109 protein-coding genes, 1 pseudogene, 2 CRISPR repeat arrays and 1 other annotated feature (2 of these 113 only partly in view) are annotated in these 115,343 nt (G+C 52.5%); of the genes and pseudogenes, 72 read left to right on the forward strand and 38 right to left on the reverse strand.

Features of this window, described 5'->3' with window-relative positions:
- Together ruvA and ruvB are read left to right on the forward strand one after the other, a co-directional pair.
- On the forward strand, nucleotides 1-479 hold the 3' portion of the coding sequence (ruvA, locus tag RAHAQ2_RS08670) for a Holliday junction branch migration protein RuvA (RefSeq protein WP_013575037.1). Its footprint begins 136 nt before the window's first position; 479 of the gene's 615 nt are visible here — the last part of the coding sequence; the start codon falls outside the window, past its left edge; the stop codon is at nucleotides 477-479.
- An 8-nt stretch (nucleotides 480-487) separates the two neighbouring features.
- Complete coding sequence (gene ruvB / locus RAHAQ2_RS08675) at nucleotides 488-1,495, forward strand: Holliday junction branch migration DNA helicase RuvB (protein ID WP_015696866.1); 1,008 nt, start codon at nucleotides 488-490, stop codon at nucleotides 1,493-1,495.
- A gap of 64 nt (nucleotides 1,496-1,559) precedes the next feature.
- Here ruvB and RAHAQ2_RS08680 read toward each other — a convergent pair whose 3' ends face one another.
- The 3 genes from RAHAQ2_RS08680 to RAHAQ2_RS08690 all read right to left on the reverse strand — a co-directional run bounded on the left by RAHAQ2_RS08680 (nucleotide 1,560) and on the right by RAHAQ2_RS08690 (nucleotide 6,558).
- The gene (locus RAHAQ2_RS08680) at nucleotides 1,560-3,938 is read right to left on the reverse strand and encodes a glycoside hydrolase family 3 N-terminal domain-containing protein (protein WP_015696867.1); all 2,379 of its coding nucleotides are present in this window, start codon (nucleotides 3,936-3,938) and stop codon (nucleotides 1,560-1,562) included.
- Nucleotides 3,935-5,347 carry an MFS transporter gene (locus RAHAQ2_RS08685; protein WP_015696868.1) on the reverse strand — a complete coding sequence of 471 codons (1,413 nt, stop codon included), beginning with the start codon at nucleotides 5,345-5,347 and terminating at the stop codon, nucleotides 3,935-3,937. The genes RAHAQ2_RS08680 and RAHAQ2_RS08685 overlap by 4 nt, the downstream gene beginning before the upstream one ends.
- Nucleotides 5,348-5,655: 308 nt before the next feature.
- Nucleotides 5,656-6,558 carry a LysR family transcriptional regulator gene (locus RAHAQ2_RS08690; protein WP_015696869.1) on the reverse strand — a complete coding sequence of 301 codons (903 nt, stop codon included), beginning with the start codon at nucleotides 6,556-6,558 and terminating at the stop codon, nucleotides 5,656-5,658.
- Between the two features lie 118 nt (nucleotides 6,559-6,676).
- Here RAHAQ2_RS08690 and RAHAQ2_RS08695 point away from each other — a divergent pair, with 118 nt between their 5' ends.
- From RAHAQ2_RS08695 to RAHAQ2_RS08730, 8 genes are all read left to right on the forward strand, one after another.
- Nucleotides 6,677-7,450, forward strand: coding sequence for an SDR family NAD(P)-dependent oxidoreductase (locus RAHAQ2_RS08695; RefSeq protein WP_015696870.1), 774 nt, complete (start codon nucleotides 6,677-6,679; stop codon nucleotides 7,448-7,450).
- 305 nt (nucleotides 7,451-7,755) lie between these two features.
- A complete protein-coding gene (gene bglF, locus RAHAQ2_RS08700; RefSeq protein WP_015696871.1) occupies nucleotides 7,756-9,630 on the forward strand; it encodes a PTS beta-glucoside transporter subunit IIABC in 1,875 nt (624 codons plus the stop codon).
- A 22-nt stretch (nucleotides 9,631-9,652) separates the two neighbouring features.
- Entirely contained in the window at nucleotides 9,653-11,050 is a 1,398-nt protein-coding gene (locus RAHAQ2_RS08705) for a glycoside hydrolase family 1 protein (protein ID WP_015696872.1), read from the forward strand.
- A gap of 169 nt (nucleotides 11,051-11,219) precedes the next feature.
- Nucleotides 11,220-12,059 carry a transcriptional antiterminator BglG gene (bglG, locus tag RAHAQ2_RS08710; protein WP_015696873.1) on the forward strand — a complete coding sequence of 280 codons (840 nt, stop codon included), beginning with the start codon at nucleotides 11,220-11,222 and terminating at the stop codon, nucleotides 12,057-12,059.
- A 239-nt stretch (nucleotides 12,060-12,298) separates the two neighbouring features.
- The gene (ansP, locus tag RAHAQ2_RS08715; protein ID WP_015696874.1) at nucleotides 12,299-13,780 is read left to right on the forward strand and encodes an L-asparagine permease; all 1,482 of its coding nucleotides are present in this window, start codon (nucleotides 12,299-12,301) and stop codon (nucleotides 13,778-13,780) included.
- Between the two features lie 193 nt (nucleotides 13,781-13,973).
- A complete protein-coding gene (gene tnpA / locus RAHAQ2_RS08720) occupies nucleotides 13,974-14,432 on the forward strand; it encodes an IS200/IS605-like element IS1541D family transposase (RefSeq protein WP_014333746.1) in 459 nt (152 codons plus the stop codon).
- 196 nt (nucleotides 14,433-14,628) lie between these two features.
- Nucleotides 14,629-14,826 (forward strand): hypothetical protein, encoded by a 198-nt coding sequence (locus tag RAHAQ2_RS08725; protein ID WP_015696875.1) that lies wholly within the window; start codon nucleotides 14,629-14,631, stop codon nucleotides 14,824-14,826.
- On the forward strand, nucleotides 14,826-15,632 hold the full coding sequence (locus RAHAQ2_RS08730) for a hypothetical protein (protein WP_015696876.1): 807 nt from the start codon (nucleotides 14,826-14,828) through the stop codon (nucleotides 15,630-15,632). The genes RAHAQ2_RS08725 and RAHAQ2_RS08730 overlap by 1 nt, the downstream gene beginning before the upstream one ends.
- Before the next feature lie 19 nt (nucleotides 15,633-15,651).
- On the opposite strand, the gene RAHAQ2_RS08735 is transcribed toward RAHAQ2_RS08730, so the two are convergent.
- Nucleotides 15,652-16,341, reverse strand: a complete 690-nt coding sequence (locus RAHAQ2_RS08735) for a fumarylacetoacetate hydrolase family protein (protein WP_015696877.1) — start codon at nucleotides 16,339-16,341, stop codon at nucleotides 15,652-15,654.
- A gap of 92 nt (nucleotides 16,342-16,433) precedes the next feature.
- On the reverse strand, nucleotides 16,434-17,228 hold the full coding sequence (locus RAHAQ2_RS08740) for an SDR family NAD(P)-dependent oxidoreductase (RefSeq protein WP_015696878.1): 795 nt from the start codon (nucleotides 17,226-17,228) through the stop codon (nucleotides 16,434-16,436).
- A 115-nt stretch (nucleotides 17,229-17,343) separates the two neighbouring features.
- Between RAHAQ2_RS08740 and RAHAQ2_RS08745 the strand changes: the two genes are divergently transcribed.
- Nucleotides 17,344-17,790, forward strand: a complete 447-nt coding sequence (locus tag RAHAQ2_RS08745; RefSeq protein WP_015696879.1) for a winged helix-turn-helix transcriptional regulator — start codon at nucleotides 17,344-17,346, stop codon at nucleotides 17,788-17,790.
- 234 nt (nucleotides 17,791-18,024) lie between these two features.
- On the opposite strand, the gene RAHAQ2_RS08750 is transcribed toward RAHAQ2_RS08745, so the two are convergent.
- From RAHAQ2_RS08750 to RAHAQ2_RS08770, 5 genes are read right to left on the reverse strand one after another with little or no spacing between them, the layout of a single operon-like run.
- Nucleotides 18,025-20,052, reverse strand: a complete 2,028-nt coding sequence (locus tag RAHAQ2_RS08750) for a CocE/NonD family hydrolase (protein ID WP_015696880.1) — start codon at nucleotides 20,050-20,052, stop codon at nucleotides 18,025-18,027.
- Nucleotides 20,049-21,692 (reverse strand): ABC transporter ATP-binding protein, encoded by a 1,644-nt coding sequence (locus RAHAQ2_RS08755; RefSeq protein WP_015696881.1) that lies wholly within the window; start codon nucleotides 21,690-21,692, stop codon nucleotides 20,049-20,051. Before RAHAQ2_RS08755 ends, RAHAQ2_RS08750 begins: the two co-directional genes overlap by 4 nt.
- Nucleotides 21,689-22,516 carry an ABC transporter permease gene (locus tag RAHAQ2_RS08760; RefSeq protein WP_015696882.1) on the reverse strand — a complete coding sequence of 276 codons (828 nt, stop codon included), beginning with the start codon at nucleotides 22,514-22,516 and terminating at the stop codon, nucleotides 21,689-21,691. The genes RAHAQ2_RS08755 and RAHAQ2_RS08760 overlap by 4 nt, the downstream gene beginning before the upstream one ends.
- Before the next feature lie 12 nt (nucleotides 22,517-22,528).
- Nucleotides 22,529-23,476, reverse strand: a complete 948-nt coding sequence (locus RAHAQ2_RS08765; protein WP_015696883.1) for an ABC transporter permease — start codon at nucleotides 23,474-23,476, stop codon at nucleotides 22,529-22,531.
- Nucleotides 23,476-25,059, reverse strand: coding sequence for an ABC transporter substrate-binding protein (locus RAHAQ2_RS08770; RefSeq protein WP_015696884.1), 1,584 nt, complete (start codon nucleotides 25,057-25,059; stop codon nucleotides 23,476-23,478). The genes RAHAQ2_RS08765 and RAHAQ2_RS08770 overlap by 1 nt, the downstream gene beginning before the upstream one ends.
- Before the next feature lie 218 nt (nucleotides 25,060-25,277).
- Between RAHAQ2_RS08770 and RAHAQ2_RS08775 the strand changes: the two genes are divergently transcribed.
- A complete protein-coding gene (locus tag RAHAQ2_RS08775; RefSeq protein WP_015696885.1) occupies nucleotides 25,278-25,553 on the forward strand; it encodes a CBU_0592 family membrane protein in 276 nt (91 codons plus the stop codon).
- A gap of 58 nt (nucleotides 25,554-25,611) precedes the next feature.
- Here RAHAQ2_RS08775 and RAHAQ2_RS08780 read toward each other — a convergent pair whose 3' ends face one another.
- Together RAHAQ2_RS08780 and RAHAQ2_RS08785 are read right to left on the reverse strand one after the other, a co-directional pair.
- Nucleotides 25,612-26,502, reverse strand: coding sequence for a LysR substrate-binding domain-containing protein (locus RAHAQ2_RS08780; RefSeq protein ID WP_015696886.1), 891 nt, complete (start codon nucleotides 26,500-26,502; stop codon nucleotides 25,612-25,614).
- 25 nt (nucleotides 26,503-26,527) lie between these two features.
- Nucleotides 26,528-27,946 (reverse strand): aminotransferase-like domain-containing protein, encoded by a 1,419-nt coding sequence (locus RAHAQ2_RS08785; protein WP_015696887.1) that lies wholly within the window; start codon nucleotides 27,944-27,946, stop codon nucleotides 26,528-26,530.
- 168 nt (nucleotides 27,947-28,114) lie between these two features.
- On the opposite strand from RAHAQ2_RS08785, the gene RAHAQ2_RS08790 reads away from it, so the two are divergent.
- Nucleotides 28,115-28,387, forward strand: a complete 273-nt coding sequence (locus RAHAQ2_RS08790; RefSeq protein WP_015696888.1) for a DUF1127 domain-containing protein — start codon at nucleotides 28,115-28,117, stop codon at nucleotides 28,385-28,387.
- 43 nt (nucleotides 28,388-28,430) lie between these two features.
- On the opposite strand, the gene metG is transcribed toward RAHAQ2_RS08790, so the two are convergent.
- Nucleotides 28,431-30,503 (reverse strand): methionine--tRNA ligase, encoded by a 2,073-nt coding sequence (metG, locus tag RAHAQ2_RS08795; RefSeq protein WP_081875958.1) that lies wholly within the window; start codon nucleotides 30,501-30,503, stop codon nucleotides 28,431-28,433.
- A 110-nt stretch (nucleotides 30,504-30,613) separates the two neighbouring features.
- Here metG and apbC point away from each other — a divergent pair, with 110 nt between their 5' ends.
- The 4 genes from apbC to asmA all read left to right on the forward strand — a co-directional run bounded on the left by apbC (nucleotide 30,614) and on the right by asmA (nucleotide 35,027).
- Nucleotides 30,614-31,726, forward strand: coding sequence for an iron-sulfur cluster carrier protein ApbC (gene apbC, locus RAHAQ2_RS08800; protein WP_015696890.1), 1,113 nt, complete (start codon nucleotides 30,614-30,616; stop codon nucleotides 31,724-31,726).
- Between the two features lie 146 nt (nucleotides 31,727-31,872).
- Complete coding sequence (gene udk / locus RAHAQ2_RS08805; RefSeq protein WP_013575064.1) at nucleotides 31,873-32,514, forward strand: uridine kinase; 642 nt, start codon at nucleotides 31,873-31,875, stop codon at nucleotides 32,512-32,514.
- Between the two features lie 37 nt (nucleotides 32,515-32,551).
- Nucleotides 32,552-33,133: a dCTP deaminase gene (dcd, locus tag RAHAQ2_RS08810; protein WP_013575065.1), complete on the forward strand. Its 582-nt coding sequence runs from the start codon at nucleotides 32,552-32,554 to the stop codon at nucleotides 33,131-33,133.
- A 43-nt stretch (nucleotides 33,134-33,176) separates the two neighbouring features.
- Nucleotides 33,177-35,027 (forward strand): outer membrane assembly protein AsmA, encoded by a 1,851-nt coding sequence (gene asmA, locus RAHAQ2_RS08815; protein WP_015696891.1) that lies wholly within the window; start codon nucleotides 33,177-33,179, stop codon nucleotides 35,025-35,027.
- 79 nt (nucleotides 35,028-35,106) lie between these two features.
- Here the strand turns inward: asmA and RAHAQ2_RS08820 are convergent, their stop codons facing one another.
- Nucleotides 35,107-36,696 carry a TerC family protein gene (locus RAHAQ2_RS08820; protein WP_015696892.1) on the reverse strand — a complete coding sequence of 530 codons (1,590 nt, stop codon included), beginning with the start codon at nucleotides 36,694-36,696 and terminating at the stop codon, nucleotides 35,107-35,109.
- A gap of 461 nt (nucleotides 36,697-37,157) precedes the next feature.
- On the opposite strand from RAHAQ2_RS08820, the gene galU reads away from it, so the two are divergent.
- The 6 genes from galU to gndA all read left to right on the forward strand — a co-directional run bounded on the left by galU (nucleotide 37,158) and on the right by gndA (nucleotide 44,129).
- A complete protein-coding gene (gene galU, locus RAHAQ2_RS08825) occupies nucleotides 37,158-38,045 on the forward strand; it encodes a UTP--glucose-1-phosphate uridylyltransferase GalU (protein ID WP_015696894.1) in 888 nt (295 codons plus the stop codon).
- Nucleotides 38,046-38,873: 828 nt separating this feature from the next.
- A complete protein-coding gene (gene rfbB, locus RAHAQ2_RS08830) occupies nucleotides 38,874-39,959 on the forward strand; it encodes a dTDP-glucose 4,6-dehydratase (protein WP_015696895.1) in 1,086 nt (361 codons plus the stop codon).
- Nucleotides 39,959-40,858: a dTDP-4-dehydrorhamnose reductase gene (gene rfbD / locus RAHAQ2_RS08835; protein WP_015696896.1), complete on the forward strand. Its 900-nt coding sequence runs from the start codon at nucleotides 39,959-39,961 to the stop codon at nucleotides 40,856-40,858. Before rfbB ends, rfbD begins: the two co-directional genes overlap by 1 nt.
- A gap of 48 nt (nucleotides 40,859-40,906) precedes the next feature.
- Nucleotides 40,907-41,785, forward strand: a complete 879-nt coding sequence (gene rfbA, locus RAHAQ2_RS08840; RefSeq protein ID WP_015696897.1) for a glucose-1-phosphate thymidylyltransferase RfbA — start codon at nucleotides 40,907-40,909, stop codon at nucleotides 41,783-41,785.
- Nucleotides 41,786-41,788: 3 nt separating this feature from the next.
- The gene (gene rfbC, locus RAHAQ2_RS08845) at nucleotides 41,789-42,328 is read left to right on the forward strand and encodes a dTDP-4-dehydrorhamnose 3,5-epimerase (protein ID WP_015696898.1); all 540 of its coding nucleotides are present in this window, start codon (nucleotides 41,789-41,791) and stop codon (nucleotides 42,326-42,328) included.
- Nucleotides 42,329-42,719: 391 nt separating this feature from the next.
- Nucleotides 42,720-44,129: an NADP-dependent phosphogluconate dehydrogenase gene (gene gndA / locus RAHAQ2_RS08850; protein ID WP_015696899.1), complete on the forward strand. Its 1,410-nt coding sequence runs from the start codon at nucleotides 42,720-42,722 to the stop codon at nucleotides 44,127-44,129.
- 117 nt (nucleotides 44,130-44,246) lie between these two features.
- Here gndA and hisIE read toward each other — a convergent pair whose 3' ends face one another.
- Genes hisIE through hisG form a run of 8 tightly spaced genes read right to left on the reverse strand, consistent with a single transcriptional unit; the run spans nucleotide 44,247 to nucleotide 51,401 of the window.
- Complete coding sequence (hisIE, locus tag RAHAQ2_RS08855) at nucleotides 44,247-44,861, reverse strand: bifunctional phosphoribosyl-AMP cyclohydrolase/phosphoribosyl-ATP diphosphatase HisIE (RefSeq protein WP_037038944.1); 615 nt, start codon at nucleotides 44,859-44,861, stop codon at nucleotides 44,247-44,249.
- A gap of 23 nt (nucleotides 44,862-44,884) precedes the next feature.
- Complete coding sequence (hisF, locus tag RAHAQ2_RS08860) at nucleotides 44,885-45,658, reverse strand: imidazole glycerol phosphate synthase subunit HisF (protein WP_015696901.1); 774 nt, start codon at nucleotides 45,656-45,658, stop codon at nucleotides 44,885-44,887.
- The gene (gene hisA / locus RAHAQ2_RS08865) at nucleotides 45,640-46,377 is read right to left on the reverse strand and encodes a 1-(5-phosphoribosyl)-5-[(5-phosphoribosylamino)methylideneamino]imidazole-4-carboxamide isomerase (protein ID WP_015696902.1); all 738 of its coding nucleotides are present in this window, start codon (nucleotides 46,375-46,377) and stop codon (nucleotides 45,640-45,642) included. The genes hisF and hisA overlap by 19 nt, the downstream gene beginning before the upstream one ends.
- Before the next feature lie 5 nt (nucleotides 46,378-46,382).
- On the reverse strand, nucleotides 46,383-46,973 hold the full coding sequence (gene hisH, locus RAHAQ2_RS08870) for an imidazole glycerol phosphate synthase subunit HisH (protein WP_015696903.1): 591 nt from the start codon (nucleotides 46,971-46,973) through the stop codon (nucleotides 46,383-46,385).
- On the reverse strand, nucleotides 46,973-48,037 hold the full coding sequence (gene hisB, locus RAHAQ2_RS08875; RefSeq protein ID WP_377430970.1) for a bifunctional histidinol-phosphatase/imidazoleglycerol-phosphate dehydratase HisB: 1,065 nt from the start codon (nucleotides 48,035-48,037) through the stop codon (nucleotides 46,973-46,975). Before hisB ends, hisH begins: the two co-directional genes overlap by 1 nt.
- 14 nt (nucleotides 48,038-48,051) lie before the next feature.
- Entirely contained in the window at nucleotides 48,052-49,185 is a 1,134-nt protein-coding gene (gene hisC / locus RAHAQ2_RS08880; protein WP_015696905.1) for a histidinol-phosphate transaminase, read from the reverse strand.
- Nucleotides 49,185-50,498, reverse strand: coding sequence for a histidinol dehydrogenase (gene hisD / locus RAHAQ2_RS08885; protein WP_015696906.1), 1,314 nt, complete (start codon nucleotides 50,496-50,498; stop codon nucleotides 49,185-49,187). The genes hisC and hisD overlap by 1 nt, the downstream gene beginning before the upstream one ends.
- 3 nt (nucleotides 50,499-50,501) lie before the next feature.
- Complete coding sequence (gene hisG / locus RAHAQ2_RS08890) at nucleotides 50,502-51,401, reverse strand: ATP phosphoribosyltransferase (protein WP_013575087.1); 900 nt, start codon at nucleotides 51,399-51,401, stop codon at nucleotides 50,502-50,504.
- 87 nt (nucleotides 51,402-51,488) lie between these two features.
- Nucleotides 51,489-51,610: a sequence feature (His leader region), on the reverse strand.
- Nucleotides 51,611-51,939: 329 nt separating this feature from the next.
- Between hisG and RAHAQ2_RS08895 the strand changes: the two genes are divergently transcribed.
- The 20 genes from RAHAQ2_RS08895 (at nucleotide 51,940) to cas6f (ending at nucleotide 75,300) form a co-directional block, all read left to right on the forward strand.
- The gene (locus tag RAHAQ2_RS08895; RefSeq protein WP_015696907.1) at nucleotides 51,940-52,764 is read left to right on the forward strand and encodes an SDR family oxidoreductase; all 825 of its coding nucleotides are present in this window, start codon (nucleotides 51,940-51,942) and stop codon (nucleotides 52,762-52,764) included.
- 1,259 nt (nucleotides 52,765-54,023) lie between these two features.
- Complete coding sequence (flhD, locus tag RAHAQ2_RS08905) at nucleotides 54,024-54,368, forward strand: flagellar transcriptional regulator FlhD (protein ID WP_015696908.1); 345 nt, start codon at nucleotides 54,024-54,026, stop codon at nucleotides 54,366-54,368.
- Between the two features lie 2 nt (nucleotides 54,369-54,370).
- Nucleotides 54,371-54,979 (forward strand): flagellar transcriptional regulator FlhC, encoded by a 609-nt coding sequence (flhC, locus tag RAHAQ2_RS08910; protein ID WP_015696909.1) that lies wholly within the window; start codon nucleotides 54,371-54,373, stop codon nucleotides 54,977-54,979.
- Nucleotides 54,980-55,155: 176 nt separating this feature from the next.
- Entirely contained in the window at nucleotides 55,156-56,046 is an 891-nt protein-coding gene (gene motA, locus RAHAQ2_RS08915) for a flagellar motor stator protein MotA (RefSeq protein WP_015696910.1), read from the forward strand.
- Complete coding sequence (gene motB, locus RAHAQ2_RS08920; RefSeq protein WP_015696911.1) at nucleotides 56,043-57,146, forward strand: flagellar motor protein MotB; 1,104 nt, start codon at nucleotides 56,043-56,045, stop codon at nucleotides 57,144-57,146. The genes motA and motB overlap by 4 nt, the downstream gene beginning before the upstream one ends.
- A gap of 36 nt (nucleotides 57,147-57,182) precedes the next feature.
- The gene (cheA, locus tag RAHAQ2_RS08925) at nucleotides 57,183-59,219 is read left to right on the forward strand and encodes a chemotaxis protein CheA (RefSeq protein ID WP_193785491.1); all 2,037 of its coding nucleotides are present in this window, start codon (nucleotides 57,183-57,185) and stop codon (nucleotides 59,217-59,219) included.
- Between the two features lie 83 nt (nucleotides 59,220-59,302).
- Nucleotides 59,303-59,800: a chemotaxis protein CheW gene (cheW, locus tag RAHAQ2_RS08930; RefSeq protein ID WP_013575095.1), complete on the forward strand. Its 498-nt coding sequence runs from the start codon at nucleotides 59,303-59,305 to the stop codon at nucleotides 59,798-59,800.
- Between the two features lie 476 nt (nucleotides 59,801-60,276).
- Nucleotides 60,277-61,324: direct repeats of the CRISPR family, unit length 28 nt; unit sequence GTTCACTGCCGTACAGGCAGCTTAGAAA.
- Nucleotides 61,325-61,629: 305 nt separating this feature from the next.
- On the forward strand, nucleotides 61,630-62,121 hold the full coding sequence (locus RAHAQ2_RS08935) for an Hcp family type VI secretion system effector (RefSeq protein ID WP_015696913.1): 492 nt from the start codon (nucleotides 61,630-61,632) through the stop codon (nucleotides 62,119-62,121).
- Nucleotides 62,122-62,133: 12 nt separating this feature from the next.
- Nucleotides 62,134-62,490 (forward strand): tlde1 domain-containing protein, encoded by a 357-nt coding sequence (locus RAHAQ2_RS08940; RefSeq protein ID WP_015696914.1) that lies wholly within the window; start codon nucleotides 62,134-62,136, stop codon nucleotides 62,488-62,490.
- Nucleotides 62,487-62,927, forward strand: a complete 441-nt coding sequence (locus RAHAQ2_RS08945; RefSeq protein ID WP_015696915.1) for a hypothetical protein — start codon at nucleotides 62,487-62,489, stop codon at nucleotides 62,925-62,927. The genes RAHAQ2_RS08940 and RAHAQ2_RS08945 overlap by 4 nt, the downstream gene beginning before the upstream one ends.
- Nucleotides 62,928-63,599: 672 nt before the next feature.
- Nucleotides 63,600-63,989, forward strand: coding sequence for a hypothetical protein (locus RAHAQ2_RS24630; protein ID WP_015696916.1), 390 nt, complete (start codon nucleotides 63,600-63,602; stop codon nucleotides 63,987-63,989).
- On the forward strand, nucleotides 63,986-64,198 hold the full coding sequence (locus RAHAQ2_RS08955) for a helix-turn-helix domain-containing protein (RefSeq protein WP_015696917.1): 213 nt from the start codon (nucleotides 63,986-63,988) through the stop codon (nucleotides 64,196-64,198). Before RAHAQ2_RS24630 ends, RAHAQ2_RS08955 begins: the two co-directional genes overlap by 4 nt.
- A gap of 77 nt (nucleotides 64,199-64,275) precedes the next feature.
- Nucleotides 64,276-64,782, forward strand: a complete 507-nt coding sequence (locus RAHAQ2_RS08960; protein WP_014333478.1) for a transposase — start codon at nucleotides 64,276-64,278, stop codon at nucleotides 64,780-64,782.
- Entirely contained in the window at nucleotides 64,782-65,609 is an 828-nt protein-coding gene (locus RAHAQ2_RS08965; RefSeq protein WP_238532068.1) for an IS3 family transposase, read from the forward strand. The genes RAHAQ2_RS08960 and RAHAQ2_RS08965 overlap by 1 nt, the downstream gene beginning before the upstream one ends.
- Nucleotides 65,610-65,815: 206 nt before the next feature.
- A CRISPR array of direct repeats spans nucleotides 65,816-66,983; the repeat unit is 28 nt; unit sequence GTTCACTGCCGTACAGGCAGCTTAGAAA.
- A gap of 190 nt (nucleotides 66,984-67,173) precedes the next feature.
- Nucleotides 67,174-68,151, forward strand: coding sequence for a type I-F CRISPR-associated endonuclease Cas1f (gene cas1f / locus RAHAQ2_RS08970; protein WP_015696918.1), 978 nt, complete (start codon nucleotides 67,174-67,176; stop codon nucleotides 68,149-68,151).
- Nucleotides 68,148-71,396, forward strand: a complete 3,249-nt coding sequence (gene cas3f / locus RAHAQ2_RS08975; RefSeq protein WP_015696919.1) for a type I-F CRISPR-associated helicase Cas3f — start codon at nucleotides 68,148-68,150, stop codon at nucleotides 71,394-71,396. The genes cas1f and cas3f overlap by 4 nt, the downstream gene beginning before the upstream one ends.
- Before the next feature lie 13 nt (nucleotides 71,397-71,409).
- Nucleotides 71,410-72,744, forward strand: coding sequence for a type I-F CRISPR-associated protein Csy1 (gene csy1, locus RAHAQ2_RS08980; RefSeq protein WP_015696920.1), 1,335 nt, complete (start codon nucleotides 71,410-71,412; stop codon nucleotides 72,742-72,744).
- On the forward strand, nucleotides 72,741-73,694 hold the full coding sequence (gene csy2, locus RAHAQ2_RS08985) for a type I-F CRISPR-associated protein Csy2 (protein WP_015696921.1): 954 nt from the start codon (nucleotides 72,741-72,743) through the stop codon (nucleotides 73,692-73,694). Before csy1 ends, csy2 begins: the two co-directional genes overlap by 4 nt.
- A 22-nt stretch (nucleotides 73,695-73,716) precedes the next feature.
- A complete protein-coding gene (gene csy3 / locus RAHAQ2_RS08990) occupies nucleotides 73,717-74,736 on the forward strand; it encodes a type I-F CRISPR-associated protein Csy3 (RefSeq protein ID WP_015696922.1) in 1,020 nt (339 codons plus the stop codon).
- A 9-nt stretch (nucleotides 74,737-74,745) separates the two neighbouring features.
- Nucleotides 74,746-75,300, forward strand: a complete 555-nt coding sequence (gene cas6f / locus RAHAQ2_RS08995) for a type I-F CRISPR-associated endoribonuclease Cas6/Csy4 (RefSeq protein WP_015696923.1) — start codon at nucleotides 74,746-74,748, stop codon at nucleotides 75,298-75,300.
- A 75-nt stretch (nucleotides 75,301-75,375) separates the two neighbouring features.
- Here the strand turns inward: cas6f and RAHAQ2_RS25500 are convergent, their stop codons facing one another.
- Complete coding sequence (locus RAHAQ2_RS25500; RefSeq protein ID WP_148267120.1) at nucleotides 75,376-75,609, reverse strand: hypothetical protein; 234 nt, start codon at nucleotides 75,607-75,609, stop codon at nucleotides 75,376-75,378.
- A gap of 128 nt (nucleotides 75,610-75,737) precedes the next feature.
- On the opposite strand from RAHAQ2_RS25500, the gene RAHAQ2_RS09000 reads away from it, so the two are divergent.
- A complete protein-coding gene (locus RAHAQ2_RS09000) occupies nucleotides 75,738-76,136 on the forward strand; it encodes a hypothetical protein (protein WP_015696924.1) in 399 nt (132 codons plus the stop codon).
- 709 nt (nucleotides 76,137-76,845) lie between these two features.
- Here the strand turns inward: RAHAQ2_RS09000 and RAHAQ2_RS26125 are convergent.
- The 5 genes from RAHAQ2_RS26125 to RAHAQ2_RS09020 form a co-directional block, all read right to left on the reverse strand.
- On the reverse strand, nucleotides 76,846-76,944 hold the full coding sequence (locus RAHAQ2_RS26125; RefSeq protein WP_148267121.1) for a YoaK family small membrane protein: 99 nt from the start codon (nucleotides 76,942-76,944) through the stop codon (nucleotides 76,846-76,848).
- 931 nt (nucleotides 76,945-77,875) lie between these two features.
- Nucleotides 77,876-79,192: a leucine-rich repeat domain-containing protein gene (locus RAHAQ2_RS09005; protein WP_015696925.1), complete on the reverse strand. Its 1,317-nt coding sequence runs from the start codon at nucleotides 79,190-79,192 to the stop codon at nucleotides 77,876-77,878.
- A gap of 54 nt (nucleotides 79,193-79,246) precedes the next feature.
- The gene (locus tag RAHAQ2_RS09010; RefSeq protein WP_015696926.1) at nucleotides 79,247-79,621 is read right to left on the reverse strand and encodes a M15 family metallopeptidase domain-containing protein; all 375 of its coding nucleotides are present in this window, start codon (nucleotides 79,619-79,621) and stop codon (nucleotides 79,247-79,249) included.
- A complete protein-coding gene (locus RAHAQ2_RS09015; protein WP_420802804.1) occupies nucleotides 79,614-79,925 on the reverse strand; it encodes a phage holin family protein in 312 nt (103 codons plus the stop codon). The genes RAHAQ2_RS09010 and RAHAQ2_RS09015 overlap by 8 nt, the downstream gene beginning before the upstream one ends.
- Before the next feature lie 424 nt (nucleotides 79,926-80,349).
- Complete coding sequence (locus RAHAQ2_RS09020; protein ID WP_015696928.1) at nucleotides 80,350-81,363, reverse strand: helix-turn-helix domain-containing protein; 1,014 nt, start codon at nucleotides 81,361-81,363, stop codon at nucleotides 80,350-80,352.
- A gap of 114 nt (nucleotides 81,364-81,477) precedes the next feature.
- On the opposite strand from RAHAQ2_RS09020, the gene RAHAQ2_RS09025 reads away from it, so the two are divergent.
- The 15 genes and pseudogenes from RAHAQ2_RS09025 to RAHAQ2_RS24880 all read left to right on the forward strand — a co-directional run.
- Nucleotides 81,478-82,953, forward strand: a complete 1,476-nt coding sequence (locus RAHAQ2_RS09025; protein ID WP_015696929.1) for an MFS transporter — start codon at nucleotides 81,478-81,480, stop codon at nucleotides 82,951-82,953.
- Between the two features lie 198 nt (nucleotides 82,954-83,151).
- Nucleotides 83,152-83,448, forward strand: coding sequence for a hypothetical protein (locus tag RAHAQ2_RS09030; protein WP_015696930.1), 297 nt, complete (start codon nucleotides 83,152-83,154; stop codon nucleotides 83,446-83,448).
- An 8-nt stretch (nucleotides 83,449-83,456) separates the two neighbouring features.
- Nucleotides 83,457-84,050, forward strand: coding sequence for a hypothetical protein (locus RAHAQ2_RS09035; RefSeq protein ID WP_015696931.1), 594 nt, complete (start codon nucleotides 83,457-83,459; stop codon nucleotides 84,048-84,050).
- Between the two features lie 99 nt (nucleotides 84,051-84,149).
- On the forward strand, nucleotides 84,150-85,844 hold the full coding sequence (locus RAHAQ2_RS09040; protein WP_015696932.1) for a methyl-accepting chemotaxis protein: 1,695 nt from the start codon (nucleotides 84,150-84,152) through the stop codon (nucleotides 85,842-85,844).
- A gap of 121 nt (nucleotides 85,845-85,965) precedes the next feature.
- Complete coding sequence (locus tag RAHAQ2_RS09045; RefSeq protein WP_015696933.1) at nucleotides 85,966-87,636, forward strand: methyl-accepting chemotaxis protein; 1,671 nt, start codon at nucleotides 85,966-85,968, stop codon at nucleotides 87,634-87,636.
- 62 nt (nucleotides 87,637-87,698) lie between these two features.
- Nucleotides 87,699-88,571, forward strand: a complete 873-nt coding sequence (gene cheR, locus RAHAQ2_RS09050; RefSeq protein WP_015696934.1) for a protein-glutamate O-methyltransferase CheR — start codon at nucleotides 87,699-87,701, stop codon at nucleotides 88,569-88,571.
- Entirely contained in the window at nucleotides 88,571-89,620 is a 1,050-nt protein-coding gene (locus RAHAQ2_RS09055) for a protein-glutamate methylesterase/protein-glutamine glutaminase (protein WP_015696935.1), read from the forward strand. Before cheR ends, RAHAQ2_RS09055 begins: the two co-directional genes overlap by 1 nt.
- A 46-nt stretch (nucleotides 89,621-89,666) precedes the next feature.
- Nucleotides 89,667-90,056, forward strand: coding sequence for a chemotaxis response regulator CheY (gene cheY / locus RAHAQ2_RS09060; protein ID WP_013575154.1), 390 nt, complete (start codon nucleotides 89,667-89,669; stop codon nucleotides 90,054-90,056).
- Nucleotides 90,057-90,066: 10 nt separating this feature from the next.
- Nucleotides 90,067-90,711, forward strand: coding sequence for a protein phosphatase CheZ (cheZ, locus tag RAHAQ2_RS09065; RefSeq protein WP_015696936.1), 645 nt, complete (start codon nucleotides 90,067-90,069; stop codon nucleotides 90,709-90,711).
- A gap of 211 nt (nucleotides 90,712-90,922) precedes the next feature.
- The gene (gene flhB / locus RAHAQ2_RS09070) at nucleotides 90,923-92,077 is read left to right on the forward strand and encodes a flagellar biosynthesis protein FlhB (protein WP_015696937.1); all 1,155 of its coding nucleotides are present in this window, start codon (nucleotides 90,923-90,925) and stop codon (nucleotides 92,075-92,077) included.
- Nucleotides 92,070-94,154, forward strand: coding sequence for a flagellar biosynthesis protein FlhA (flhA, locus tag RAHAQ2_RS09075; RefSeq protein ID WP_015696938.1), 2,085 nt, complete (start codon nucleotides 92,070-92,072; stop codon nucleotides 94,152-94,154). The genes flhB and flhA overlap by 8 nt, the downstream gene beginning before the upstream one ends.
- Nucleotide 94,155: 1 nt before the next feature.
- Nucleotides 94,156-94,572 carry a flagellar protein FlhE gene (locus tag RAHAQ2_RS09080; RefSeq protein WP_015696939.1) on the forward strand — a complete coding sequence of 139 codons (417 nt, stop codon included), beginning with the start codon at nucleotides 94,156-94,158 and terminating at the stop codon, nucleotides 94,570-94,572.
- A 378-nt stretch (nucleotides 94,573-94,950) separates the two neighbouring features.
- Complete coding sequence (locus tag RAHAQ2_RS24875) at nucleotides 94,951-95,097, forward strand: hypothetical protein (RefSeq protein ID WP_238485871.1); 147 nt, start codon at nucleotides 94,951-94,953, stop codon at nucleotides 95,095-95,097.
- Nucleotides 95,075-95,476 carry a hypothetical protein gene (locus RAHAQ2_RS09085; RefSeq protein ID WP_015696940.1) on the forward strand — a complete coding sequence of 134 codons (402 nt, stop codon included), beginning with the start codon at nucleotides 95,075-95,077 and terminating at the stop codon, nucleotides 95,474-95,476. The genes RAHAQ2_RS24875 and RAHAQ2_RS09085 overlap by 23 nt, the downstream gene beginning before the upstream one ends.
- 136 nt (nucleotides 95,477-95,612) lie before the next feature.
- Nucleotides 95,613-95,729, forward strand: a pseudogene (locus RAHAQ2_RS24880) (helix-turn-helix domain-containing protein); the annotation flags it as partial.
- 282 nt (nucleotides 95,730-96,011) lie between these two features.
- On the opposite strand, the gene RAHAQ2_RS09090 reads toward RAHAQ2_RS24880, so the two are convergent.
- From RAHAQ2_RS09090 to flgA, 3 genes are all read right to left on the reverse strand, one after another.
- Complete coding sequence (locus RAHAQ2_RS09090) at nucleotides 96,012-96,449, reverse strand: flagella synthesis protein FlgN (protein ID WP_015696941.1); 438 nt, start codon at nucleotides 96,447-96,449, stop codon at nucleotides 96,012-96,014.
- A 49-nt stretch (nucleotides 96,450-96,498) separates the two neighbouring features.
- On the reverse strand, nucleotides 96,499-96,801 hold the full coding sequence (flgM, locus tag RAHAQ2_RS09095; protein ID WP_015696942.1) for a flagellar biosynthesis anti-sigma factor FlgM: 303 nt from the start codon (nucleotides 96,799-96,801) through the stop codon (nucleotides 96,499-96,501).
- Nucleotides 96,802-96,961: 160 nt separating this feature from the next.
- A complete protein-coding gene (flgA, locus tag RAHAQ2_RS09100) occupies nucleotides 96,962-97,687 on the reverse strand; it encodes a flagellar basal body P-ring formation chaperone FlgA (protein ID WP_148267122.1) in 726 nt (241 codons plus the stop codon).
- 164 nt (nucleotides 97,688-97,851) lie between these two features.
- Between flgA and flgB the strand changes: the two genes are divergently transcribed.
- From flgB to flgL, 11 genes are all read left to right on the forward strand, one after another.
- Nucleotides 97,852-98,262: a flagellar basal body rod protein FlgB gene (gene flgB / locus RAHAQ2_RS09105; protein ID WP_015696944.1), complete on the forward strand. Its 411-nt coding sequence runs from the start codon at nucleotides 97,852-97,854 to the stop codon at nucleotides 98,260-98,262.
- Between the two features lie 6 nt (nucleotides 98,263-98,268).
- The gene (gene flgC, locus RAHAQ2_RS09110; RefSeq protein WP_013575164.1) at nucleotides 98,269-98,673 is read left to right on the forward strand and encodes a flagellar basal body rod protein FlgC; all 405 of its coding nucleotides are present in this window, start codon (nucleotides 98,269-98,271) and stop codon (nucleotides 98,671-98,673) included.
- 11 nt (nucleotides 98,674-98,684) lie between these two features.
- Nucleotides 98,685-99,389 carry a flagellar hook assembly protein FlgD gene (flgD, locus tag RAHAQ2_RS09115; protein ID WP_015696945.1) on the forward strand — a complete coding sequence of 235 codons (705 nt, stop codon included), beginning with the start codon at nucleotides 98,685-98,687 and terminating at the stop codon, nucleotides 99,387-99,389.
- 75 nt (nucleotides 99,390-99,464) lie between these two features.
- On the forward strand, nucleotides 99,465-100,709 hold the full coding sequence (gene flgE, locus RAHAQ2_RS09120) for a flagellar hook protein FlgE (RefSeq protein WP_015696946.1): 1,245 nt from the start codon (nucleotides 99,465-99,467) through the stop codon (nucleotides 100,707-100,709).
- Between the two features lie 34 nt (nucleotides 100,710-100,743).
- Entirely contained in the window at nucleotides 100,744-101,499 is a 756-nt protein-coding gene (locus RAHAQ2_RS09125) for a flagellar basal body rod protein FlgF (protein ID WP_015696947.1), read from the forward strand.
- 21 nt (nucleotides 101,500-101,520) lie between these two features.
- A complete protein-coding gene (gene flgG, locus RAHAQ2_RS09130) occupies nucleotides 101,521-102,303 on the forward strand; it encodes a flagellar basal-body rod protein FlgG (RefSeq protein WP_015696948.1) in 783 nt (260 codons plus the stop codon).
- Nucleotides 102,304-102,430: 127 nt separating this feature from the next.
- On the forward strand, nucleotides 102,431-103,135 hold the full coding sequence (locus RAHAQ2_RS09135; protein ID WP_072010213.1) for a flagellar basal body L-ring protein FlgH: 705 nt from the start codon (nucleotides 102,431-102,433) through the stop codon (nucleotides 103,133-103,135).
- Nucleotides 103,136-103,145: 10 nt separating this feature from the next.
- Nucleotides 103,146-104,252 (forward strand): flagellar basal body P-ring protein FlgI, encoded by a 1,107-nt coding sequence (locus RAHAQ2_RS09140; RefSeq protein WP_015696950.1) that lies wholly within the window; start codon nucleotides 103,146-103,148, stop codon nucleotides 104,250-104,252.
- Nucleotides 104,252-105,202 carry a flagellar assembly peptidoglycan hydrolase FlgJ gene (flgJ, locus tag RAHAQ2_RS09145; RefSeq protein WP_015696951.1) on the forward strand — a complete coding sequence of 317 codons (951 nt, stop codon included), beginning with the start codon at nucleotides 104,252-104,254 and terminating at the stop codon, nucleotides 105,200-105,202. The genes RAHAQ2_RS09140 and flgJ overlap by 1 nt, the downstream gene beginning before the upstream one ends.
- Nucleotides 105,203-105,342: 140 nt before the next feature.
- Nucleotides 105,343-106,995: a flagellar hook-associated protein FlgK gene (flgK, locus tag RAHAQ2_RS09150; protein WP_015696952.1), complete on the forward strand. Its 1,653-nt coding sequence runs from the start codon at nucleotides 105,343-105,345 to the stop codon at nucleotides 106,993-106,995.
- 27 nt (nucleotides 106,996-107,022) lie between these two features.
- Nucleotides 107,023-107,985, forward strand: coding sequence for a flagellar hook-associated protein FlgL (flgL, locus tag RAHAQ2_RS09155; protein ID WP_015696953.1), 963 nt, complete (start codon nucleotides 107,023-107,025; stop codon nucleotides 107,983-107,985).
- Nucleotides 107,986-108,298: 313 nt separating this feature from the next.
- On the opposite strand, the gene RAHAQ2_RS09160 is transcribed toward flgL, so the two are convergent.
- Nucleotides 108,299-108,994: a CidB/LrgB family autolysis modulator gene (locus tag RAHAQ2_RS09160; protein WP_015696954.1), complete on the reverse strand. Its 696-nt coding sequence runs from the start codon at nucleotides 108,992-108,994 to the stop codon at nucleotides 108,299-108,301.
- Complete coding sequence (locus RAHAQ2_RS09165) at nucleotides 108,987-109,391, reverse strand: CidA/LrgA family protein (protein ID WP_015696955.1); 405 nt, start codon at nucleotides 109,389-109,391, stop codon at nucleotides 108,987-108,989. The genes RAHAQ2_RS09160 and RAHAQ2_RS09165 overlap by 8 nt, the downstream gene beginning before the upstream one ends.
- Before the next feature lie 336 nt (nucleotides 109,392-109,727).
- On the opposite strand from RAHAQ2_RS09165, the gene RAHAQ2_RS09175 reads away from it, so the two are divergent.
- Nucleotides 109,728-110,234, forward strand: coding sequence for a transposase (locus RAHAQ2_RS09175; protein ID WP_015696340.1), 507 nt, complete (start codon nucleotides 109,728-109,730; stop codon nucleotides 110,232-110,234).
- Entirely contained in the window at nucleotides 110,234-111,061 is an 828-nt protein-coding gene (locus RAHAQ2_RS09180; protein WP_238532073.1) for an IS3 family transposase, read from the forward strand. The genes RAHAQ2_RS09175 and RAHAQ2_RS09180 overlap by 1 nt, the downstream gene beginning before the upstream one ends.
- 116 nt (nucleotides 111,062-111,177) lie before the next feature.
- On the opposite strand, the gene RAHAQ2_RS25860 is transcribed toward RAHAQ2_RS09180, so the two are convergent.
- The 5 genes from RAHAQ2_RS25860 to RAHAQ2_RS09205 all read right to left on the reverse strand — a co-directional run.
- The gene (locus RAHAQ2_RS25860) at nucleotides 111,178-112,023 is read right to left on the reverse strand and encodes an amino acid ABC transporter ATP-binding protein (RefSeq protein WP_015696956.1); all 846 of its coding nucleotides are present in this window, start codon (nucleotides 112,021-112,023) and stop codon (nucleotides 111,178-111,180) included.
- Nucleotides 112,024-112,038: 15 nt separating this feature from the next.
- Entirely contained in the window at nucleotides 112,039-112,953 is a 915-nt protein-coding gene (locus RAHAQ2_RS25865) for an amino acid ABC transporter permease (RefSeq protein WP_015696957.1), read from the reverse strand.
- 15 nt (nucleotides 112,954-112,968) lie between these two features.
- Complete coding sequence (locus RAHAQ2_RS09195; RefSeq protein WP_015696958.1) at nucleotides 112,969-113,484, reverse strand: GNAT family N-acetyltransferase; 516 nt, start codon at nucleotides 113,482-113,484, stop codon at nucleotides 112,969-112,971.
- A gap of 15 nt (nucleotides 113,485-113,499) precedes the next feature.
- Nucleotides 113,500-114,429: an ABC transporter substrate-binding protein gene (locus RAHAQ2_RS09200; protein ID WP_193785504.1), complete on the reverse strand. Its 930-nt coding sequence runs from the start codon at nucleotides 114,427-114,429 to the stop codon at nucleotides 113,500-113,502.
- 204 nt (nucleotides 114,430-114,633) lie between these two features.
- Nucleotides 114,634-115,343, reverse strand: the 3' portion of a protein-coding gene (locus RAHAQ2_RS09205; protein WP_015696960.1) for a M20 peptidase aminoacylase family protein. 475 nt of this gene lie beyond the right edge of the window; only the last 710 of its 1,185 coding nucleotides appear in the window; its start codon lies off the right edge, out of view — the gene reads right to left on this strand; its stop codon occupies nucleotides 114,634-114,636.

A 115,343-nucleotide genomic window follows, 5' to 3' on the forward strand; every position in this document is an offset into this window, starting at 1 on the left:
TCATCTTCACGCAATTTATCGTCCGTGAAGATGCTCAGTTGCTCTACGGATTCAACGATAAACAAGAGCGCGCGCTGTTCCGTGAGCTGATTAAAGTCAACGGCGTCGGGCCGAAGCTGGCGCTGGCAATCCTCTCAGGTATGTCGGCACAGCAGTTTGTCAGTGCGGTAGAAAAGGAAGAAATCACCGCATTAATTAAGTTACCCGGCGTCGGTAAGAAAACCGCAGAACGCCTCGTTGTCGAAATGAAAGACCGGTTTAAAGGATTAAACGGTGATCTATTTAACAATCATACTGATATCACGCTACCTGCATCGGCGTCGAAAGCTAAAGAGTCTGATGCCGAAGGCGAAGCCGTCGCAGCCCTGATATCCCTCGGATACAAACCCCCGGAAGCCAGCCGCATGATCAGCAAAGTGGCGAAGCCGGGTGCAGAATCTGAAACGTTAATTAGAGAAGCGCTGCGCGCGGCGCTGTGAGGTAAACGATGATTGAAGCTGACCGCCTGATTTCTTCCGAAGTCTTCAGTGAAGAAGAGGTCATTGACCGTGCGATCCGCCCGAAGCTGCTCAACGAATACGTCGGTCAGCCTCATGTGCGCTCGCAAATGGAAATCTTTATTCAGGCGGCTAAGCAACGCAAAGATGCGCTCGATCACCTGTTGATTTTCGGCCCTCCGGGACTGGGAAAAACCACGCTGGCTAACATCGTGGCGAACGAAATGGGCGTGAATTTACGCACCACGTCGGGGCCGGTGCTGGAAAAAGCCGGCGATCTGGCGGCGATGCTGACCAATCTCGAGCCGCACGACGTGCTGTTCATCGATGAAATCCACCGTCTCTCACCGGTCGTCGAGGAAATTCTCTATCCGGCGATGGAAGACTATCAGCTGGATATCATGATCGGTGAAGGCCCGGCGGCACGTTCCATCAAACTCGATCTTCCGCCGTTTACCCTGATTGGCGCGACCACCCGCGCCGGTTCCCTGACGTCACCTTTGCGTGACCGTTTCGGTATCGTGCAGCGTCTGGAGTTTTATCAGGTGGCAGATTTGCAGCACATTGTCGGGCGCAGCGCGTCCTGCCTCGGGCTGGAGTTGTCGGAAGAGGGCGCGCATCAGATAGCCCGCCGTTCACGCGGTACGCCGCGTATCGCCAACCGTCTGTTGCGCCGTGTGCGTGACTTTGCCGAAGTCAAAGGCGACGGCACCATTAACGGTGATGTGGCCAACGGCGCGCTGGATATGCTGGACGTCGATGCAGAAGGCTTCGATTACATGGACCGCAAACTGCTGCTGGCGATTATCGACAAGTTCACCGGCGGACCGGTCGGACTGGATAACTTAGCGGCGGCGATCGGCGAAGAGCGCGAGACCATCGAAGACGTCATCGAACCCTTCCTTATCCAGCAGGGCTTTATTCAGCGCACACCGCGCGGTCGCATGGCAACCAATCATGCGTATAAGCACTTTGGTATCACGAGAGAGACTGAGTAACAACGCGTTGTATGCATACAAAACGGACGCCCTGAGCGTCCGTTTTGCTTTTCGTCATCCGTGATTACTGATTAATGTCACACCGGCTGACCATCCGCCAGTCGCGCGGCAACTCCCGCACTGCACCTGCCAGCATCACCTTGCCTGTAGCATGAATATCCGCGCTTGATGACCCGACTTGTACTTCAACAAAACCCGGTTCCACGATGCGTTTACCCGCATGATTTGTGAAATTCAGCATGTCGGTGGGGATGCTGAAACTCAGCGTCGCGGTTTGTCCGGCGTCCAGTTCAACGCGTTCGAAAGCTTTGAGTTCCTGCACCGGACGCACCAGTGATGCCACGCAGTCGCGCAGATAAACCTGCACCACTTCGCTACCTGTCTGACTGCCGGTGTTGGTTACCTGAATCTGTACTGAAATATCTCCGTTTTCGATGGCGACCGGTTGCTGACTGAGCTGAAAATCATGATAGCGGAACGTGGTGCCGCTCAGTCCGTAGCCAAACGGGTATGTCGCGCCAAAGTGGAACGCGACCGGCGTGCCGCCACTTTTCAGCTTGTGATTGTAATAATAGGGCATTGCACCGGCGCTTTTTGGCACGGAAACCACCAGTCGTCCGGACGGTGCTTCTTTGCCGCTGATGATATCGCTGATCGCGCGGCCGCCTTCCTGACCGGGCGCGAAGGCCATCAGATATCCCGCGACGTTGTCTTCCAGCCCGCCGAGAGAATACGGACGGCCTCCGGTCATCACCACAATGGTCGGTTTGCCGGTCGCCACAATGTCTTCGAGCAACTGCTGCTGAACGCCGGGCAGTTGCAGGCTGTCTGTATCAGAGCCTTCGCCGACAGTACCGCTCTGGAATAAACCGGCCAGATCGCCGACAAACACCAGCGCGACGTCACTTTCCTGCGCCAGTTTTACGGCCTGCGGGATCAGCGCGGTGCTCTGAGACACCGGCGAGTTTTGCATGGGTGTTGCGGCATCGCCGGGGAATACCGGCGCACCTGCCGTACGTTTTTCGAGAATATGGCAACCTTGGGTATAACGGATATTTTGCTCACCATAGGCCTCGCGTAAAGCCTGTAACGGCGTGATGACCTGTTCTGTCTGCGCCTGCATTTCGCTGATGATCAGATGCACCGGGAAACTGTAACCGCTGAGCAACGCCAGCGGATCATCTGCCGTCGGGCCAATGACAGCGATTTTCTGGCCGGAACGGGGCCTGAGCGGCAGGATGCCATTGTTTTCCAGCAGGGTGATGGAACGGACAGCGGCTTGCCAGGCCAGTTCCCGCGTGGCGGGTTGCTGAAGTTGCGGCTCTGGCTCAATGGCATAAGGCTGTTCAAACAGCCCGAGACGGAATTTCTCAGTCAGCACGCGGGCGACAATCTCGTCAATTTTCGCCATATCAATCAGACCCCGCGACACCGCATCGGCCAGATGTTGCGCGCAGTCGCCTTTCGGCAATTCGATATCCAGACCGGCATTAAACGCCAGCGCGGCGGATTCCGCATCATCATGGCTGACGCCATGATGCTGATGCAGCAGACTGACGCCGCCGTAATCGGCAACAATCAGGCCATCGAATCCCCACTGTTCGCGCAACACTTCCGTCAGCAGGAAGTGATCGCTGTGGCACGGCTGGCCGTCGATATCATGATAGGCAGGCATCACCGAACCGGCATTCGCCAGTTTTACCGCCATTTCAAACGGCAGCAGGAAAGTGTCATTCAGCTCGCGGAAACCGAGATGCACCGGCGCATGGTTGCGCGCCCCTTCGCTGAAAGAATGCCCGACGTAATGTTTCAGCGTTGCCAGCAGGTCACGTTTTTCGCCCTGCAAACCGCGCACGTAAGCCGTCGCCATGACGCCAACCAGATACGGATCTTCGCCAAAGGTTTCCTCGGTACGTCCCCAGCGCACATCGCGCGACACATCCAGCACCGGCGCCAGCCCCTGATGACAACCGACACTTTGTGCTTCGTCGCGGATCGCGGCGGCAATCTGCTCCATCAGTTGCGGATCCCAGGTGGAGGCATAGCTCAGTGATGAGGGAAACAGCGTGGCATCTTTGCACAACAGGCCGACCAGACACTCTTCGTGAAACATCGCCGGAATACCCAGCCGCGTGTCTTCCACCAACATTTTTTGCAGCCGGTTCAGCGCCTGTACGCCTTCTGCCGGGCTGACCACATGGGTGCCGAGTGGCCGGGTAATTTGCCCGGCACCGAGTGCCAGTTGCTGTTCCAGTCCCTGGCTCTGTTTGTGTCCGGCAAAATCGTCGCTCAGATCGGTACGTTCTTTGTGATTGCCGTTGCTGTCGAGGATCAGCCAGAACGCGTGCAACTGGGCGAATTTTTCCTCCGGCGTCATGCGGGCCAGAAGATCGGCGACGCGGGTGGCAACGGGTTGTGAAGCATCCTGATAAAGGTGAGTCATCTTGCATCTCCTTGATTAATCAAAGGGCGGGTACCGCTGAGCACGGGTTCCTCTTCGCCGCCGAAAGAACGGCGGGTGGCGAGGGATGCCGCGATGTTCTGCATCGTGCGGCTGTTAAGTTTGTAGGTAAACAGCAGGGCGGCCATCAGCAGGAACAAGGCGCACGGCACCAGCGTGAACAGCGAATTGATGGTCAGCATCACGCCAGAGCTTTGCGTGGCGGCATTCGGCACATAATCGACCATGCCGAGAACCCAGCCGACGATGGCGCCGCCCAGCGCCAGTCCGAATTTGATGGCAAACAACGCAGTGGAAAACACCAGGCCGTCAAGACGGCGGCCGGTGCGGGATTCCTCGTGATCGACCACGTCGGAGAACATCGTCCATTGCAGCGGCGTCGTGAGATTCTGGATAAAACTGAACACCAGATTGAAGGCGAAAATAAGGCCAATGGAAGGAGACGGGATAAAGAAAATAGCCGCGTTACACACCACAAACGTCAGGATCGTCCACTGATAGGATTTAACCCGGTCGAATTTTCCTAATAATTTTTCAGACAGTAATGCGCCAAATAATGAGGCGATCATGCCAAAAACAATAAAATTGAAAATCAGATCCGGGCGGGCGAGAACATATTTCACGTAATACATGGTCGCGGAGCCACGGATTACCACCGCGCACAACAGCAGAATATTAAAAATAAACACGATGCGCCATTGTGCGTTATTCCACAGTAATTTCAGATCGCTCAGCATCGAACCGGAGGTGTCATTGCGCGGATGATAACGCTCGCGGGTCATGGCGAAACAACAGAAAAATAATACGATACCTAATAATCCCATCAGGCTCATGGCATAGAAATAGCCTTTCTGCGGGTTACCTGCGCCGAGTTTTGCCACCAGCGGCAGGGCGATCACCGTGACCACCAGCCCGCCGATAAATGACAACCCGAAGCGCCACGACTGCAGCGAATGGCGTTCGCGCGGATCGAGCGTTAACGCCCCCGGCATCGCACAATACGGCACATTGATGGCGGAATATACCAGACTGAGTAAGGTGTAAGTGACTGCTGCATAAATAATTTTACCGGTCGGTGATATGTCTGGTACATAAAAAGTGATCAGGCAACAGACCCCAAACGGGATCGCAAACCACAGCAGCCACGGGCGGAATTTCCCGTAGCGCGTGGTGGTGCGGTCAACCAGCGCGCCGATGCAGGGATCGACACAGGCATCCACTGCGCGAACCACTAAAAATAGCGTGCCCATAATCGCGGCGGGTAAACCAAAAACATCCGTGTAGAAATAAGCGAGAAACAAGGTCGCCGTTTGCCAGACCAGCGCACTGGCCATATCGCCGAGTCCGTAGCCAATTTTATCTTTTACTGAAAGAACCGGAGTGATCATCATTATTTGTTACCTGCTTTCTGTAAGGAGAGATAACCGACGAAAAATCATTATTAATGTCTTTAATGAAAAGAAAGATAAATAACCTGAGGAAATCAATTGATGCCAAAAGTATTGTGAATAGCACTCAGGTAAACAATTGAGGAAACGAATATACAAATTACGTTTTTTGATTTTATTTTTTATTTGTGAACGGGATCAAACTGATCATTACCACCGGAGGCATGAAAGGCGGTATATGGCTGGCGAAACCGCCGCAGGAAATGACTGTGCCGGAGATTATTGCCGGTTAACGGGCTGAGACAGCGGTTTTATAAACGTTCCCGCCAGCGGAAATAACCGGTCACCGCTTTTAATGCAGCGGGCAACTGACGGTGCCCGGGGTAGTAGAGAAAGAATCCGGGAAAGGTGACCGACCAGTCTTCCAGTACCCGGATCAGCTTACCTTCCGCCACCAGCGCATCATGTTCTGCACTCTGCGCGCTGTACACCAGTCCGACGCCGTCGAGTGCAACGCGGGTCATCATGCTGACGCTGTCAACCACCAGCGGCCCCCGGACAGGCACCACCCTCTGTCGCCCGTCTTTTTCAAATTCCCAGCGATAGAGCGAACCGCTGGCAATTTCCCGACGCCCGATGCAGGCATGGTTTTTCAAATCGGCAGGGGTTTGGGGTTGCGGGTGTCTTGCGAAATAATCCGGCGAACCGTACACCGCAGAGTGAAAATCGGCGGTCAGGCGTACAGCATTCATGTCTTGCTGAACATCGCCCCGGATGCGTACCCCCGCATCAAAACCTTCACTGATGATGTCCACAAAACCGTCATTGGTGGCAAGCTCGAGCGTGATATCCGGATACTGCTGACAAAATTCACCCAACTGGGGCAGGAAAACCATGTCGGCGGCGATGCGCGGCGTATTAATTCGCACTGTACCTTGCGGCATTTCCCTGAAAGCATTCACGTTTTCCACCGCGCCGGAGATGGCCAATAATGCCGGCGCGATGTCCGCCAGCAGGGCGATACCCGCTTCGGTTGGCGACACCTGCCGCGTGGTGCGGTTCAGCAACCGTACACCCAGACGCTCTTCCAGTGATCGTAAGGAATGGCTCAGCGTCGAAGCGGTTAAGTTCAGCCGCGCCGCGGCCTTGCGAAAACTCTTCTCTTCCGCAATGGCGACAAAGGCGGTCAGTTCTCCGAATTCGTGGGGGCGCATGAGTTTCCTGTTGATGAATGAGAGCCAGTAAAGCATGCGATATAGCATGGCTTATTCACATCAATCAATCCACTTATAGTCAGGTCTCGGTTCGGAACATTCATCAACGGGAGAAAACATGTCTCAGACATTACGGTTACAGGGGCGGGTTGCGCTGGTCACGGGCGGCGGTTCGGGCATCGGGCGGGCGGCCGCACTGGCATTTTCACGCGATGGTGCGAACGTCGTGGTGGCAGGCAGGCGGGAAGCAGAACTGCAGGAAACGGTGATGATGATCCGTGAACGCGGCGGTGATGCCCTGGCGGTGCCGACCGATGTGTCAGACAGCGCACAGGTCCGGCACCTTATTGCCGCGACGCTGGCGCATTACGGGCGACTGGACGCCGCGTTTAATAACGCGGGTGTGGAAGGTTTTGCGCCGGTCAGTGACATGACAGAAGCAGAATTTGACCGGGTGATTGCCACCAATCTGAAAGGCGTCTGGCTGTCCGTGAAATATCAGCTGGAAGCCATGACTGCCGCAGGGTGTGGCGGCGCGATTGTGAATACCTCTTCCTGGCTGGCGCACGGAGCAAGTATTGGCTCTGCGGCGTATTCCGCCAGCAAAGGCGGACTTGACGCGATGATCCGCGCTATAGCACTGGAAACCGGCGCGCAGAATATCCGCATCAATAACGTTAATCCCGGCATTATCGATACCCCCATGGCGCGGCGGCTGGGAGCCAATGAAGAAACACTGATCCCTTTTGTGCGTATGACCCCGGCAGGGCGCGTGGGCCAACCGGCAGATGTCGGCGATGTGGTGGCGTGGTTGTGCAGTGATGAAGCGAGGTTTGTGACCGGTCAGAATCTGCTGGTGGATGGCGGATTCACGGTGGCAGGGCTGCGCTAGATAAGACGAAAAAAGACGGAGGCCCAGGGACGGGTGTCTGTCTGCATAAAATCTGAAGCCGATCACAATTTCATCATCCGGCGGATATTACGACTTGTTTCTGTTTACGATTCGCCAGAGAATCCGGTTCAGAAAGCAGGATTGTTACTGTCTGACAGGCAAAACCTAAATTTCTCATTTCTTTGTATATGGCGAAGAAATGAGAAGTTTAGGTTTTTTTTTGGCCTGAATTCAGGGGCCGGCCGCCCCTTTGAAACACAACGGCAATGTCGTGCACGACGCCATTACTCTGATGAGATGACATTATGGAATACAGAACATTAGCCGATGAAATTCTCCGCAGAGTGGGCGGAAAGGACAACGTTAACAGCGTGGTACATTGCGCTACCCGTTTACGCTTTAAACTCAAAGACACCCGCAAAGCTGATGCCGCCGGGCTGAAAGAAAATCCGGGCGTCATCATGGTGGTCGAGAGCGGCGGTCAGTTTCAGGTGGTGATCGGCAACCACGTCGGTGCGGTGTATGACGCACTGGTGAAAGGCAGCGCGCTTTCCGAAAGTGGTGATGACGATACCGGCGACACAGGCAGTTTGTTCGCAAGGGCGATTGATGTCATCTCAGGCATATTCACGCCGTTTATCGGCATTATGGCCGCATCAGGGATCCTGAAAGGTTTTCTGGCACTGGCGCTGGCCTGTGGCTGGATGGTGCCTGAAAGCGGGACCTATAAAGTCTGGTTCGCCGCCAGCGACGCTATGTTCTATTTCTTCCCGCTGGTAATTGGATATACCGCCGGTAAAAAATTCGGTGGTAACCCGTTTGTGACCATGATGATTGGCGGCGCGATGGTGCACCCGCTGATGATCGCCGCCTTTAATGCGCAGCAGCCCGGCGCACAGGGCGAGCATTTCTTCGGCATCCCGCTGGTCTTTATCAATTATGCCTCTTCGGTCATCCCGGTGATTCTGGCCGCGTGGGCATCAAGCTGGCTGGAAAAACGGGCGATGAAAATTTTGCCCGGTGCGCTGCGTAACTTCATCACACCGCTGATTTGCCTGATGGTGATAGTGCCGCTGACATTCCTGGTTATCGGACCGGTGGCGACCTGGGCCAGTCAGCAACTGGCCAATGGCTACCAGTTTGTTTATCACGTCAGCCCGATGGTCGCGGGGGCCTTTATGGGCGCTCTGTGGCAGGTTTGTGTGATCTTCGGTTTGCACTGGGGGCTGGTGCCGTTGATGATCAACAACTTCAGCGTGCTCGGCCATGACACCATGCTTCCGCTGTTACTGCCTGCGGTGATGGGGCAGGTCGGTGCGGTCGCTGGTGTGATGCTGCGCACCAAAGATGCCCGTACCAAAGCGCTGGCAGGGTCGGCGATCAGCGCCGGGATTTTCGGTATTACTGAACCGGCGGTCTATGGCATCACCTTGCCGCATCGCCGTCCGTTCATTTTCGGCTGCATCGGCGGGGCGCTGGGCGCGGCGATCCTCGGCTATTTCCAGACTACTGCCTACTCCTTCGGTTTCGCCAGTATTTTCACCTTCACCCAGATTATTCCGCCGGCAGGGTTTAATAACACGGTGACTGCGGCGATTGCCGGTACCCTGGTTGCCATACTGTTTGCCGCACTGGCGACTTATTTCTTCGGGATGAAAGAAGAAGCGGTCGCACCGGCAGTCAGCGAAAAAGCCAAAGCGGAAGCCATCCAGGCACCGCGTGGCAAAACGCTGATTGCCAGTCCGATGAGCGGTTCGTGTATCGCACTCGAGGCAGTAAAAGATCCGACATTCGCCAGCGGCCTGCTGGGTAAAGGTGTGGCCATTGTGCCTGTCAGCGGAAGAGTCGTGTCACCGGTGGATGGCACGGTGGTTTCACTGTTCAAAACCCATCACGCCATCGGAATTGAATCGGAAAGCGGTGCAGAAATTTTGATCCACGTCGGCATCGACACCGTGAAACTCGACGGCAAATTCTTTACGCCACACGTTGCTGTCGATGCGGTGGTGAAACAGGGTGATCTGCTTCTGGAATTCGATTTGCAGGGCATTACGGATGCGGGTTATGACCTGACTACACCGGTGATTGTCACCAACAGTGATGATTATCTTGACGTCATTCCGGCCGGTGTCGGGCAGGATGCCCGCGAACAGACCCCTTTACTGACTTTATTACGCTAACGAACAGAGCCTGGAGGTTCATATGAACAAACAATTTCCAAACGGATTCTTATGGGGCGGAGCCGTCGCAGCCAATCAGGTGGAGGGGGCATACCTGACAGACGGTAAAGGCTTATCCACATCCGATCTGCAACCGCAGGGCGTTTTCGGTCCGGTGCAGGAACGTACGGAAGGGGATTTCGGCGTGAAAGATGTTGCCATCGACTTCTATCACCGTTATCCGCAGGACATGAAATTGTTCGCCGAAATGGGTTTTACCGTGCTGCGTACCTCAATCGCCTGGACGCGTATCTTCCCGCAGGGTGATGAATCACAGCCGAATGAAGCGGGTCTGGCATTCTACGACCGCCTGTTTGATGAAATGGCTAAATACGGTATTACACCGCTGGTGACGCTTTCGCACTACGAAATGCCGTATGGCCTCGTGAAGAAACACGGTGGCTGGGGCAGCCGCGACACCATCGGTTTCTTTGAAAATTACGCCCGTACCGTGTTCACCCGCTATAAAGATAAAGTGAAGCACTGGCTGACCTTTAACGAGATAAATATGTCGCTGCATGCGCCGTTCACCGGCGTCGGGTTGCCGGAAGACAGCAGCAAGCAGGAAGTTTATCAGGCCATCCACCATCAGCTGGTTGCCAGTGCCAAAGCAGTTAAAGCCTGTCACGAGATCATTCCTGACGGTAAAATCGGTAACATGTTGCTTGGCGGAATGCTGTATCCGCTGACCTGCAAACCGGCCGATATGATGGAAACCTTGCAGCAAAACCGCGACTGGTTATTCTTCGGCGATGTGCAGGTGCGTGGCGCCTATCCGGCGTATATGCGGCGTTTCTTTAAAGACCGGGGTATGGAAATAAATATTACGGCTGAAGATAAAGCCGCGTTAAAAGAAACCGTCGATTTTATCTCATTCAGTTATTACATGACCGGTTGTGTCACCACGGATGAAGAACAAAATATTAAAGCGCGGGCCAATATATTAAATATGGTGCCGAACCCGCATCTGCAAAGTTCGGAATGGGGATGGCAGATTGACCCGGAAGGCTTGCGCTTCTTAATGAACGAGCTTTATGACCGTTATCAGAAACCGTTATTTATTGTCGAGAACGGTTTGGGCGCGCGCGATAAAGTCGAAGCCGACGGCAGTATTCATGATGATTACCGTATTCAGTACATCAATGACCACCTGGTTCAGGTGCGTGAAGCCATTGAAGATGGTGTGGAAGTGATGGGTTACACCAGCTGGGGGCCGATTGATCTGGTCAGCGCCTCGAAAGCGGAATTCTCCAAACGCTACGGTTATATCTACGTCGACCGCGATGATCAGGGAAATGGCACGCTGGAGCGCCGCCGTAAGAAAAGCTTCTTCTGGTATCAGGAAGTGATCAATTCAAACGGTGCGTCATTAACGTCCTGATCTGCTCCCTGTCTTGAGGGACTTAAGGCCATCGTCACGTTCTGAGTGCAAAATTTACCCCTGACGGCGGATCGGATCTGGTAAAATTACCCGGCAGAACCGCAGACTGCGGCAGACAAAACCTGATCATCCGTGCGGACGATCGGGTTTTTCTTTTCAGGGAGTTGCAATGAAAATCGCCAAAATACTCAATAATAATGTGGTGGTTGTCGTCAACGAACAGCAACGCGAACAGGTGGTTATGGGGCGCGGGCTGGCGTTTATGAAAAAAGCCGGGGATGAACTGGATGGCAGCAAAATCGAGAAAATCTTCGCCCTGCAGAATGACGAACTGGTCGCACATCTGACGGAGTTGTTGTCGCATATTCCGATGGAAGTGATGGCCACCTGTGATCAGATTATTTCGCTGGCGCGCGGGCGGCTGGGGAAATTACAGGAAAACGTGTATATCGCCCTCACCGATCACTGCAATTTTGCCATTGAACGTCAGAAGAAGGGCGTGCCGATCAGCAACGCCTTATTGTGGGAAACCCGCCGTCTGTACCCGAAAGAATATGCCCTCGGGCTGGAAGCGCTGGAGATCATCGATTCGCGTCTCGGCGTGCGGCTGCCGGTAGATGAAGCCGGTTTTATTGCCCTGCATCTGGTCAATGCACAGCTTAACGGCGAAATGCCTGAAGTGGCGCAGATCACCCGCGTGATGCAGGAAATCCTCAACCTGGTGAAATATCAGTTGCGTATCGAATATGACGAAGAGTCGCTGAGCTACCAGCGTTTCGTCACCCATCTTAAATTCTTCGCCCAGCGCATGCTCAGCCGCACGGTGGTAGCCGACGACGACATGACCCTGCATGTGGCGGTGAAAGAGAATTATCCGCAGGCGTGGTTGTGCGCGGAAAAAATCGGCGATTATCTGGCCGCGCAATATCAGCGCGAACTGACCACGGAAGAAATTATGTATCTCTCCATTAATATCGAACGGGTGAGAAAAGAGAGTCTGCCAAAATAATCGTCCTGACCGCACGCAGACGCAAAATTTGCATCGCGAAATATGACTGTTCACAATTTTTAATGACGGTTTTTTTTGCCACGGTTAGTGAGAACAGGTAGCATCCTTCGCCGTTATTGCACCAAAACAGTTCCGGCTAAAAAAACTACAGTGGGTAAACCCCATAAACGGCGGGGCTTGCAATCGTTTGCTTGCAGCACCCGGCGTCAGGTGAAGGTTATTTTGGAGAACAACTCATAATGAAGTCTCATAAGAAAACGGCAGAGGCGAAGCACGCGGCTAAACGGCGCTGGCTGGACTCGCACGATCACGGTTATCACAAGAGTATGGGCAACCGTCAGGTTCAGATGATTGCCATTGGTGGTTCTATCGGTACCGGTCTGTTTCTCGGCGCGGGTGCGCGTTTACAGATGGCTGGCCCGGCGCTGGCTATCGTGTATGCGGTGTGTGGTATTTTCTCATTCTTTATTCTGCGTGCCCTGGGTGAACTGGTTTTACACCGTCCGACCAGCGGCAGCTTCGTATCCTATGCCCGTGAGTTTCTGGGTGAAAAAGCGTCTTATGTAGCAGGCTGGATGTATTTTCTTAACTGGGCGATGACCGGCATTGTCGATATCACCGCAGTGGCTCTGTACATGCACTACTGGGGAACCTTCGGTGATGTTCCGCAATGGATGTTTGCGTTGGGCGCACTGGCGATTGTGGCGACCATGAATATGATCGGCGTGAAGTGGTTTGCTGAGATGGAATTCTGGTTTGCACTGATCAAAGTGGCGGCGATCGCTATCTTCCTGGTCGTTGGCGTGGTGTTCCTCGGCACCGGCAAACAACTGGACGGTAACACCACCGGCCTGCATCTGATCACCGACAACGGCGGTATTTTCCCGCACGGGCTGTTACCGGCGCTGGTTCTGGTGCAGGGCGTGGTCTTTGCATTTGCGGCCATTGAACTGGTTGGGACAGCGGCGGGCGAAACCAAAGATCCTGAGAAAGTGCTGCCGAAAGCCATTAACAGTGTGATCTGGCGTATTGCTTTGTTCTACGTCGGCTCCGTGGTGCTGCTGGTGCTGCTGCTGCCGTGGAATGCGTATCAGGCGGGACAAAGTCCGTTTGTCACCTTCTTCAGTAAGCTGGGCGTGCCTTACATCGGAACCATCATGAATATCGTGGTGCTGACGGCGGCGCTCTCAAGCCTGAACTCCGGTCTGTATTCCACCGGTCGTATTCTGCGCTCCCTGTCGATGGGCGGTTCAGCACCGAAATTTATGTCGAAGATGAGTGCCCAGCAGGTGCCGTACGCCGGTATTCTGGTCACTGTCGGCATTTACGTCATCGGTGTTATCCTCAACTACTACGTACCTTCACAAGTGTTTGAGATCGTCCTGAACGTTGCGTCACTCGGCATTCTCAGTTCATGGGCTTTCATCATTGTCTGTCAGATGAAACTGCGTACCGCCATCAAGGAAGGGCGTGCGAAAGACGTTTCCTTCAAGATGCCGTGGGCACCGGTAACCTCATGGCTGACGCTGGCGTTCCTGGCGGGCGTGCTGATCCTGATGGCATTTGACTACCCGAACGGCACCTACACGGTGGCGACCATCCCGGTGCTGATCCTCCTGCTGGTCCTGGGCTGGATTGGTCTGCGCAAACGTGCTGCTGAAGTGCATGCCGAACAGGCTGCACACGAAGAAGCGCATCAGAAAAGTGTTGAAGCGCAGTAATTTGTTTCGCAAATTTTCAGCAAAGGGCTGCCATAAAGGCGGCCCTTTTTGTCTATAGAAAACCCCCAGCTAGGCTGGGGGTTCCGTAAAGCTTCCAGCTTTGAGCCGGATATAAAAACCCCTTTTGATTTGTTAAAACACCTTGCGGTCTGGCAACTGCATTGGTCAAACAAGAAATCAAAAGGGGGTCCCAATGGGGGACGAAAAGAGCTTAGCGCACACCCGATGGAACTGTAAATATCACATAGTTTTCGCGCCTAAATACCGAAGGCAGGTCTTCTACGGCGAGAAACGCCGTGCAGTAGGGAGTATTTTAAGAAAACTGTGTGAATGGAAAAATGTGCACATTCTGGAAGCAGAATGCTGTGCAGATCACATCCATATGCTTGTGGAAATCCCGCCGAAGATGAGTGTATCGAGCTTCATGGGGTATCTGAAGGGCAAAAGTAGTCTGATGCTATATGAACAATTTGGTGATCTTAAATTCAAATACAGGAACAGGGAGTTTTGGTGCCGAGGGTATTATGTAGATACAGTGGGTAAAAATACATCGAAGATCCAGGAATACATAAAGCACCAACTGGAGCAGGATAAACTAGGGGAACAGTTATCAATCCCGTATCCAGGGAGCCCGTTTACGGGCGGTAAGTAACGAATTTGGATGCAAATGTCAGATTGCTATGCGCCTGTTAGGGCGCGGCTGGTAACAGAGCCTTACAGGCGCATATGAAAAACCTCCGGCTATGCCGGAGGATATTTATTCTTTCCGCACTGTAAAAAAATCCGAAACAGGCACAGCGTCTCTCTCCTTTGACTAGGCTTATTCTTTTGTTATGAGAGGCAAGCCTGTGTTGAAAATTGTTTTACACCTATTCTCCAGCCCGGAAAAGTTCCTCGGGCTGTTCAGTAACGCTGACATGGAAGACACGCTGGAAGAAGGCGAGCGTATTTTGATTGATGAAAACGGCACGGCGTCCGTCAATCTTGCCAATCAGGAGATGCAGGAAGACTTTGCCCGCCACGTCAAACGCATGAGCGTACTGTAATGGCGACAGCGGTTTTCATGGTCTTAATGGTCTGCGGCTACTGGTATACCACCCGAGACATCTCATCACGCTTCAAACTTAAACGCACCTTCGGCTGGGACGTCTATTTTCTGGTGGCGCTGTATGGCTGTATTTTTGTCCTGCAGGGCGTGCTGGTGATAGCGCTGGTGTATCTGGCGTTGTGGGGGATTTCCGAGGTCATCAACTGGCTGCCTGCCTTGCCACATCTGCATCAGGATGTGCACTACCAGCGTGATTTTATCAACTGGAGTTTTTTAGGCATTCAGGCACCGGTAGTTATTATGCTCGCGGTCTCCGTGATGCTGTGTCTGGTACGTACCACCTGGTCGCCGGGCCTGCGCCTCAATACGGCCGGACGCCGACAGTTGTACAAACAACTCACCCGCGCCAACGGCGTGGAGGGGCTGTTGTACCAGTGTATGGAAGAGGGCGATATGGTGTTCATCACGTTACAGTCGCGGCGTGTGTACGTCGGCATGGTACATACCGCAAAGTTCGAAACCAGTTCGTCGGACAACGTGGTGGTGATCCCGATGATCAGCGGTTATCGCGATAAAGAAACGCTGGAGCTGCGCGTGGAGCATAATTATGCCCGCTATTATCAGGAACATGGCATCACGCCGGTGTCAGAGCCGGTGAGTGCACTGAAGTTTCGCAAGGTGATTTTACTGAGCCAGATAGAGACGCTGTCGCTGTTTGATCCTTCAAGCGCCTGCGCGTTCAGGAAGCTTATTCCGCTGGTTGAGGAAGAAATGGCCCGGAAAATTGGTGAGAAGGACGCCTGAAATAAGGCGTCCGCATGCATTACACGATAGTGAAGCTGAAATCACTCAGTCCTTCGATACCGCCGGTGATCACGTCACCGCGCACGACCGGGCCAACACCTGCCGGCGTACCGGTATAGATCACATCACCCGGCTTGAGTTCCACCGCCTGAGACAGATAGCTGATAACGTCCGCTACCTGCCAGATCTGGTCGCTCAAATCACCGCGCTGACGTTTCTCACCGTTCACGTCGAGCCAGATTTTACCGGCCGCCGGATGACCTGTCTGACTCACCGGCAGCAGCGGATTCGCCGGTGCGGAAGCATCAAACCCTTTGGCGAAATCCCACGGACGTCCCAGTTTCTTGGCCTGTGCCTGAATATCTCGACGGGTCAAATCCACACCCACGGTGTAACCCCAGACGTGTGACAGCGCGTCTTCAGCGGCAATATTTTTACCGCCTCTGGCGATCGCGACGACCAGTTCCACTTCATAGTGCAGGTCTTCGGTCAGGCTCGGATACGGCACATTGCCGCTGGCGGGAACCACGGCATCAGCCGGTTTGCCAAAGAAAAACGGCGGTTCGCGATCGGGATCATGACCCATTTCACGGGCATGCTCGGAATAGTTACGGCCAACACAATACACGCGGCGCAGCGGGAAACGGGCGCTCTGGCCTTCGACGGCGAGAGACGGAACTTCAGGTGCAGCAATTACATAGTCAGTCATCGTATTCACTTCACAAAGTTATCGAATTAACATATTTGCAAAGCGAATCAACATTGACCAGTAAATTTATGTTACTGGTCAATGTGTCCCTGTCAGGCTTTGTAACGCGGTGCGGCATGAGCCTGCAGGAAGTTCGGCACCATCGCACCGCGCAGGGCATCAAAATCGTCCCACTGTTTTTCGTCCTGCAATGGCGGAATGGTGACTTTTTCTTTGCGGTCAAAGCCCAGCAAGGCGGCATCCACCAGCTCACCCACTTCCATCACGCCCGGCACTTCATCGATATTTTTGCCCGAACGTTCCCAGATTTCCGTACGCGTCGCGGCAGGCAGCACCGCCTGAACGTACAGGCCGCGTGCGGCCATTTCAAACTGCAGCGTCTGGCTGAAGGTCAGCACAAAGGCTTTGGTGGCAGAATACACCGCAGATTGCAATTCCGGGATCAGCGCCATCACGGACGCGATATTAATGATCGCGCCGTCAGGATGTTTGATCAGACCATCAAACGCCACGCGGGAAAGGCGCGCAACTGAGGTGACGTTCAGGGTGATCAGATTCTCAATGGCATCGGCGTCGCTGTTTTCAAAACCGGCTTTCAGCGAAGCCCCGGCGTTATTTATCAGCAGGGAAATCTGCGGCGTGGCGCGGATAAAATCCTCAACGCGGGCTAAATCTTCGCTGCGGGTTAAGTCCGCGGGCAACACGGTGATTTTTACACCGGTTTCATGTTGCAGGCGTTCAGACAGGGTTTTCAGGCGTGCGGCATCACGGGCAACCAGCACTAAATCATAGCCCCGTTTCGCCAGACGGTCGGCGTAAGTGGCACCGATGCCGCTTGATGCGCCGGTGATTAAGGCCACGGACTGAGAGCGAATTGTATCTGACATGGTAGAACCTCGGCGGTGTTGAGTAAGTGGTTTAATAATAAAACCAGGTGATTTTTAGCACCGGTGGTTTTATAATGCAACCAGATTTTTTCCGACCCTATGAGCAGGAAGTGCCATGAAACGAACCCGTCTGGAAAACACGCCGTGTCCGGCTGGCCGTGCGCTGGATTTAATCGGCGACTGGTGGACATTGCTGATTGTCCGCGACGCGATGTACGGCATCTCGCGATTCAGCGAATTCCAGCGCAGTCTGGGGGCGGCGAAAAACATTCTCAGCACCCGCCTGAAAGCGCTGGTCGCCGAAGGGATTATGAAGATTGAACCGGCGGCAGATGGCTCGGCGTATCAGGATTACGTGCTGACCGAAAAAGGGCGGGCGCTGCAACCGGTGCTGGTCGCGCTGGGGCAGTGGGGAAGTGAATATTTGTTTGAAGAAGGCGAAGCCTGTACGCAACTGGTGGATAGTGAAAACCGCCAGCCGCTGCGTAAGCTGGAAATTCATGCGCAGGACGGGCGGGTACTGGAAAGCCGGGATATTACGCCGATTATTCCTGAGATTTAATTCAGAGCTCGATCGGCTCCTCCCCTGCGAAGGGGAGGAGCAGAAAGCAAAACCCGCAATGGCTCGATCGGCTCCCTCCCCTGCGAAGGGGAGGGTTGGGGTGGGGTATTAAAGCGAAATCAATAAGTTGAAGTTTGCACTGACCAGGTATCAGCCCTTAAAACCCCCTCCCGGCTCCCCCTTCGCAGGGGGAGGAGCAAGGCCAAACCCCGGCTTACAGGAGCAAACAAAGCCTTACCGCGCAATCCTTTCGTGCCAGTATTTCGTGAACTCTTCCTCGCCGTTCAGGCTGACCACCATATCGCCGCTGACGATAAAGTGCGTCAGGTCGCTGCGCAGTTCGAGGGTGATTTCCGCTTCCATCCACCAGCCTTCACGCCCCATCTTCATGGTTTGCGTCAGCAGATAGCGCGCGGATAACGGATCACTGTTACTGACCGTCAGCTCGCGCCGCAGATTGTGATCGACGATTGTATCGATATCATCGAAGCGGTAAACGCCTTCACCGAAAACGCCACCCACACCGTTGGTCACGCTGGTCCAGGCGTCGGTGAGGAAATCGTAAGTGATGTTGCGGTCAACGCGGCCGGGTGACAGTAAGGTTTGCGGCGTCAGCGGTGCGCTTTGCGGTTCAGCAATCGGGCCGTCGATGGAAACCGGTTGCTCGCACACCGGCAGGCTGAGCTGCGCACTGTGTAAATCTAAGGTCAGCGTCGCCGCTTCAGCCATCGGCCAGATCATCGGCCAGAAGGTGGTCGCCAGCGAGATACGCATCCGGTGGCCGGTGGCAAAGCGGTGCGCGATGCCGTCCAGTTGTACCGGTACTTTGACTTTCTGGCCAGGAATAAGCGGCACAGATTGGTCATGGCCATGCAGATGCGACAGATTCAGCCAGCCGTGGGTGACACGGTTTACCGAACCGTCCGGCGCGACGTCAGAAAGCCGGACATACAACATGGCGGCCGGTTTATCGCTGCTTAGTTCGACGGTAAATTCCGGGAAGCCGAAAATGGTCAGCGGTTCAGCCAGCGGTTCGCCGTCGAAGATTTCCGCCATGCCGTCATCGACACGCTGATCCGGCGGCATTTCGCCGGGCACGCCTGCGCCCATCCATTCACCGGCCATCAGACCATGATTCTGCGGTGAACAGATATTGATAACCCCCGCGTCAACGTCCGGCTGGGTATTGAGCTGGCCGCGTGTCAGCCAGCGCGGACTGTGATTGATATTGCTGGCGGTGCCGCGATCAAATCCGACCCATTCCCCTTTGCTGAACGGACGCATCGCCGATGGCGGCTGACTGTCCTGCAACCAGGTCTGGATCATCGGCCCTGCCATCGCGCCGTTGTCTTCGCCTTTCAGCCAGTGATCCCACCAGCGTACCGCTTCCTGCAAGAAACCGATCGCCGGTTCCGGTGTGCCGTCCTGCGGATAGATATGCGCCCACGGGCCGAGAATGGCGCGACGTGGCACTTTCAGGTTATCCATCAGACGGAACACCGCATTGCTGTAGGCGTCCGCCCAGCCACCGATGGCCATCACCGGACACTGAATGGCGGACCAGTCTTCGCACACCGAACCATGCTGCCAGTATGCATCGCGCAGCGGATGTTCCATCCACAGTGCCGGGAAGAAAGGCATGTTTTCCAGACGGTTAAGCCAGTCTTTGTACCAGCTTTCGCCGACCAGTGCGGGGTCGGCAGGACGGCTCTGGTACGCCAGCATAATGCCGCCCCACCAGAGATTGTCATTAAGCAGGCAGCCGCCTTTGTAGTGAATATCGTCGCGGTAACGGTCATCCGTTGAACACACGGTGATGATGGCTTTCAGGGCGGCAGGGCGACGGGCTGCGACCTGCAGGCTGTTAAAACCGCCCCAGGATTTCCCCATCATACCGACGTTGCCGCTGCACCAGCGTTGTCCGGTGATCCACTGAATGACTTCCAGCGCGTCGTCCTGTTCCTGCAACAGGTATTCATCCGCCAGCAATCCGTCGGATTCGCCGCTGCCGCGCATATCCACGCGCACCACGGCATAGCCGTTACCGGCGAAAAAGCCGTGCATCGGTTCATCGCGGGTGCGGGTGCCGTCGCGTTTGCGGTAAGGAATGTATTCGAGAATGGCCGGAACCGGCTGGTGTTCAGCGTCATCCGGCAACCACAGACGGGCAGCGAGGCGTGTGCCGTCGCTCAGCGGGATCCACAGATGTTCAGTCACGGTGACGGCATGAGGGAATTCAGTCACGATACGTTTGGTGCTCATAAGACTCCTGTCGAAGAAATGGCTGCCGCAGGAAGCGCCGCGCCGCGCAGGGCGAGAACCTCGTCCAGCCAGCTTGTGCGCATTTCCGGTACGGAGGTCAGCAGTTTTTCGGTGTAACTGTGCATTGGCGCGCTGAAGACTACGTCGGTATCACCGCTGGCGACGACCTGACCCTGATACATCACCGCCACCTGGTGGGCGATACGTTTTACCGTGCCCAGATCGTGGGTGATAAACAGATACGACAGCCCGAGCTGTTCCTGTAAGCGACGCAGCAGATTCAGCACTTCTTCTGCCACCAGCGGATCGAGTGCCGACGTGGCTTCATCGCAGATAATCAGTTCCGGCTGCGCGGCCAGCGCGCGGGCGATACAAACGCGCTGCTTCTGCCCGCCGGAAAGTTCGCCGGGGCGACGGTCGATCAGTTTGACTGGCAGTTCGGTGAGTCGCAGTAATTCTTCCACGCGCCCGCGTACCTGCTTTTTGCTCATGCCGAAATAGAATGTCAGCGGGCGGCCGATGATATCCAGCAAGGTCTGGCGCGGATTGAGCGCCACGTCAGGCAACTGATAAATCATCTGTATGCGGCGCAGCGTTTCTTTATTGCGCTGATGGAAATTATGCGAAAGCGACATGCCGTCGAAATCTACCGTGCCTTCGGTGTCCGCCAGCAAGCCAACGAGCGCCTTTGCCAGCGTACTTTTGCCGCTGCCGGATTCGCCGATAATCGCCAGCGTTTTGCCACGCGGCAGTTGCAGACTGACGTCATGTACCACCCGCTTACCATTGTAGCCAGTGCTGAGTTTGCGCATCGTCAGCAATGGCTGACCGGCCGTTTCATGGCCGCCGGTCAGCGGCGTCAGTGCGTGTTCACGCTCCGCTACCAGTCGGCGGGTATATTCCTGCTGCGGATTTTCCAGAATGGTCTGCGTGCTGCCGGTTTCCACTTCTTTACCGTGGCGCAGCACCATAATCCGGTCGGCAAGTTGGGCGACCACGGCCAGATCGTGGGTGATATACAGCGCGGCGGTATTGAATTCGCGCACCAGTTTGCGCAGCATCACCAGCACTTCAATCTGTGTGGTGACGTCCAGTGCGGTAGTCGGCTCGTCCATAATCAGCAAATCAGGCTTACAGGACATGGCCATTGCGGCCATTGCACGCTGAAGCTGGCCACCGGAAAGCTGATGCGGATAGCGTTTGCCGATGTTTTCAGGGTCCGGCAAATCGAGTGAGCGGAACAGGGATATTGCCCACTGACGGCTCTCTTCTTTGCTCATCAGACCGTGGCGGACAGGGCCTTCGCAGACCTGTTTTTCGATGGTCAGCGCGGGATTAAACGCGGCCGCCGCGCTTTGTGCCACATACGCCACGCGTTTGCCGCGCCATTGGCGTTTGATGTGCGAAGGCTGAGAGACGATATCGGTGCCATCAAGAAAGACTTCACCCCCGGCAATCCGGCATCCCTGACGCGCATAACCCAGTGCCGCCAGACCAATGGTTGATTTCCCGGCGCCGGATTCCCCAATCAGGCCGAGCACTTCACCGGCTGCCAGTTTCAGAGAGATATCCTGCACCAGCGGCGAACCGTCGAGGGTTTCGATGCGCAGCCCGCGCATTTCTAAAATCGTGCGTGTCATGCTTCATCTCCCTGCGGCAGGCTGTTACGGGCCAGCAGCCAGTCGACCACCAGATTGACGCCAATCGTCAGCAGGGCAATCGCTGCCGCCGGATATAAGGGTGCGAACTGACCAAAGTTAATCGCCTGGGCGTTGTCACGTACCATGCTGCCCCAGTCGGCATAAGGTGGCTGAATGCCCAACCCTAAGAAACTTAAGCCCGCGATGAACAGGAAGGTGAAGCAAAAACGCATCCCGAATTCCGCCAGCAACGGCGGCAGGGCGTTAGGCAGGATTTCCCGGAACAGCACCCAGCGCAACCCTTCGCCACGTAAACGCGCCGCTTCGACATATTCCTGACAGACAATCGCCTGCGCCACCAGCCGTGCCAGACGGAACACGCGGGTGGCATCAAGCAGGGCGATGGTCAGTACCAGCACGGGAATCGACGTGCCCATGACCGACAATACGATCAGCGCAAAAATCAGCACAGGAATCGACATCACGGTATCGACGATGCGCGACAGCACAACGTCGACCCATTTGCCGTAAATCGCCGCCGTAAAGCCGGTGACAATGCCGATAATAAAAGAACTGAAGGTGATGGTCAGCGCGATAGCAATGGTGGTGCGTGCGCCAAAAAGAATGCGGGAAAGCATGTCGCGCCCGAGGCTGTCGGTGCCAAACGGCGTGGCGGCGGAAGGCAGCAGCCAGATGTCGCCGACCTGTTCGGTTTCGCTGTGCGGCGCGAGCCAGGGCGCAAAAATAGCCGCCAGCAGGTTTACCGCAATAATCACAATTCCTATCCAGGCCGACAGCGGGATGTTAATGAAATATCGGTTCATGTGTTCCCCCTTTTAGCGCGCATGGCGCAGGCGTGGATTGCACCAGATCGCCAGTAAATCGGCGGTGGTGTTGAGGAAAATGTAAGTGCCGCCAAACAGCAGGCCACAGGCCTGAACCACCGGCAGGTCGCGTTTGGTCACGGCATCTACCATGTATTGCCCGATGCCCGGATAGACAAACACCACTTCCACCAGAATCACACCCACCACCAGATACGCAAGATTGAACGCCACCACGTTAATGATCGGCGCAAGGGCGTTCGGCAGGGCGTGAGCGACCACGATACGCCAGCGGGGAATGCCTTTGAGCACCGCGCTTTCAATGTACGGACTGGCCATCACCGCAGTGACTGACGCACGCGTCATGCGCAACATATGCGCCAGCACGACCAGCGTCAGGGTGAGCATCGGCAGCGTACAGATATAAAGGCGGTCGATAAACGAGGAACTGCTGTCTACCATTGCCAGGCTCGGGAACCATGTCAGACGGATAGCGAAGGCGATCACCAGAATGTAGCCGACAAAAAACTCCGGCACCGAAATGCTGATAAGCGTCAGGGTATTTGCCAGCCGGTCAAAAACGGAACCGCGCCAGATAGCGGCCGCGATACCTAAACCTACCGCCAGCGGTATGGCGATGATTGCGGCGTATCCCGCGAGGAACAGGGTATTCGCCAGACGCGGCAGCAGTTCGTCGCTGATAGCCCGCCCGTTTGCCAGTGAATGCCCTAAGTCGCCATGCATAATGCCCGCCAGCCAGTGCAGATAACGTACTACCGACGGTTCATCCAGCCCGAGTTGCAGGCGCAACGCGGCAACAGTTTCAGGCGTGGCGCTCTGGCCTAAAATGGCCGTGGCGACGTCACCGGGCAGCATTTCCGTGCCGATAAAAATCAGCACAGAAACCAGCCACAGCGTGATAATACCCGTCAGGATCCGCTGTAAAATCCGTTTTTTCATCATGCCTCCAGCCAGACACGCTCGGCCAGACGACCACCCATGAAGTTGAACATCGGATGTGGCCTGATACCGCCGACTTTTTTGCTGGCCGCATCGAGATAATCGCCGAACAGCGGGATCATCGCGCCACCGTTATCGCGCACGATACTTTGCAACTCGCCATAGATTTCTGCGCGTTTACCTTCATCGAGCAGCGAACGGGCCTGCAACAGCAGGGCGTCAAACTTCTCATCTTTCCAGTGGGTGTCATTCCATTTCGCGTCGGACTGATAGGCGGTGGAGAACATCTGATCGGCGGTCGGACGTCCGCCCCAGTAACCCATGCTGAACGGCGCTTTCATCCACACGTCGTCCCAGTAGCTGTCGGCAGGCTGGCGTTTGATGTTGACCTGAATACCGCCTTTCTGTGCCTGTCCCTGGAACAGGGCAGCAGCGTCGAGCGCACCGGCAAAGGCGGCGTCAGAGGAGGACAGCTCGATGTTGAGATCTGTCAGACCGGCTTTTTTCAGATAGAACTGCGATTTGTCCGGATCGTAAACGCGCTGTTCCAGGCTGTGATTGAAGAAGCGGTCTGTTTTTGGGATCGGGTGGTCGTTGCCCAGCGAACCGTAGCCGCGCAGCACGGTGTCGAGGATTTTCTGACGATCGATGCCGTGTTTAATTGCCATGCGCACATCGTTGTTGTTGTACGGTGCAACGCTGCAATCCATCAGGAAAGTGAAATGCTGACCGCCGGATGAACGCACAATATTCAGTGCCGGGCTGCGTTTAAGGAAATCGACGGTTTTGAAATCGACACGGTTAATCGCGTGAACCTGACCGGAAATCAGGGCGTTGGTGCGCGCGGTCGGGTCGTTGATGACCAGCACTTCCACGGCATCGACAAAGGCGCGATCCGGCTTCCAGTAGTTCGGATTGCGTTTGAACAGCGATCGCACGCCCGGTTCGTACTGATCAAAGATAAAACCGCCGGTGCCAATCGGGTGAGACCAGTCGGTGAAGCCTGCCGGTACCACCACCAGATGGTAATCTGCCAGCAGATACGGCAGGTCGGCGTTGCCGCTTTCCAGCGTGATCAGGATCTGGTTATCACCCTGTCTGGTCAGGCCGGTAATCGGCGCAAGCTGGGTCTTGATGGCGCTTTTGGATTTGTCGCCACGATGCAGATTGATGGAGTAAAGAATGTCATCCGCATCGAGCTTCTTGCCGTTATGGAAGGTCACGCCATCACGAACGGTAAACACCCACTCGGCGGCACCCGGTTTGGCTTCCCAGGAAGAGAATAATTCAGGTGTGGCCTGGTTATTTTCATCAATTTCAATCAGGCCGTTCATTAGCATATATGCCTGATTTAACGGTACCCAGTCGCTGAATAATGTCGGATCCAGCGTATCACTGGTATTTCCCCCTGACATACCCAGTTTTAATACGCCGCCTTTTTTCGGCTCAGCAGCAAAAGCAGAGAACGGTGAAAAGCCCATGGCACTCGTAATACCCACAGCGGAAGCGCTGGTAATAAAGCCGCGACGACTAAGTTGTGCATCCTGCATTAATTTCGTCAAAGGGGAATTATGATCTTTCATTAATTATCTCCATAGTACGTGCTGGAATTTTATAGGTGCAGGCGAAATACCCCGGGTGTTTCAAATTGGCGCAATGGATTGCCTTGATGATTTATATCAAAACCCCCTGTTGAACTTGCATGAGAATTTATCATGAGGGTATGCGAAAAATGCGCGGCAGAACACCCTGAAAAGCTTTATTTTTCTGAGCTATCAACGTCTGGAAAGGGAAGTGACCGGTGGAACTGCATACGGTTGTCGGCTTAATTGGCGTGTTTTGCTATCTTCTGGCTTATGCGCTGGTTCAAATGCGCAGGCTAGCGGTTGATGCTAACAGTTACGCCTATCTTAATATAATCGGCGGTGTGTTTGGCCTGTATTCGTTAAGTCATGATTTTAACCTTGCATCCTGTATTTCACAGTCATGCTGGCTGTTATTTACATTAATTGGTATGAATTCTGCGAGAAAACGCAGATATCTGGAAAGGAATAAAATCCCGCCGACAGATATATAACTAACATATAAGATTATTATTATATTTAACGCCTCCCCTTTGCAGGGGAGGGCGCTTATTAAGGCTGTTTCAGCCAGTTAATCACTTTATGTACCACAGGTTTGAGGAACCGGTCCTGCGGCGTGAGCATGTAGCATTTTCCGGCGGCGGCCAGTTTGCCGGGATGTGCAGCGACCAGCTGGCCGTTGTTGAGGTGATCCTGCACCAGTCCTTCCCAGCCGAGCAATATCCCGTCGCCCAGCACCGCCGACTGCACCAGAAACGGATAATTATTGGCGCGCCACGTTCTGTGTGGTGTGACGAAGCTGACATCCTGTGAGGCAAACCAGTCACGCCAGCCAGTCCATTCACGCTGCGGATCGTCCTGAATCAGCAGGGTGTGTTCCAGCAGATCTGCGGCGCTGGCCTGCGGCGGAAGACGGGCCAGAAATTGCGGTGAACACATCGGATAACATACCTCGTCAAACAGCGCCTGAACGTGATATCCGGGCGGTGGCTCGCGCAGATAGAAGATAGCCAGATCAAATTCTGATGACTTGAGATCTGAAAAGCTGTCGGAAATTTTCATGCGTATTTGCAGGTCGGGTAAAAGCTGGCGCAATGATGACAGACGGGACGAAAGCCACAGGCTGCTCATGGCGCTGGTGCACGCCAGCGTGACCTGCGGCAAACCGTTCCAGCCCATCACTTCTGCCGTGGACTGCGAAATATCGCCCAGTAACTTACGCACCTGTTGGGCATAGGTTTCACCGCGCGGTGTCAGGGTCGTTTTACGCTGGGCGCGCTGGAAAAGCTTACAGCCGAGCATTTCCTCCAGTTGAATGATCTGGCGGCTGATGGCGCTTTGGGTAAGATTCAGCTCTTCTGCTGCCCGGGAAAAACTGCAATAACGCGCCACGCATTCAAAAGCCACCAGTGTGTTCAGTGGCGGTAACGGTTCTATCTGCACGGTAAAAGTCTCTCCGGATGAGCGTTTAGCAGTTTTCCAGCATCTGCGAAATCGTCAGACCGACCTGCTGGATGGCACGTTCAGTTTTTGCTGTCAGGGGCTGGGCATAATTAATACGCAGGCAATTGCGGTATTTGCCTGAAGCAGAGAATATCGAACCGATGGCAATTTGCACTAAATGTTCTTCGAGCAGCCGGTTCAGCCGCTGTGTATCCACGCGTTCATCAAGTTCGATCCACAGCAAAAAACCGCCCTGCGGGCGGCTGACGCGCGTGCCACACGGGAAATATTTCATCACCCAGTCGGCCATGGTGCACAGATTTCGCTGGTACTGATTACGCATCCGGCGCATGTGCTGCAGGTAATGGCCCTGTTTGATGAAATCGGCGATAGCAATTTGTGGCAGCGTAGCCGACGCGCCGGTGGTGATGTATTTCATGTGTAATGCGCGGTCGTGATAACGACCCGGTGCGATCCAGCCGACGCGTAAACCGGGCGCCAGCGTTTTGGAAAATGAACTGCACAGCAATACGCGGCCATCTTCATCGAAAGAGGTGATGGTGGCAGGGCGCGGATACTGATACGCCAGTTCGCCATACACATCGTCTTCGATAATGGCGATATCGTAACGCTGGGCCAGACGCAGCAGGCTTTTCTTGCGGTCATCCGGCATGTTGTAACCGAGCGGATTGTTGCAGTTGGGCGTCAGTTGTATGGCTTTGACCGGCCACTGTTCCAGCGCCATTTCCAGCGCTTCGAGGCTGATGCCGGTCACCGGATCGGTCGGGATTTCCAGTGCTTTCATACCGAAGCCTTTCAGGGTTTGCATCGCCCCGTGAAAACTCGGCGAATCCACCGCCACAATATCACCCTGCTCACAGACCGAACGGATGGCGATAGACAGCGCTTCATGACAACCGGTGGTGATCAGAATATTGCTGGCATCCATATGGCTGCCGCTGTCAATCATCAGGCGGGCAATCTGTTCGCGTAATTCTTCCGAGCCGTAAATGCTGTCGTAATGAAACGCGTTGAGATTCTGATGCTGTCCGGCGCGTCCCATCAGACGGCTGAGTGGCCTGAGCGTGGCGGCGGTGACGTCCGGCGAGCCCCGCCCGAGCTGAACCACGCCGGGACGGTGCGGCGAAGTAATCAGTTCGAGTACCTGATCCCACTGGGAAATATCCACCGGACGTTGCGTCGGGCGGCAAACCGCCGGAAGTGCGGCCTGCAGGCGCGCATCTTTGACAAAGTAGCCCGATTTGGGCCGTGCTTCCACCAGCTGTTTTTCTTCCAGCACCCGGTATGCCTGCTGAACCGTACTGACGCTGACGCCATGTTCGCTACTTAACACCCGCACTGAAGGCAGACGTATACCCGCCGGATACAGCCCCTGTTCAATACGGTCACTTAAGACATTTGCCAGATTTTCGTAACGATTCATTATCTTTTCCTCAACGCCTGCGCAAAGAAAGCAGTACAGATGGACACAATCTAACGCTGAATCTGTCATCAGATCCAGATCTGTATGGTTGAAATACAAAAAAACTGAATCTGTAATGTTTTTGCCCGTTGTTAGATCCTGATGTCAGGTCGTCAACGGGAGCAGAATATGAAAAATATCATTGAAGAACGGCAGTTTGCCGGATGTGAGACACGCGTTTGTGACGGTATCGTGATGCCTGAGCGGGCAGTACAGATGCCGCAGAAAAAGGCCGGATGGGTAAAACAGTGGTTTGCCGTCTTGTACGGCTGGAATGAGCGCCGCATCAGTCGCAAGATTTTACATTCGCTGAGCGCGGATCAACTCAAAGATATCGGGCTGGCGAAATCGGATATCGACAGGGAGTATCCGCGGAGCGTGTGGCCGAACTGGCCGAAGTGATTTTGCTCCTCCCCCTTCGCAGGGGGAGGAGCAGTCATGAGTTTTACTTCACCTGCATACCTGGCTGTGCGCCGGAATCCGGGCTGAGCAGGAAGATGTCTTTTCCGCCCGGGCCCGCCGCCATCACCATCCCTTCAGAGATGCCAAAGCGCATTTTACGCGGAGCGAGGTTCGCGACCATAATGGTCAGGCGACCTTCCAGTGCTTTCGGATCAGGATATGCAGAGCGGATACCGGAGAAAATCTGACGGGTTTCGCCGCCCAGATCCAGTTGCAGACGCAGCAGTTTGTCTGAACCTTCCACGAAATCAGCGCTCATGATCAATGCGATACGCATATCCACTTTGGCGAAATCATCAAAGGTGATGGTTTCCTGAATCGGGGAGTCTGCCAGCGGCCCGGTTGCCGGGGCTTTGGCTGCTGCGATGTCTTCTTTCGAGGCATCAACCATTGCGGTCACTTTATCCAGTTCGATACGGTTAAACAGCGCTTTGAACGGATTCACCTGATGCGACAGCAGCGGTTGGGCAATCGTGCCCCAGTCGAGTGTGGTATTCAGGAAGGCTTCTGTGCGCTCGGACAGTGAAGGCAGAACCGGCTTCAGATAGGTCATCAGTACGCGGAACAGGTTGATGCCCATTGAGCAGATGGCCTGCAGGTCGGCATCACGGCCTTCCTGTTTCGCCACCACCCACGGTGCCTGTTCGTCGACATAACGGTTAGCCAGATCGGCCAGCGCCATGATTTCGCGGATGGCACGGCCCGATTCACGGCTGTCGTAAGCCTGAGCAATGCTTTCGGCGGCATCGGTGAAGGTTTTGTACAGCGCTTCATCGGCCAGTTTGTCGGCCAGTTTGCCATCAAAACGTTTGGCGATGAAACCGGCGTTACGTGATGCCAGGTTTACTACTTTATTCACGATATCTGCATTAACACGTTGTACGAAATCTTCCAGATTCAGGTCGATATCGTCGATGCGCGAAGACAGTTTCGCCGCGTAGTAGTAACGCAGGCAGTCTGCATCCAGATGGTTCAGATACGTGCTGGCTTTGATGAATGTGCCGCGCGACTTGGACATTTTCGCGCCGTTGACGGTGACATAACCGTGCACGAACAGGTTGGTCGGCTTACGGAAACCGCTGCCTTCCAGCATTGCCGGCCAGAACAGGCTGTGGAAATACACGATGTCTTTACCGATGAAATGGTACAGCTCGGTCGTAGAATCTTTTTTCCAGAACTCGTCGAAATTCAGATCGCTGCGGCGGTCGCACAGGTTTTTGAATGACCCCATGTAGCCGATCGGCGCATCCAGCCAGACGTAGAAATATTTGCCGGGTGCACCAGGAATTTCAAAACCGAAATACGGTGCATCGCGGGAGATGTCCCACTGCTGCAAACCGTGCTCAAACCATTCCTGCATTTTGTTCGCCACTTGTTCCTGCAGTGCGCCGGAACGGGTCCAGGCTTGCAACATTTCGCTGAACTCTGGCAAATCAAAGAAGTAGTGCTCGGAATCACGCAGCACCGGCGTCGCGCCTGACACCACAGATTTCGGCTCGATCAGTTCGGTCGGGCTGTAGGTTGCGCCACATACTTCGCAGTTATCGCCGTACTGGTCAGGCGATTTACATTTCGGGCACGTGCCTTTAACGAAACGGTCAGGCAGGAACATGCCTTTCTCCGGATCGTACAGCTGAGAAATCGTGCGGTTCTTGATGAAGCCGTTTTCTTTCAGACGACCGTAAATCAGCTCAGACAGCACCCGGTTTTCATCGCTGTGCGTGGAGTGATAGTTGTCGTAGCTGATGCCAAAGCCGGCGAAATCTTTCTGATGCTCCTGGCTCATTTCTGCAATCATCTCTTCCGGCCTGATACCGAGTTGCTGCGCTTTCAGCATGATCGGGGTGCCGTGTGCATCGTCCGCACAGATGAAATGCACTTCATTGCCGCGCATTCGCTGGTAACGAACCCAGACGTCAGCCTGGATGTGCTCGAGCATGTGACCGAGATGGATGGATCCGTTGGCGTACGGAAGTGCACAGGTTACCAAAATTTTTTTCGCGACTTGAGCCATAGTAAGAGCTTGCTTTCTGTAGTTGAAATCAGGGGCATTGATGTTAACCGAAAGCGCCGCCCCGCGTAAACAAACGGGGGGATCTCCTTAGGGGTGTTCTGTTATGCTTATGAATAGATAAATAGTCTGATAACCCCTTTCAAGGAGCCGGGATGACATCTCATTCCCCACAGCAGACCACACCCGCAGGGCTGCGCGCACTCGTGACCGGCGTACTGGCCACCTTCCGCCATTCCACACTGCAAAAAGATTTGCCCGCGATGAAAGCGTTGCATCACTGCGTGTTGATGGATGAGGTTTTACACATTGATCTGACCCTGCCGTTCGCCTGGAACAGCGGTTTTGATGCATTAAAAGAACAAACCAGCAGCGAATTGTTGCGGGTGACCGGGGCTTCTGCGATTCAGTGGAATCTGCGTCATGATATTGCCACCATTAAACGGGCGAACGATCAGCCGGGTATTAAAGGTGTACGCAATATTCTGGCGGTCAGTTCGGGTAAAGGCGGGGTAGGGAAGTCTACCACGGCGGTGAATCTGGCGCTGGCGCTGGCGGCGGAAGGTGCCAAAGTCGGTATTCTGGATGCGGATATCTACGGGCCTTCTGTACCGAATATGCTGGGCACTGAGGAAGAACGTCCGACCTCGCCGGACGGCGTGCACATGTCGCCGATTATGGCGCACGGCCTGGCGACCAACTCGATTGGCTATCTGGTGACGGATGAAAATGCCATGGTGTGGCGCGGGCCGATGGCCAGCAAAGCGCTGATGCAGATGCTTCAGGATACGCTGTGGCCGGATCTGGATTATCTGGTCATCGACCTGCCACCGGGTACCGGTGATATTCAGCTTACGCTGTCGCAAAATATTCCGGTGACCGCCGCCTTAGTGGTCACGACGCCGCAGGATATTGCGCTGCTTGATGCCATGAAAGGCATCGTGATGTTCGAGAAAGTGCATGTGCCGGTGCTGGGCATTGTTGAGAACATGAGTATGCATGTGTGCAGCAACTGCGGGCACCACGAACCGATTTTCGGTACCGGTGGCGCGCAACGTCTGGCCGAGAAATACCGCTGCGAATTGCTGGCGCAATTACCCCTGCATATTTCACTGCGTGAAGATCTGGATCGTGGCGAACCGACAGTGGTTTCTAATCCGGAAAGCGAATTCACAATGATTTACCGCGAACTGGCGGCAAAAATTGCGTCACAACTGTTCTGGAAAGGCGACGCCATCCCGACAGAAATTGCCTTCAGAGCCGTTTAATCCCCCAACTCTGCGAATTATTGCCTGATGTCAGCGATTACACCGCCTTAACGCTGGCATCGGGCAGTGTGTTGTACTTATAATTGGCGCGTTCAAAGCACATGTCTGTGCTTGCCTTCCAACTTCCAAATCAGGTCTTTAATTTTATGTCTGACAAATTCCATCAGTGTGTCATCGTGGGTATCGCTGGCGCATCTGCTTCGGGAAAAAGCCTCATCGCCAGTACGTTATACCGTGAACTTCGTGATCAGGTCGGTGATGAGCATATCGGGGTGATCCCGGAAGATTGCTACTATAAAGACCAAAGTCACATGACCATGGAAGAGCGGGTCAAAACCAACTACGACCATCCAAGTGCGATGGACCACAATTTACTGTTCCAGCATTTACAGGCCATGAAGTCGGGTCAGGCGATTGAATTGCCGAGCTACAGCTTCATTGAGCATACCCGTCTGCCTGAGACGGTGACCCTTAAACCGAAGAAAGTGATTATTCTGGAAGGGATCCTGCTCCTGACCGACGCGCGTTTACGTGACGAAATGAATTTCTCCATCTTCGTCGATACTCCACTGGATATCTGTCTGATGCGCCGCATGAAACGTGACGTCAACGAACGTGGCCGTTCGATGGATTCTGTGATGGCGCAGTATCAGAAAACGGTACGTCCAATGTTCCTGCAATTTATCGAGCCTTCAAAACAATACGCAGACATCATTGTGCCGCGCGGCGGCAAAAACCGGATTGCGATTGATATCCTCAAGGCGAAAATCAGCCAGTTCTTCAATTAATCGCGGAACAATCCGTTAAAACCACACCGGAGATACGATGAGACTTTGCGACCGAGATATAGAAGCCTGGCTGGACAGCGGCAAATTAGGCATTTCACCCCGTCCGCCAGTTGAACGCATTAATGGTGCAACGGTAGATGTGCGCCTGGGTAACGGATTTCGCGTTTTCCTCGGGCATAACGCGGGGTATATCGACCTGAGTGGCCCTAAAGACGAAGTCAGCGCTGCGCTTGATAAAGTGATGAGTGATGAGATTGTTTTACCGGAAGGCGAAGCATTCTTCCTGCATCCGGGTGAACTGGCGCTGGCGGTGACCTTTGAATCCGTCACTATTCCTGACGATCTGGTGGGCTGGCTGGACGGACGCTCTTCACTCGCCCGTCTCGGGCTGATGGTGCACGTGACCGCCCACCGCATTGATCCGGGCTGGCAGGGGCGCATTGTTCTGGAGTTCTATAATTCAGGTAAGCTCCCGCTGGCGCTGCGCCCGGGAATGTTGATTGGCGCGCTGAGTTTTGAACCGCTATCGGGTTCTGCTGCAAGGCCATACAATAGCCGTCAGGACGCGAAATACCGCGACCAGCAAAGCGCTATTGCCAGTCGTATTGATAAAGACTGATTCTGTTTTTTATCCGTTTCCCGGATAAAAACGTGAGGAAGGCATGAGAAGACTACTGACAACACTGGTGATTTTACTGGTGGTTATCATTGCCGGCATGACTTCGCTGGTATTCCTGATTAACCCGAACGATTTCCGCCAGTACATGGTGGAAAGGGTCGAGGTGAAAAGCGGCTATCAGCTGGCTATCAACGGTTCCCTGCGCTGGCATGTCTGGCCGCAGCTCAGCATCATTGCCGGACAGACCTCTCTGACCGCGCCGGGTGCCAAAGTCCCGGTGGTCAGTGCTGAAAACATGCGCCTGGATGTCAAACTCTGGCCTCTTATTTCTCATCAGCTGGCGGTGAAGCAGGTTCTGCTGAAAAACGCCGTTATTCGTTTAACGCCGGAAACGGAAGAGAATCAGCCCGATGCGCCGGTTGCACCTTATACGCCAACACCTGTTGCGCCAGGCGCATCCGAACTTGAAGCCGGCTGGAAATTTGATATCGATAAAATCAGCGTGGCCGACAGTTTACTGATCTGGCAGCGTGGTGATGACGAGCAGATCAACGTGCGCGATATCAATCTGGAAATGGAAAAAAATGACAGCCGTCAGGCTACCATCCAGCTTTCAAGTCGCATAAACCGCGATCAGCGCGATCTGTCGTTCACCATGAAGGCTGACCTGGATATGCAGCATTATCCGCAGGCTGTCTCTGCCAATATCAGCAAGTTCACTTATCAGCTGAACGGTGCCGACATTCCGGTGAAAGGCATTCAGGGGAATGGTTCGATGCAGGCCAGTTATCAGCGTGATAATAATCTGGTGGCGCTGAGCCAGCTGGCGCTGACGGCCAATGATAATCAGATTTCCGGTGAGGCCTCGGCGAAGCTGGGAGATCTGGCGGATTATCAGCTGAATTTAACCGCAGATAAGCTTGATCTTGATGCGCTTTCCGGCTGGGAGCCTAAGACTGAGGAGCACGCGTCGCAAACGGCGCAGTCTGTTACGTCGGCCCCCGTTATTGCCCGAGATGTGGATGAACAGCCAAACGGATTGAATAATTTGCAAACCTTCAATGCCACGCTGGCGCTGAAGGTGGCGGATCTCACCTATCGCGGTATGAAAATCCACAACCTTGCGCTGAATGCGGTCAATCATCAGGGCCAGGTTTCCTTGCCGACATTTAGCGGCAATATGGGCACAGGGCACTTTTCTCTGCCAGGCACCCTGGATGTCACCGGGAATAAAATTCATGTGCATCTGACACCGGATGTGAACAGCATCGAACTGGGTGATTTACTGGCGGCTTACGGGTTACCCAAAGTCCTGACCGGCAGTTTCTCGATGCAAGGGAATGTTAACGGAGAAGGGCTATCGGCCGTTGATTTTGCACGTCGCTGGCAAGGTGACGGACAGCTTTCAATGGATAACGCACGTCTGAATGGTCTCAATATTCAGCAACTTATTCAGCAGGCGGTCAGCCGTAATACCAGTAATGTTCAGGGCCTTGAAAAGTATGAGCACTATAGCCAGATCGATACGCTGAAAGCGCAGGGACATCTGGCCGAAGGGATACTGACCCTGAATAAGCTGGAAGGTCAGTCGCCTATGGTTTCTGCACAAGGTGACGGAACCATCGATATGTCGAATCAAAAGGTGGATATGAACCTGCTGATCCGCGTTACCGGTGGCTGGAGAGGTGACAACAATCTGATCAATACCCTGAAAACGACAGACATCCCGCTGCGGGTTTACGGACCCTGGGCGCAGATGGGATATCAGCTGCAGGTGGACCAGATCCTGAGACGTACGCTTGAACAAAGCGCACGCAGCGCCATTCAAAACTGGGTCGATAAGCGCAAGGACAGTAAAGAAAAAGGCGATGCAGAGAAATTACTCAACAAATAATCTCTTCTTCTAAGCCTATTCTGAGCATAAACAAAACGGGGTGCCTGCGATGGCACCCCGTTTTGTTTACAGAGTGGGGTCAGACTTCGTAATCGTCTTCAGAGGGGGTTTCCGGTGGCGTAATTTTCACTTTTAAGATGCGGTGACTGCTGACTTCTAAAGGCTCAAACAGGTAGTCATTAATGGGTATCTGCGCGCCCACCTGCGGGATGCTTTGGGAATATTCCATCAGCAGACCGGCCAGCGTGTGATATTCCCTTTTTTCATCCACCGGCAGGGAGATATACATCACCAGATCGTCAAGCGGCATGTAGCCATTGGCTATCCAGCTTCCGTCCTCCTGCTGCTGGATATCATGCCGTGCATCAGGCGTTTCGTCAGACTCCGGCAGGTTACCGGCAATGGTTTCCATCACATCCGTCAGGGTCACGATCCCTTCGACAGAACCGAATTCATCAACCACGAAAGCAAAATGTGTTTTTGCTTTGCGGAATTGTTCAAGTGCCATCAGCAGAGAAAGTTGTTCCGGAAAGATCAGGGGCTGGCGGATCAGCGCTTTAAGATCCAGTTCATTTTGCAGCAACTGTTGCCTGAGCAGATCGACCACGTGCACCACGCCCAGCGGTTCATCGGTCGAGCTGTCTTCGGTAACCAGCATACGGGTGTGCTGATTATCAGCGATTTGCTGTGTCAGCACGTCGACAGGGTCATTAAGTTCAAGATTATCAACATCATGACGGGAGGTCATCACGCTGCTGACCGTGCGCTGACCGAGCCCCAGCACGCGTTCAATCATATGTCGCTCCTGCTGGTTGAAAATCGCATCTTCTTCGTCAGCGCTGTCTGCAATCATGTTCGAAGAGTGAGCATCAAGTTCGGCCTCTTCATGTTTGCCACGTAAGACGCGCAGTACGGTTTCTGCGGTGCGTTCACGCAGAGAGCGCCGCGAGGATAAAAAGCGTTTACGGTTAAACTGCGCCAGCTGGTTCAGCCCTTCAATGATCACGGAGAAACCGATCGCAGCATACAAATACCCTTTCGGAATAACGTAGCCAAAACCTTCGGCAACCAGGCTGAAGCCGATCATCAGCAGGAAGCTGAGACATAAGATGACGATAGTCGGGTGCGCATTCACGAAGCGAGTCAGTGGCTTACTGGCTAACAGCATCAGGCCGATAGCAATACACACAGCGGCCATCATAACGGCCAGATGCTCAACCATTCCGACTGCGGTAATCACCGAGTCGAGGGAAAAGACCGCATCCAGCACCACAATTTGTGCCACTACTGGCCAGAATTTCGCGCCACGCTGCTGATGGTTCTGTTCCTCATCTTTGCCTTCGAGCCGTTCATTAAGCTCCATTGTCGCTTTAAACAACAGGAATATACCGCCCGCGAGCATAATCATATCGCGGGCGCTGAACGGGTGTCCGAGCACGGCGATAAGAGGGCGGGTTAGCGTCGAAAGCCAGGAAATGGATGCCAGCAGAAGTAAGCGCATGACGAGCGCCAGTAAAAGTCCGGTGACGCGAGCCTTGTCACGTTGCTGACGCGGAAGTTTTTCTGCCAGGATGGCGATGAAAATGAGATTGTCTATCCCCAGGACAATTTCGAGAACTACCAGGGTTGCAAGCCCGGCCCAAATCGAGGGATCGGCGATCCATTCCATATTGCGTTTTTCACCTTTGGTTACACGACGGCTGTCGCACGTTGAATAATGGGTGCCAGCGCCGCAAATTTCAAATTTAAAACAGGGGCCTGGGCAAACCGGTAAGTGCCCGAAGGGGAGAAGAATAAGAGGTGACAATAAAGTCGGCAGGGCTGTTTTGGAAAGCAGCAAGTTGTGATTATTAAATCGCCGAACAGGTACAACATTCCTAAAAATAAGCCTTTAGCTTACCGTTTGGTGCGGCTTACTGGTATCGTAACCGAATTAACATAATCGTGTTTGAGTCCTAAAGTCATGAGCATGGTCTCCCTAAACCAAATCACAGAGACTATACTCATAGAAGAATTATCGGATTGGGAATTTAAATCAATTTTACAATTTCAGTTCAGAGAAATCCCTGACGCGTTTGGATGCAACTGGCTGAATTTACACACCATAGGTTTCAAGGAGTATCCTTTACAATGTTAAAAGCTGTTATCCCTGTTGCCGGTCTGGGCACACGTATGTTGCCAGCGACGAAAGCCATTCCAAAAGAAATGCTGCCTATCGTCGATAAGCCTTTGATTCAGTACATCGTTAATGAATGTGCTGCGGCGGGCATCAAAGAAATCATTCTGGTCACGCACTCTTCGAAAAACGCGATCGAGAACCACTTCGATACCTCTTTCGAGCTGGAAAGTATGCTCGAATCCCGTGTGAAACGTCAGTTGCTGGAAGAAGTACAGTCTATCTGCCCGAAAGGCGTGACCATCATGAACGTGCGTCAGGGGCAATCAAAAGGCCTCGGGCATGCGGTTCTGTGTGCAAAACCTCTGATTGGTAATTCTCCTTTCGCGGTTATTCTGCCTGACGTTCTGATGGATGATTCCACCAGCGATCTGCGTAAAGATAACCTGGCTGCCATGCTTCGCCGTTTCCAGGAAACTGGCAACAGCCAGGTCATGGTTGAAGAAGTGCCGGAAAAAGATGTTTCCAAGTACGGTATTGTTAACTGCAACGGTGTAGAAGTTGAGCCGGGTGAAAGCGCTCCGATGACTGCTATCGTTGAAAAACCAGAGCTCAAAGACGCGCCATCCAACCTCGCGGTTGTTGGCCGTTATGTTCTGTCTGAGGCTATCTGGCCATTACTGGCAGTGACGCCGTACGGTGCGGGTAACGAAATCCAGCTGACAGATGCCATTGCGATGCTGATGAAAAAACATACTGTTGAAGCCTTCTCCATGACCGGCCGTTCACATGACTGCGGTGATAAGCTCGGTTATATGAAAGCGTTTGTTGAGTATGGTATTCGCCATAACTCGCAGGGCGAAGCGTTCAAGGCGTGGTTGAAAGAGTTTGCTGAAGAGTAGTAACTCAGCGATTGCATAACATAAAAAGCACCAGTATATGGTGCTTTTTTTATTGGTTTAAAATAAATGTTACGCGTGGATATTCGATACGCAATTCAAGAACGCCTCTTATAGTTAGCAGGAATTGCTACAAAGACAGTTTTGTTCAATCACGCTTTATGAAAAATATATTTTCCTGGTTAGGGTGATTTATAAGCAACTTACCGGTTTTTTTGAATATTTTCAAACCAGATGCTTTTTTTTCAGGTTTGTCGGATAATTTAATCTTGTAGCTGGAACTCAATAGGTTAAAGATCCTGTCAGCCAATATTGGAAGCTGCACAAAGCGTGCTGATGGCGTGATGGCAGGAGCCCCCTTTACCACGTCTGCAAAGGGATAAGTGTATTGGTAGCTTTTAAGCCAGGGGCGGTAGCGTGGTCGTTTGCTATGGAAGTCTCTGCCAATATCCGGATGAGCAAAGATTTGTGACGAATCTCACGTGAACATTCCGTACTCCTGGGTTTCGAGATCCTTTGAATGTTATATCATTTTATTGGGCGGCTGAAACTACATTAATCGGATTTACGGTGCCAGGATTTATTGCAATCCCGTAGATGGACAGGGTGTGTTATGATATCACTGACTCACCGACAGGAGCTTCCTGACAATATCAGCGTTATTTTCCGTACCTGCAATAGTATTGCTGAGTTGAATATTTCATAATTACCATTTATATCTTACCTCTGGTTTGTTTACGATTATTTGTCAGACACACTCTGTGTAAAGACAATGTGTAAAGAGTTAATGATGCCGTTATTACTTAAAAAGCGCAAAGAGAGAATAATAAAATGAAGTTTATGATAACTGGCGGTGCCGGTTTTATCGGTTCAGCTATTATTCGTCATATTATCGATAATACCAATGATCAAGTTATTAATGTCGATAAATTAACCTATGCTGGTAATCTTGAGTCCGTAGGTACGGCTTCTTCTAGTGAACGCTATGCTTTTGTCAAGGCTGATATTTGTGATATGAATGCATTAAATGAAATATTTGCAGAATATCAACCCGAAGCTGTAATGCATCTGGCTGCCGAAAGTCATGTTGATCGTTCAATTACAGGGTCTGCTGAATTTATCGAAACCAATATTGTCGGTACCTATACTCTTTTAGAAGCGACCCGTATTTATTGGAACTCGCTGAGCCGGGAAAATAAAGATAGTTTTAGATTTCATCATATTTCAACCGATGAAGTTTACGGCGACTTACCTCATCCTGATGAGTGGAACAGTGAAGATCCTCTGCCATTGTTTACTGAAAAAACGGCTTATGCACCTAGCAGCCCTTATTCTTCATCTAAAGCCTCAAGTGACCATCTGGTACGTGCGTGGCAGCGTACTTATGGCTTGCCATGTATTGTGACCAATTGTTCAAATAATTATGGCCCATACCATTTTCCTGAAAAGTTAATTCCGCTTGTCATTCTTAATGCTCTGGACGGTAAAGAGTTGCCTGTATACGGTAAAGGTGATCAAATTCGGGATTGGCTATATGTCGAAGATCATGCCCGTGCTCTTTATACAGTTGTGACAAAAGGAGCTATCGGTGAAACCTATAATATCGGTGGTCATAATGAGAAAAGAAATCTGGATGTAGTACTGAGAATTTGTGAACTTCTGGATGAGCTGGTTCCTAAAGAACAGTCGTATCGTGAACAAATTACTTACGTCACTGACCGCCCTGGCCACGACAGGCGTTACGCAATTGATGCAGAAAAGATTAGCAGAGAACTCGGCTGGAAACCTCAGGAAACCTTTGATACCGGCATTCGTAAAACCGTGATGTGGTATTTAGAAAATAAACAATGGGTTAATAATGTTAAAAGCGGTGCATATAAAAGCTGGATTGAAAAAAATTACGGAGAGCGAAAATAGTGAATATCCTCCTCTTTGGGAAAACAGGACAGGTTGGTTGGGAATTACAACGCGCCTTAGCGCCACTTGGTAATATTATTGCTCTGGATGTTTGTTCAGAGGATTACTGTGGTGATTTCAGCAATATTACAGGTATTGTTGAGACTGTTCGTAAAATAAAGCCCGCTATTATTGTTAACGCTGCTGCCCACACTGCCGTAGATAAGGCAGAAACTGAGCGGGATTTTGCACAGTTGTTAAATGCAACGACTGTGGAAGCGATTGCAAAAGAAGCTGCAGTTCTTGGAGCATGGTTAGTTCACTATTCAACAGATTATGTTTTCCCAGGTAACGGAATAGTGCCATGGCGAGAGGAAGATACGACTGGCCCACTGAATATTTATGGCGAAACTAAGTTAGCGGGTGAGCTGGCAATTAAGAAGCATTGTTCTAAATACTTAATCTTCCGCACAAGCTGGGTTTATGCGAGTAAGGGTAATAATTTTGCTAAAACAATGCTTCGCCTTGCGAAAGAACGAGAGGAATTATCAATAATTAATGATCAGTTTGGTGCGCCAACGGGTGCAGAGTTGTTAGCTGATTGCACTGCACATGCATTAACAACTGCACTGTGCAAACCTGAAGTCGCCGGACTTTATCATCTGGTCGCTTCAGGTACTACAACATGGTTTGATTACGCTAAGACTGTTTTCTCAGAAGCCACACAGGCTGGCTATTCAATGGCATTGCAGAGAACATATCCGGTTTCAACGAGCACATATCCAACGCCTGCACGTCGTCCCCAAAATTCGCGGTTAGATAATACCAAGTTTCAGCAAACTTTTGGGTTGACCTTACCTGTTTGGGATTGGGGAGTTAAAAGAATGCTTGCTGAATTGCTTACACCAACAGGGCTATAAGAACTTATTATTGCCTTAAAAGGCAGTGTTAAAAACTGAGAGTTCAATATGACCACACGTAAAGGTATTATCCTCGCTGGCGGTTCTGGAACCCGCTTATATCCGGTGACTATGGCGGTAAGCAAACAATTATTACCGATATACGACAAGCCAATGATCTATTATCCAATCAGTACGCTGATGCTTGCGGGAATTCGAAATATTTTAATTATCAGCACTCCGCAAGATATACCACGCTTTGAGCAGCTCCTTGGCGATGGCTCACAATGGGGATTGAATTTCGAGTATGAAGTGCAGGAGAGTCCGGATGGCCTGGCTCAGGCTTTTATCATCGGGGAAGAATTTATCGGCGATGATGATTGTGCACTTGTGCTTGGTGATAATATCTTCTATGGACATGATCTTCAGAAACAACTTGAATCAGCTGTCATTAAAGAATCAGGAGCAACGGTATTTGCTTATCATGTCCATGATCCTGAACGCTATGGTGTTGTCGAATTTAATAAAGAAGGCAAAGCTATTTCTTTAGAAGAGAAGCCTCTGGAACCTAAAAGTAACTATGCAGTTACGGGTTTGTATTTCTACGACAACAGTGTTGTAGAAATGGCAAAAGGGCTTAAACCTTCTCAACGTGGTGAATACGAAATTACCGATATCAATCGTATCTACCTGGAACAGGGTAGGCTGCATGTTGCAATGATGGGTAGAGGCTATGCGTGGCTCGATACCGGAACACATCAAAGCATGATAGAAGCGAGTAATTTTATCCAAACCATTGAATTAAGACAGGGCCTGAAAGTTGCTTGCCCAGAGGAAATAGCCTTCAGAAAAGGCTTTATTGATGCAGAACAAATTCGGAAGTTAGCAGCACCATTATCAAAAAATAACTACGGCCAATATTTACTCAAAATGATCAAAGGTCTATGATTTATGGATTTTATTAAAACAAAAATTTCAGATGTATTGATTTTCGAACCCAAAGTATTTGATGATGCGCGTGGTTTTTTCTATGAAAGTTTTAACGAAAAAATTTTTGAAGAAGCCATAGGTCGCAAAATAGATTTTATTCAAGATAATCACTCTAAATCCTCACATGGAGTGCTCCGGGGATTACATTTCCAGTTACCTCCTTTTGCGCAAGCCAAATTAGTTCGTTGTATTGCTGGTGAAGTCTTTGATGTTATTGTAGATGTTCGTAATGGATCTTCTACTTTTGGTCAATGGTTAGGTGTGAATTTATCAGCTGAAAATAAACGGCAGCTTTGGATCCCTGAAGGTTTTGCACACGGTTTTCTGGTTCTAAGCGAAAACGCAGAATTAGTCTATAAAACGACGAACTATTATTCACCAGAGCATGAGCGTACTGTTATTTGGTGTGACGATGATATTAATATATCCTGGCCAAATATAAGCCAGGATTTTATTCTTTCGGATAAAGATCGCCGGGCAAAAAAACTAAAATATTTATAATTCTTATCCCGGTAATAGTCTATTAAACTATTAATTTATCTCTATCTTGTGTTTGAAGTCATGATGCCCCTCTGAAAATAAAAATGTCATGAAGTCATTGGGCAACACATTTTAACCGGTTAACTTTCATGAAATTCACCTTACAGCACTGCGCAAACAGATAATGTTCAAGATGTTGTCGATTTTTTTAACGGCAGCAGTTAATATTTCTGAGTTTATTTAACGAGTATATTTTCAATCATATTGCATAATAAATGTATGAAATTCATGCATAAAGAGTATCTATCGCATCAATCGCTATCTCAGAAATCAGAAGCTGAGTTAACATAGTTACTACACTTGTGCTGTGGGGAGAGTCCTCACAGGTGTCACTTTCAGACAGGAGTTGCTAATGTCCAAACAACAGATCGGCGTTGTCGGTATGGCGGTCATGGGTCGTAACCTTGCGCTTAACATCGAAAGCCGTGGTTATTCCGTTTCCATTTTTAACCGCTCAGGCGACAAGACTGATGAAGTCATCGCTGAAAACCCGGGTAAAAATCTGGTTCCGCACTACACCGTCGAAGAGTTTGTTGACTCGCTGGAAAAACCTCGTCGTATCTTGCTGATGGTGAAAGCCGGTGAAGCAACTGATAAAACCATCGCATCCCTGACTCCGCATCTGGATAAAGGCGACATCCTCATCGATGGCGGCAACACCTATTACAAAGACACCATTCGCCGTAACCGCGAACTGTCCGAGCAAGGTTTCAACTTCATCGGTACCGGTGTTTCCGGCGGTGAAGAGGGCGCACTGAAAGGCCCGTCTATCATGCCTGGCGGTCAGAAAGAAGCCTACGCGCTGGTTGCCCCTATTCTTGAGAAAATCGCAGCACGTGCTGATGATGGCGACGCTTGCGTGGCTTATATCGGTGCGGATGGGGCAGGTCACTACGTCAAGATGGTTCACAACGGTATTGAATACGGCGACATGCAGCTGATTGCAGAAGCTTATTCTTTACTGAAACAGTCCCTGAACCTGAGCAACGAAGAGCTGGCGACTACCTTTGCTGACTGGAATAAAGGCGAGCTCAACAGCTATCTGATCGACATCACCAAAGATATCTTCACCAAGAAAGACGAAGAAGGTAAATATCTGGTCGACGTGATCCTTGATGAAGCCGCGAACAAAGGCACCGGTAAATGGACCAGCCAGAGTTCACTGGATCTGGGCGAGCCACTGACCCTGATCACTGAGTCCGTGTTTGCCCGTTACCTGTCTTCCCTGAAAGACCAGCGTGTAGCTGCTTCTAAAGTGTTGTCCGGCCCGGCGGTTAAAGCCTTCTCCGGTGATAAAGCTGAGTTCATTGAGAAAGTGCGTCGTGCTCTGTACCTGGGCAAAATCGTGTCTTACGCGCAGGGCTTCTCACAGTTGAAAGCCGCTTCAGACGAGAACAGCTGGAGCCTGAACTACGGCGAGATCGCCAAGATCTTCCGTGCTGGTTGTATCATCCGCGCACAATTCCTGCAGAAAATTACCGATGCGTATGCTGAAAATGCATCTATCGCTAACCTGCTGCTGGCACCGTATTTTAAAAATATTGCTGACGAATATCAGCAAGCGCTGCGTGATGTCGTGTCTTATGCCGTTCAGAACGGTATCCCGACGCCAACCTTCTCTGCTGCGATCAACTACTACGACAGCTACCGTTCAGCGGTTCTGCCAGCTAACCTGATCCAGGCACAGCGTGATTACTTCGGTGCGCACACTTACAAACGTACCGATAAAGACGGTGTATTCCATACTGAATGGCTGGATTAATTGTCTGACCGGCACGTGTTAAACGTGCCGGTGTTGTAACGTCAGTACTAAAAAGCCGCCAATGCATCAGCAAAGGCGGCTTTTTTACGTCTGAATTTTTACTTTTGAACGTCGACGTTATTTCTTATGGCGCTGACGCAGATTCTCAATGACTGCACTCAGGTTCAGATCCTGATCCTGCAGCAAGACCAGCAGGTGATAGATGAGGTCTGAGGCTTCGTTTTTCAGTTCAAAACGGTCATTGACGGTGGCGGCCAGCGCAGTTTCCACGCCTTCTTCACCCACTTTTTGTGCGATGCGTTTAGTGCCGCTGGCATACAGTTTGGCGGTATACGAGCTTTCCGGATCGGCCGTTTTGCGCGAGGCGAGCAGTTCTTCCAGCTGATACAAAAACGCCCAGTCGGTTTCGGCAGGGTGGAAGCAACTGTTATTGCCTTTATGGCAGGTCGGGCCAACCGGGTTGACCAACACCAGCAGCGTGTCGTTATCGCAATCCGGGGTGATGCTGACGACGTTCAGGTAGTTTTCTGACGTTTCGCCTTTGGTCCACAGGCGTTCTTTGGTGCGTGAATAAAACGTCACTTTGCCGGAAGATTGCGTAACACTCAGTGCTTCCTGATTCATATATCCGAGCATCAGCACTTCACCCGACACCGCGTGCTGGATGATGGCTGGCATCAGGTTATCCACTTTTTCCCAGTCGAGCTGGCTAATCTGTTCACCGGTCAGCAGACCGGTTTTTACATCCTGATTACTCACAAGCGGATCTCCACGCCATTTTCGGCTAAGTAGCTTTTCAGCTCGCCAATATTAATAATTTGTTTGTGGAACACGGAGGCGGCCAGTGCGCCGTCGACCTGTGCTTCGCGGAAGGCATCGAGGAAGTGTGGCATCGTGCCTGCGCCGCCTGAAGCGATCAGCGGAACATGGCACACTTCGCGGATCATCTTCAGTTGCGCGAGATCATACCCATTGCGCACGCCATCCTGATTCATCATGTTCAGCACGATCTCACCTGCGCCGCGTTCCTGCACTTCCTTGACCCAGTCGATGGTCTGCCAGGTAGTGATTTTGGTGCGCGCTTCGTCGCCGGTAAACTGATGAACCTGATAGGTTCCCGTCTCTGCATCGTGCCATGTATCGATACCCACGACGATACACTGTACACCATACCGGTCGGCAAGGCGGGTGATCAGTGTCGGATCCGCCAGTGCAGGGGAGTTTATAGAAATTTTATCCGCGCCGAACTGCAAAATCTGGCTGGCATCTTCCAGGCTCTTAATACCGCCCGCCACACAGAAGGGGATATCGATGACTTCCGCCACGCGTGATACCCAGCTTTTGTCTACTACGCGGCCATCGCTTGAAGCGGTGATGTCGTAAAACACCAGTTCGTCCGCGCCTTCCTGCGCATAGCGCTGCGCCAGTGGCACGATGTCGCCGATGATTTCGTGGTTGCGGAACTGTACGCCTTTGACAACCTGACCGTCTTTAACGTCGAGGCAGGGAATTATCCGTTTTGCCAGCATGAAATTGCCTCCGTCACATTAAATTTACCGTCGAGCAATGCGCGCCCGACAATCACGCCTTCCACACCGCTGTTACGCAATGCTGCAATATCATCCAGCGAGCCGATACCGCCGGAAGCCTGAAATGCCACCTGCGGATAACGGGCGGTCACTTCACGATAAAGTTCGACGTTGGAACCGGCCAGCGTGCCGTCACGGGAAATATCGGTGCACAGCACATGCTTCAGACCGAACGGCAGATATTGCTCGACAACCTGTTCCAGCGTGGCATCGGAGTTTTCCTGCCAGCCGCTGATGGCCACATTTTTTGTGCCTTCGGCATCAATGCGGACATCGAGCGCCAGCACCAGCGCCTCTGCGCCGAAACGGCTGAACCAGCCCTGAACGGTTGCCGGATCTTTAACCGCAGTCGAACCGACCACCACGCGGGTTGCGCCAGCCTTCAGCAAGGCTTCAACATCCTGCACGTTACGGATACCGCCACCCACCTGCACCGGCACGGAAACGCCGGCCAGTAATCTCGTCAGCAGAGGGATCTGGCGTGCAGCCGGATCTTTGGCACCGGTTAAATCGACAAGATGCAGAACCTGCGCGCCTTGCTGCTGATAATCCTGCAAACGCGGTAACGGATCATTCCCGTAGTCACGTTGCTGCCCGTAATCGCCCTGATGCAAACGCACCACGCTGCCTTCGATCAAATCCAAAGCGGGAATAATCATGCTGTTTACATCTCCAGAAAGTTTTTCAGCAACTGGGCACCGGCGGCACCGGAACGTTCGGGATGAAACTGCACGCCGAAGAAGTTGTCTTTTTGTACGGCGGCGCTGAAGGGTTCGCCGTAAAGTGTCTGAGCGACTGTGTTTTCGCATACCGGCATGGCAAATCCGTGGACAAAATAGAAGTATGCATTTTCATCAATGCCGCGGAACAAATGGCTGTCGGCGTTGGCAATGACCTGATTCCAGCCCATATGCGGCAGGGGTAAACCGAAATCCGACATGCGCTGCACCGGCGTGTCGATAATGCCCAGCGTATCAATACCGCCATTCTCTTCACTGGATGAGGCCAGCAGTTGCATGCCCAGACAAATACCCAACACTGGCTGCGTGCAGGCTTTGATCAGGCCAATAAGCTCACGCTGCTCAAGCTGTTCCATCGCCGCCTGCGCCGTGCCGACGCCCGGTAAAAATAACTTATCAGCCTGCAACACAATCTCCGGCTCACGGCTCACCGTCGGCTCATAGCCCAGACGCTGAACCGCATATTTCACAGAAGAGAGGTTGGCGCAGCCGGTATCAAGGATAACGACATTCATCACAGCACTCCTTTCGAACTCGGCAGGGTGTTGCCATCGACGCGAATGGCCTGGCGCAGTGTGCGGCCAAAGGCTTTGAACAGGCTCTCAACACGGTGGTGATCGTTCTTGCCTTTGGTACGCAGATGCAGGGTACAGGCCATCGCATAAGACAGTGAACGGAAGAAATGTTCGACCATTTCCGTACTCAGGTCGCCGACGCGCTGATAGTTAAATTCTGCTTTGTATTCGAGGTGCGGACGCCCGGAGATATCCAGCGCACAGCGGGCCAGACATTCATCCATCGGCAACACGAATCCAAACCGGCCGATGCCACGTTTATCGCCCAGCGCTTTGTTCAGGGCTTCGCCCAGCGCCAGCGCGGTGTCTTCCACCGTGTGGTGATCGTCGATATACAAATCGCCTTTCACTTCGATGTTCATGCGAAAACCGCCGTGCGTGGCAATCTGATCCAGCATGTGGTCAAAGAAGCCGACGCCGGTGCGGATTTTGCTTTCGCCTTCGCGATCCAGCCAGACATCCACATCAATGGCCGTTTCGCGGGTCACCCGGTTAACTTTTGCATGACGGTCACGTTTGGTCAGTTGCTCAGCAATGCTGGCCCAGTTCAGTGTGTCGCGCTGATAACGCAGCCCGGTGATGCCCATATTGGCAGCCAGTTGAATATCGGTATCCCGGTCACCAATCACATAGCTGTTTGCGGTGTCCAGCACGCCGCTTTCCAGATAACCCGCCACCAGTTTGGTTTTCGGTTTACGGCAATCGCAGTGGTCGGCAGGCAGATGCGGACAAATCAGCACGTCATCGAAAACGATGCCCTGAGAGGTCAGTATCTGCATCATCAGGTTGTGCGGCGGGTCGAACGTTTCCTGCGGGAAACTGGCCGTACCCAGACCGTCCTGATTGGTGATCATCACCAGCTTAAAGCCGGCATTTTGCAACGCTAACAGCGCCGGAATGACGCCCGGCTCAAGGGCCAGTTTGTCCAGACGGTCAACCTGAAAATCTTCAGGTGGCTCGGAAATCAGGGTACCGTCGCGATCGATAAACAGTGTTTTTTGCAATAACGGACTCTGGCTCACATGTGCTCCTTGCGGGGGCTATTTTGATTATCATTAAGAGTGGTGGCGGTGGCACCCGGTAACGGTTGCAGGGCCGTAATCACGCGCTGCAGTTCTGCCCGTGTACCGATAGTTATACGCAGACAGCCGGAAAGCCCCGGTTGCTTGTTCTGGTCACGCAGGATAATGCCCTGATCCCAGAGGTTTTTAAATACAGTGCTTGAAGCGGAGAAGCGTACGAGCACGTAGTTAGTGTCGCTGGCAAAGGCTTCTTCAACGCAGGCACATTTTTCCAACTCTGCAATCAGCCATTCGCGGTTGTTCGTGACTTCCGTCACGCGCTGGCGCATGATCGCCAGTCCTTCCGGGCTCAGCGCCTGGGCGGCGATATCGGCCACCGGTGTAGATAAAGGATAAGGCGCGATCACTTTCATTAATAAGCCAATCAGGTCGCTGTTGGCGAGCGTGAACCCGCACCGCAGACCGGCAAGGGCAAACGCTTTGGACAGCGTGCGCAAAATCGCCAGATGCGGATATTCCTGTAACCAGCCGGAAACCGTCGCCTGCGGGCAGAATTCGATATACGCCTCATCAACTGCCACTATGGCGCGTCCGCGGGTCATTTCCAGCACGGCACGGATCTCATCCGGGGCGATGATATTGCCGGTCGGGTTATTCGGGCTGCACACGTAAACCAGTTTCACGCCATCCAGTGCGGCTTCAATCGCCGGAATATCCAGAGACCAGTCGGCTTTTGCGGCCACGGTACGACCTTCTACGCCAATGGTCTCGGCGCTGACGCTGTACATGCCGTAAGTCGGCGGACAATAAAGGATAGCGTCTTTGCCCGGTTCGCAGAATGCGCGGATTAACAGCTCAATGCCTTCGTCTGCGCCACGGCTGACCAGCACCTGTTCCGGGTCAACACCCGCATAAGCTGCGTAACGGTTGATGACCCGCGCAGGCTGACATTCCGGATAACGGTTAAAGGTTTGCTGTGTCAGTTCGAACTGTGGCGCGATGGCGTATTCGTTAGCGTTAAGCCACACATCACCGTTGCCGCCAAGACGACGGGCAGACTGATACGGTGTCAGTTCCTGTACATTTTTACGTGCCAGCGCCTGAACGCTGAGGGTATTTTCATTGCTCATCAGCGTTGCTCCTTCAAAGCTTTCACACGCAAAGTCACGGCATTTTTGTGTGCGGTAAGTTGTTCAGCCTGTGCCAGGGTTTCAATGGTATTGGCCAGACCGAGCAGACCTTCTGGCGTTAATTGCTGAACGGTCATGCGTTTCTGGAAATCTGCCAGACCGAGGCTGGAACAGGTGGCAGTGTAGCCGTAAGTCGGTAATACGTGGTTGGTGCCGGAGGCATAATCGCCTGCCGATTCCGGTGACCAGTCGCCGAGGAATACCGAACCGGCGCTGGTGATACTGTCGACCAGTTGCTCCGGTTCACGGGTTTGCAAAATCAAGTGCTCCGGGCCGTACGCATTGCTGATTTCAATACACTCGGCGATATCTTTGGCGACAATCAGGCGGCTGCTTGCCAGCGCCTGACGTGCAATCTCACTGCGGGATAATGTTAACAACTGGCGTTCAACGGCTTCGCCGACGGCCAGTGCCATTTTCATGTCCGGTGTCAGTAAAATCACCTGAGAATCCGGGCCGTGCTCTGCCTGCGAAAGTAAATCAGAGGCGACAAAATCAGGCGTTGCGCCGCTGTCGGCAATGACCAGCACTTCGGATGGCCCGGCAGGCATATCAATCGCCGCACCGTCCAGACTCTGGCTGACCTGACGTTTGGCTTCGGTGACGTACGCATTGCCCGGCCCGAAGATTTTCGCCACGCGCGGCACGGTCTCAGTGCCGAATGCCAGCGCGGCAATCGCCTGCGCACCGCCGAGCTGATACACCTCTTCCACGCCGCAAAGCTGCGCGGCATACAGAATTTCATCGGCAATGGGTGGCGGAGAACACAGCACCACTTTCTGGCAACCGGCGATACGCGCTGGCGTTGCCAGCATTAATACGGTTGAGACCAGCGGCGCAGAACCGCCCGGAATATACAGCCCGACGGACTGGATAGGGCGAGTCAGTTGCTGACAGCGCACCCCCGGCTGCGTTTCGATATCCACCACTGCCAGTTTTTGTGCCTGATGGAACGTGTCGATATTGCGCACGGCATGCGCCATCGCCTGTTTCACGTCTTCGCCTAAACGCGCGGCCGCTGCCCCGATTTGCTGTGCGGTGACGCGCAATTCCTGGACTTCAGTTTTATCAAAGCGGGCGCAAAACTCGCGCAGTGCACTGTCACCTTCACTGCGCACGCGGCGCAGGATTTCACTGACAGATTCGGTAATACGGTCAGACGCCGACATTGCCGGGCGAGTCAGCAGCGCGCGGCGCTGTTGTTCGTCGCATTGCTGCCAGTCAATCGGGGTAGTGAACGCGTCAGGTTTCATGGCTTACTCCATCATTTTTTCGATTGGCAGAACCAGAATGGAGCTGGCGCCCAGCGCTTTCAGTTTCTCCATGGTTTCCCAGAACAGGGTTTCGCTACTGACCATGTGCATGGCCACGCGTTGCTGGTCGCCTGCCAGCGGCAGAATGGTCGGACGTTCAGCACCCGGCAGCAGCGCAACGATCTCGTCCAGACGCTCGCTTGGCGCGTGCAACATAATATATTTGGATTCGCGGGCCTGAATAACGCCCTGAATACGGGTCATCATTTTGTCGATCAGCAGTTGTTTCTCTTGCGGCATTTCGCCGTCGCGCTGGATAAGGCAGGCTTTGGAGCGGTAAATCACTTCAACTTCACGCAGGCCGTTGGCTTCGAGCGTCGCGCCCGTAGACACCAGATCGCAAATCGCATCCGACAAACCGGCGCGTGGCGCAACTTCTACAGAACCGTTCAGCAGGCAGGATTTGAAATCGACGCCTTTTTTATCAAGGTATTGCTTGAGCAGGTGCGGATAAGAGGTGGCGATGCGGGCATTTTGCAGACTTTGCGGGCCGGTGTATTCGGTGTCCAGCGGGGTGGCCAGAGACAGACGGCAGCCGCCGAAATCCAGACGACGCAGCGTGAAGTAACGCGGGTCTTCGCCCTGAGCGCGGCGGCTCAGCAACTCTTCTTCCAGCACGTTTTCACCAATAATCCCCAGATCGACCACGCCATCCATGACCAGTCCCGGAATGTCGTCATCACGTACACGCAAAATGTCGATCGGCATGTTTTCTGCGAAGGCGATCAGACGCTGTTCCTGCAGGTTGATTTTGATCCCGCAGCGGGCCAGCAGCTCGCGTGATTCATCGCTCAGGCGACCTGACTTCTGCATTGCTATCCGTAAACGTGTTTTATCCAGCATGATGACCTCAGTTTCTTAATTATTTATCGTAAAAAATTTATCGTAAAAATCGTTTGTTTAAATACGTTAACTTCAATCCGTCAGGCCAAAAAAAAACCCCCGGAAGTCATCTTCCGGGGGCTATCTCTACGTTCTGCGCCACTGGAAGATCTAAACAGTCTCCCAGCACCAATCGCCTGAAAGACTAGTCAGGGTGATGGTGATGATGGTGGTTAATCAGAACGTTTGTCATGTCAGTGTCTCAGTATGTTCATTTACATGCCGCGTGATTCAGATTTGAAACATTCGCAACACATATCAAATTCGCTGCCAATAAAACTAAACTATCGGGCGGTAACAGCGCAACCTTTTTTTCCGATGATGAGTTTTTCTTATCCACAGCAGGGCTTTCATCGAATAAATGAATGATCCGTTAACACACGCAGAGAAAACCTTACGCAGGTTGAACGGGGAAAAGCCGACATTTGCTAATATAAAGGAAGCGATATCAGCAAAAGGTGACGTGATGCCAAATGCCAATGAAACAACGGAGCGAAGTATGAAGAAGGTTTCGATTATCGGACTGGGCTGGCTGGGAATGCCACTGGCGATGGCGCTGGCTTCTAAAGGGTATGACGTGGTGGGCAGTAAAACCACGCCGGATGGGGTCGATGCCGCAAGAGCGGTGGGGATCGAATGTTTCCCGCTGGTGTTTACGCCGCAGATGGAGTGTGCGGCGGAAGATCTCGATCAGTTGCTCAATGTTGATGCGCTGATCATCACCTTGCCTGCGCGCCGGACGGTGGAAGGCAGCGAACTTTACTTCCAGGCGGTACAGTTGTTAACCGACAGTGCGCTGGCGCATAACGTGAAGCGCATTATTTTCACCAGTTCGACGTCTGTTTACGGTGAAGGAGAGGGCGTGGTGCGTGAGGGGTCTGTACTTGAGCCGGTCACGGCCAGCGGAAAGGTGCTCAAAGAACTCGAAAACTGGCTCCACGGTTTACCCAATACTTCTGTCGATGTACTGCGTCTGGCCGGTCTGGTCGGCGGCGATCGCCATCCGGGGCGTTTTATGGCCGGGAAGACTCAGGTGAAAGGCGGTCAGCATGGCGTCAATCTCGTGCATCAGGATGATGTGATTGCTGCGATTGCGTTATTACTCAGCCTGCCAAAAGGCGGTCATACCTATAACCTGTGCGCACCTGCGCATCCGGCCAAAGCCGAGTTTTATCCGGCACTTGCCAGACAGATGGAGCTGGAGCCGCCGACTTTTGCTGAACAAACTTCAGCAGAGAAGGGCAAAATCGTCGATGGCGAACGTATCTGCAAAGAACTTGGCTTTGAATATCAGCATCCTGATCCGCGATTCATGCCTTTTTAATCAGCAGAGGCGGTTTAAATAATATAACGTTATGACCTGCCGGAAATTTCGGCAGGTTTTAAATATCTGCTGCATTAACGTCCGGAAAACGCTTTTCTCATTATGAATGAAAGTATTATTCATCCTGAAGCCCTCTGTTTTATCCTTCCGTTTAATTAGCCGGTTTAATGGCGGCTCATTTTTCATCGTCATTGTCTAATACCCCGCTCACAGCACAGTTAAAAATGCGTTTTAAGCATCCTTCTCCGGGTAAAACTGGCGACAGATGCTGAGTTAGTAATAAAATTCCTAGTCACGAACTTTTTATTTGTCATTGCGCGGCATAAATCACTTTTTTAAGCACAATCATTAAAGTTTTCCTGAACAGTTGCCGATAGGTAAGCAGAGCATAACCCTGTCTTTTCATCACTTCCTCTTATGAATCCGGCCTCGTTGCCGGAGGCATGCGCACGTATGATCATAAATTATTACAATTATTGTCTTTTTATTTTTTAAATCGCGTGGTTGCTCACGATTTAAGAACAATTCGCCCTTATTCCCCTCACAATTCCTTAGGACAACTCCCCGTAAAGCCTTGCAATGACTGGGTTGAGCACATTTAGCACAATGATCATGCTATTGGAAATTTTCAGCATAAATCCCTCCATGTGGTTCTATTAATTATTGTCTGTGCTGTGCATTTGGCTTTGGGTGGCCTTTGTACAAATTGATCTAAAAAAGGCTAAAAAACCCAGTCTGAAGACAGCTTTTTAGACGCTTTTTTACTTTTGGCTTAAAACTGCGCAAATTTTTACGATAAATTGCACTTTCAGGAGCGAAATAAATTTTAAAAGTGTGATCTGCATCACACTTTATTCAAAATTCGTTAACGGTAAGATTGTATGTATAAAGGAAACGGGGTTAGAGTTGCGTCGTAGTAAGATTATTCCTAATAATGTATGTAAAAGCGTTTCACTGAATGAGACGCCATCACAGCAACGGACTCTGCCAGTACACCAAAACTAAAGTGTTTTTCGATTACTTAGCAGCGCAATTGTCACACTTAATTTAGTTCACATCAGGAACAACTTTGTATTGGCGGTGAAGTAAAGACCGCGGGATAAATCTAATTTTCATTGTGGGATTTATTAATCAGCCAATGAACCAATTGTTTTGATAGTAAAAATACTCCTGTCACGCCGGGTAAAACTCTTGCTGCATGGAATATGTCTATCAATCAGCCGTCTTAAAAAACGGCATCGGTAATGGGGTAGAACAGAATGTCCGAATTGCTTAAGCACATATATGATATCAACTTGTCATATTTACTGTTGGCACAGCGTTTGATTAACGACGAGAAGGCCTCAGCGATGTTTCGTCTGGGGATCGATGACGTAATGGCAGACACCCTGCGACAGCTGACGCTGCCTCAGATGGTAAAATTAGCTGAAACGAACCAGCTTTTGTGCCAGTTCCGCTTCGATGACAGCAAGACAATTGAACGCTTGACCCAGGAATCGCGTGTGGATGATTTACAACAAATTCATACCGGTATCTTGTTGTCCAGCCACCTGCTGAAAGGTCTGGCTGCGAAAGACAGCGGCGCGATGAAGAAAAGGGCATAGCTATGTCTGGTAAAGATGTGTCAACCAAACCGGCCGAAAAAAGTATTGTTCAGGAAGCGCGGGACATTCAGCTGGCAATGGAACTGATTACGCTGGGTGCCAGATTGCAGATGCTGGAAAGCGAAACGCAATTAAGTCGCGGCCGACTGATTAAATTGTACAAAGAATTGCGAGGAAGCCCTCCCCCGAAAGGCATGTTGCCGTTCTCTACTGACTGGTTCATGACGTGGGAACAAAACATCCATTCTTCCATGTTTTACAACGCTTACTCTTTCCTCTTAAAGAGTGGCCACTGTAATGGCGTGGAAGCGGTGATCAAGGCTTACCGTTTATATCTGGAACAGTGTCCTGAACAGCCGGGTGAAGCGCCGATCCTTGCGCTGACACGCGCCTGGACATTGGTACGTTTTGTCGACAGCGGTATGTTGCAGCTTTCAGCGTGTAACTGCTGTGATGGTTCATTTATTACCCATGCACACCAGCCCCGCCACGGGTTTGTTTGCAGTCTTTGCCAGCCCCCGTCCCGAGCAGTAAAAAAACGTAAACTTTCCCCGCAGGTTGCCGATATAACATCTCAAGAGCTGGACGAACAGGTCAGGCACGCAGTTTGAGATAGTTGGGTTGCAGTAAGTCGTTCTGAGCGGTGGTGACCACCGCTCATCAATTTCCCCCCAGACATCTCAGTCATTCTCTGACACTTTCTATGCCGTTTCTGCGGCAAAAATGGGTCAGGTACATGGCGCGCGCTTTACCTCGCCCTAAAACCACATCGAATTAAGGATTCATCGTGCTAGTGATAATAGGTTACATCGTGGTGTTGGGCTCAGTGTTCGGCGGTTTCATGCTCGTCGGCGGTGAACTGGGCGCGTTATACCAACCCGCAGAATTACTCATCATTGCTGGTGCTGGCATCGGTGCCTTCTTCGTCGGTAACAACGGCAAAGCGATCAAATCCACCATGCGCGCGCTGCCGCAGTTGTTCCGCGCATCAAAATACAACAAAGCGTTGTATATGGATCTGATGGCGCTGCTTTACCGGGTATTAGCCAAATCACGCCAGCAGGGGATGCTGTCGCTGGAAAATGACATCGACAATCCGGCCGAAAGCGACATTTTTGCTAATTATCCGCGCATCCTTGCCGATAAACAGTTAGTCGAATATCTGACTGACTATCTGCGCCTCATGGTCAGCGGCAACATGAATGCCTTTGAAATCGAAGCGCTGATGGACGAGGAGATCGAAACTTACGAGCACGAGAGCGAAGTGCCGGCGAACAGCCTGGCGCTGGTGGGGGACTCCCTGCCGGCATTTGGTATCGTCGCCGCGGTAATGGGTATCGTCCATACCCTGGCGGCGGCTGACCGCCCGGCAGCGGAACTCGGGGCGCTGATTGCCCATGCGATGGTCGGGACCTTCCTCGGTATCCTGCTGGCGTACGGTTTTATTTCTCCGCTGGCCAGCGTGTTACGCCAGAAGAGTGCTGAAAACGCCAAAATGATGCAGTGCATTAAGGTGACATTGCTGTCGAGCATTAACGGTTATGCGCCACAAATTGCCGTCGAGTTTGGCCGTAAAACGTTGTACACCTCAGAGCGACCTTCCTTTATTGAACTGGAGGAACATGTTCGCCAGGTCAAGTCGCCGGGTCAGAAACAAACTGAAGAAGAAAAAGTATGAAGCATCAGAGCCATCCAATCGTTGTTGTACGCAAGAAAAAGAATAAGCACGGCGGAGGGCATCACGGCGGTTCGTGGAAGATTGCTTACGCTGACTTTATGACAGCGATGATGGCTTTCTTTCTGGTGATGTGGCTGATTTCGATCTCCAGCCCTAAAGAACTGGTACAAATTGCCGAATACTTCCGTACCCCTCTTGCGGTGGCGATCACCGGCGGGCCGCGCAGCAGCGACGCGACCAGCCCGATCCCAGGCGGTGGCGAAGACCCGACCGTGCAGGACGGCGAAGTCCATAAAATGGATCAGTCTCAGGGTGCGAGTAAACGTGAGTCGGATGATTTACAGCGGTTGCAGCAAAAGCTGGAAGACATGCTGGCATCGGATCCGCGGCTGAAAGATTTACGTCCACACCTGATGATTAACCTGACCGAGCAGGGCTTGCGTATTCAGATTATCGATAGCAAAAACCGCCCGATGTTCCAGCTTGGCAGCGCGATTGTTGAGCCGTACATGCGCGATATCCTCAGGGCAATAGCGCCGGTACTGGATGATTTTCCAAACAAAATTAGCCTGGCGGGTCATACCGATGACATGCCGTATGCCACGGGCGAACGCGGGTACAGCAACTGGGAACTCTCGACTGACCGTGCCAATGCTTCACGCCGCGAGATGGTAACGGGCGGCCTCAGCGAAGGAAAAGTCCTGCGGGTGATGGGCATGGGTTCTTCCATGCAGCTTAAAAATCATCCGGGGGGTGAGGCTATCAACCGTCGTATCAGTATTTTGGTCCTGAACAAACATGCTGAAGAGGCGATTGAACGGGAAAACAGCGAGGGCGAGGCGATCACGATCAGTGACGCTGGCGAGCTGCAAAGACAAGTACAAGGCACACGAACCGTGCCGGCATTAGCACCACAAATGAGTCCGGCACCGGCAGCTCCGGCGTTAGCGCCACAGGCAAGCCCGGCACCGGTGACACAAGAAAAAGCACCATCAATACCCGGGATTGAGACGCAGACGCCAGTGACACCCTCGGCAGGCGCTCAACCTGCGACGGCAGCTCCGGCTGCTGCGGCGGGCACGGCACCTGCGACACATTAACAAGCCGCGATTCACAGCAGAGGTGATCACGTGAGCATGGATATTACTGATTTTTATCAGACATTTTTTGATGAAGCTGACGAGTTGCTGGCGGACATGGAACAACATCTGTTGTTACTTGATCCGCAGGCGCCTGACATTGAGCAACTGAACGCGATTTTCCGCGCAGCGCACTCAATCAAAGGCGGCGCAGCCACGTTTGGATTTACGGTTTTGCAGGAAACGACGCACTTACTGGAAAACCTGCTCGACGGTGCTCGTCGCGCTGAAATGAGCCTGAGTACCGACATCATCAACCTGTTTCTGGAAACAAAAGACATTATGCAGGAGCAACTCGACGCCTATAAATCTTCCCGGGATCCTGACGCAGAAAGCTTTGAATATATCTGCGCGGCCCTGAGACAACTGGCCCTCGAAGCGCAACAGGCGCGCGAACCTGCGCCTGATCTTCATGTGGTGGAAGATCAGACAGCAGCATCCACTGCTACGCCAGCACCGGTTGCACCCGCCGCAGGCAAGGGCGATTTGCGCGTTCGTCTCTCCGGCCTGAAAACGCAGGAAATCCCTGTGATGCTGGAAGAACTCGGCAATCTCGGTGAGATAAAAGATCCGGTTCAGACCGATGACAGTGTGGAAGCCACCCTGGTCACCACTGTTACCGAAGACGACATTATTGCCGTGCTGTGTTTTGTGCTGGAACCGGAACAAATCAGCTTCACTCACGCGATGGCTGCGGTTGCCGCTGAAGCCGTCGCGGTAGCCGAATCCGCACCTGTTGTGGCGGAAGTTGCCGCCGCACCGGCGGTCGTCGCCCGTCAGGCTCCGGTACTGGTGGCGGTGCCGAACAGCGAACCGGCTAAAGCTCGTGCACCAAAAGCCCCTGAATCCACCAGTATCCGTGTTGCTGTTGAAAAAGTGGATCAGCTGATTAACCTCGTGGGCGAACTGGTGATCACCCAGTCCATGCTGGCGCAGCGTTCAGACCTGCTGGATCCGGTCGTGCACAGCGACCTGCTCAACAGCATGGGTCAGCTCGAACGTAACGCCCGTGATTTGCAGGAATCGGTGATGTCGATTCGTATGATGCCGATGGAATTCGTCTTCAGCCGCTTCCCGCGTCTGGTCCGCGACCTCGCCAGCAAGCTGAATAAGCAAATCGAACTGACACTGCTCGGCAGTTCGACCGAACTGGATAAGAGCCTGATCGAACGTATCATCGATCCGTTAACGCACCTGGTGCGTAACAGTCTCGATCACGGTGTGGAAACGCCGGACGTGCGTATTGCCAGCGGTAAAGAAGCCACCGGTAACCTGACACTTTCTGCGGAACACCAGGGCGGTAATATCTGCATCGAAGTGATCGACGACGGTGCCGGTCTTAACCGGGAACGTATTCTGGCGAAAGCCGCATCGCAGGGCATGAACGTCCACGACAACATGAGCGATGAAGAAGTCGGCATGCTGATCTTTGCCGCAGGCTTCTCGACAGCAGAAAAAGTCACTGACGTTTCAGGCCGCGGTGTGGGCATGGACGTGGTGAAACGAAACATTCAGGAAATGGGTGGGCACGTTGAAATCCATTCCCAGCAGGGCAAAGGCACCACCATCCGTATCCTGCTGCCACTGACGCTGGCGATCCTTGACGGTATGTCAGTGAAAGTCGGTAAAGAAGTCTTCATCCTGCCACTGAACGCGGTGATGGAATCCCTGCAACCGCTGTCAGAAGATTTGCATCCGCTGGCCGGTGGCGAACGTGTTCTGCAGGTGCGCGGTGAATATCTGCCGCTGGTTGAGCTGTACAACGTCTTTGATGTTGAAGAGGCAAAAACCGAAGCAACGCAGGGCATTGTGGTGATTTTGCAAAGTGCTGGACGTCGTTACGCATTGCTGGTGGATCAGCTGATTGGTCAGCATCAGGTTGTGGTGAAAAACCTGGAAAGCAACTATCGCAAAGTACCGGGCATTTCCGCCGCCACCATTTTAGGCGACGGCAGCGTGGCGTTGATCGTGGACGTGTCTGCATTGCAGTCACTGAATCGCGATAAATTAGCAACAGGCGTCACCGCCGCATAACAAGCAAAGCTTCCGGCGGCTATAAACGTCGCCGGGTGTGAAAAACTCAGGCCGATTTAAAGATAAAAGCAAAGGTGAACAACATGGCAGGACTTGCAACCGTGGCGAAAATTGCGGGCGAAACAGTAGGTCAGGAATTTCTGATCTTTACTTTAGGCGATGAAGAATACGGCATCGATATCCTCAAAGTGCAGGAAATCCGCGGATACGATCAGGTAACCCGTATTGCTAACACCCCGGCCTTTATTAAAGGTGTCACTAACCTGCGCGGCGTCATTGTGCCGATCCTCGACCTGCGCGTGAAATTCGCTCAGGAAGATGTGATTTACAACGAAAACACCGTGGTGATCGTACTGAACTTTGAAAACCGCGTCGTCGGGATCGTGGTTGACGGCGTGTCAGACGTGCTGTCGCTGAGTCAGGATCAGATCCGCCCGGCACCGGAATTCGCCGTGACCATGTCGACTGAGTACCTGACCGGGTTGGGTTCGCTTGGCGACCGTATGTTGATCCTGGTGGATATTGAGAAGCTGCTGAGCAGTGAAGAAATGGCGTTGGTAGATTCGGTGACGAAAATCTAACGTCAAGGTCGTGGGCTCGCCGCCCACACTGGCCCGGAGACCCGCAATCGCGCGGGCCTCTGGACTCCACGCTCTTTTCACTGCGCGCTGTCGCAGGCACGACGGACATGTTCGGCCACTCCGGCGTATGGCGCAAAATCTTGCCGCTCAGCGGTGCCTTCATTTCGGGATTCCAGCCTGGGGTCTGGAACCTCTCATTCAGCAAGATTTTTGAGCACGCCAGTCTCGATCGAATAAAAACCCCGTTCTGATTCTCTCGCAAAATCAAATGCGGAAGGGTGTTGTCTTGCTCCGTCCCCTGCGAAGGGGAAGGCCGGGATGGGGTATGAATGGCATCTCGTCATTAACCCTCTTTTTTGCACTTCCGCTAAGTCATTGATTTTCATTAACCAATAATACCCTCAAAAAAAGAGGGATTTTCTGCCCAAACAGCGATAATCTTTTACAGTTCAAAGCATAAAGCTGAAAATGCAACGGTTCACTGCCGTACAGGCAGCTTAGAAAAGCACGATGGGGCTGCTAACAAATCCGGTTGCGTTCACTGCCGTACAGGCAGCTTAGAAAGAGAGCGCGGTTGCGCCCTGGTCAGGCTTGCCGTTCACTGCCGTACAGGCAGCTTAGAAATGAATGGGTGAAAGAACCAGAATCAGCAGAAGGTTCACTGCCGTACAGGCAGCTTAGAAAGCACAGGTTGGCATCGCGCAGGTTGGCACCGCGTTCACTGCCGTACAGGCAGCTTAGAAAGCCGCAAACTATCCACTTGTCATTAATCCATTGTTCACTGCCGTACAGGCAGTTTAGAAAATCATGCAGGAAGATCAGGGCCAGTTGTTCACGTTCACTGCCGTACAGGCAGCTTAGAAAGCAGAAAATTCAGCAGTTTGTCCGCTGCCTTTGTTCACTGCCGTACAGGCAGCTTAGAAAAGAGCGTGAATTTGCTCGGCGGTGAGTTTTGAGTTCACTGCCGTACAGGCAGCTTAGAAAAACACATTCAGCGCTCGCAAAGGCTCATTGCGGTTCACTGCCGTACAGGCAGCTTAGAAATTAGAGCAGAAAGCGTAGAGCCCTCAACGCTGGTTCACTGCCGTACAGGCAGCTTAGAAAGGCAGGATGATGCAACAAAGGCTGCATTTTCCGTTCACTGCCGTACAGGCAGCTTAGAAATCGGCTGGTAACCTTGGGGGTTTAGTCGGAATGTTCACTGCCGTACAGGCAGCTTAGAAATTTGTGCGGATTGAAGCAGCAGAACGCCGGAAGTTCACTGCCGTACAGGCAGCTTAGAAACACGGAAGCCGATCTGTATCCCGAAGAAATCAGTTCACTGCCGTACAGGCAGCTTAGAAAGGATGAACGGAGCGGCGCTGTGCGCGTGTTTCGTTCACTGCCGTACAGGCAGCTTAGAAATTGCCATGGCTCGATAGCTGTCAGCATAAGCCGTTCACTGCCGTACAGGCAGCTTAGAAATCTTATTTTACTCGTTTAAATGCATAGGTTCCGTTCACTGCCGTACAGGCAGCTTAGAAAACATACCGCATCGGTATGCGTTCGACGTTCTGGCCAGGCAGATGACTGCCGCCCGTAAAAGCACGCTTTACCCGGTAAACTCATCCTTATGAGAGAAAAGCTTTTAGTCACAGTTTCCTACAGAGAAGGCCGGAATATTCCGGCCTTTTTTTATTTTTAATCAATAATTCCCCCGTTACAGAATTTTCATGCTGTACAAAAATTGACGATAATTTGACTTAGGGATAGGTTGATTCCACTGCTAATGCAGTAGGTTAGCCAGCATGTTTCGCGCTGGCTCTCTCTTTAAAATGGAGTTTAAAACTATGGCTATTCCAGCTTATCTATGGCTCAAAGACGACGGCGGCGCGGACATTCGCGGCTCTGTAGACGTTGCGGGCCGTGAAGGCAGTATCGAGATCCTCGGCCTGAATCATGGCGTCAGTATTCAAACCGACAACGCCACGGGCAAACCTACCGCTACCCGCGAACATTCCCCTTACAGTTTTGACAAGGAGATCGACGCCTCCAGTCCCTATTTGTACAAAGCTGTGACCTCCGGGCAGAAGCTCCACTCCGCTGATGTAAAGTTTTATCGAATCAATGATGCCGGTCAGGAAGTTGAGTATTTCAGCGCCCTGATGGAAGGCGTGACGGTCGTCAGCGTGGGGCCGATGATGTATGACGTCAAATCTCAGTACGGGGAAAAACGGAGCCACCTGGAAGCGGTCGAGCTGATTTACGAAAAAATCACCTGGCGTTATGTGGACGGGAATATCATCCACTCTGACAGCTGGAACGAACGCGTAACCGCATAAGGATAAATTGCGATGACATGGAAATATGAGCAAAGCACAGGCAGGCTGTACAACGGCAGCGAATTAGTCGAAACCGGTTACTCTGGCAGCCTGACCAATAAAAACAACCCCGACCGCCAGCAGGTTAAAGGGCTAGGGCCGCTGCCTCGGGGAACATACAGAATTGCGGGACACTCAACGTCTAAAGGACCGATGACCATTATTCTGGAGCAGACGTCGGGGGACGCGTTTGGCCGCTCATTGTTCCGCATTCACGGTGAAAGGGTTGACATGCCTGCAGGCTTTGCGTCAACGGGCTGTATTATTATGTCACGCTCTACCCGGCGGCGCGTTCTGCGCGAAGGCGGAACGCTTGAGGTCGTCCGATGAAGCGGCTCATGCTTTTGGGGCTGTTTCCGTGTCTTGTATGGGCTGGGGGAAATGTCACAGACTGGTCAGCTTCATGGAAGGGAGTCGAGTCAGGTGAGCAAGCCTGGCTTGATAAGGTCCCGGAACTGGCGGCCACGGCGGACGTAAAACAGGCTGCCGCTCTCGAGGATGCGCTCTCTATGGCGTTATCTAAGAACACCCCGGGGGTTTTGGGTGCACTCAGCGCCATTGACGCAAAAGAATGGCCCCATATGATTGGGACGGATATCGTCTGTGGTATTCCTGCTGAGCTATTCCCCACAGACGCTATGATTGAGGATTTTTATCAGCGGACCCGGCTGGCCCTGCTGGGGACGGACAAAGGAGCGACCTGTCTGTGGATCCTCGAAGCGACATACGAGGAATGGAAAGCAGTCAATGCCCGTAAGGTTAAGTAATATTACCGCTGAAGTACAAAGCCCGGTCGGCTAACCGGGCTTTCCTCACTGCCAGGCAAACAGCAGGTATTATTAATGTCCCTCAGATGGTTTTACGGTCAATTCTGGACAGTCCAAAATCTATCTTTTTCAAGCCGTGCCAGAGTCCAGAATTGATATTAAAACAGTCCGGAAGATTTAGCCGCGCTACAGCTGAAAGACAAATAGCAGAACCACAGAAAGCAAAGCCATTCACAGAGGGAGGGATCGACAGTTTTAGAAGGCTCCAGGGTCTTCTGAAGGATGGGGGACGAAATTCACTGCCGTACAGGCAGCCGCTTGCAACTCATTGCAAATCCTAAAAACTCTCTGGAAGCAGTATCCCATTCCCGCGATTTGCCCATTTTTAATGTGTGGATATCCCGTTATTGTCTGCTCGCTGCGGCAAAATCCGCAGTCGGGCTTAGGAACCCGGTAAACTGTGAACGCTCATAGAAAATGAGTTGTCGCTTCGCTTTACTGATTGAAAAGTGGATTTTTTATCACTTATGTAATATATCAATTGGTGGCTCAGGCGGGGCAGCCTTAGGGCTGGTCGGTTTCCAGTTTTCCGATTCCTAACCTCGTCTGAGTTACCACCCATGAGCTTAGGAACTCCGGTGGTGACGTAACGCCTCAACTGGAGCTATTGAAATGACAACTCACACAGACGAAACATCCCCCGATTCATGGACACTCACCGACCGCTGCCGGTTACTGGCGAATGCGCTGGTGAATCCGCAAAATAAAGGTTCTCAGGACAGGCTTTGCATCATGCTGCACAACCAGCTTGAATGCCTTGAAGCGACCTTATCGCAACCTATTCCCGGGCATCGTAAAAATCTGGGCATCCCTGTAGATGATGGCTTGTTTGATTACGCCGATCTCGAACCCGATGAACTATGCGATCAGTGCATGGCACTGAACTTCACGCTGATGACGCTGCACGATAAAAAAATAAAAGAGATCATCGCGTTCATTTTGTGGGAACGGTTCGAAATGCTGCGTTGCTCGCTGTATGCCTCCACGGAGGAAGCCGCATGAACAAAGACTGGCATCAGGCCGATATTATTGCGGCCATTAAAAAGAAGGGCACCACAATGGCGGCGGTCTCACGCCGCGCCGGGCTTTGTTCGTCAACATTGTCGAACGCGCTAATCCGCAAATGGCCGAAAGGTGAAAGACTGATCGCCGAAGCGATTGGCGTAAATGCCGAAACCATCTGGCCGAGCCGCTACACCGAAATCAAATAGAGCTGAGATCAACTCCCTCCCCTGCGATGAACTGAACCCCGAATGTTGGACGTTTTAATCCTCATTCGGAGTTTAGTATGAAGTACGATTTTCAAATCAAAATGATAGCCGTCAGGCACTATCTTGACGGCCATGATGGCTTCAAAATTACCGCCCGCAAATATCAGGTTCCGGCATCCTCACTTCGTGCATGGACTGCCGCCTATCAATTTCACGGTGAGCAGGCTTTTCGTAAGGCGACTCGCATCTATTCCGAACAGTTTCGTGCTCATGTCGTGGATGTGACTCTTCGCGAACATCTTTCTATGCGTTCTGCCGCCGCCCGATTTAATATTGCTGATTATCAGACAATCAAACGCTGGATCCTGGCTGCTAAAAACTCAGCTTTTCCAGCTCTGAAAGAGAGGAATAACATGGCGCAGAAAACGCAAAAACCTGAGATAAAGCCTGAAGACATGACGCCTGCCGAGCTTCTGGAAGAGGTGCGCTATCTGCGTGCTGAACGCGCTTACAACGAAAAGCTCGACGCCCTGATGAAGTCAAAAACAGAACGGAAGAAAAAATCCACGCCATCAGGGCATTAATCGGAGAACACCGTCTCCAGGATCTGTTGAAATCTGCGAGGTTGCCACGAAGCACCTGGTACTGGTGGCAATCGCGGGAGCAAGCCGGGGATGACGTGACGTTATGTGACGCCATCGGGCAACTGGCCATCCGCCATAAGCGGTGCTATGGCTATCGCCGCGTCACGTTAGAACTGCGCAATCAGGGCGTGCGGGTCAATCATAAAAAGGTGTTCCGCCTGATGCGGGAAATGGATGTACAGGCGCGGGTGCGGCCTAAAAAATACCGGAGTTATAAGGACGATATCGGGATGGCGCCAGCGCCCAATCTGCTGAGACGGAAATTTAACGCCTCCGGACCGGGGGTAAAGCTGGTGACGGATGTTACCGAGTTCAATGTGGGCGGGGATAAACTGTATTTATCGCCGGTCATGGATTTATACAATGCAGAAATCATCGCGATGAGTATAGGTACGCGGCCGACTTTCGAGCTGACTGAAAAGATGCTAAATGATTTACTTACATCAGGTTACGTCAGAAAAAAAGCCATTCTACATAGCGATCAGGGCTGGCAATATAGGATGCCTTCGTGGCAAAAAAGGCTCAAAGAGGCAGGGATAAGACAGAGCATGTCGCGAAAAGGCAATTGCTATGACAATGCCGCAATGGAAAGCTTTTTTGCGGTGTTGAAGACGGAGATGTTCCACGGTTATAAGTTCGAGAGCAGGGAAAAACTGGCTGAGTCGATAGAAGCGTATGTCGCTTACTATAACCACGATAGAATAAAGATGAAGTTGGGTGGAATGAGTCCAGCAGATTACCGGACTCAAATGTTCCCCCTGCACTAACCTGGTGTCCAAGTTTAGGGGTTCAGTCCAGCGAAGGGGAGGGTTGGGGTGGGGTATTAATGGCACCTCTGAACTAACCCTCTTTTTTGCACCTCCGCTAACCCATTGATTTCTATTAACCGACAATGCCCGCAAAAAAAGAGGGTATTTCTTCCCAAACAGCGATAATCTTTTACAGTTCAAAGCATAAAGCTGAAAACGCAACTGTTCACTGCCGTACAGGCAGCTTAGAAATTGGATAATCTCAGGGAACTTCTCCCAACATTGTTCACTGCCGTACAGGCAGCTTAGAAAGTACTTAGGGTCTTGCACATCCTGATACCAATGTTCACTGCCGTACAGGCAGCTTAGAAATAAGGCCACGTGGGAAGTTGCGGCAAACTCATGTTCACTGCCGTACAGGCAGCTTAGAAAAGTTACGACCACATCACACACAACACGCCCCGGTTCACTGCCGTACAGGCAGCTTAGAAAACCTTCCGTCCAAGAACTTAGGAAGTGTTCGAGTTCACTGCCGTACAGGCAGCTTAGAAAAAACGGCGATGGCCTGTGTGGGCGGATAGAAAGTTCACTGCCGTACAGGCAGCTTAGAAATGGGAAACAGACACCAACAAGCTAATGAAGAAGTTCACTGCCGTACAGGCAGCTTAGAAATTTGACCAAGAATCGGCAGACTTTCTTACATCGTTCACTGCCGTACAGGCAGCTTAGAAAGCCGAACATCCGCGCCTGATAATCTGCGTGTGGTTCACTGCCGTACAGGCAGCTTAGAAAAATCTAAAAGAGTTCGGTTATCAGATTTTTAAGTTCACTGCCGTACAGGCAGCTTAGAAAAAGCTCTCAGGAGATTTTGGGTCATCGATAACGTTCACTGCCGTACAGGCAGCTTAGAAAAAGCGGATCAAGGGCGCACCGGACATTAAACGGTTCACTGCCGTACAGGCAGCTTAGAAAGCGCTTTATCAGATGGGTCAGGCGTTCAGTTCGTTCACTGCCGTACAGGCAGCTTAGAAAGCGTGATGCCAACAGCTCTGCGCGAACGTCGGGTTCACTGCCGTACAGGCAGCTTAGAAATGAGCGTGGAAGAAGCCCGAAAAGTTAAGCACGTTCACTGCCGTACAGGCAGCTTAGAAAGAAAGCACCCGAACCAACGGGAAAGAAAACATGTTCACTGCCGTACAGGCAGCTTAGAAAAATCAACATTATTGTTAGCCCAATGATTCCTTGTTCACTGCCGTACAGGCAGCTTAGAAAATAACGCCATGACTAGGATTTCCAGCGCTTGTGTTCACTGCCGTACAGGCAGCTTAGAAAGCTATATCTGTTGTCTCAGTCATAAGGCCTCCGTTCACTGCCGTACAGGCAGAAAAAAAACCTATCCCCGCCCCAAATACTCAACGGAATAAATTTAACAGTTTAATTAATTCACTAATGATTCACATCTGAAAACAAAATAAAATTTACTCACGCAAATTTATCCAAAAACAAATGCATCAAACCGTTGATGTTTTTGAAAATGGGATTATTTTAGATCCGGTCATTTCTCATATGAAAGGAACTCAACATGGCCAACGCATTGATGCCCGCCGAGTTAAAAACGATCCTCCATTCCAAACGTTCAAATATTTATTACCTGCAATATTGCCGTGTATTGGTCAATGGCGGGCGGGTTGAATATGTCACGGAAGAAGGGAAACAGTCGCTGTACTGGAATATCCCCATTGCCAATACCACGGTGGTGATGCTGGGAACCGGCACATCAGTGACGCAGGCGGCGATGCGTGAGTTTGCCCGCGCGGGGGTGCTGGTCGGGTTCTGCGGAGGCGGAGGAACGCCACTTTATGCGGCGAATGAAGTGGAAGTGAATGTCTCCTGGCTCACCTCGCAAAGTGAATACCGCCCGACGGAATATCTTCAAAAATGGGTCAGTTTTTGGTTTGACGAACACAAACGGCTGGCGGCAGCGGTGGCGTTTCAGAAGGTTCGTAGTGAACAAATCCACAAACACTGGCTAAGCGCCACGCTGGCCCGTGAAACCGCATTTCAGCCGGATATTTCCCGGACAGAATCCCTGTTGCAGCGGTTTGAACAAAGCTTGCCAAAGTGCCAAAACATTGGCGAGCTGATGGCACAGGAAGCCGTCATGACAAAAGCGTTATATAAGCTGGCCGCTACGGCAGCATGTTATGGCGATTTTACACGTGCGAAACGTGGCGGTGGTGTGGATGTCGCTAACCGTTATCTCGATCATGGCAACTATCTGGCGTATGGACTGGCTGCGACGGCAGTATGGGTTATCGGGCTGCCACACGGGCTGGCAGTAATGCATGGCAAAACACGCCGTGGCGGGCTGGTATTTGATGTCGCAGATTTAATTAAAGATGCGCTGATCCTGCCACAGGCTTTTATTGCTGCCATGAACGGCGAGGATGAGCAGGAGTTTCGTCAGCGTTGTCTGAGCAATTTTCAACGTGCGGATGCCCTCGATATTATGATTGAAACGGTGCAGAACGTCGCACAAGAAATAAGTCAGCAATCATGAATATATTACTGGTATCGGAATGTAATAAAAAAGCCCTGACCGAAACACGGCGTATCATTGATCAGTTTGCTGAACGCAAGGGAGAACGGACGTGGCAAACGGCAATTACGCTGGAAGGGCTGAATACTTTGCGTCAAATACTCAAAAAAACCGCCCGCAGAAATACCGCCGTGGCCTGTCATTGGATTAAATCCAATAATCAGACAGAAATGCTTTGGGTTGTCGGTAATATTCGCAGGTTTAATGATAAAGGTTCCGTGCCCACCAATACAACACAACGGGATATTATAAAATCGGGCAGCGAAAATACTTTTCATAGTATGCAAACCATCGGATTACTGGCCGCCATCGCCGGGCTGTTTCATGATTTTGGGAAAGCCAGTCAGCTGTTTCAGAACAAACTCAAAGGGCAGGGGAAAAGCTTTGAACCCTTCAGGCACGAGTGGGTTTCTGTCCGTTTATTTCAGGCATTTGTCGGCCAGCAGACGGATGAACAATGGCTGACCCGTTTGGGCCTCGTCAGTGCTGAACACGAAGAGACCATAATACAAAACCTGACCCGTAATAATGTCAGCCACAGCCATAACAGCCCGCTGGAAGGTCTGCCGCCGGTCGCGCGCCTTGTGGCCTGGCTGATTGTTTCGCATCACCGCCTGCCGGTTTATCCCCGTCGAAACGACAGCTACAACAATCCGCCGCAACTTTCCGATATGAAGCACTGGCAGGATAAGCAGTTCGCGCCGTGCTGGAACTCTACCAACATGGATGCGCCATGGACAGCCAAAGAACAACGTGCCGTCTGGCAGTTTCCGCACGGCACACCAATACAAAGTGCGACATGGCGCAGCAAAGCACAAAAATTTGCCGCACGGGCGCTACAACTGCCACTGTTTACCTCGCCTCATGTTATGCCTGAACAACGTTTTACCCGCCATCTCGCCCGCCTGGTGTTGATGCTGTCTGACCATATGTACTCTTCACAGGGCGCGACCACCGGCTGGCAGGATCCCGCGTTTCCCGTGATGGCGAATACCGACAGAAAGAGCGGAAAAGCCAAACAGCATCTTGATGAGCACAATATTGGTGTCAGCCAGAATGCGTGGCTGCTGGCGCGCAGCCTGCCTTATTTACGGGAAACATTACCGGCTATCACCAGGCATAAAGGCTTTAAAAAACGGGCGCAACAGGAGAAATTTCGCTGGCAGGATAAAGCGTTCGACTTAACCTGCGGGCTGCGGGAAAACGCCGGTCAGCACGGCTTTTTTGGCGTCAATATGGCCTCAACCGGTTGCGGGAAAACACTGGCGAATGCGCGGATTATGTACGGGCTGTCGGATGAAAAACGTGGCTGTCGTTTCTCGGTCGCGCTCGGCCTGCGCACCCTGACCTTACAGACCGGCGATGCGCTGGGCGAAAAACTGCATCTCGATAAAGAAGATCTGGCGGTGTTGATCGGTTCGCAGGCGGTGCAACAGTTGCATCAGCTTCATCACGATACCGGTGCCATAAAGAATACCGGCAGCCAGTCTGCGGATGAACTCTTTGCTGAACATCAGTATGTGCGCTACGAAGGCGCGCCCGATACGGGCCGGTTGGGGCAGTGGCTGAAAGGGAAAGACACGCTCCTTAAACTCATCAGCGCGCCGGTTCTGGTGACGACGATCGACCATCTTATGCCAGCCTGCGAAAGTCTGCGCGGCGGCCATCAGATTGCGCCGATGCTCAGGCTGCTGACCGCTGATCTGGTTCTCGACGAACCTGATGATTTTGACATGGCCGATTTGCCTGCGCTGTGCCGGCTGGTGAACTGGGCGGGAATGCTGGGGTCGCGGGTTTTGCTGTCATCGGCCACGCTGGCACCGGCGCTGGTACAGGCGTTATTCAGCGCGTATGTCGCGGGAAGAAAAGATTATCAGCAAGCCTGCGGCCAGCCCGGTTTGCCGGTGAATGTGTGCTGCGCGTGGTTTGATGAATTCCACGTATCGGAAGGTCAGCATATGACCGGGAAATCATTCGGCATGCAGCATCGCGAATTTGTGGCAAAACGGGTGCCTTTATTGCAACAGGCCAGCCCGCTGCGTCAGGCATCGCTGGTCACGGTGTCACCGGCAAGTACCCGCGAGCATGACGTATTAAATGCGCTGTCAGCATGTGTTCATCAGTCGTTACTTGAATTGCACAATGCGCATCATAAAGGCAAAAAGCTGACCATCGGTATTGTCCGCATGGCAAATATTGATCCGCTGGTGGCAGTGGCAAAACGGCTTATGACCATGCCGTCTCCGGCAGACAGGCAAATACATTATTGCGTCTATCACAGCCAGTTTCCGCTGGCGATGCGGGCACATATCGAAAACCGGCTGGATGCTGTACTGACGCGCCATGACGAAGAGGCGGTCTGGCAGGTGGATGAAGTCCGCAAGGCTTTCGCTGCGCATCCGGACAAACAGCATATCTTTGTGGTCCTCGCCACCTCCGTTGCTGAGATTGGCCGTGATCATGATTACGACTGGGCTATTGCTGAACCCAGTTCAATGCGATCGCTTATTCAGCTTGCCGGACGTGTTCAGCGTCACCGGCAGTCAGCCCCGTCAATACCTAATATTCATATCCTGCGTAAAAACGTTAAGGCGCTGAAAAATGTGATACCTGCGTATTGCAAACCGGGTTTTGAAAGCAACGCGAATGAGTTTTCCAGTCATGATTTGCACGATTTACTGCGCCGGGAAGAATACGAAATTCTCAACGCGATCCCCCGTATTCAGGAGCGTGACACACCGGATCCCCTGATGAGCCTGACCGATATGGAGCACGGGCGTTTATGGCCAGAATTACTGGGCCGAAAGCCATGCGGGGAAAACTATGCCGCGCGCTGGTGGCGCGAAGATGCAGACTGGTGCGGTGAATTGCAACAGCGGACGCCTTTCAGGCAATCGACACCCGATCAGCAATATTATCTGTGGCTGGAGGAGGAGGGCGACGAGCCGCGTTTCCGTCAGCCTGATGAGGGAGTCGAAGGCTGGAAAGACAGCGGCGGGTTTAAGGCGACTGAACAGGAATATGCCGAAGGCGTCAGCCCGTGGATGGAGATGAATTGTGAAGCCCTCTATCAGAATCTGGCAGACAGTTTCGGCTGGGAACTCGACCGCGTCAGTAAAACGTTTGGGGAAATCTGCTTAGCCGATGATGAAAACAAAAGATGGCACTGGCATGAGGCGTTAGGGGTATTTGGTGCACTCGATTAATCAAGGAGAGGATATGGAAACACATGGATTACAACAGCTTATAACCCGCTATATTCATGACCGCGGTCAGCTCAAGCTGGAAGCGTTCAGTAAAACCGCCGACAAGCAGCTTTCCGCTGCCCGCGCGGAAGAGAAAGCCGGGCTTGAGCAGCAGCTTTTTGAACAACGCCGTGAGCTGGAAAAGAAGTATGACGTCCGCACCTGGCTGACCGATGCGGCTGCGCGTGCGGGACAAATCAGCCTGGTGACGCACGCAGTGAAATACTTTCATGGCGATGCTAAAGGGAGCAGCGTATTCAGCACGGTGAAAAGTGATACGGCGTATCTGACAACGGCAACATTACCTTCGCCTGCGATTGATGCCGTCGGCAACTCCGCGGCGCTGGATGTCGCAAAACTCCTGCAAACCGAACACGAAGGTGATTCCCTGCTCGCCAGCCTCAAACGCGGTGATTTCTCGGCGCTGACGGCGTTAGCGGAAAATGATGCGCAGGCACAGCAATGGATCAGCGGTTTTATGCAGGCATTGTCTGATAAAAGCCTGTCGACGCATCAGCTCGCTAAACAGCTGTATTTCCCGGTTTCTGATAAAGGCGATTACCATCTGCTCAGTCCGCTGTATTCCTCTTCGCTGGCGCAGGCTTTGTATCAGCGCATCAGCCATTCCCGTTACAGTGATGAATCCGTCGCCGCCCGTAAAGCACGCCGCGAAGGGCACTGGCATCCTGAAGCCGTTCAGTATTTTCCTGATCTCGCGGTACAAAATATGGGGGGCACCAAGCCGCAAAATATCTCCTATCTGAACAGTGCGCGTGGCGGTAAAAATCACCTCCTGCGTTGTGCACCGCCGCAGTGGCAGCAATCCCTTAAGCCGCCTGTCTCGCATAAAACTTTTCTGACGGCGGTTTCTCCCAAAATCACGCGTGTCGTCTCTGAACTCCGTCGTTATCTGCACAGTATTTCTGCCCGCGACAACAACATGGAAATCCGCCAGCAACGTGCTGAATACGTTGATGAACTGATCGGCATGATCTTCAGCTACGCCGCTGAAATTCAGTCACTGACAGACCTTCAGGGCTGGAGCCAACAAGAAGACTGCATCCTGAAAGCGGCGCACCAGCTCTGGCTCGACCCGTTGCGTCAGCGCACCGATCCTGATTTTAAACGCCAGCGCGAAGGCGGCGAGTGGATCAGTGAGATTGCTGAGGATTTCGCCCACTGGCTGAATACCCGACTGAATAAGGACGAAAAACTGAATATGGGCGCGGTCGAATTCCGCGAATGGTCGGTGTTAATGCGCAGGCGTTTGCAGGAATTTGATGCGGCCCAGCAGGAGAACTGGCAATGAGTTATCTGATTGTTCTGCCTCATATTCAGGTCGAAAACGCCAACGCGATTTCCGGCCTGACCTACGGTTTCCCGGCCATCACGCATTTTCTCGGATTTACCCATGCGCTTTCGCGGCAGGTTGAGCAAAGCCACGGGCTGAAATTCACCGGTTGCGGTGTTGTGTGTCATCAGCAGCAGATTCAGGCGTATCAGGCCAGTGAACGCGGTGACCATTATTTTGCGCTGACGCGTATTCCGCTGACCAGAGAAGCGAAAACAGCGCCTTTCAATGAAGAAGGGCGGATGCACATGACTGTCACGTTGTTTATTGAGTGTGAAGGCAGCGTTGCGCATGGCGATGCGGGGGCGAGAGAATTCGAACACCATCTGCAATCGCTGTGTATCAGCCGCCGTCTGGCTGGCGGCACGGTGACATCAATGAAACCGGCGCGGATGTTGGCGCTGCCGCAAAACGGGGATGAACTGAAAAACATCACCCGCCGCGAAATGTACCGTGCATTGCCGGGGTTCGCGCTGGTCGACCGTTCTGAATTGCTGGCGCAGCATTTTGCCGAACGGCTGGCGCAGGATCCGCAGGTGGAAATGATCGACGTCTGGCTGGATTTCGCCAGTATCACTTATCGTGCCGAACCGCACGATGATGGCTCTGCGGAATGGGAATACCAGCCGAAGCCCGCAAAAGGTTATCTGGTGCCGTTGATGGTGGGATTCACCCCGATTTCACCCCTGTATGCGCCGGGTGAGGTGGCAAAAACCCGTGATACGGCAACGCCGTTCCGTTTTGTCGAAGCCGCTTACGGCGTCGGAGAATGGCGCAGCCCGCACCGCGTAACCGACATTCATCAGCTCATCTGGCGTTACCCCGTAAGCACCGAAAACTACCTCTGCAGCCATGCTAAACCGCTGCAGGAAGCCGATTTAACTGAACAAGATCACTCTGATTTCTAATCATTGAAACAAGGAAAGCACAATGACCAAAACCACCGTAAAAACCGCGTCTGTCCTGGCCTTTGAACGCAAACTGGCAAACTCGGATGCACAGATGTTTGCCGGTAACTGGCAAGACGATAAAGATGCGCGGAAATGGCAGCCGATCGAAATTCAGGAAAAAGCCGTGCGTGGCACTATTTCTAACCGTATGAAAAATGCCGCTTCCACCGATCCGACAAAACTGGATGCTGAGATCCAGAAACCCAACCTTCAGCGTGTTGATGTCGCGGCACTGCCGTTTGATGCGGATACCCTGAAACTGCGTTTTACCCTGCGCGTACTGGGCAATCTTTCTTCCCCTTCAGTGTGTAACGATCAGGATTATCAGGCTGCCCTTAAGGCCGTGATTGACGGTTATCGTACTGAACATGGCTTTGGCACGCTGGCGGCGCGTTATGCAGAAAACCTCGCAAACGGGCGTTTCCTCTGGCGTAACCGCATCGGCGCGGAGGGCATTGTTGTTCATGTTTCGCACAGTACTCAGCGCTGGGAATTTGAAGCGGACGGATTCAACCTGCGCCGGTTCAGCCAGCCATCCGGTGACCTTGCTGAACTGGCGACCGTGATTGAGAAAGGGCTGAGCGGGGAGGGTTCCGTGCTGCTGACCGTCGAAGCCTTTGTCCGTCTGGGCGCAGGCCAGGAAGTATTCCCTTCTCAGGAGCTGGTTCTGGACTCCAGTCGCGACAGTAAAAAAAGTAAAATTCTTTATCAGGCGGGCGGTATCGCGGCCTTGCATTCGCAGAAAATCGGCAATGCGCTGCGCACGATTGATGACTGGTATCCGGATGCCGTGACGGAAGAACTTGGTCCGATTGCCGTCGAACCTTACGGGTCTGTGACCAGCAAGGGTAAGGCCTATCGTCAGCCAAAACAGAAAATGGATTTCTACACGCTGCTGGATAACTGGGTGACGAAAGACAAAAAGCCAGACACTGAGCAACAGCATTACGTTATAGCCACGTTGATCCGCGGCGGTGTATTCGGCGAGAAAGGCGAATAAGGGGCAAGCATGGAGAGTTATCAGGAAATCCGCGTTCTGCCCGATCCGGAATTTGGCACAGAGTTGCTGATGGCTGCACTGTTTGCCAAATTACACCGCGCGCTGGGGCAATATGCAGCCGGGAAAATTGGCATCAGTTTTCCGCATTACGGCCACAAACCCGGTGACATCATCCGCCTGCACAGTCGTGCTGATACGCTGACAGCGTTCAGTCAGACCCTGTGGCTGAAGGGGCTGAATGATCATGTTGATGTCAGCGAAATCCGCGATGTCCCGTCCGGTGCGCAACACTGCTGCTTCAGCCGCGTGCAGGTAAAAAGCAGTGCTGAAAGGCTGCGTCGGCGGTCAGTTAAAAAAGGCTGGATGAGTGAAGAGGAAGCCCCTGAACGCATACCCGACAGCAAATCACAGGTCACGACACTGCCATTTATTCAGGTAAAAAGCCTGTCGACCGGCGAAGCATTCAGACTGTTTATCCGGCGTGGGGCATTGCAGCCTGTGTCTGTCAAAGGGGAATTTGGGGCATACGGGTTAAGTGCGGTGGCGACCGTGCCGTGGTTTTAAGTTCAGGGTAGTGGGGCGAGGTCTGGGGTGTAGGCTCGCGCCTCACACTGGCCGGGATGGGGTATTACTCCCATCTCAGAGATAACCCTCTTTTAGAGGTTGTTTATAACGCACTGATTTTAATGGTGCGTACAAGCCATCGAAAAAAGAGGGTATTTTTGTGCAGACAGGAATAATATTTTGCAGTTCAAAGCGTAAACCCCATAACTTTCTTCCCTTTCCAGTCAGCGGCATATCTAAAATCTTGCTGACCGCATTTGTCGGTTCATACAGCGTATCCAGTTCATAATCTGCAAGCTGAGAATCCAAAATCTCAAGGCTAATAATAACATATTGTAACTAATGTGTTTTTTTATGACGCTGACATTTCTTTGCAATCTATTCAGGAGTAATCTTAATCACTGCAAATAGTGATTCATGTTAATGGAGTGCTTAAAGTGAAAGTGTGGAAGATGGTTTTGTGTGCGGCGCCAATTCTGTTAGTTGCAGGGATTGCATATGGTAATTTCAATGGTGGCAGTGAGCCCGATTATGTGTTGAATGCAATGAACGAGGTAAGTAACAAAATGTCCACCGAGTACGGGATTACAAAGTGTAAATCCGTTCAACATGAAGGCGTAAGGTGGAGTATAGCTTGTAGCTCTGCGAACACACCCACCGCTCTTAATTTCACCGTGCAGCCTGCAAATACGGCGCCATATGACGTTGCTACGCCGTTTTACCTTGTAGCGAAAAATGCTGCTGCTAAAAAGGCTTCTGGCGAAGGTTTGCTGAGATTTATGGATATCAACACGCTCGACAACACTGATGATGTTAAGCAATTGGCTATCAATTAATTCAGAAGAAATGCTGGCGTGTAGACACAAACCCTCTTAGGAGGGTTTTTTATTGAAGATAAATCTGATGGTCCTGACGGGGTTTTGATTAGGGAGAAAAAGGGCCCGCGATAGGCGGGCAATAAACATCAGTTTTTACGTAAGAAGTTTGTTGGGTAGAACAGTTTAAAGATAGCGTAATAATCACATTCCAATCAATTAGATAACCGACCATTAATAGCCATGTTTGCTTGATGGGTTTGTCAGTAGTGTTTGGAAATAAAAAAGCCCTCAAGAAGAGGGCCAGTGAATCATCACACAAATTTAGTTCGGAACAGGAGTGCTACTCCTTTGTTAACAATAGCTCATAACTAAAATTTTTCTTAAGTGAATTAGTTCCGTAGTTTAAAAAAATGCCCACTTTGGGGGAGTGGGCCAGAATTAGTCTTCCAAGGCTTGCTTACGATATGAGGGGTCTCAAACCGTTCTTTTAAACTAGGGTATGATTTACGGATAAGCCAAACGGCAGAGACTGAAGCGGAATTATTATGCGAGAAGCGTCACAAAAGACCCGCCACAAGGGCGGGTCTTATTACAACTAATGAACAGGAGTCAGCCTGTTCATTAGTGAGAATAGCTGCATTGTTGACTCTTGCCAGATAGCAGGCACAAAAAAACCGGCTCGATGGCCGGGTTAAGTTTGTTAACTAATTTTCACTTGTTGTTCTATTCACCCACCTGGCATTGCAGCGCCACTAGCAAAGAACCACACCATGAATCCAACCGCACCGATTAGCACGATAATTGGGGGAATAAATTTAAGGTTCATTAAAGCATCTCAGTTAAGTTTTACCGTTTACAGACTTGGGTAAGTGCTATCCATGACCTGGGCAAGAATGATGATATGAGCCACAGTGTACAGCAATGACAGAATCATAAGGGGCTTCGTAATATGGCCCATATAACACTTAGCAACGCTAGGACATTGGGAATATCCTGAAGGCATCATAGACTGAAAAACTTTGAACACAAATACTGTGGATATATTGAGGAAAATCAGAAGGGAGCGAACCGGCGAGCACATTCAACCACGAGGCATCTGACCGGTTGCTGTCGTGACGATGAAAATATAATTTTGGTTGTTTTTGGTATCAAGAGAGACAACGAACTTCATGACTTAGGATGAAACCAGTCATTTGCACTTCCCCCTCGTCATAAAAAAAATCTCCCCAAAATCATTTTTAACTATATGAAATAAAAGGAATTTATTTAACACTTCAAAGCATGTTTTTTGCATGGGAAATGTAACGTATCTATATGATTTATTGAGTTTAAGTTGAGTTTTTACATTGCTGCCGTACAGGCAGCTTAGAAAGCGTGGTATTCCTCCATCAGCTCAATACCAATGTTCACTGCCGTGCAGGCAGCTTAGAAACAGCTTCCCGGCATGATGCCGTAGTGCTTTGCGTTCACTGCCGTGCAGGCAGCTTAGAAATCCCGCGCAGCATCAGCAGGAGAATTCACCGGTTCACTGCTGTACAGACAGCTTCGAAACCGTTGGCCGCAGGAACTGGATAAGCCCATTATCAATCATTTTTACGGAATCATGGAGAATCAGGAAAGAATGAAAAAAAGTGATTACCACAAACTTTGATGCCACCCTTAAAGGTATCTGGCACTTTATGTGTAAACCCCTATCACAGCAGCACAGGAAACCCCGCCACCATCTCAGCGGTAGCAGGGTTAGGTAAGACTTAGTTTTAGGATATGGTCACTTTGAACTCATAGTCTCCTGAGGCAAACGGCAGTTTTACCGGCGTTTGGTTCGGCGTGGTGTACAGAATTTGCAAGGCGGCTTCGCCAGGACTAATACCTGTCATTTCAGTATTCATGTACAAGATTTTATCATCTGAGAAAATTGCCTGTCCGGTCGCAACAAAAATATTGGAGTCTGTTGATTGTACGGTAAAATATTCAAAGCCACTATGTCCGGAAAAATAGCTTGATGTATATGTATCTAACCCTGTGCAGAGGTATATTTCAAATATATTATCTTGCGATTTACCTGAGGGGAAAGTAATTTCAGGGAAATGATTAAATGCATACTGATCAACCTGGCTAACAAAAAAATTGCCTTCGAAATGAAGAGAGACGGATTTACTGATCAAATATGCAATCTCACCAAAATCAGTAAGGTAGTTGTTAGAGATTGTGCAAAGTGTTAATAGCGGCAAATCCAGGATGGGAGACAAGGTCGTGATCAGATTTTCGGGAGCAATAAATGTCTCCAGTAGGGTCAGTTGTTTCAGTGGAGTAAGATCAGAAACTTTATTATTAGTAAAGCTAATGTAATTAAGTTTATGTAAATTTGACACAAATGAAATGTCTGAAACAAAGTTATCTTTAAAATTCAAGTTTTCCAAATTACTTAAGGTGTTCAGGTATGAGATATTCGTCTCTCCACATTGTATAATAATCAACTCCGTTAATGATGTGATCTTGCCGAGTACTTCCATATTTGAAATAAATGGACACTGTGTTAATTCTAAATAAACTAAATTTGGGAGGGTAGAAAGAGCTGAAATGTCAGTTATTTGTTTAGAGTCACTCAGATCTAAAACTGCAAGGGCAGGCAAATAGGAAATTCCATGCAAATCTATTAAATCTAAACATCTCGATGCATCTAAGTTTATCAGCTTTGTCATATTTGATGCAAAATTGACGCTTTGAATCATGCTTTGAGTTAAAATCAGATTTTGTATGTTAATCAGTGAAGACAGTTTTTGAACGGCTTCATCGAGTAAATTTAAATTCTCACTCAAATTCAAACTAATCAGGAGAGTCAGGCCAATGAGAGGCGTGGTATCCTTAATCTCGTTGTCTGAGAGATTAAGATTCAACAGATTAATACAATATTGCATTCCCTCAAGATCAGTGATGCCGCTATTGCTGGCATCAAGCGTGCTCAAGGATGCTAGGTCATCTGAAGTGAGTGGTGTACCGAGAGGAACGTCACAAGCAACATGCAGTAATTCATTCAAAGCTGGGTCTGGGATTGTTACATTTATAGTAGACATTTTATTTCCTTTTTAAATTTTATCTGTAGGTATGATTAGTATTGTACGAGTTGTTTAAACAACGTATTCGAATTTTGTATATTCGTTTAACTCCGGGTTATCACCTCCCCATATAATGTTTACGTTAAATTCCTCAGTTACAGATTTAACGATATTTGAAATCAATAGGTAATGTTTGCGATCCCATGAGATAAGCTCATTAGGATAGGCGGCTATATTGATGACAAAACCTGCCAAATATTTATTATGAATATTTATATGCTCGCCTTTAGCTAAACTTTGTAGAATGGTTTTTTTACTTCTGACTCCTTCCGTTACTTCAAATCTCACGGGTGATAGTTTAAGTGATTTTTCAATCACACTGATTATTTCATGATGTACGCCTATTAAATTATCTTTGGACCTGTTGCTAAAAAAATGTTCATCCATCTTTCGTTCCTGTGAATCTCCTCCAGTAAAAATGAATGGCGTCTATACCCATTGCGCCGGATATGCCTGCAACGCCTAAGGCGATATGAAAAGAAGAACCAAGGTCATCAAAAAACAATCCAGACAATGTGCCAGCAAAGGCTGAAATTATTACCTGGGCAATGATATTTAAAATTTTACTTTTGGTTTTTCCTGCCTTTACGTCAATAATATGTTTTACGACGCCTCCCCATGCACCAAATAGAATAATCAAAAGCCATGCATGGTACTTATGTACAAATTGTTCTCTCCAGGGCAAGAGCACCTCCATTATTTAATAAAAAATACAAATCCATTGCGTGGAATTAATTTCAAATGCGCACGTCCCTGCAATGCTTAAATAATATCTTTTAAAATCACTATTTTTGTGAGGTGTGTCACATGTTTGATTATGAGAAATATTAAAAACAGATCAGTGCCTGATTATTTATTTATAGGGATTATGAATTTCTAGGTTAGCATTAATTATATCGATCTTTGAGGCCAGAATATTAACTCTTTCTATGTACGGGTAATAACCCAAGATGGACTGTTCACCTGCGGAGTATTTAAGGCGTGCAGGTTAATCTTTTGCAGCTCAAAGCCTCAACCTGAAAACCCAACCGTTCACTGCCGTACAGGCAGCTTAGAAATTTGTGTTACCTGCATCACCAGGGCGGCAGAAGTCCACTGCTGCCAGCCCCCCAAACTCATCCCATCAAATCCCGTTCAACAACCCCTTTACGCCACATTGTCGGCGACATTCCCAGCCGCTGGCGGAAGTGATGACGCAAAGTTTCCGGCGACCCAAACCCGGCCTGTTCGGCGACGCGGTCAATACTCAGGGTACCGTTTTCCAGCAGGGCGCAGGCTTTTTCCAGCCTGACGCTCAGCATCCATTCGCCCGGCGTGGTGCCGGTAGCATCATGAAAACGACGCAGGAAGGTGCGGCGGCTCATACCGGCTTGTTTGGCGAGCTGCCCAATCACCAGTGGCGTGTTGAGATGGCTGCGTAAATCGTCGAGCAGCGGGGCGAGTGTTTTTGCCTGATGCCGCGGTACCGGTTGCTGGATCAACTGTGCCTGATTCCCTTCACGCAGCGGCGGTGTCACCATCCGTCGTGCCGTGCGGTTAGCGACTTCAATACCGTAATCACGACGGATCAGGTGCAGACACAAATCGACGCCCGCCGCCCCCCCGGCAGAGGTGATGATGCTGCCTTCATCGACATAAATCATGCCGTGCTCAACCTGCACTTTAGGGAATTTTTGCGCCAGGACATCGGTACTGTTCCAGTGCGCCGTCGCACGCTTACCGTCCAGTAAACCTGCGGCGGCCAGCACGAAACTTCCCGCGCAGATCGACACAATTCTTGTCCCGTTGTGATGGGCCTTTTGCAGCGCAGCTATCAGCCGGTCAGATGCCGGTTCATGGATGCTTCGCCAGCCGGGGATCACAATCGTACCGGCATCTTCCAGCAGTTCCAGCCCGCCATCCACCAGCAGCCGCACGCCGCCTTGTGCGCCGAAAGTCCCTTCTTCTACCGACGCGACGGATAACGCGTACAACGGTTCGCCCGTCAGTTCATCGGCGCGCCCAAAGGCTTCGACGGCAATCCCAAACTCGAAGGTACAAAGACATTCATAAGCCAGCAGCACCAGTCGCCGGTTTGGCGCAGCGGGATGGCGGGAGGAAGACATCAGCGGCAGATCAGCTTTTTGCATAAAAGGATAACCCTCAGGTTGGCACGATCTTGACGATACATGGCATACCGGCAGATTTCTACTCCGTCGCCAATCCTCCATGCTAGGCGTCTCTTCTCCCCGCAGGATTTAAGCATGAAAAACACACTCGCACTGATGGCGGTTTGTCTGGCCGCTCTGATGTCGGGGCTGGAAATTTCCAGCGTCCCCGTATTATCGCCGGTACTCGAACAGGAACTGCATGCCAGCTTCCGTGAGCTTCAGTGGATCATGAACGCTTACACGCTCGCCTGTACCACGGTACTGATGGCGACCGGAACGCTGGCAGACCGTTATGGTCGGAAACGTGTTTTTATCATCAGCATTGCTGCGTTCGGGCTGACCTCGCTGATGTGTGGTCTCGCCGTTAGTGCGCAATGGCTTATCGCAGGACGTTTTCTTCAGGGGCTGAGCGGCGGTGCAATGCTGACCTGCCTGATTGCGATCCTTTCGTCGCAGTTTCCGCAGGGGAAAGCGCGCAGTCAGGCGTTTGCCGCCTGGGGGATTACGTTTGGTTTCGGGTTAGGATTTGGCCCGATCATCGGCGGCGCGCTGGTCGCCTGGCTGAGCTGGCGATGGGTGTTTCTGGTTCACGTTTTTATCGCCGTGCTGACCCTGATACTGGCGCTGAAAAACGTGGTGGAATCCCGTGACGCACAGGCTGAAAAACTGGATCTCGGCGGATTGGTGACCCTTTCGGTCACGGTCATGGGCGCGACGTACCTCATTACGCAGGGCGGCAGTTTGGGCTGGAACAGCGTCACAGCAGGTACCGTTCTGCTGGCAACCGCCATCAGTGCGGTGATGTTCATCCGGATTGAAACCCGCCATCCGCACCCGATGTTTGATTTTTCGGTATTCCGCGTTCGGGCATTTTCTGGTGCGCTGATGGGATCGGTCGGGATGAATTTCAGCTTCTGGCCGCTGATGATTTATCTGCCGGTGTACTATCAGGGCGGGCTGGGTTATGGCAGTGTCGCCACCGGTATGGCACTGCTGGCGTATACCTTACCCACGTTGCTGATGCCACCGCTCGGTGAAAAACTGACAACACGTTTCGGCGCGTCACGCCTGATCCCGCTGGGATTATTCACCATAGGCGCGGGTTTTATACTGATGCAAATCGCCGTCATTCATCATCTGAGCTTATTGCCGGGGGCGCTGCTGGCAGGCATCGCACTGGGGCTGACCAATACACCGGTAACCAATACCACGACCGGTTCCGTTGCGGCAAACCGCGCGGGAATGGCCTCAGGCATTGATATCAGTGCGCGACTGATTACGCTGGCTGTCAACATTGCGCTCATGGGAAACCTGCTGGTGGCGGGAATTGCAGCGAGCCTGAAAAAAGTCATGCCCGCATCAGGGGATTTATCTTCGCTGGCAGAACGTATTGCAGGCGGCTCAGCCATTGAAACCCTGCAAAGCGCACAGATTGCGCAGGCACTGACTGATGGCTTTGCAGGCATTCTGCTCTATGGCGCGGCAGGCGTCTGGATCCTGGCGCTTCTCAGTTATTGGCTTTTTAACGGCAGGGGGCGGCGTAAAACGATGTCTTGCGAGCCGTCATGAGTTAACAAATCCGTGTTGCATATCGTGCAGCGTGTTTTTGCGTAATGTCTTCCATTTGCCTGAAAAATAATCATTTTCCCTGCGCATCTTTTTACTGAATATGGCGTGATAGCCCTGCGGGACGGGGCTTCACGAAAATAGTCGTGATGCAAAATGATAATTTGATTAAGTACGACAACTGGCGTACATTGAGGGCTCATGAGTTTCAGAGAGATCAAATGGAAGGTGATCGAATGTTTGAAGAATGGAAATATTGAATTTGAGGCAAGACGCGGGATTCAGCTTAAGAATTTGTTAAGTACGGGTGACATCTCGCCCTTTGAAGTGGCTGCCTTAATCGGCAGGGCATCCGGAGATAATTATCAGGTTCGCCCCTACCATTTTGACAGCAGTATTGATGTCCACATCATCACCGTCAGTAGTGCCGGAGTACCCTGGTACATCAAGTGGTATTTTACAGAGCCCACCCGTGTTTTTATCAGCGTTCATCATTAAGGAAGAATATGATTATTTATAAAGTCGGGGACGAGAAAAAGGCGATGTGTGGCGTCTGTGAGGCTTTTCGCATTGTCAGCTATCAGCTGCGCGATGTGCCGTTTGATGACGGCAGCGGTAGGGTGAAAAATATCATCGCGGGCGTATGTAAAACCTGCGACAGCGTTGCGGTGATCCCTTTTCAGTCTGTGCCTGCCATCAAAAAGCAGTTGCAGATACAACGCAAAGCCGTGGAAACCCGTGTGCCTGCGCACATGATTGATCTGCTGAACATGGCGAGTGCGGAATTGGGGGCCACCCCTGATTTCGTGCCGTTACTGCTCAAATATTATATTCATCAGCTGGCATCAAACCCTGAAGCGGCCCTGCGCCTGGTGAACTTGCTGACGTCCGAACTGGCGACCGGTCTGGCCAATAAGCGCCTTTCCCTGAAAGGGCGCGAGATCGGTAATGATATCGAAAAACTCAAATCCCTGTCCCAGATCGACAACACCACAGAATTACTTAAAGGTGTGGTGCTGATGATTCATCATGACCTTCTGATCAATCCGGATGCCCAGCGCATCGCAGTGTTAAAGAGTTTTGTCGCCACCGTCGCCTGATATCCTTCCCCCCCGAAAAAATCTGATCCCCATCACATAAAGTTCCTGTTCTGCCTGCCGATAACTGTTCCAGATAATTCTCATTTGAAAAGGAACAACATGTTTAACCGTATGAAAGTGGTCACGGGCATCGTGATCTTACTGGTGGTCTTCGGTGCTTTACAGTTGGTATCCGGCGGCCTGTTCTTTAAATCGTTAAAGACAGACAAAGATAATTTCACCACTTCTCAGCAGATCCGTTTACAGCAGGCGGAATTTAATGCCAGCTGGATTTATCTCCTGCAAACCCGTAATACCCTCAACCGTGCAGGTATCCGTTTCATGCTGGATGCTAACCAGATGGGCAGCGGTGCAACGGTCAAAGAACTGATTGATACCGCAACCAAAGACCTGCAAATTGCCGATCAGCACTTTGCCAGTTATCAAAAAATCCCGGTTGATGCCAGCCAGAACCCACAGTTAGCCGCCGATGCCAAAAAGCAATATCAGGTGCTGCATGACGCGCTGTCGGAACTGATTGAGCTGATTGGCCTGGGACGTATCAATGACTTCTTCGAACAACCGACTCAGCAGTATCAGGACAACTTCGAAAAAGCGTTCGTCGCCTATATCGATCAGAACGACCGTTTATATAACGACGCGGTGAAGGTGAGCGAGAACTCCTTTACGCATGCCCTGTGGATGCTGGGCACTGTGTTGATTGTGCTGGCAATTTTCATCCTGCTGGCCTGGATTGGTGTGCAACGCATCCTGATCCATCCGCTGAGAAATATCGTCGATACCATCCGTAAAATTGCAACCGGTGATCTGACGCACGAAATAGTCGTGAAAAGCCGTAATGAAATCGGCCAGCTTGCCGATAGTCTCAAGTACATGCAGGACGAACTGATCCGCACGGTCTCCGGTGTACGCCACGGTGCTGACGCCATTTACAGCGGGGCAAGTGAAATCTCCGCAGGCAACAGCGATTTATCTTCACGTACTGAACAGCAGGCGTCTGCGCTGGAAGAAACCGCCGCCAGCATGGAACAGCTGACCGCGACCGTGAAGCAGAACGCCGAAAACGCCCGTCAGGCCAGCCAGCTGGCACTGAGCGCGTCCGAAACCGCACAGAAGGGCGGAAAAGTGGTGGCAAACGTGGTCGATACCATGAATGACATTGCCAGCAGCTCGAAAAAGATCACCGACATTACCGGTGTGATCGACGGGATTGCGTTCCAGACCAACATTCTGGCGCTGAACGCCGCCGTTGAAGCGGCGCGGGCGGGCGAGCAGGGGCGCGGATTTGCGGTTGTGGCCGGTGAGGTCCGTACCCTGGCGCAGCGCAGCGCCCAGGCAGCAAAAGAAATTAAAGGGCTGATTGATGATTCTGTCAGCCGCATTAATACCGGTTCAGTGCTGGCGGAAAGTGCCGGTGAAACCATGCATGACATGGTGAATGCCGTCACCCGTGTGACTGACATTATGGGCGAGATTACCTCGGCATCGGATGAACAAAGCCGCGGAATTGAGCAGGTCGCACAAGCGATTACTGAAATGGATCGGGTGACGCAGCAGAACGCCTCACTGGTTGAAGAATCCGCGTCCGCTTCTGCGGCGCTGGAAGAGCAGGCGAGCCTGCTGACGCAATCAGTGGCCGTGTTTACGCTGAGTCAGACCACAAATAACAACGTGCGCCAGAACCCGGCCTCTTCGTCAAGGCTGCCTCTGTTGACTCCGAACCTGACGGGTTCTAAGGCCGGTAACGGTGGAGCGCAGGGGGCAGATTTAACCGAAAACTGGGAAACTTTCTAAGTACGTATATGACATCGCAACCCGAAATAGTCAGGTTTGCCGTTAACGCAAGTGCAAACCTGAGTATGCAGGGTATAAGAATAAAGGTGCCGGTCTGGGCTGGCACCTAATGAGGTTACCCATGTTTAAGCACATCCGTGTGTCCACCTGCATGTTCCTGTTATTGATAGTGTTCTTTGTTATGCAACTGGTTAGCAGCGGGTTATCGCTGCAGGCCGCCCACACGGATAAATTGAATTTTGAGCAGATATCCAACACCGCTGAACAGCGTGATGCGCTCAGCCAGTCCTGGTCATATCTGTTGCAGACCCGTAATACCCTTAACCGCGCGGCAACGCGTCTGGCGCTGAAACAGCCCCAGGAAAATATCACTCAGCTGATGTCAGATGCCAAAGCCAGCCTGAAAAAAGCAGAAGAGGCTTACGCTGCGTTTCTGGCACTGCCACGCAGAACAGAAAAAGCCGTTGCACTGACCGCCGTGAACAAGGCCAGTTATCAGCAACTGCACGATATGTTGCAGACACTGACTGATCTGCTGTCCGCCGGCGACATGAATGGATTTCTGAACGGTCCGGCGCAAAAGTACCAGGATCAGTTCCAGAAAGATGTGGGTGATTACACCGATTACGTCGGCGCCCGCTTCCTTGAAGCGCAAATGCAAACGGCGGCGTCTTATCAAAATGTCATGATCAACACCTCCGTCGTACTGGTGCTGCTGATTGCCCTGACGGCACTGGCACTGGTCGTGACCCGCCGCATTCTGTTTACCCCGCTGACCATTATGCGCGGCCATTTCGACCGCATCGGAGCGGGTGATATTTCATCCCCCATCATTGCGCAAGGGCGTTACGAAATTAAAGTCATGCTGGAAAGCCTGCAACAGATGCAAACGTCGCTGGCAGAAACCGTGCGCACCGTGCGTCATGGCGCTGACACCATGTTCTCCGGCCTGAAAGGGATTGCGGCGGGCAACACCGATCTATCTTCACGTACTGAACAGCAGGCGTCGGCGCTGGAAGAAACCGCCGCCAGCATGGAACAGCTGACCGCCACCGTGAAACAGAATGCCGAAAATGCCCGTCAGGCCACGCAACTGGCGCGTGATGCGTCGAATACCGCTGAAAAAGGCGGTGAACTGACCGGCAACGTAGTGAAAACCATGAATGACATTGCAGGCAGCTCGAAGAAAATCAGTGCGATCACCAGCGTTATTGATGGCATTGCATTCCAGACCAACATTCTGGCGCTGAACGCGGCCGTTGAAGCGGCACGTGCCGGTGAACAGGGGCGTGGATTTGCGGTGGTGGCCGGCGAGGTGCGCAACCTGGCACAGCGCAGTGCACAGGCCGCAAAAGAAATTAAAGCGCTGATTGATGAATCTGTCAGCCGCGTCAGTCAGGGTTCCCAGCTGGTGGAATCCGCCGGAAATACCATGGATGACATCGTTCGTGCTGTCACCCGCGTTACCGACATCATGGGCGAAATCGCCTCGGCGTCTGACGAACAAAGTCGCGGCATCGAACAGGTATCGATTGCCGTGACCCAAATGGATCAGGTGACACAGCAAAACGCCACGCTGGTTCAGCAGGCCGCTTCTTCCACGCATGCGCTGGAAATCGAGTCTGAAAATCTGACCCGTGCGGTATCGGTGTTCCGCCTTGCCTCCGCTGAGGGTGCACGACAACACCGCAGCGGACAGGCTCAGGGCTTTACGCCTCGCCAGGTGGCCCAACCCGCGTTACTTCCGGCAACCGCACACGCGGCATCGGCAGATAACTGGGAAACCTTCTGATAACAGATGAAGAGTGAATTGGGTACCCGTTACACCACCTGTCCATTTAATGGAGCTGCACCATGAATCAACCAGGCTCGCCAATGAGTGCTGACAACACCTCGATCATGGCACAGATGATCCAGCGTTTACCGCTGTCCGATACCCATTTCCGCCGGATCAGTGAGCTTATCTATCAGCGCGCCGGTATTGTGCTGGCGGATCACAAACGCGAAATGGTCTACAACCGCCTGGTCCGGCGGTTGCGGATACTCGGATTGAATGATTTCACCAGCTATATGGCGTTGCTGGAAAACGACAGCAACAGCCCGGAATGGCAGGCGTTTATCAATGCGCTGACCACCAACCTGACGGCGTTTTTCCGCGAAGCGCATCACTTCCCGATCCTGGCGGAGCATGCCCGTTCGCGCCCGAATAATTACAGCGTCTGGAGCACGGCGGCCTCGACCGGCGAAGAACCGTATTCCATCGCCATGACGCTGAGCGAAGCGCTGGGGCCGAAGATGACGAGCTGCCGTATTCAGGCCAGTGACATTGACACGCAGGTGCTTGAGAAAGCCACTGCCGGGGTTTATCGCCTCGAAGAACTGCGCACGCTCAGCCCGCAGCAGCTACAGAAATTTTTCCTTAAAGGCACGGGCCCGCACAGCGGCCTGGTGCGTGTGCGTCCCGAACTGGCGCAGATGGTGGCTTTCCAGCAGTTGAATCTTCTGGCTAACCAGTGGCAGCTTAACGGTCCGTTTGATGCAATTTTCTGCCGTAATGTGATGATTTATTTCGATAAAGAAACGCAGGAGAAAATTTTACGCCGATTTGTTCCGTTGCTTAAACCGGGTGGCCTGATGTTTGCCGGACACTCCGAAAACTTCAGCCAAATCAGCCGGGAATTTTATTTGCGCGGTCAGACTGTCTACGGCCTCGCCAAGGAGAGGTAATGAATAAAATCAGAGTATTGAGCGTCGATGATTCGGCGTTAATGCGTCAGCTGATGACTGAAATCATCAACAGCCATCCGGATATGGAAATGGTGGCGACCGCCCCCGATCCGCTGGTGGCGCGCGATCTTATCAAAAAATTCAACCCGGACGTGCTGACGCTGGATGTTGAAATGCCGCGCATGGACGGCCTGGATTTTCTCGAAAAACTGATGCGTCTGCGTCCGATGCCGGTGGTGATGGTGTCCTCGCTGACCGGTAAAGGCTCGGAAATTACCCTGCGGGCACTGGAACTTGGCGCGATTGATTTTGTGACCAAACCGCAACTGGGGATCCGCGAAGGCATGCTGGCCTACAGCGAGATGATTGCCGATAAGATCCGCACGGCGTCAAAAGCGCGTCTGAACAAAAGCGTCAACATTGATCAGCCGCGCATTCTCAGCCATACGCCGTTGCTGAGCAGCGAAAAGCTGATTGCTATCGGCTCATCAACGGGCGGCACAGAGGCTATCCGCCACGTGCTGCAACCGCTGCCGCCAACCTGTCCGGCGCTGATGATCACCCAGCACATGCCGCCGGGGTTTACCCGTTCTTTCGCCGATCGTCTGAACAAGTTGTGTCAGATCACGGTGAAAGAAGCAGAAGACGGTGAGCGTGTTCTGCCGGGTCATGCGTATATCGCACCGGGCGACAGGCATATGGAACTGGTACGCAGTGGTGCCAACTATCAGGTTAAGTTGAACGACGGTCCGGCGGTGAACCGCCATCGTCCGTCGGTCGACGTTTTATTCCGTTCGGTGGCGCAGTTCGCCGGACGCAATGCCGTCGGGGTGATCCTGACGGGTATGGGCAATGACGGCGCCGCCGGCATGCTTGAGATGCACCGGGCAGGGGCTTACACCCTTGCACAAAACGAAGCCAGCTGTGTGGTGTTCGGTATGCCTCGTGAGGCTATCGCCGCAGGTGGCGTAAACGAAGTGGTGGATCTCAGCCAAATCAGCCAGCGGATGCTGGCGCAAATATCAGCCGGTCAGGCATTACGTATTTAATTTTTCAGCCTTGTGCTGGGTAGCAAACCTTAGGAGTAGATAAAACATGGCCGATCCAAATCTGAGATTTCTGGTAGTAGACGATTTCTCTACCATGCGTCGTATCGTGCGCAACCTGCTGAAAGAGCTGGGCTTCAACAACGTTGAAGAAGCAGAAGACGGTGTGGATGCGCTGAACAAACTGCGCGCCGGGGGTTTTGACTTCGTGGTATCCGACTGGAACATGCCCAACATGGACGGTCTGGATCTGTTAAAAACCATCCGTGCGGACGCTGCGCTGGGCAAATTGCCGGTGCTGATGGTGACGGCAGAAGCGAAGAAAGAAAACATCGTTGCCGCCGCACAGGCCGGGGCCAGTGGCTATGTTGTGAAACCTTTCACCGCCGCCACGCTGGAAGAAAAGCTGGGCAAAATCTTCGAAAAACTGGGCATGTAGGAGTACATATATGGCAGAGATACCAATGCCTGCAAATGATGCAGCCACCGCGGGCGATATTATCGCCCGCATTGGGCAACTGACCCGTATGTTGCGTGACAGTATGCGTGAACTTGGCCTGGATCAGGCCATTGCTCAGGCGGCAGAAGCGATCCCGGATGCCCGGGATCGTCTGGACTACGTGGTCACCATGACCGCTCAGGCGGCTGAACGCGCCCTGAACTGTGTCGAGGCCGCACAGCCACGTCAGAACAAACTGGAGTCGGATGCCAAAAAACTCGACAAGCGCTGGGACGAGTGGTTTGAAAATCCGATTGAATTATCGGATGCCCGCGAGCTGGTCACGGATACCCGCAGCTATCTGAAAGAAATCCCTGAGCACACCAGCTTCACCAATGCTCAGCTGATGGAAATCATGATGGCGCAGGACTTCCAGGATCTGACCGGTCAGGTGATCAAACGCATGATGACCGTCGTACAGGAAATCGAAAATCAGCTGTTAATGGTGCTGATGGAAAATATTCCTGAACAACAGGTCAAGGCGAAACGTGAAAACGACAGCCTGCTCAACGGCCCGCAACTCGATTCCAACGGTGTCGGCGTTGTGGCCTCACAAGAACAGGTAGACGATCTGCTGGATTCATTAGGTTTTTAATGTGTCTGCAAGTCCGCTATAAACACCCTTCCGTATCGCACTGAGGGGTGTTTTCCTTATCTGGAATTTTTTTCACATAAATTCATCTGCTGAATAGCCGCCATTTTTCCTCTCTAATTCATCAATAAATTTTCACCGCTTTTGTCATGCTATGCATGAAATTGTGCCCGTGGTGTTTTACATGCCGGGTAAATCCTGACAGGAACCGCCGGTGGCTGAAGAAAGCGATCTCGAAAAAAGTGAGGCCCCCACCGCACACAGGCTTGAAAAAGCGCGTGAGGAAGGGCAGATACCGCGCTCGCGCGAACTGACCTCAATCCTGATGCTGGGTGGCGGTTTAACGCTGCTGTGGATGTCGGGCGAATCGATGGCGCGGCAGCTTGGCGTGATGATTTCGCAAGGGCTTAAGTTTGATCACGGCATGGTCAGCGATGACCGGCAGGTTTTGCAGCAGATGGCGACGCTGCTGGGCCGCGCGGTCTGGGCATTACTGCCGGTGATCGGCGGCCTGATTTTGATTGCCCTCGCCGCACCGCTGTTACTCGGCGGCCTGATGTTCAGTGGCAAATCCTTTGAGTTCAAGTTCAGCCGTATGGATCCGATTGCCGGGTTTAAACGTTTATTTTCCGGGCAGGTGCTGGCGGAACTGCTGAAAGCCGTCCTGAAAGCCTTGCTGGTTGGCACCGTTGCCGGGTTGTATTTGTGGCATAAATGGCCGGATATGATGCGCCTCATGGCGCAACCGACCATTCCGGCGCTCGGTGAAGCGCTGAACATGGTGGTGTTCTGCGGGCTGATGGTGGTGCTTGGATTAACGCCGATGGTCGGTTTCGACGTGTTCTGGCAAATCTGGAGCAACCTGAAAAAGCTGCGCATGAGCAAGCAGGATATCCGCGACGAGCATAAAAGTCAGGAAGGGGATCCGCACGTTAAAGGGCGTATCCGCCAGCAGCAACGTGCGATGGCCCGACGCCGGATGATGGCCGATGTCCCTAAAGCGGACGTTATCGTGACCAACCCGACGCACTATGCCGTTGCGCTGCAATACAGTGAAAACAAAATGAGTGCACCGAAAGTCCTGGCGAAAGGGGCAGGAGACGTGGCGCTGCGCATCAGGGAACTCGGTGCCGAACATAAAATTCCGATGCTGGAAGCGCCGCCTCTGGCGCGTGCGCTTTACCGGCACAGTGATATTGGTCAGCAAATCCCGGCGACGCTCTATGCCGCCGTGGCTGAAGTTCTGGCCTGGGTTTATCAGCTAAAACGCTGGAAGCGCGAAGGCGGGCTGATCCCGAAAAAACCTCAACATTTGCCAGTCCCTGACGGTCTGGATTTTGCAGCAGGAGAGAGTGATACCCATGGCTAATCTGGCCGCGATACTGCGTTTACCCGCCAACTTTAAGTCCGGACAATGGCAGGTACTGGCAGGCCCAATTCTTATCCTGATCATCCTGTCGATGATGGTGTTGCCGTTGCCACCCTTCATCCTTGACCTGCTGTTCACCTTTAATATTGCATTATCCATCATGGTGTTGCTGGTAGCGATGTTTACCCAGCGCACGCTGGATTTCGCGGCATTCCCGACCATTCTGCTGTTTTCCACCTTATTACGTCTGTCGCTGAACGTTGCCTCGACCCGTGTGATTTTGCTGGAAGGGCATACCGGCGGCGCGGCGGCGGGGCGGGTAATTGAAGCTTTCGGCCACTTCCTGGTTGGCGGCAACTTTGCCATCGGTATCGTGGTGTTCATCATCCTGGTGCTGATCAACTTCATGGTTATTACCAAAGGTGCCGGGCGTATTGCTGAAGTGGGCGCGCGTTTCGTGCTCGACGGGATGCCCGGCAAACAGATGGCGATTGATGCGGATCTGAACGCCGGTCTGATTGGTGAAGACGAAGCGAAAAAACGCCGCAGCGAAGTGACGCAGGAAGCGGACTTCTACGGTTCAATGGACGGTGCGAGTAAGTTTGTGCGGGGTGATGCCGTTGCCGGTCTGATGATCATGATCATCAACGTCGTCGGCGGCCTGCTGGTCGGTGTGTTGCAACACGGGATGGATCTCGGTCATGCGGCTGAAAGTTATACCCTCCTGACCATCGGTGACGGTCTGGTCGCGCAGATCCCTGCGCTGGTTATCTCCACGGCGGCCGGTGTTATCGTGACCCGCGTCGGCACCAACGAAGACGTTGGCGAGCAGATGGTGACCCAGTTGTTCCGCAATCCGCGCGTCATGATGCTGAGTGCCGGTGTTCTGGGTTTACTCGGTATGGTGCCGGGCATGCCAAACTTTGTCTTCCTGATGTTCACCGCCGGGCTGCTGGCGCTGGCGTGGTGGACGCGCGGTCAGGAGCAGAAAAAAACTTCCACCGCCGAGGTCGCACCGGCCGTGGCGGACAACGGTAAACAAATGGTAGAAGCCAGCTGGCAGGACGTTCAGCTTGAAGATCCGCTGGGTATGGAAGTGGGCTACCGTCTGATCCCGATGGTGGATTTCGCACAAAACGGCGAGTTGCTGGGGCGTATCCGCAGTATCCGTAAAAAATTCGCGCAGGAAATGGGCTATCTGCCGCCGGTTATTCATATCCGCGATAACCTCGAACTGCCGCCTGCGGGCTACCGAATTCTGATGAAAGGCGTGGAAATCGGCACCGGCACGGCGCATCCCGGCCGCTGGATGGCAATCAATCCGGGCAGTGCGATTGGCGAATTGCCGGGCGAACCGACGGTGGATCCGGCCTTCGGGCTGGCGGCAGTCTGGATTGAACCCGCCATGCGCGAGCAGGCGCAAATTCAGGGTTATACCGTGGTGGAAGCCAGTACCGTGGTCGCCACGCACCTGAATCACCTGATCAGCATGCACGCCAGAGAACTGTTTGGCCGCCAGGAAACGCAGGAACTGATGGAGCGCGTCACCAAAGAAATGCCGAAGCTGACGGAAGATTTCATTCCGGGCGTCATTTCGCTGACTAACATGCACAAAGTGTTGCAGAACCTGTTATCCGAACGCGTTTCGATCCGCGATATGCGCACCATTGTTGAAACCCTGGCGGAATATGCGCCGAACCAGCCGGATCCTAACGAACTGACGTCCGTGGTGCGTGTTGCGCTCGGCAGGGCCATTACCCAGCAGTGGTTCCCCGGTAACGGCGAAGTACAGGTTATCGGGCTGGATACCTCTCTGGAACGCCTGTTGTTACAGGCACTGCAAAGCGGCGGCGGTCTGGAACCGGGTCTGGCTGAACGCTTGCTGACCCAGTCCGAGGCGGCATTACAACGTCAGGATATGCTCAGCGCGCCACCGGTTCTGCTGGTGAACCACGCACTGCGTCCGCTGTTGTCACGCTTCCTGCGCCGTTCACTGCCAAATATCGTGGTGATGTCGAATCTGGAGATGACCGACAGTCGCCAGATCCGCATGACGGCCACCATCGGCGGTGAATAACATGCGCCGCACCGCATTGTTGTTACTGACCGTACTGAGCCTGCCCGTGCTGGCCGCATCCGGCTCGTGGTCGGATACGCAGCGCGGTGTGGTATTGCAAAACCGTGGCGTGATGATGTCATCGGGTGCGTTAGCACCACCGGCCTCCGCGCCCGTGCGCAGTTCAGGCTCCGCCACCATCACAACGCTAAGCTGGAAATACGAAGTGCTCGGCGCAAGACCCGCCGGTCTGCAGGTAAAACTCTGCAACACCCTGAATCACTGCATAAGCCTGGAAGCCGAAAGCGGGGTAACCCAATCGTTTTACGGCCAGACCGCCACTTCGCCATTAAGGTTTATTTACTTTGTCCCCGGCGGCGGCGCGATGAATACGCCGCTGCGGGTGATGAGTAATCAGGTGATCGTGAACTATAAGTAAGTCGCCGGTTTTCCTCCCTTGTATCCCTCACGCTATTCTACTCCGCGCTGTCGCCGGTTCGACGGACATGTTCTGTTACCGCTATGGGTGGCGTAAAATGTCATCGGTCCGCGATTCCCGAATTTCAGCCTCCGAGCCTCGGGTCTCGCACCCTTGATTTGGTGCCATTTTTGAGCATGCCTGTGGGCATTTTTAAAGACACATCTGCATATTTCTATAGTGCTGATATTTTCCGGCAGCGTTACGGAGTTAACAAAAGGGAGCCGGTAAACGTGTAAAATATTTCCCTGTTTGCAGGAAGAGAAAAATGCTTAACAGGGAAATTGACTTTATGGCGCGGTAGGAACAGCCGCTGGTATTCCGTCGGAGATACTTTTAATGGGCGCTGGGTGGGCACAATCCCGAGCCAGAACCTCACGACCTGAATGGGGGAAATGGCATGAAAAACCGCCCTATGGTGACGACCCGACTGACCAGCGAAACATCAGGGAAGGCATAGCGTATGCAATTCAGAACGGCTATTAAGTTGGGCCACTACTTTTTAACGGTTTATTTGTTGGTTATGGTGGGTGGCTATTATTTTTTGAACCAACAAGATGACGCTCCGGATACATTAAAAACTGTCTCTCAGTTAAATAGTGAACACTGGCTTTACATGACGGAGCACAATACAGGCGGTGCAACAGTGCCTATCACATATCGTTATTACGTTGAGCCGAAAATAAAAGGCAGTGACCAGCAGATAGCAAAGCAACTCAGTGCGCTTGAGCCATTAATATCGGGAATGGGTTCTATAAATGATATTCATATTGATGATAAAAATCGCGTAACAGTTAATTACAGCGGGCGATTCATAAATATGGCGAGTGGTGTAGATCAGGTGACATTTGAAATACAGAGATAAAACCTCAGATAATAAAAAACCGCCATGTGCGGTTTTTTAATGCACCCCCTAAAAACCTTCCGCAAGCCGTCTCCCATTCTCAATGTTTGCTCATTTTATCGGTAATTCATGGACACTCACCGACAGTTGCCGGTTACTGCCGAACGCCCTGACACGCAAATGGCCGAAAGGTGAAAGGCTGATTGCTGAAGCGATGGGTGTAAGACCGGAACTCATCTGGCCGAGTCGCTACACCAGGATCACCTGTAACTGAGAACGACTCCCTCCCCTGCGAAGGGGAGGGTTGGGGTGGGGTATTAAATACAAATCAAAGTGTTGAAGTTTGCACTGATCAGGTGTTAGCCCTTAAAACCCCCTCCCAACCTCCCCTTCGCAGGGGGAGGAGCCAAGCAAACCGCGCCGTTCTGCTCATCAGGTGGGTAGTAAAAGATCGGGATAAATCAGAAGACGGGTTAATCTGACAGAGGTATCAGCAGGGGGCGGGATTTGAATAGCGGGGGAAATACGGAGGGGAAAACTTTCCCCTCGTCTGGCGCTAAACCGAGATCTTGCGTACGGTTTGCCCCGACACGGTTTCCTGCCCGTTCGGCCCGTAGAATTTTTGCGTCTGACTGGCGTTGAGGATCGCCAGCGCTTCGGTGTTATAGGCAATCTGCTTGCCCAGTAACATGCCGTTATGACGGTTAATCTGGCTCAGTTTGGTGGTCAGTTGCACCACCTCTTTCCACATCGCGGAAATCTCCGGCTGACGTGAATAGGGGGCTGCCTGCCTGAGGCGTTCGTCGTGCTGACGACGCTGTTTATCAAGATAGTCTACCGTGGCTAACAATGAGCTTTTTTGCTCGGTAATATGCTGCAAGGCTGCACCATTCACACGGCCTGAGCACAGTATCGTCTGTTCGTGATTAATCACCTGATCCAGCGCTTGCAACGTTTCAACCAAGGTAGTCATGGTCTTGATAAAGTTCTTCATCTGGCCTTATTACCTTCCAACTTTTTGTCTTTACACTGAGATCTTCAGTTTAAAAACCTTTGAGATAATCCTGCGTGTCCTGTAACAAAGCATCAGCAATTTTGCCGGTATCCATCGTCAGTTTACCGTCGCGGATAGCTTGTTTCAGTTCGTCGACACGTGCCGTGTTGATGTCCTGTGCACTTGACTGAGTCAGAGACGCTTGCGCTGAACTCAGGGTTACCGCCGTACCGCTGGTGGTGGTGCCAGAAACAGTGTCTTCTTTGCGCGCGTTCTGTACTGAAGCTTCAGACGGGTCGCGTTGCTGGATCGAGGTTAAAGGTGAAACACCTTGAGTACGATCGATAGCCATAAATTTCTTCTCCAGTATGGGGACTCAGGGTTTTGGAAATCTCATGAAAACCCTAAAAATGCCGTCACGGGACGACTCTGATACGTTTGTTATCGACATGTGGCGCAATAACTTTAACCTTTATTGCAGCTTTTTGCAGAGCAACCGCTGCACTTTAGGATTATATCGTCACTGTCACAGACCCATCCGAGCCTACCGTCCCGTTCACAATTGCACCTGACGGCATTCTGATCCGCACTGATTCATTGGCTGCAGCATTGTTCATCGCCTTACCGGCACTCGATACATTAAAACCACTGCCTGTTGCCTGAACCTGAACTTCCTGCCCCGCATGCACCATCCACGGCCGGCGCAGCATCGATAACGTTAACGGCTGGCCGATGCTGATGTTGCGCAGCGTAATACCATTAACAGCCTGTTTACTGTCAAGAATGGCCTTCGGCGGCAGCAGATCCAGCCGCCCGGTTTTCTGTTGCATATCTGTTTGCGCCAGGTGAGCGCCCGCCGGTACGTTCTTCGCCGCAACCCAGTAAGTTCCGCTGACCTGCACTTTGGTCTGAACGTAACTTTTCTGCCCGTTGCAGTTAACGGCCACAGAGACATTGCCCCAGGTGCGACTGTTCGGTGAAAGCATAAATTGTGGTGATAAGCACTGTGGCTGACGCGCCGCCGGGGTGTTCACGACCACGGTCACCTGCATCCCGCTGTCAGTATATTGCTGACGGAAGAATTGCTGGAGTTGCGAGGACAGCAGTGTATCGCTATTGGAGGAGGCCGGCACGCTTTTGACGGGCAAAGACTGCGCATAGCTCGTAGCACCAGACGTTACACCAATCATGATGCAGCCCAGCGCAATACCTAAACGACGGATTTTCAGCATGTTCATACGCAATTTACCTTTGTGCCAACCTACTACTGGCGACAAGTCTACGCTCACTTTGCAATTCCTAAAGGGACAAATAGCACCCGATTTCATGCTTATTCAGACGATAGCCAGTTGACACTCGCATTTATGCTGTCGACTCCAAAATCTCACTTTGCGGAGGGCGCATGCTCGACAAATTGAACGCCGCACTACAGTTCCAACAGGAAGCGCTCAACCTGCGCGCCCAGCGGCAAGAAATTCTTTCAGCCAATATCGCTAACGCCGATACCCCGGGGTATCAGGCACGCGATATCGATTTTGCCAGTCAGTTGCAGAAGGTGATGGAGCAGGGGCGTGCGAGTGGCAGCGGCATCTCTTTGTCTCTGACGTCGGATCGTCATATTGCGGCGGCCAATGTACAGCCTGCTGATATGGATCTGATGTACCGGATCCCTGACCAGCCATCGGCAGATGGCAACACGGTCGATATGGATCGTGAACGTACCAATTTTGCAGATAACAGCGTGCGCTATCAGACCGATTTGACCGTTCTCGGCGGACAAATCAAAGGGATGATGTCGGTGCTGCAAGGATAATAGCCCATGTCAATGCTTGGTATTTTTGATATCGCCGGTTCTGCGCTGGCCGCGCAGTCTCAGCGCCTGAACGTCAGCGCCAGTAACATGGCCAACGCCGACAGCGTCACCGGCCCGGATGGTAAGCCATATAAAGCGAAGCAGGTGGTTTTCCAGGTAGATGCGGCACCGGGTCAGGAAACCGGCGGCGTGAAAGTGGCGCAGGTTGTTGATGACCCGGCACCGATGCGCATGGTGTATGAACCGGGTAATCCGATGGCGGATGCAAAGGGCTATGTGCAGATGCCAAACGTAGATGTGGTCAGCGAAATGGTCAATACCATCTCCGCTTCCCGCAGTTATCAGGCTAACGTCGAAGTGCTTAACACCACCAAGTCGTTAATGATGAAAACCCTCACTCTGGGGCAATAGCGGAGCGAATCATGGCAATTACCACGTCGATTAATGACACCACTGATAACACGACGGTCGCCGGTACCCGTTCCGGTGGCTCGTCCACGACCGGCACCAGTTCTGCAGATGATCTGTCCAGCAGCTTCCTGACTCTGCTGGTCGCCCAGCTGAAAAACCAGGATCCCACCAATCCGATGGATAACAGTCAGCTCACCACCCAGCTCGCACAAATCAGCACCGTCAGCGGGATTGAAAAACTCAATACCACGCTGGGCAGCATTTCCGGGCAAATCACCAGTGGTTCGTCAGTGCAGGCAAGCTCACTGATCGGGCATGGCGTGATGGTGTCCGGCAGCGCAATTCTGGTCGGCAGTGAGACGGACGGCACGGTCAGCACCACGCCATTCGGATTTGAACTGGAAACGGCCTCCGATACCACCACCGCCACGGTCAGCGACGCCACCGGTAAAGTGGTGAAAACCATCACGCTGGGCGCCCAGACTGCCGGTGTGCACAGCTATAGCTGGGACGGTACACAGGACGATGGCACCAAAGCACCGGATGGCAGCTACACCTTCAGCATCAATGCCCTGAACAATGGTCAGCAAATGGTGGCAACACCGCTGAACTATGCGCTGGTCAATGGTGTAACGACAGATTCAGCCGGGAATACTGCGTTGGATCTGGGCGTACGCGGAACCGCGAAAGTCGATTCCGTACGCCAGATTTTGTAAGCGAGTCACTCAGACCGCTCCCTCCCTGCTAAGGGGAGGAGCTAACAACACCACACACAGTAAAATGGAGCTAACATGAGCTTTTCTCAAGCAGTCAGCGGCCTGAGCGCGGCATCGACTAACCTCGATGTGATTGGTAACAACATTGCCAACTCCGCGACCGTGGGTTTTAAAACAGCCACCGCCTCTTTTGCCGATATGTTCGCCGGTTCCCAGACCGGTATGGGCGTTAAAGTCGCCGCCGTCACCCAGAATTTCAATGACGGTACCACCACTAACACCTCCCGCGGTCTGGATGTGGCACTGAGCGGCAACGGTTTCTTCCGTCTGACTGACACCAGTGGCGCGGTTTATTACTCCCGTAATGGTCAGTTCTCACTTGATGCCAACCGTAACCTGGTGAACATGCAGGGTCTGAGCGTGACCGGTTATCCGGCAACCGGTACACCACCGACTATCGCGGCGGGTGCACAACCGGTTGCCCTGAACATTCCGACCACCATGATGAGCGCGAAAGCCTCTACCGTGGGTACGATGGTGGCCAACCTGAACTCCACGGATAAGGCGATCCCGGCCACCAAAACGTTCAGCAGCAGCGATGACACCAGCTACAACTACGTCAACAGCATCACCACCTATGACTCACAGGGTAATGCCCACGATAACAACGTCTACTTCGTGAAAACCTCGGCCAATAACTGGGATGTTTACGCGCAAGACGGCAGCGTGGCAGGTTCAGCCGCCGCCAAAATTGGTGCGATGCAATTTGATACCAGTGGTGCACTGGTCAGCACGACCAATGCGGCCGGTACTGCAAACCCCGGTCTGGCACTGACGTTACCCATGAATACCGCCACGAACGGTACGGTAACACCGCAAACCGTGTCCCTCGATTTCACCGGCAGTATCCAGCAGAGCACCGGCAGCGACAGCATCGGTTCCCAGACTCAGGATGGTTATGCAGCGGGTCAGATGACCGGTTACACCATCAATGACGACGGCACGATCGCCGGTACTTACTCCAACAACAAAACCCAGTTACTGGGCCAGATTGTGCTGAGTAACTTCTCTAACCCGGAAGGGTTGAAATCTGAAGGTGACAACGTCTGGACGGCAACCTCTTCCTCCGGCCAGGCTGTGACCGGCATTGCAGGTCAGGGCGGTTTAGCCTCAATGACCAGCGGCGCGCTGGAATCTTCCAACGTCGATCTGAGTGCGGAACTGGTCAACATGATTGTTGCTCAGCGTAACTACCAGTCGAATGCGCAGACCATCAAAACTCAGGACTCCATCCTGAACACGCTGGTTAACCTGCGTTAATACGCGTTTTATCACCTGAGAACAGGGCAGCATTATGGATCACGCTATCTACACCGCAGGCGGTGCAGCCAGCCAGACGCTGGTTCAGCAGTCGGTGACCTCAAGTAACCTGGCTAACGCCAATACACCGGGCTTCCGCTCGCAGCTTTTAGCGATGCGCGCCGTGCCGGTGGACGGTCAAAGCCTGCAAACCCGCACGCTGGTCACGGCATCTACGCCGGGCGCAGATATGACGCAGGGCAAACTGAACTACACCGGCCGTCCGCTGGATGTGGCTTTACAGCAGGACGGTTTCCTTGCGGTGCAGATGCCTGATGGCTCTGAAGCCTATACCCGTAACGGTGACATGCAAGTGTCACCGACTAACCAGCTGACCGTTCAGGGTCATCCGGTGATGGGGGATAACGGCCCGATTGAAGTTCCGCCGAACTCTCAGCTGACGGTCTCTGCCGACGGAACGATCGCCGTGCTTGAAGCCGGTGCTGACCCGAACACCATGGGTCAGCTCGGTAAGCTCAAGCTGGTGAAAGCGGCCAACAATGAAGTCGCCCGTGGCGATGACGGCATGTTCCGGCCAACACCGGCAACCGTTCAGGCGCGCGGTGCTGCTTTACAGGCTGACCCGACCATTCACGTCATGCCCGGAACGCTTGAGGGCAGTAACGCGGATCCGGTTTCCACCATGGTTGACATGATTGCCAACGCCCGCCGCTTTGAGATGCAGATGAAAGTCATCCACAGCGTCGATGAAAATGAACAGAGTGCCAATAATCTGCTGTCAATGAGCTGATGATGGCAGAGGAGTAATGACATGATCCCATCGCTGTATATTGCGAAAACCGGTCTGGATGCCCAGCAGACCAATATGGATGTAATCGCCAACAACCTGGCGAACGTCAGCACCAACGGCTTTAAACGCCAGCGTGCGGTATTTGAAGACCTGCTTTACCAGACAGTCCGTCAGCCTGGTGCGCAGTCTTCTGAGCAAACCAACCTGCCATCCGGTTTGCAGATTGGTACCGGTGTGCGTCCGGTTTCTACCGAACGTCTGTTCTCGCAGGGCAACCTGTCGCAGACCAGCAACAGCAAAGACATCGCCGTTAAAGGGGAAGGTTTCTTCCAGGTGCAGTTGCCGGATGGCACAACGGCCTATACCCGTGACGGGTCTTTCCAGGTTGATCAGAACGGTCAGCTGGTGACCTCCAGCGGTTATCAGATTATCCCTGCGATCACCGTTCCGGCGAATGCGCTGAGCATGACTGTAGGACGTGACGGTATCGTCAGTGTGACCACACAAGGTCAGACCGCGGCACAGCAGGTCGGTCAGCTGACGCTGAGCACCTTCATCAACAACAGCGGTCTGGAATCCTTGGGTGAAAACCTGTACCAGGAAACCCAAAGCTCCGGCGCACCCACCGAAAGCACACCGGGCCTGAACGGCGCGGGCCTGTTGTATCAGGGTTATGTGGAAACCTCTAACGTCAACGTGGCGGAAGAACTGGTCAACATGATCCAGACCCAGCGTGCATACGAAATTAACAGTAAAGCCGTGTCCACGTCGGACGAAATGCTACAGAAACTTTCCCAGCTGTAATGTTTGGCGGTTGAGTGAAAACAAGAGGACAGGGGCACAAACGCTTCTGTCCTGAACCGGTTCAGATCCCTACCAGGTCGATTTTTTAAAGGCGATAACTGTGGTGACCAAAAAAAACACGTCGGTAATGACTTCTTCTAAAGACCGACCAGGCAAGCTGGTGCTGCCGCTGTTAATCACGCTACTGGCGAATGGCTGCGCGTATATGCCGCATACCCCGCTGGTACCCGGAGCAACCACAGCGACCCCTGCGCCTGCGGCACCGCCGGTTCCTAACGGTTCGATTTTCCAGTCAGTTCAGCCAATGAACTACGGTTATCAGCCTCTGTTTGAAGACCGTCGTCCACGTAACGTCGGTGACACACTGACCATCGTCTTGCAGGAAAACGTCAGTGCCAGCAAAAGCTCCTCGGCCAACGCCAGCCGCAACGGGGCAACGACCTTTGGCGCCGCAACATCGCCGCGTTATCTGGAAGGGCTGTTCGGCAATGCCCGTGCCGACCTCGATATGTCCGGTGCCAACACCTTTGCCGGTAAAGGCGGCGCAGCAGCCAATAATACTTTCAGCGGCACTCTGACCGTGACGGTGGCGGAAGTGCTGGCAAACGGCAATCTGAAAGTTGTCGGTGAGAAACAAATCGAAATTAATCAGGGGACCGAATTCATCCGGTTCTCCGGTGTGGTTAACCCGCGCACCATCAGCGGTTCGAACGCCGTTATCTCCACACAGGTGGCAGATGCACGCATCGAGTACGTCGGGAATGGCTACATCAATGAAGCGCAGAACATGGGCTGGTTGCAGCGGTTCTTCTTAAACTTATCGCCGTTATAACGAGGCAATCATGCGTAAACTCCTTTCCGGTCTTCTCTGTCTGGCGATGTCCGCCCTGGTGGTACTGCCCGCATCCGCCGACCGTATTCGTGATCTGACGACGGTACAAGGTGTGCGCGATAATGCCCTGATCGGCTACGGTCTGGTGGTGGGCCTTGACGGCACCGGTGACCAGACCACCCAAACGCCTTTTACCACCCAGACGCTGACCAACATGTTGTCCCAGCTCGGTATTACCGTACCGGCAGGCACCAACATGCAGCTGAAAAACGTCGCGGCCGTCATGGTCACGGCCAAAATGCCGCCGTTTTCCCGCGCCGGTCAGGCCATCGATGTCGTGGTTTCATCAATGGGTAACGCCAAAAGTATTCGCGGCGGCACCTTGCTGATGACCCCGATGAAAGGGGTGGATAATCAGGTTTATGCCCTGGCACAGGGTAACGTGCTGGTCGGCGGTGCAGGCGCATCCGCCGGTGGCAGCAGCGTGACGGTTAACCAGGTATCCGGCGGGCGTATCACCGGCGGGGCGACGATTGAGCGTGAATTGCCAAGCACTTTCGGCACCGAAGGCGTGATCAGCCTGCAACTCAATGACGAAGATTTCAACCTGGCGCAGCAGATCAGCGACGCGATCAACCGTCAGGGGATGGGCACCGCCTCCGCCCTGGATTCCCGCAATATTCAGGTGATCGTGCCGCGTGGCAACACCTCTCAGGTGCGCATTCTGGCGCAGATCCAGAATATCGAAGTGAACGTCGGGCCGATGGATGCGAAAGTCATCATCAACTCCCGTACCGGTTCCGTGGTCATGAACCGCGATGTGACCCTGGATAACTGTGCGGTCGCACAGGGCAATCTGTCTGTGGTGGTCGATCGCCAGAATGATGTCAGCCAGCCGAATACGCCGTTTGGCGGCGGTCAGACGGTGGTGACGCCGAATACCAATATTTCTGTACGCCAGTCCGGCGGGTCGATTCAGCAGGTGCGTTCCAGTGCCAGCCTGAATAACGTTGTCCGCACCCTGAATGCGCTGGGCGCGACGCCTATCGATCTGATGTCCATTCTGCAGGCCATGAAAACAGCCGGATGCCTGCGTGCCGATTTGGAAATTATCTGATGAGTGATCTGATGTCGATGTCAGGGGCGGCGTATGACACGCAGTCCCTTAACAAACTGAAGCGGGATGTGGCGCAGGATCCTCAGGCGCACATCAAAGAAGTGGCGAAGCAGTTTGAAGGGGTTTTCGTGCAGATGATGCTGAAAAGCATGCGTCAGGCGCTGCCGCAGGGCGGTATTCTGGATAACGAATCCACCAAGCTTTATACATCGATGTACGATCAGCAAATTGCCCAGGACATGTCCGACAAAGGGCTGGGCATGGCCGACATGATGGTCGAACAACTGACCGGCGGCAGCAAGCAACCGTCAGAACTGGCGGGGACGGTGCCGATGGCGCTGGACGGTGAAGTACTGAAAACCCTGCCGGTTCAGGCCATGGAACAGTATCTGCGTAAAGTCATTCCGACTGCGCCGGACCGCACCACCGGCGGCGCACCGTTGCCAGCCGACAGCGGACAGTTCGTGTCCAGCCTGACCATTCCGGCACAGGTCGCCAGTAAAGACAGCGGGATTTCGCATCAGCTGATCATGGCGCAGGCTGCGCTGGAATCCGGCTGGGGCCAGCGTGAAATCCCGACCGCTGACGGCAAACGCAGCTTCAACCTGTTCGGTATCAAAGCGGGCAGCAGCTGGGACGGCCCGACCACGCAGATCACCACCACGGAATACACCAACGGCGTGGCGAAAAAAGTGCAGGCCAGTTTCCGCGTGTATGGCTCCTATGTGGAAGCCATCAGTGACTACATCAAATTGCTCACCAATAACCCGCGTTATGCGCAGGTTGCCTCTGCCAATACCCCTGAACAAGCCGCGCATGCCCTGCAACGCGCAGGCTACGCGACCGATCCGAATTATGCCGACAAACTGGTGAGTGTGATCCAGAAAATTAAAGGCGCGGGCGAGCAGGCGGTGAAAGCCTATAGCCATGATTTAAAAGATATCTTCTAGACCTGCAAATCCTCGTTTTTTTTCTCAAGTTTTAGCGGTGCAGGCCGATAACACGATCAGAATGGGAAAAGGGGAAATCCCCGGTTCAGCTCCCTTAATTACACGGTGGTAAAAAGTCACCGGCAGCCAAAAGGTCACTCATGTCCAGTAGCTTAATTAATACCGCAATGAGCGGACTGAACGCAGCGCAGGCGGCGCTCAGTACCACCGGGAACAACATCGCTAACGTCAGTGTGGCCGGTTATAACCGCCAGACCGCCATTATTACGCAAAGTAATGGCACCTCGACGCCTGCCGGTTATATCGGAAATGGTGTGACGGTGACAGGTGTGAATCGTGAGTACAATTCTTTCGTGGTGAAACAGCTTCTGGGTGCCAGCGCAACCGGCAGCGCGCTGTCAACGCAGCTTGATCAGGCCAGTTCTATTGATGACCTGCTCGGCGACAGCTCCACCGGTATTGATGCCACTATGTCGACCTTCTTTAAAGGCCTGCAAACGCTGACCAGCAATGCCAGCGACAGCTCGGCACGTCAGGCCGTTCTGGGTGAGGCTCAGGGTTTAACCGCGCAGTTCAACAGTTCCGCCAAATACCTGAACGACATGAATACCGCCGTTAACCAGCAAGTCACGCAGAATGTTGACCAGATCAACACCTTTGCGTCGCAGATTGCCAAACTGAACAATCAGATCACCGCAACGCGCGGCAGCACCGGGCAGGAACCTAACGCCTTGCTCGATCAGCGCGACCAACTGGTCAGTCAGCTGAACAACGTCACCGGTGTGGTGGTGACCCAGCAGGACGGCGATACTTACAATGTTTCCTTCGCCAACGGCACGCCGCTGGTGAGTGGCGGCAACGCCAAAACGGTGGTTGCGATGCCGTCCAGTGCTGATCCTTCCAAACTGACGGTCGGCATGACCCAACCTGACGGTTCGGTTTCTGAAATTCAGGAAAGTCGTCTGACCACCGGTTCGCTCGGCGGTACACTGGCTTTCCGTAAAGACAACCTGGAACCGGCCATTAACCAGCTCGGGCAACTGGCGCTGGCGCTGTCTGACAGCTTCAACACCACCAACAAAGCCGGTTTTGACCTTAACGGTGACGCAGGAACGAACTTCTTCTCCTTCACCGGCGCGACTACGGTCAGCAACACCAAAAACACCGGCAGTGCACAAGTGAACGTGGCGTATACCGACACGGCAGCGGTGAAAGCCAGTGATTACACCATGGCTTACAACGGCACCGGCTGGGATGTGACCCGCGTTTCTGACGGGGCAAAAATCACCCCGACGGCAGGCACAGACGGCAGCGGTAATCCGACGATGAATTTCGATGGCTTGTCGGTTTCCGTCAGCGGCACGCCCAATACCAATGACAGCATCACCATCAAAACGGTCAGTAATGTCGCGGGCAGCATGAATGTGGCGATCAGTGATTCTTCACTGATCGCCGCAGCGGGTGCGGCAAACAGCGGCGTGAGTGACAATACTAATGCGCAGAAACTGCTGAACCTGCAAACCGCGAAACTGGTGGAAGGTAAATCTACCCTGTCGGGTGCTTACGCCAGCATGGTGAGTAACGTGGGTAACCAGGTTGCCACACTGACCACCACCAGCACCTCGCAGGCCAATATCGTCACGCAGCTTACCGCCCAACAGCAGTCTATCTCCGGGGTTAACCTCGATGAGGAATACGGCGATCTGCAACGTTACCAGCAATATTATCTGGCGAACGCGCAGGTCGTGCAGACGGCTTCGACGATATTCGACGCGATCATCAACATTCGCTGATCCCAGAACTGACAAGGAACTGATGCCATGCGTCTTAGTACCAATATGATTTACAACCAAAACATGAATGCGGTGCTGGATGGCCAGAACCGTTTTCAGGCGACCGGTTTGCAGTTGTCCACCGGCAGCAAAGTGAGCAAGCCTTCAGATGATCCGCTGGCGGCGTCACAGGCGGTGCTGGTACGTCAGGCGCAATCGGAGAACGGCCAGTTTTCCGTAGCCCGTACCTTTGCTAACCAAAGTATGAGTCAGGAAGAGTCGACTTTAAGCAGTGTGACCCTGACCATTCAGGGGGCACAGTCGTTGATCGTTCAGGCCGGTGACGGTTCTTTAAGCGATGATGACCGTTCTTCTCTGGCGACCAAACTGGAAAGCCTGAAATCACAGTTGCTGAACCTGGCAAACAGCACCGACGGTAACGGGCGCTTCATTTTCGCCGGTTACAAAAGTGATTCTGCGCCATATACACAGAACGCCACAACGGGTGCGGTGACATATTCCGGCGGCACGACGTCTATTGCTCAGCAGGTTGATGCCAGCCGTACCATGACCATCAATCATACCGGTAATCAGATCTTTGATACCTTAACGGGTGATGCGAAGAAAGAGCCTGATGGTACAGACGGTGAATCAGATATTTTCAAAACCATCGATGGCGCGCTGACGGCGTTAAAAACACCTTCTGCAAATTTCACGTCAGATACTGAATACACCGATGCTATCGATAAAGCCAACCGTGGCCTGAGTAATTCACTCAACAACGTGCTTTCCGTGCGTTCAGAGCTGGGTACGCAGATGGACGAACTGGACAATCTCGATACGCTGGGCGACAACCGCGAAGTGGCGAACTCCACCAAACTCAGTAATCTGGTGGATACCGAATGGACCTCAGCCATTTCGACCTACACATTGCAGCAGGTCGCGCTGCAGGCATCCTATAAGACATACAGCGCCATGCAGGGTATGTCACTGTTCCAGATGAATTCGTAATACTCTCCGGCGCGTAAGCTTACGCGCCAGGTCAAACTCTTCGTTATCGCTGTCTGTCTGCCTTTACCGGCAGACAGGCAGACACTTTTCTGACTGTACTTAAACCGGGTACTTTCAGCTTTGTATGTCGTCTTTCTAAGGTTTGGCGACATACACTTTTTCCCTTCCTCGTCCTGTTTCGAATTGTCTCTGCGTTGGCTGCGTCTGCTCGCCCGAATCACTGACTTATTGTCAGCTCATCGGGACTTACAGGCTTGCCGCCTTGATACAATCCGAAACAGTTAGAGGAATCTGTACTCGTTATTGTTATGGGTTAACGACCAAACAGGGCGAGCAGGACGGGGAACAGGAACGGGGCGAGGAGGGAGGTGATGATGCCGCAAATCACCAGCGCCAGTGAGCTGAATGCGCCTTCCTGATAATCCATTTCTGCGCAGCGCGCGGTGCCCAGTGCGTGTGATGCGGTGCCCATCGCCAGCCCGCGTGAGGCTTTGGTGGTGATCTTCAGAATATTCAAAATCGTATGACCAAACACAGCGCCAAGAATACCGACGAAAATCACGCACACGGCGCTGATAGCCGGAATACCGTTGATCGACTGCGCGGTGGCCATGGCAATCGGCGTGGTGACGGATTTCGGTAATACCGATGCGGCAATCTGCGGCGTTGCCCCCATCCATAATGCAATCGCGGTGCCGGTTACCATCGCCACCACGCTGCCGATAAAGCAGATGCTGATGATAGATTTCCAGCGGGCACGGATCTGATGCAGTTGTTCGTACAGCGGAAAGGCCAGCGCCACAACGGCGGGTTGCAGCAGATCGTTAAGGATCTTGCTGCCCGCGAAATAGCGCGCGTAAGGAATATGGGTGACCAGCAACAGCGGGATGATCACCACCATCGACATCAGCAGCGGGTTGAGCAGCGGCATTTTAAGTTTGATGGCGAGCTTGCGGGTAGCGAAAAACACCACCAGCGTCAGCGGCAGCGACCACAAAATATCAATCATTTTTATCCTCCGCTTTATCCGTCACCGCACCGCGTTCACCATGGATATAGTGGGAACAATAGGCGACAACCAGCAACACCACCAGGGTACTGACCAGACACGACACCACCAGCGGCCCGAACTGCGTGCGCAGTTGTGCGTAATAATTCATCACCCCGACGCCGATAGGCACGAACAGCAACGCCATATAGCGAATCAGTATATTGCAGCCCGGTTTAACCCATTTGAACGGCAGAATTTGGGTTGAAAGCAAACCAAACAGGATCAGCATGCCGATGATGCTGCCGGGAATAGTGAGCGGTAAAAGTGATGAAATCGCATTCCCGGCGAATAAACAGAGATAAATCAGAATAAACGCCCGGATATATTGGAATGCCAGAGAAGTTGCGGTGCTCATGGTGTTTCACCCAGTTGAATAATGTATTCATCATACAATTAAGATGTGATCTGCGCCACAAAACGGAGTATGAAATTTAGGAATGAAGTGTATTCCAAAATGGCGTTTGGTAAACGGGAAAATAGGGGGATATCTGGGTTGCTCGCTCTGCTCGCTGACTATGTTCCAGGTACAACAGCGACAGCCGCAAAGCTCCCTCCCCTGCGAAGGGGAGGGTTGGGGTGGGGTATTAATGGTGGTGTAATTGTATGAGTTGCCATCAAACCCACACTCCTTCCCCTCGTGATGAACTGAACCCCGAATGTTGGACGTTTTAATCCTCATTCGGAGTTTAGTATGAAGTACGATTTTCAAATCAAAATGATAGCCGTCAGGCACTATCTTGACGGCCACGATGGCTTCAAAATTACCGCCCGCAAATATCACGTTCCGGCATCCTCACTTCGTGCATGGACTGCTGCCTATCAATTTCACGGTGAGCAGGCTTTTCGTAAGGCGACTCGCATCTATTCCGAACAGTTTCGTGCTCATGTCGTCGATGTGACTCTTCGCGAACATCTTTCTATGCGTTCTGCCGCCGCCCGATTTAATATTGCTGATTATCAGACAATCAAACGCTGGATCCTGGCTGCTAAAAACTCAGCTTTTCCAGCTCTGAAAGAGAGGAATAACATGGCGCAGAAAACGCAAAAACCTGAGATAAAGCCTGAAGACATGACGCCTGCCGAGCTTCTGGAAGAGGTGCGCTATCTGCGTGCTGAACGCGCTTACAACGAAAAGCTCGACGCCCTGATGAAGTCAAAAACAGAACGGAAGAAAAAATCCACGCCATCAGGGCATTAATCGGAGAACACCGTCTCCAGGATCTGTTGAAATCTGCGAGGTTGCCACGAAGCACCTGGTACTGGTGGCAATCGCGGGAGCAAGCCGGGGATGACGTGACGTTATGTGACGCCATCGGGCAACTGGCCGTCCGCCACAAGCGGTGCTATGGCTATCGCCGCGTCACGTTAGAACTGCGCAATCAGGGCGTGCGGGTCAATCATAAAAAGGTGTTCCGCCTGATGCGGGAAATGGATGTACAGGCGCGGGTGCGGCCTAAAAAATACCGGAGTTATAAGGACGATATCGGGATGGCGCCAGCGCCCAATCTGCTGAGACGGAAATTTAACGCCTCCGGACCGGGGGTAAAGCTGGTGACGGATGTTACCGAGTTCAATGTGGGCGGGGATAAACTGTATTTATCGCCGGTCATGGATTTATACAATGCAGAAATCATCGCGATGAGTATAGGTACGCGGCCGACTTTCGAGCTGACTGAAAAGATGCTAAATGATTTACTTACATCAGGTTACGTCAGAAAAAAAGCCATTCTACATAGCGATCAGGGCTGGCAATATAGGATGCCTTCGTGGCAAAAAAGGCTCAAAGAGGCAGGGATAAGACAGAGCATGTCGCGAAAAGGCAATTGCTATGACAATGCCGCAATGGAAAGCTTTTTTGCGGTGTTGAAGACGGAGATGTTCCACGGTTATAAGTTCGAGAGCAGGGAAAAACTGGCTGAGTCGATAGAAGCGTATGTCGCTTACTATAACCACGATAGAATAAAGATGAAGTTGGGTGGAATGAGTCCAGCAGATTACCGGACTCAAATGTTCCCCCTGCACTAACCTGGTGTCCAAGTTTAGGGGTTCAGTTCAGTGAGAGGGGAAGGAGCAAAAGCAAAATCGCGCAGTGTTTGCCGGGAAAGGAGTAAAGCAAAACTTTTGTCACATGTGTGTGGCAGCTAAAGCACCTTCTCCAGGAAAGCCCGGGTTCTGGCATGAACCGGCCGTTCCAGCACCTGTGCGGCATCGCCGCTTTCAACAACGCGCCCATCCACCATAAACACCACCTGATCCGCGACCTGGCGCGCGAAGCCGATTTCATGGGTCACGACGACCAGCGTCACGCCCGATTGCGCCAGCTTCTTAATCACATCCAGCACTTCGCCGACCAGTTCAGGGTCGAGGGCGGAAGTCGGTTCATCGAACAGCATGACTTTAGGATTGAGCGCCAGTGCGCGGGCGATGGCAATGCGCTGTTGCTGTCCGCCCGACAAATGACGCGGCCACGCGTGGGCTTTTTCGCGCAGACCAACGGTGTCGAGCAGTTCATACGCGCGGGCAATGGCGTTTTTGCGGCTCAGCAGACCGTGAACCACCGGCGCTTCGATGATGTTATCCAGCACCGTCATGTGCGGGAATAAATTGAAATTCTGGAAAACGTAACCGACGTGTGTGCGTTGTTTGAGGATGGCGCGCTCTTTCAGTTCATACAGCGTATCGCCTTTGCGGCGGTAGCCAATGTAGTCGCCGTCGATCTGGATAAAACCTTCGTCGACACGCTCGAGATGGTTGATCGTGCGCAGCAATGTCGATTTACCCGAGCCGGACGGGCCGAGAATAACGGTTACGGTGCCGGGTTCAATGCGCAGACTGACGTTATCCAGCGCTTTATGCGCGCCGTAGTATTTGCTCAGATTATTGATCTCAATGCGCCCGACGGTGGCCGCCTGAGGTTTGTGCGGGAACAGTTGTTTAACCGGGGATTCCTGCGGGCGGTTAACGAATAAATCAAAGGCTTCTGACATGATTCTTTCCCTTTATTAAGAACGGGCGACGCGCCACTGACGCAGACGCTGTAAGGGGGTCGGCGCGACCTGACGTACGGTGCCGCGGGAGAAATAACGTTCGACGTAATACTGTAAAACCGACAACACGGTGGTGATCAGCAGATACCAGAGGGTGGCGACCATCAGCAGCGGGATCACCTGTTGCGTGCGGTTGTAAATCACCTGCACGGTGTAAAACAGCTCCGGCATCGACAGGACGTAAACTATCGATGTGCCTTTCGCCAGGCTGATCACTTCGTTAAAACCGGTTGGCAGAATCGAGCGTAACGCCTGCGGCAAAATAATGCGGAACGTGCGGCGATACGCCGGTAATCCCAGCGCGGCGGCCGCTTCATGCTGGCCGTGTTCCACGCCCAAAATCCCGCCACGAATGATCTCGGCGGTATACGCCGATTGCACCAGCGAAAGACCGAGTACGGCGACGGAAAACTGATCCAGCAAATCCACCGTCGGCGTGCTGAAGAAGGAGATCGTGGTGAACGGAATGCCGAGCGAAAGGTTGTCGTAGAGATAGGAAAAGTTGTAGAGAATGATCAGCACCAGCAGCAGCGGCAATGAACGGAACAGCCAGATATACCCCCAGGCCAGCGCATTCAGTAAATAGGATTTCGACAGGCGGGCGAGGGCCAGCGCCGTGCCGAAAATCACCCCGAAGAGGGTGCCCAGCAGCGTAAGCAACAGCGTTTTGCCAAGCCCCGACAAGATCACCGGATCAAAAAACCACTGGCGGAATACGCCCCATTCCCAGCGGGAATTGGTGGCGATTGACTGGATGATGCTCAGGAGAATAAACGCCGAAAATACCGCACCGGCAAGACGCCACGGATAACGCGCCGGTACCACTTTCAGCGGCGGATGATTCACAGATGAAGGGGCATTTTCGCTCATAGTGTTCTCTTGTCGTTATGTGGCAGATGACGTGACCGGCACGTCCGCCTTCAGCACTTTGGTAAATGGCAAACGCCCGTCATACGGCGGCCGGGAATAAACTTCCGGGTCGAGGCGGGTGTCGAACTGCGGCTGATAACCGTGGGATAAATACAATCCGACCGCTTCGGGCTGGCGGAAGCCGGTGGTCAGAAAGACCCGCCGGTAACCGTACGCGGCAGCACGCCGTTCCAGTTCATGCAGGATTTTTTGTGCCAGTCCCTGACGGCGCAGCGCACGGTCCGTCCAGATACGTTTGAGTTCGGCGGTCTGTTCGTCGTAGCGTTTGTACGCGCCCATCGCAATGGGCACGCCGTTTCTCAGCAGAACAATGAAAGTGCCATCGGGCGCGGAAAACACGCTGTCATCTTCCGGCGGCTGACTGGAAAAGAAATCGCCATAACGGTCGCGGTATTCACCGAATAATCCTTCGATGACCGGTGCAATCAGCGGGTCTTCCGGCACGGTCTGAATGAAAATATCTTCGCTCATCGTTTCTGCTCCTGATCAGTCGCCCAGTCCCGGCGGGTTAATTTCAGAGTGATCGATTTTCTCGACGCTTTCGCCCCAGCGATCCAGCACTTTGAGGTAAGCCCCGCTGGCAATGGCGCTGTTCAGCGATGCCTGTACGGCATCCACCAGACCATTGCCTTTTTTCAGGGTGACGGCGATATTGGCGGTTTTCGGCCAGCCGCCGGGCACGGTGCCGACCAGTTTAGTTTTGCCGGTCAGCAGGGCTTTATAGGCACCGGTGACGTTCGGGCCAAACGTTGCGTCAGCGCGACCGGACTGGATGGCCAGCGTCGCGGCGGCGTCATCGGTGACGTATTGCGGTTTCAGCGCCGGTAATCCTTTGGCCTGATTCTCTTTGTCCCATGCCAGTAACACGGCTTCCTGATTGGTGCCGGAGCCGACAATAATGCGTTTACCGGCGATATCGGGTGCGGATTTTATCGAGGTGATTTTGCTGTCACTTTTCACATAGAAACCCAGGGTGTCTTCGCGGTAAGTGGCAAAATCGAATTTGGTTTTGCGGTCTTTGGTGACGGTGATGTTGTAGATTGCCGCATCGTATTTCCCGGAGGTCACGCCCAGTGGCCAGTCCTCCCATGAAGCCGGAACCACTTTGAGTTTCAGGCCCAAACCGTCGGCAACCAGACGGGCGATATCCGCCTCGCTGCCGATGACGGTTTTATTGTCACGGGCGAACAGCCCGAAGGGCGGGGCGCTGCCGAGCACGGCCAGCGCCACGGTCAGTGTGCCCGGTTCGACAAACTTAAAGTTGGCCGGGATTTTTGCCACAGCTTCCGGGCTTTTTGGCGTATGGACCGGCGTTTCATTGGCAATCAGATCAATACCCGGTGCGGCGTCAGCGACGGATGAAAAACTTAATATTGCCGCGATGGCGGTCGCTGTGATGGTTGCGCTATGTTTCATCATTATTATTTTTACCCTGCAATCTTATTTTAAGTGGCGATAACCGTGAGGTGACGTTTTCACTATTCCCGAGTGTTACCGGGATGTAAAACAACAAAATTAAATAATCAAAGAGATAAAGTGGAAATACATTGCGCCGCAATTCCCTCACGAAAAATGCCCGGAATATCCGGGCGTAACGAAATAATCTCAGGTATAAAAAGGTTATTTTCCGCTTAATTCTGCCAGCGCTTTTTCCGCCAATTGCTGGAAATAATTTGCTGCCGGGTAAATGGCCGACTCATCCGGGTTAAATTGCGGATGATGTAAACCAAAGTCACTGGCAGACCCGATGCTGACAAACGCACCCGGCACATGATGCAGATAAAAGGCAAAGTCTTCGCCGCCCATTTGCGCCTGCGCCACCTGCGCGTTATAGCCAAATTCCGCTGCCGCCTTCAGGCTGAAATCCGCCCAGCGCGGCGTATTGACCACCGCAGGCGGCCCGGCAAACCAGTGCAGTTCTGCTGTGGCACCGAGTGCCTCAGCCACGCCACTGATCACTTTTTGGATGCGCTGCGGAATTTGCTCACGGATTTCAGTGCTGTAGGTGCGCACCGTGCCTTCCAGCTCCACGGTCTGGGGTAATACGTTCCAGGTATTGCCGCCTTCAATGCGGGTGACGCTGATCACCGCCGCGTCCTGCGCGCTGACGTTGCGGCTGACCACGGTTTGCAGCGCAGTCACGATATGACTGGCGGTGACAATGCTGTCGGTGCCTTCTTCCGGATGTGCGGCGTGGGCGCCTTTGCCGGTCACGGTGATCTGGAAGCGATCCACATTGGCATAGAACGCTCCCCCTTTGGTGGCGAAAGTGCCGACCGGTAATTCAGGGGCATTGTGCAGGCCAAAAATCGCATCAACATTTTCCAGCG

Source organism: Rahnella aquatilis CIP 78.65 = ATCC 33071, assembly GCF_000241955.1.
Taxonomy (GTDB): Bacteria; Pseudomonadota; Gammaproteobacteria; order Enterobacterales; family Enterobacteriaceae; genus Rahnella; species Rahnella aquatilis.

Coding starts and splice junctions, on each gene's coding strand:
- ruvB (WP_015696866.1), top strand. CDS start 488: ATGATTGAAGCTGACCGCCTGATTTCTTCCGAAGTCTTCAGTGAAGAA.
- RAHAQ2_RS08680 (WP_015696867.1), bottom strand. CDS start 3,938: ATGACTCACCTTTATCAGGATGCTTCACAACCCGTTGCCACCCGCGTC.
- RAHAQ2_RS08685 (WP_015696868.1), bottom strand. CDS start 5,347: ATGATGATCACTCCGGTTCTTTCAGTAAAAGATAAAATTGGCTACGGA.
- RAHAQ2_RS08690 (WP_015696869.1), bottom strand. CDS start 6,558: ATGCGCCCCCACGAATTCGGAGAACTGACCGCCTTTGTCGCCATTGCG.
- RAHAQ2_RS08695 (WP_015696870.1), top strand. CDS start 6,677: ATGTCTCAGACATTACGGTTACAGGGGCGGGTTGCGCTGGTCACGGGC.
- bglF (WP_015696871.1), top strand. CDS start 7,756: ATGGAATACAGAACATTAGCCGATGAAATTCTCCGCAGAGTGGGCGGA.
- RAHAQ2_RS08705 (WP_015696872.1), top strand. CDS start 9,653: ATGAACAAACAATTTCCAAACGGATTCTTATGGGGCGGAGCCGTCGCA.
- bglG (WP_015696873.1), top strand. CDS start 11,220: ATGAAAATCGCCAAAATACTCAATAATAATGTGGTGGTTGTCGTCAAC.
- ansP (WP_015696874.1), top strand. CDS start 12,299: ATGAAGTCTCATAAGAAAACGGCAGAGGCGAAGCACGCGGCTAAACGG.
- tnpA (WP_014333746.1), top strand. CDS start 13,974: ATGGGGGACGAAAAGAGCTTAGCGCACACCCGATGGAACTGTAAATAT.
- RAHAQ2_RS08730 (WP_015696876.1), top strand. CDS start 14,826: ATGGCGACAGCGGTTTTCATGGTCTTAATGGTCTGCGGCTACTGGTAT.
- RAHAQ2_RS08735 (WP_015696877.1), bottom strand. CDS start 16,341: ATGACTGACTATGTAATTGCTGCACCTGAAGTTCCGTCTCTCGCCGTC.
- RAHAQ2_RS08740 (WP_015696878.1), bottom strand. CDS start 17,228: ATGTCAGATACAATTCGCTCTCAGTCCGTGGCCTTAATCACCGGCGCA.
- RAHAQ2_RS08745 (WP_015696879.1), top strand. CDS start 17,344: ATGAAACGAACCCGTCTGGAAAACACGCCGTGTCCGGCTGGCCGTGCG.
- RAHAQ2_RS08750 (WP_015696880.1), bottom strand. CDS start 20,052: ATGAGCACCAAACGTATCGTGACTGAATTCCCTCATGCCGTCACCGTG.
- RAHAQ2_RS08755 (WP_015696881.1), bottom strand. CDS start 21,692: ATGACACGCACGATTTTAGAAATGCGCGGGCTGCGCATCGAAACCCTC.
- RAHAQ2_RS08760 (WP_015696882.1), bottom strand. CDS start 22,516: ATGAACCGATATTTCATTAACATCCCGCTGTCGGCCTGGATAGGAATT.
- RAHAQ2_RS08765 (WP_015696883.1), bottom strand. CDS start 23,476: ATGAAAAAACGGATTTTACAGCGGATCCTGACGGGTATTATCACGCTG.
- RAHAQ2_RS08770 (WP_015696884.1), bottom strand. CDS start 25,059: ATGAAAGATCATAATTCCCCTTTGACGAAATTAATGCAGGATGCACAA.
- RAHAQ2_RS08785 (WP_015696887.1), bottom strand. CDS start 27,946: ATGAATCGTTACGAAAATCTGGCAAATGTCTTAAGTGACCGTATTGAA.
- RAHAQ2_RS08790 (WP_015696888.1), top strand. CDS start 28,115: ATGAAAAATATCATTGAAGAACGGCAGTTTGCCGGATGTGAGACACGC.
- apbC (WP_015696890.1), top strand. CDS start 30,614: ATGACATCTCATTCCCCACAGCAGACCACACCCGCAGGGCTGCGCGCA.
- udk (WP_013575064.1), top strand. CDS start 31,873: ATGTCTGACAAATTCCATCAGTGTGTCATCGTGGGTATCGCTGGCGCA.
- dcd (WP_013575065.1), top strand. CDS start 32,552: ATGAGACTTTGCGACCGAGATATAGAAGCCTGGCTGGACAGCGGCAAA.
- asmA (WP_015696891.1), top strand. CDS start 33,177: ATGAGAAGACTACTGACAACACTGGTGATTTTACTGGTGGTTATCATT.
- RAHAQ2_RS08820 (WP_015696892.1), bottom strand. CDS start 36,696: ATGGAATGGATCGCCGATCCCTCGATTTGGGCCGGGCTTGCAACCCTG.
- galU (WP_015696894.1), top strand. CDS start 37,158: ATGTTAAAAGCTGTTATCCCTGTTGCCGGTCTGGGCACACGTATGTTG.
- rfbB (WP_015696895.1), top strand. CDS start 38,874: ATGAAGTTTATGATAACTGGCGGTGCCGGTTTTATCGGTTCAGCTATT.
- rfbA (WP_015696897.1), top strand. CDS start 40,907: ATGACCACACGTAAAGGTATTATCCTCGCTGGCGGTTCTGGAACCCGC.
- rfbC (WP_015696898.1), top strand. CDS start 41,789: ATGGATTTTATTAAAACAAAAATTTCAGATGTATTGATTTTCGAACCC.
- gndA (WP_015696899.1), top strand. CDS start 42,720: ATGTCCAAACAACAGATCGGCGTTGTCGGTATGGCGGTCATGGGTCGT.
- hisF (WP_015696901.1), bottom strand. CDS start 45,658: ATGCTGGCAAAACGGATAATTCCCTGCCTCGACGTTAAAGACGGTCAG.
- hisA (WP_015696902.1), bottom strand. CDS start 46,377: ATGATTATTCCCGCTTTGGATTTGATCGAAGGCAGCGTGGTGCGTTTG.
- hisH (WP_015696903.1), bottom strand. CDS start 46,973: ATGAATGTCGTTATCCTTGATACCGGCTGCGCCAACCTCTCTTCTGTG.
- hisC (WP_015696905.1), bottom strand. CDS start 49,185: ATGAGCAATGAAAATACCCTCAGCGTTCAGGCGCTGGCACGTAAAAAT.
- hisD (WP_015696906.1), bottom strand. CDS start 50,498: ATGAAACCTGACGCGTTCACTACCCCGATTGACTGGCAGCAATGCGAC.
- hisG (WP_013575087.1), bottom strand. CDS start 51,401: ATGCTGGATAAAACACGTTTACGGATAGCAATGCAGAAGTCAGGTCGC.
- RAHAQ2_RS08895 (WP_015696907.1), top strand. CDS start 51,940: ATGAAGAAGGTTTCGATTATCGGACTGGGCTGGCTGGGAATGCCACTG.
- flhD (WP_015696908.1), top strand. CDS start 54,024: ATGTCCGAATTGCTTAAGCACATATATGATATCAACTTGTCATATTTA.
- flhC (WP_015696909.1), top strand. CDS start 54,371: ATGTCTGGTAAAGATGTGTCAACCAAACCGGCCGAAAAAAGTATTGTT.
- motB (WP_015696911.1), top strand. CDS start 56,043: ATGAAGCATCAGAGCCATCCAATCGTTGTTGTACGCAAGAAAAAGAAT.
- cheA (WP_193785491.1), top strand. CDS start 57,183: ATGGATATTACTGATTTTTATCAGACATTTTTTGATGAAGCTGACGAG.
- cheW (WP_013575095.1), top strand. CDS start 59,303: ATGGCAGGACTTGCAACCGTGGCGAAAATTGCGGGCGAAACAGTAGGT.
- RAHAQ2_RS08935 (WP_015696913.1), top strand. CDS start 61,630: ATGGCTATTCCAGCTTATCTATGGCTCAAAGACGACGGCGGCGCGGAC.
- RAHAQ2_RS08940 (WP_015696914.1), top strand. CDS start 62,134: ATGACATGGAAATATGAGCAAAGCACAGGCAGGCTGTACAACGGCAGC.
- RAHAQ2_RS08945 (WP_015696915.1), top strand. CDS start 62,487: ATGAAGCGGCTCATGCTTTTGGGGCTGTTTCCGTGTCTTGTATGGGCT.
- RAHAQ2_RS24630 (WP_015696916.1), top strand. CDS start 63,600: ATGACAACTCACACAGACGAAACATCCCCCGATTCATGGACACTCACC.
- RAHAQ2_RS08955 (WP_015696917.1), top strand. CDS start 63,986: ATGAACAAAGACTGGCATCAGGCCGATATTATTGCGGCCATTAAAAAG.
- RAHAQ2_RS08960 (WP_014333478.1), top strand. CDS start 64,276: ATGAAGTACGATTTTCAAATCAAAATGATAGCCGTCAGGCACTATCTT.
- cas1f (WP_015696918.1), top strand. CDS start 67,174: ATGGCCAACGCATTGATGCCCGCCGAGTTAAAAACGATCCTCCATTCC.
- cas3f (WP_015696919.1), top strand. CDS start 68,148: ATGAATATATTACTGGTATCGGAATGTAATAAAAAAGCCCTGACCGAA.
- csy1 (WP_015696920.1), top strand. CDS start 71,410: ATGGAAACACATGGATTACAACAGCTTATAACCCGCTATATTCATGAC.
- csy2 (WP_015696921.1), top strand. CDS start 72,741: ATGAGTTATCTGATTGTTCTGCCTCATATTCAGGTCGAAAACGCCAAC.
- csy3 (WP_015696922.1), top strand. CDS start 73,717: ATGACCAAAACCACCGTAAAAACCGCGTCTGTCCTGGCCTTTGAACGC.
- cas6f (WP_015696923.1), top strand. CDS start 74,746: ATGGAGAGTTATCAGGAAATCCGCGTTCTGCCCGATCCGGAATTTGGC.
- RAHAQ2_RS26125 (WP_148267121.1), bottom strand. CDS start 76,944: ATGAACCTTAAATTTATTCCCCCAATTATCGTGCTAATCGGTGCGGTT.
- RAHAQ2_RS09005 (WP_015696925.1), bottom strand. CDS start 79,192: ATGTCTACTATAAATGTAACAATCCCAGACCCAGCTTTGAATGAATTA.
- RAHAQ2_RS09010 (WP_015696926.1), bottom strand. CDS start 79,621: ATGGATGAACATTTTTTTAGCAACAGGTCCAAAGATAATTTAATAGGC.
- RAHAQ2_RS09020 (WP_015696928.1), bottom strand. CDS start 81,363: ATGCAAAAAGCTGATCTGCCGCTGATGTCTTCCTCCCGCCATCCCGCT.
- RAHAQ2_RS09025 (WP_015696929.1), top strand. CDS start 81,478: ATGAAAAACACACTCGCACTGATGGCGGTTTGTCTGGCCGCTCTGATG.
- RAHAQ2_RS09030 (WP_015696930.1), top strand. CDS start 83,152: ATGAGTTTCAGAGAGATCAAATGGAAGGTGATCGAATGTTTGAAGAAT.
- RAHAQ2_RS09035 (WP_015696931.1), top strand. CDS start 83,457: ATGATTATTTATAAAGTCGGGGACGAGAAAAAGGCGATGTGTGGCGTC.
- RAHAQ2_RS09040 (WP_015696932.1), top strand. CDS start 84,150: ATGTTTAACCGTATGAAAGTGGTCACGGGCATCGTGATCTTACTGGTG.
- RAHAQ2_RS09045 (WP_015696933.1), top strand. CDS start 85,966: ATGTTTAAGCACATCCGTGTGTCCACCTGCATGTTCCTGTTATTGATA.
- cheR (WP_015696934.1), top strand. CDS start 87,699: ATGAATCAACCAGGCTCGCCAATGAGTGCTGACAACACCTCGATCATG.
- RAHAQ2_RS09055 (WP_015696935.1), top strand. CDS start 88,571: ATGAATAAAATCAGAGTATTGAGCGTCGATGATTCGGCGTTAATGCGT.
- cheY (WP_013575154.1), top strand. CDS start 89,667: ATGGCCGATCCAAATCTGAGATTTCTGGTAGTAGACGATTTCTCTACC.
- cheZ (WP_015696936.1), top strand. CDS start 90,067: ATGGCAGAGATACCAATGCCTGCAAATGATGCAGCCACCGCGGGCGAT.
- flhA (WP_015696938.1), top strand. CDS start 92,070: ATGGCTAATCTGGCCGCGATACTGCGTTTACCCGCCAACTTTAAGTCC.
- RAHAQ2_RS09080 (WP_015696939.1), top strand. CDS start 94,156: ATGCGCCGCACCGCATTGTTGTTACTGACCGTACTGAGCCTGCCCGTG.
- RAHAQ2_RS24875 (WP_238485871.1), top strand. CDS start 94,951: ATGGGCGCTGGGTGGGCACAATCCCGAGCCAGAACCTCACGACCTGAA.
- RAHAQ2_RS09085 (WP_015696940.1), top strand. CDS start 95,075: ATGCAATTCAGAACGGCTATTAAGTTGGGCCACTACTTTTTAACGGTT.
- RAHAQ2_RS09090 (WP_015696941.1), bottom strand. CDS start 96,449: ATGAAGAACTTTATCAAGACCATGACTACCTTGGTTGAAACGTTGCAA.
- flgM (WP_015696942.1), bottom strand. CDS start 96,801: ATGGCTATCGATCGTACTCAAGGTGTTTCACCTTTAACCTCGATCCAG.
- flgA (WP_148267122.1), bottom strand. CDS start 97,687: ATGAACATGCTGAAAATCCGTCGTTTAGGTATTGCGCTGGGCTGCATC.
- flgB (WP_015696944.1), top strand. CDS start 97,852: ATGCTCGACAAATTGAACGCCGCACTACAGTTCCAACAGGAAGCGCTC.
- flgC (WP_013575164.1), top strand. CDS start 98,269: ATGTCAATGCTTGGTATTTTTGATATCGCCGGTTCTGCGCTGGCCGCG.
- flgD (WP_015696945.1), top strand. CDS start 98,685: ATGGCAATTACCACGTCGATTAATGACACCACTGATAACACGACGGTC.
- flgE (WP_015696946.1), top strand. CDS start 99,465: ATGAGCTTTTCTCAAGCAGTCAGCGGCCTGAGCGCGGCATCGACTAAC.
- RAHAQ2_RS09125 (WP_015696947.1), top strand. CDS start 100,744: ATGGATCACGCTATCTACACCGCAGGCGGTGCAGCCAGCCAGACGCTG.
- flgG (WP_015696948.1), top strand. CDS start 101,521: ATGATCCCATCGCTGTATATTGCGAAAACCGGTCTGGATGCCCAGCAG.
- RAHAQ2_RS09135 (WP_072010213.1), top strand. CDS start 102,431: ATGACTTCTTCTAAAGACCGACCAGGCAAGCTGGTGCTGCCGCTGTTA.
- RAHAQ2_RS09140 (WP_015696950.1), top strand. CDS start 103,146: ATGCGTAAACTCCTTTCCGGTCTTCTCTGTCTGGCGATGTCCGCCCTG.
- flgJ (WP_015696951.1), top strand. CDS start 104,252: ATGAGTGATCTGATGTCGATGTCAGGGGCGGCGTATGACACGCAGTCC.
- flgK (WP_015696952.1), top strand. CDS start 105,343: ATGTCCAGTAGCTTAATTAATACCGCAATGAGCGGACTGAACGCAGCG.
- flgL (WP_015696953.1), top strand. CDS start 107,023: ATGCGTCTTAGTACCAATATGATTTACAACCAAAACATGAATGCGGTG.
- RAHAQ2_RS09160 (WP_015696954.1), bottom strand. CDS start 108,994: ATGATTGATATTTTGTGGTCGCTGCCGCTGACGCTGGTGGTGTTTTTC.
- RAHAQ2_RS09165 (WP_015696955.1), bottom strand. CDS start 109,391: ATGAGCACCGCAACTTCTCTGGCATTCCAATATATCCGGGCGTTTATT.
- RAHAQ2_RS09175 (WP_015696340.1), top strand. CDS start 109,728: ATGAAGTACGATTTTCAAATCAAAATGATAGCCGTCAGGCACTATCTT.
- RAHAQ2_RS25860 (WP_015696956.1), bottom strand. CDS start 112,023: ATGTCAGAAGCCTTTGATTTATTCGTTAACCGCCCGCAGGAATCCCCG.
- RAHAQ2_RS25865 (WP_015696957.1), bottom strand. CDS start 112,953: ATGAGCGAAAATGCCCCTTCATCTGTGAATCATCCGCCGCTGAAAGTG.
- RAHAQ2_RS09195 (WP_015696958.1), bottom strand. CDS start 113,484: ATGAGCGAAGATATTTTCATTCAGACCGTGCCGGAAGACCCGCTGATT.
- RAHAQ2_RS09200 (WP_193785504.1), bottom strand. CDS start 114,429: ATGAAACATAGCGCAACCATCACAGCGACCGCCATCGCGGCAATATTA.